Source organism: Streptomyces sp. NPDC053560 (assembly GCF_044544605.1).
In the GTDB taxonomy this organism is placed as follows: domain Bacteria; phylum Actinomycetota; class Actinomycetes; order Streptomycetales; family Streptomycetaceae; genus Streptomyces.
In genome coordinates this window covers 110386-225728 of record NZ_JBITXI010000010.1, presented here as the reverse complement: position 1 = coordinate 225728, position 115343 = coordinate 110386, and the positions used below count along the sequence as shown (strand labels likewise).

Sequence of the window (115343 nt, the reverse complement as noted above, 5' to 3'; positions counted from 1 at the left end):
GGCGGCCGACGTCCAGTACGCGTCGACGGCCTTCACGTGCTTGGGGTCGGGCTCGCCGCGCCACCGCTTCATGAAGCGCTCGACGACGGTCTCCGCTTTGTCGATCTCCTTCTGCGGGACCATCGGCAGGCCCTGGCCGCGCGCCGACTGGGCCACGTACGAGAGGGCCATGACGGCGGCCCGCGCGAGGTTGTCGCGCGCCTCGGCCTCGTCGATGTCCAGCAGCGGCTTCAGGCCCCACACGGGCGCGAGCATGGCGAGCGCGGACTGCACGTCCACCCGGATGTCACCGGAGTGCACCGGAATGGGGAACGGCTCGGCGGGCGGCAGGCCCGGATTGAAGGCCCCGTCGACCAGCAGGCCCCACACGTTCCCGAACGACACATTGCCGACCAGGTCTTCGATGTCGACGCCGCGGTACCGCAGCGAGCCGCCTTCCTTGTCAGGTTCGGCGATCTCCGTCTCGAACGCGACGACTCCTTCGAGCCCGGGTACGAAGTCGGACATCAGGCAAGCTCCTCAAGCTAGGGACGGCGGCGCGGCTCGTGGCCACGGTGCCGTGCGGTCGGGGCCGTGCGGTCACGTGTGATGCGGTCGTCGGTACTCCTTGCCTGGACTGCTTTCGCTCGCCCGGCGGTCCCCGCATTCCGGTCGGACCGCGGGCGGTGACGGTACGTCACCGGTTCGGTTCCGGCGTTCAGTGCGTTCAGGGGCGGACACCATATCTCCGGATGTCCGGAGTCCACAGCGCCCCACCAGATGATTTTGGTGGGTTCGGCACGTGCGGGGAAGCGTGACATCCGGCACACTGTGCGATTTCCTGACGGGAGGGTTACGCGTCCCCGAAGACGGGCAGACTGCCGGGCCACGAGTGGCGCACGGGCCGGCCGTCGCCCGCCCGTACTGCCCGCCGGATGCTGCAAGATATGCCCGTGCACCCCGCCGACGCCGCATCCGCAGCCCACCCCGACCCCGCATCGATGCGCGCCCAGTACCGCGCGCACGGCCTCGCCGAGGAAGACCTCGCGGGCACTCCGTACGAGCAGTTCGCGCGCTGGTTCAAGGAAGCGGCCGCGAGCGGCATACACGAGCCCAACGCCATGGTCGTCTCCACCGCCGACGCGGACGGGCGGCCCAGCTCCCGCACCGTCCTGCTGAAGGCGTTCGACGACCGGGGCTTCGTCTTCTTCAGCAACTACACCAGCCGCAAGGGCCGCGAGCTGGAGCACAATCCGGCCGTCTCGCTGCTCTTCCCCTGGCACCCGCTCGCCCGCCAGGTCATCGTCGGCGGTACCGCGGAGCGCATCGGCCGCGACGAGACCGCCGCCTACTTCCGCACCCGCCCGCACGGCTCCCAGCTGGGCGCCTGGGCCAGCGAACAGTCCTCGGTGATCGGCTCCCGGGAGGAGCTGGAGCGGGCGTACGCCGACCTCGCGGCCCGCTACCCCGAGGGCGAGCAGGTGCCGGCGCCGGCGCACTGGGGCGGCTACCGGGTCGCCGCCGAGAGCGTGGAGTTCTGGCAGGGGCGCGAGAACCGCCTGCACGACCGGCTGCGGTACGTCCGCGCGACGGGCGCCGGCTGGACCGTGGAGCGGCTGGCGCCGTAGGAGCGGGACGGGGCCGGCCTCGTCACGGCCCGCGAACGCAGACGACCCGCGGGCCATCTCCCCGGCGCCGGTAGGCGCCGGGGGCCGGTCGGACGAACCGGCGGCCCGCGGGTCGGGTGACTGCTTGGGATTGGCCGGCTGCGCACAGCTCTCGTGCGCTGGTCCGGCGCTGCACTGAGTGAAGCGACGGGCCGCTAGCCCGCAGCCACCTCACGCGTCCGGTGTGCATACATCTGCCGAACCACCTCCCTTCTCGTGTGCTCCACACACTAGGAACCCCTCCGGCCCTCCACAACCGAATTTCCGGCGGGCGGAGATTTTCCGGAATGGGGTGTGGGCTGCATCACGTTCCAGTTGAATGATCCGACGTGCAGCACGTGCAGCCGCGTCCAGCAGGGGGTGCCAGTGACTGCTTCGTCCCGCCACTTCAATGCCGCGCTGCCCGGAGAACCGGGCCGCCCGGACCAGCGCCACGACCAGGAGGCCGACGCGGATCCGCCCCCGCCCGACAGCGAGGACTCCGGTCTGCTCGCGGCACTCCTGGACGGCATGGATGCCGCCCTGTGCGCCTTCGACGCCGACGGCACCGTCACCCACTGGAACCGTGAGGCCGAACGCATCCTCGGCTGGACCACCGCCGAGGCGGTCGGCCGCGCCGGCCTGGCCGGCTGGGCCGTACGCGCGGAGGACGCCGACGAGGTGCACGCGGCCCTGATGGGCGCCATGACCGCGCCGGGCCGCCAGGTGCACGAGTTCGCGCTGCTCACCAAGGACGGCGGCCGGGTCCTGGTCCGTACCCAGTCCTCCGCCGTCACCGGCACCGACGGCGCGCCCGCCGGCGTCTACTGCGCCTTCAGCGAGGTGCACACCCAGATCGACCTGGAGCGCTCCATCGCGCTCAGCGAGGCCCTCTTCGACGACGCCTCCTGGGGCGTGGTCCTCGTCGACGCCGACCTGCGCCCCGCCGTCGTCAACGCCCACGCCGCGCGCGCCCTGGGACTGGGGCGTACGCACGTACTCGGGCGCCCGCTGGGGGACCTGCTCGCCCAGGGCGTCGAGGAACTGGAGGGCGCCCTCCAGCACGTCCTGGCCGAGGGCGCGCCCCCGGCCGCCACCGAACTGTGGGTGACGCTGCGCGCCGAGGAGGCGGAGGAGCCCCGCCGTTGCTGGCGCAGCGGCTTCCTGCGGCTGGCATCACCGCTCGCCGAGGAACCCGTCCCCCTCGGCGTCGGCTGGCTCTTCCAGGACATCACCGACACCAAGCGCAGCGAACAGGACAGCTCGCTCCAGCGCTTCCGCGCCCACCAGCTGCACCGCGCGGGCCGCGCCGCAGCCGAGTGCGAGGACCCGATGGAGGCCGCCGCCGTCCAGCTCGACTTCGCGCTCGCCGGCTTCGCCGACCACGGCCTGGTCGACCTGGCGGCCGTACCGTCGCCCGCCGGTCCGCCGCTCTCCGGGCTGGACGCCACCACGCCCATCGAGGACGCGGACGTGGGCGCGCCGCCCGACGACACCGGGGACCCCGCGCCCCGACTGGTCCGGGCCCTCGCCTCGCCGGCGGGCGCGCCCGGCCCCTCCCAGCCGGTCGCCGCCACCGGCATCCCGCTGGCCTACGTACCGGGCCATCCGGCCGTCCAGGCATACCGGCGCCGCGGCTCGGTCCGGGCCAGCGCGGGCCTCTCCGCCTCGCCCGAGGGCTGGGCGGCGGCCCGCAAGTGGCCCGAGGGGACGGTGCACGGTCTGTGCGTGGTGCTGCGCAGCCGCGGCCGGACGGTGGGGGTGGCCACCTTCCTGCGCGGCGCGTCCCGCCGCCCCTTCGACCGCGCGGACGCCGCGTACGCCGAGGACGTCGCATCCCGTATCGCCGCGTCCCTGGACCTGGCGGACGCGCTGGGCAAGAGATGACGCCGGGGCGCGTGGTGCCGGGCCCGCGCCCCGCGGTCCTCTCGGTGCCGGGCGCCCACGGTCTCTCGGTGCCGGGCGGCGGGGGCCTCTCAGTGCCGGTAGAAGATCCGGTCCGCGTACTCGCGCATGACCCGGCCGTTCCACTCGTGGCCGCCGTCGACGTTCCCCGAGCGGAGCAGCGGCGGGTCGATGCCGCGCTCCGCGAGCGTCCCCGCAGCGGTCGCCACGACCGCCTGCATGATCGCGCTGGTGACGACGGTCGAGGCGGGCGCGAACGGCGCCTCGATGCCCGGCGCGGTCAGCTCCGCGTCGCCGACCGGGATCCGGCTGTCCAGCACGATGTCGCAGTGGTCCTTGAGGAACGTGCCGGAGACATGCCGCGACTTGGTGCCGTCCGCGTACCCGACGGAGGTCAGCCCGATGACCTTCAGGCCCAGCGCGCGGGCGTTCAGCGCCATTTCCACGGGCAGCGCGTTCCGGCCGGACAGCGAGATGACCACCAGCAGGTCGCCGGCCCGCGCCGGGCTGGAGTCCAGGACGGCGGCGGCCAGCCCGTCGACCCGCTCCAGGGCGCTGCCCAGCGTCGCGGGCATCACGTCGACGCCCACCACCCCCGGTACGGCCAGCAGGTTCATCACCGCCAGGCCGCCGGCCCGGTAGACCGTGTCCTGGGCGGGCAGCGAGGAGTGCCCGGCGCCGAAGCAGAAGATCCGGCCGCCGGCCGCCACGGTGTCGGCGATCAGCGTTCCCGCCTCGACGATCCGCTCGCCCTCGGTGTCGCGCACCGTTCGCAGCAGGTCGATCGCCGCGTCGAAGAACTGCCCGGCCAGCCCGTTGCTCTCGCTTCCGCCCATCGCGGAGCGCCCCTCTCCTCGTATGGCCCCGTCCGGCCGGTCGGAGCCGGACGGGCGTCTCGCGCCGCAGTGGTGCACGGCCGCCCGCAGCGGTACACGGTCGCTCCTGTGGCGCTCGGGTGGGGCCGGTTCCGCGGTCGTGGCGCGGCTCACGTTGCGGTCTGGACCAGTGCCCTGTCAATACGGCGCCCGTACCGTAGGGCCGAAAGGTGCCGGCGGATGGCGAACGCCGTGCGTACGGCGCCGGTCACGGGCCGGACGGCCGCTCGACGGCCGCTTCCGGGCAGCGCTTCCGACCGCCCTTCGGCCCACGGGCGGCACCGTTGTCGGTGGGATGCGTCAGAATTGAGTCCAGGGCCATCGCACGACACAGCCGAGGGGCACGCATGTCCGGACTGATCGACACCACGGAGATGTATCTCCGCACCATCCTCGAACTGGAAGAGGAAGGTGTGGTCCCGATGCGCGCTCGGATCGCCGAGCGGCTCGACCAGAGTGGCCCGACGGTCAGCCAGACCGTTGCCCGCATGGAGCGGGACGGCCTGGTCCAGGTCGCCGGTGACCGGCATCTGGAGCTGACCGAGGAGGGCCGCCGCCTGGCGACGCGCGTGATGCGCAAGCACCGGCTCGCCGAGTGCCTGCTCGTCGACGTGATCGGCCTGGAGTGGGAGCAGGTGCACGCCGAGGCCTGCCGCTGGGAGCACGTCATGAGCGAGGCGGTCGAGCGCCGCGTCCTGGAGCTGCTGCGCCACCCGACCGAGTCGCCGTACGGCAATCCCATCCCCGGCCTGGACGAGCTGGGCGAGAAGGCCGAGGCCGATGCGTTCCTGGACGAGGGCCTGCTGAGCCTGATGGACCTCGACCCGGGCGCCGACGGCAAGACCGTCGTCGTACGGCGGATCGGCGAGCCCATCCAGACGGACGCCCAGCTGATGTACACGCTGCGGCGCGCCGGGGTGCAGCCGGGGGCCGTGGTGAGCGTGACGGAGTCGTCGGCCGGGGTGCTGGTCGGCAGCAGCGGCGAGGCCGCCGAGCTGGCCACCGACATCGCGCAGCACGTCTTCGTGGCGAAGCGCTGACCTCTTCCGGCCCGCTCGCCGGCGCCGCTCCGGCGGTCGCTCCGTCCGCGTGCCGCCGCTCCGCTTCACCGGTGGGGCGCCGCTTCCGCGATGCCTGCGCAGGCGCCCACCCGGTGCGACGGCTTCACCGCCGCTTCCCGCGGCATGTTCCGCTTCGCTGTTCCGCGAAGATTTTTTCGCCGCCCCTTCCGTCTCTTTTGCGCCCCTGACCTGGAACAATTGCCTGTACCAGGGCGCGCTCCGGCCGCCTGCCCGCCGTGGACTTGGCGGAATGCGAGCGGTGGGCGCGGCTCCGTGTCACCCTGGCGCTGTCACATGCGCGTGGGCGCATGGGCGTGAGGCGTTGAGGACCTGGGGACGGGCGTCGGCGGGTGCGCGGGGAACACATCCGGCCGGCCGCCGTGACCCCTTGGGGAGGGGGCTCGGATGAGTCCGCGGACGGAAGCATCGCCTGGCCGGGGGGCCACGGACAGCAGGGGCCCCGGCGCTGCGAGCAGCCGGGGCCCTGCCTCCCCATGTCCCCCCGCGAAGACCCGGAGCCCCGAGCTCTCAGGGTCTTCCCCCGCGGGCCCTCTTCCCGTCAGGGCCCGCCTCCCGCTCACACTCTTTCCCTGCGGCGGGCGGCCAATCCTTGAGCATGGTCACTCGTACGAGGGGTGTTGAGACGCGACGGCAGTACATTCGAATATGGGTTCGATAGTGTGGGGCTGCTCAAGGGGACGGATGGGGGTGCCAAGCAATGGTGCGGCGCATCGACGTGACAGGTAGCGGGGGCGTACGGCTCGCGGCCTGGGAGTTCACCGACCCTCCCAAGGCCTACGGCGAGGGATCGGAGCAGAAGCACAACGGACGAGGTCCCGGTGTGCTGCTCCTGCACGGCCTGATGGGACGGGCGGCGCACTGGGCGGAGACCGCCCGCTGGCTCGGCGCGCGCTACCGCCCCGTGGGCCTGGACCAACGGGGCCACGGCCGCAGCGAGAAGCCCGGCGACGGGCCGTTCGACCGCCTGACGTACGTGGAGGACGCCATCGCCGCCATCGAGGAACTGCACCTCGCGCCGGTGGCACTTATCGGCCATTCCATGGGAGCGCTCACCGCCTGGCAGCTCGCCGCCCGGCGGCCCGACCTCGTCAGCGCTCTGGTCATCTGCGACATGCGGGCCTCCGCGCTGGGCGCGGCCTCGCAGCGCGAATGGGAGGAATGGTTCCGCTCCTGGCCGGTCCCCTTCGCCACCCTCGCCGACGTCCGCAAATGGTTCGGCGAGGACGACCCCACGCTGGAGCGGCCCCGGCCGGCCCGCGGCGAGTTCTTCGCCGAGGTGATGGCCGAGCGCGCCGACGGCTGGCGACCGGTCTTCTCCCGCCGCCAGATGCTCGCCGTCCGCGAGGCCTGGGTGCACGACGCGCACTGGGAGGAACTGGCGCTGGTGGAGTGCCCCACCCTGGTCGTCCGCGGCCTCGACGGCGAACTGGGCCGCGCCGAGGCACAGGAGATGGTCCGCGTCCTCCCGCGCGGCGTGTACGCCGAGATCCCCGACGCCGGCCACCTCGTCCCGTGGGAGCGCCCCGAGGACTGGCGCCGCTGCCTGGAACCGTTCCTGCATACGGCCCTCCCGGCCTGACGGCACCGCCGCCGAACCGGGGCGGAAGCTTTCGCCAGAGGTCTGCGGGCGCGCCAGAGGGCCGCCGACCGGACATGCGCGTGCCCCGGAGCTCATGCTCCGGGGCACGCGTTCGACGGTGGGCGGCGAGGCCCCCGCGTGGCCGGGCGCCGGCCCGGCAGCCCTAGCCCCGGCTCACCGCCGCCAGGATCTCCGGCAGTCGCCGCAGCACATGACGGGCGCTCAGCCACAGGCCCAGGAAGGCCACGCCCACCCCGTACGCCACACCCAGCGGCAGCACCAGCCACAGCAGCCCGTGCAGCCCCGCCACATGCAGCCCGATCGTCAGGCCGACCATTGGGGCACAGAGCGCCGCGCCCACGACCATCCCGCCCAGGATGCTGATCCAGGCGAGCCCGGCCTGCCCCGGAGCGACGTTCTTGTTGCCCTCGGACGGGATCGAGTACGGGAAGAAGACGGAGGCGAACGCGCCCGTGGCGATCAGCGCACCGAGCAGCGCGAGCGAGAGCCCGTACGCCTCCGGGAACACGTCCCAGCTGTCGAGGAGCGCCGCGGAACCGATCACCACCAGCGTCACGTACGGCACCGCGACCAGGCACAGCGCCAGCGCCCGCCCGCGCAGCTCCACGTACGCGTCGCGCCGCGTGGAGATCGTCGAGGCCACCATCCAGAACGCCGAGGTGTCCTGCCCGAACTGGTTGTACATCTGCATACCGAGCAGCCCCGCCGCCCAGCAGGCGGTGTAGACGCTGCCCTTGCCCTGCACGACCGACACGAGGGGCACGAGCAGACCGACGCCGAGCCCCGAGGCCCAGCCCATCTTCGTCTTCGGGTCACGCCACGCGTACCGCAGCGTGCGCTGCATGACCGTCCCCGTACGGCCGCCCGGCAGCAGCCGCGCCCAGCCGCCGCCCGCCTTGTCGGCGCGCTTGCGGCCGCTGTCGGTCTCCGCGGCCTGGAGCGTCGAGGAGTCAGGCGAGGTCATCACCCGGGTGAGGGTGCGGAGCCACCACCACACGAGCAGCACCAGCGCGAGCGCCGTGAGCGCGAGCCCGAGCGCGGCACGCCCGTACGCGCCCTCGCTCGTCGCGGCCACCGCGTCCACCGCCGAGGCCGGCGGGATCCAGCGCAGCACGTCGGAGACCGGCTCCAGCACCGTCAGGCTCTGCGCCTCGGAGAGCTTCGAAGCGCCGAGGTTGATGCCCTGCGCGCCGACCGCCACGAACAGGCCGCTGAGGACGGCGAGATCGCGGCCGCGGCGGCTGGTGAGCAGCCGTACGTTCGCGGTGGCGATGGCGCGGGCCAGCGCCGCGCACACGAGGAGCACCAGCACCGTCGCCACGACCCCGACGAGCGCGGCCGCCGCGCCGTGCGCCACGGCGATCACGGAACCGGCCGCCAGGACGAGCGTGAAGACCGGCCCGGTGCCGATCAGCGAGGCGACCAGCAGCGCAATGATCATCGGCCGGGGCCGCAGCGGCAGCATCACCAGCCGCGTGGGGTCCAGCGTCTCGTCGCCGCTCGGGAAGAACAGCGGCATCGCGGCCCAGCCGAGCGCGACGAGCGCCGTGAGCAGCACGGCCACCGTCGGCGCGCCGGGCACGCCGCGCAGCAGGATCAGCCCGAGCAGCAGCCCGGCGGCGATCAGCAGGGTGACGACGATCGAGGCGATGTACGCGGCGGTGCGGCCGGCGGACTGCCGCAGGCCGTTCTTCAGCAGCGACAGCTTGAGCCGTACGAAGAGGGGGGTGAGGGCGGGCGCAGGGCCCGTGGCCGACTCCCGGCTCACCGCTCGGACCTGCGTACTCATCGTGCGCCGCTCCCGCCCAGCCAGTCCAGGTCCTGCCCGGCACGCGCGCGGCCGCCCGCGCCGACCAGTTCGAGGAAGGCGTCCTGGAGGGAGGGCGCGTCACCGCGTACCTGGGCGAGCGGTCCGTCGGCGCGGATCTTGCCGCCCGCGATCACGGCCACCCAGTCGCACAGCGACTCGACCAGCTCCATCACATGGCTGGAGAAGATGACGGTCGCGCCGGACCCGGTGTACCGCTCCAGCACGCCGCGGATGGTCTGCGCCGAGACGGGGTCCACCCCCTCGAACGGCTCGTCCAGGAAGAGGATCTCCGGATTGTGCAGCAGTGCCGCCGCCAGCCCGATCTTCTTGCGCATACCGGTGGAGTAGTCGACGACCAGCTTGTTCCGGGCCCCGGACAGGTCGAGCACGTCCAGCAGCTGACCGGCCCGCTTGTCCACCTCGTCGCCGGGCAGCCCCCGCAGCCGACCGATGTACGAGAGGAGCTCGGCGCCGGAGAGTCGCTCGAACAGGCGCAGTCCTTCGGGCAGTACGCCGATCCGGGACTTCACGGCGACCGGGTCCTGCCAGACGTCGTGCCCGCCGATCTCCACCTGCCCCGAGTCCGGCCGCAGCAGGCCGGTCACCATGGAGAGCGTGGTGGTCTTGCCGGCGCCGTTCGGGCCCACCAGCCCGATGAACCGCCCTGCGGGCAGCGTCAGATCGATTCCCGCGACGGCGGTGTGATCTCCATACTTCTTCCAGAGGCTGTGGATACGCACGGCCGCCGGCGCCGCCGCCGTGCCAGCCTGTTCCACAACACCCGAACCTTCGGTCGTCACCGGTTCCCCTGTCGATAGACGTCACGGCAGAGACCGGTCAAGCCCCCGCCACGCCCCACGATATGCGCCCGCCAAGGAGCAGGCACGGGCCGGGCGGGGGCCCGGGCGGGGCGGGTCGGGGGCCCACCACGGGCCAGGCACGGCCTGGGCGCAACCCAACAGAAGCTCAAGATCACAATCCGGGGGGAGGGGGGAGGGGGGAGGGCCCCGAAGGGGGCTACCGCAAGCTGCCCCACCCCCGGCCCCCCGACATCCCCGCCGCCCCCAGCCCCCGCCGCCCCCAGCCCCCGCCCCTGGAACCCCCGCCCCTGGAACCCCCACCCCCTGGCCCGGCTCGCCCCGACTCGTACGGGCTCGTTCAGGAAGTGCGGGCTGACGCTTCTTGGCTGCAGGCGTAGGTGAGGGGGGTGAGGAGGTCTTCGGCGTCGGGGAGCCAGCGGTTGGCGGGGGTGGGGGGAATGGCCCACTGGACCGGGGCGTGGCGGCCGGTGCGGGTGGGTGGTGCGGGGAGGTAGGCGCCCTCGCCGTGGATGATGAGGTCGAGGCCGGCGGGGGAGGACCAGCCGAGCTTCCGTACGCGGTCCGGGACCTTGGCGGCGGCGCCGGGGAGGACGAGGAAGAGCATCCGGCGGGCCGGGGTGCGGATGACCGGGCCGAGCGGCAGGCCGCGCCGTTCCATCCGGGCCATGGCCAGGCAGCCGGCGGTCTCGGGCACGTCCAGCGCGTCGAAGGTGCGGCCCGTCGGGAGGAGGATCGCCGCGCGGGGGTTCTTCGTCCACAGGGTGTGGATGGCCGAGGTGCTGCCGGTGGCGGCGGTGGTCCAGTCGGCCGCCAGGGGGTGGGCGCCGGGGGCGGGGCAGCCGCGGGCGCCGCACGAGCAGTACGGGGTCGCACCGTCGTCTTCCAGCCATGCGCCGGGGAGTACGTCCCAGTGCCGTTCCGCCGCGTAACGCACCGCAATGTCGAGCAGCCGCTCACCGCGCTGCTGAGGGACCTGTGGGGCTTGAGTGACTCCGCTGCTCTGTTCCACGAAGGTGACAACTTCCGCTGTCACCAAGGGTTACGGCCAACCCGTGGCACGGCCCGGCGCAACGTTCTTGCATGTGGGGCGCATGGATGCACGGGCGGGGGCGCGTACGGGGCCGTGCGGCGGAGGGTGGGTAGCCACTTGCGTGAGAGGGCGGGAAGGCCGCCCGGCGGCGGGCCGTGAGCCCCGTGGGCGTCCCCGAGGGGGCGTTCCGGTACGGCGGCGCCGCGTACGCACACGGAAGGCGGGCGCCGCGCGCTTTCCCGTTGTGCTCGTACCTCGTACCTGCCGTGCACGCAGTGAAGCTCATGGAGGGAGGAGCGGACCTCGCGGGCATTGGCGGCATGTGGAAGGTACCGCTGATATCGCTGATACCTCTGATATCCCGAGCAACTCGGATATGGCGGGTATCACGGATATCACGGGTACGGGCGGGAAATGATGGACGGGGACGGCGTTCGACGGTGAACGCGCCGCAGTACACAGGGGGTACAACATGGCCGCCAGGCCACTCGTCGCGCGGCAGCCGAACGAACGGCTGCAGGCGCTCATCCAGGAAGCTGCCTGTTCCAATGCCGGGCTCGCCCGCCGCGTCAACGTATGCGGCGCCGAGCACGGCCTGGATCTGCGCTACGACAAGACGTCCGTCGCCCGTTGGCTGCGTGGCCAGCAGCCCCGCGGCCGGGCGCCCGCCATCATCGCCGAGGCGCTGGGCCGCAAGCTGGGGCGCACGGTCACGATCGACGAGATCGGCATGGCCGACGGCAAGAACCTCGCCTCCGGCGTCGGGCTGCAGTTCTCGCCCACCGTCCTCGGCGCGATAGAGCAGGTCTGTGAGCTGTGGCGGAGCGACGTCGGCCGCCGGGACTTCCTCAGCGGTTCCACCGTCGCCGCGTCCGCGCTGGTCGAGCCGAGCCGCGACTGGCTGATCACCGGCGCCGACTCCCAGGTCGCGCGCAACGCCGGTGCCCGGGTGGGCCTTTCGGACGTCGAGGCGGTGCGTTCGATGACGAGCGCGCTGAGCGAGCTGGACCATCAGTACGGCAGCGGGCACGTCCGCCCGGTCGTCGTGCACTACCTCAACAGCGTCGTCTCCGGGCTGCTCGCCGGCTCGTACCGCGAGTCGGTCGGCCGTGAACTCTTCGCCGCCGTCGCCCGGTTGACCGAGCTGGGCGGATACATGGCCGTCGACACGGGGCAACCCGGCCTCGCGCAGCGGTACTACATCCAGGCGCTGCGGCTGGCCCAGGCGGCGGGCGACCGCGGGTACGGCGGGTACGTCCTCGCCGCGAGCATGAGCCACCTCGCCGCCTCGCTCGGCAACCCCCGGGAGATCGCCCAGCTCGCGCGGGCCGCCCAGGAGGGCTCGCGCGGGCATGTGACGCCGCGGGCCGAGGCGATGTTCTGTGCCGCCGAGGCGCGCGGGCACGCGCTGATGGGGGACGAGCGGGCGTTCCAGACCGTGGCCGCGCGGGCGGTCGGCGCGATGGACCGGGCCGAGGCCGGTACGGACGCGGGCGACGACCCGGCGTGGATCGCGCACTTCGACCCCGCCTACCTCGCCGACGAACTGGCCCACTGCCACCGGGACCTGGGGCAGGCGACCGCGGCCGGGCAGCAGGCCGAGCGGGCGCTCGCCGGGCTCCCCGAGAGCCGGGCGCGGCGGCGCGCGATCGGGCTGGTGCTGCTGGCGAGTGCGCAGGTGCAGCAGCGCGAGATCGAGCAGGCGTGCCACACCGGCACGCGCGCGGCCGAGTTGCTGAGCGGGCTGCGGTCCTCGCGCGGTACGGAGTACCTGGAGGACTTCCAGGCGCGGCTGGAGCCGTACCGGGAAGAGGCGGTGGTGCGGGAGTTCGCCGCGCGGCTGGAACTGCGGGCGGCGTAGCGGTGTAGCGGTGTAGGCGTACAAGCGCAGACGCAGGCGCGGAAGGGCGGTGCCGCCGCTCCCCCTCGGGGAGCGGCGGACGTCTGCTGTGTGCCGTTCTGTCGTGCGGCACGCATATCCGTGGATCTGCGGACATCACCGTGTGGGGCTGCTGGGTGTCAAGTGGCCCATGACCAGGCGACGTGGTCGAACGTGACTGCTACCCGGTAGCGTGAGCCGACGATTCCGTAAGAAGCAGAAGTAGGAGTCCCGGTGACGCAGAGCGGACAGGGTGGCGACCCGCAGAGTCCTGCGGGCGGGCCCGCGCGCGAGGGCGTGGTGCTGCCCGCGAACGGCGGCGAGCCGTACGTGCCCGACCAGCAGTCCGCGCCCGCCGCCGGTCAGCCGTGGGGCGAGCCCTGGGGGCCGTCCCAGGCCCCGCAGCAGCAGGACTCCTACGGGGCACCGCAGCAGGGCGCCTACCCGCCGCAGCCCCAGGGCCAGGCCCCGGTGCCCCCGATGCCGCCGGGACAGCCGCCGGCCGGCCCGGGATATCCGGGCGGCCAGGACACGTACGGCGCGCAGCCTTCGTACGGCAGCGCTCAGCCCTCGTACGGCGGCGCCCAGCCTTCGTACGGCGGTGCCCAGGGCTCGCACGGCGAGCAGGGCGCGTACGGGCAGCAGCCCGGGTACGGCGCACCCCAGTCCGGGTACGGCGCACAGCCCTCGTACGACGCCCCGCCTTCGTACGGCGACGCCCAGGGCGCCTACGGGCAGCAGCCCTCCTACGGCGGCGCGCAGAACACGAACGGCCAGCAGGCGTCCTTCGGTGGTCAGCAGCCCCCGAGCACAGGCCAGCAGCCCCCGTTCTCCGGTCAGGAGAGCTACGGCTCCCAGGGCACCCACGGCGCGCAGCACACCTATGGCGACCGGACCTACGGCGACCGGAACGCCTTCGGGGGCGGCCAGGACGCCGCCCCGAACGGTGCGCACTCCGGCTACGGCTACCCCCAGGAGTCCGCCGCTCCGCAGCAGCCCTCCGCTCCGCAGCAGTCCGGTACGGACGGGGCCGGAAGCGGTTCCGGCGGGGCGCTCGTGCGGGCCGAGCGGCAGCCCGCGGCGCCGCTGCCGCCCGCGGCCGACCAGTCCGGCGCCGGCGCGCCGCTGCCGCCCGCCGCCGGACAGGGCGCCGGTCCGCTGCCGCCCACCGCAGGGGACGCGGACGCCACGCAGTACCTGCCGCCCACGACCGGGGACAGCGAGGCCACGCGGTTCATCCCGCCCGTCTCCGGGGACAGCGAGGCGACTCAGCTCATCCCGCCCTTCGCCGCCCAGCAGGGTCAGCAGGCGCAGGGCGGTCCCGGCGCGCAGCCGATGCCGCCGGCGCAGGGGGCACCCGGGCCGATGCCCGGCTCGCTGCCGCCCGAGAACAAGCGGCCCGAGCGGGACGCCGAGTCCACCACGATGCTGCGGCGGCCGGTGATGCCGAAGGCGCCCGCCTCGCCCGACGGCTCCGACGCGGCGACCCAGCTCATCCCGCCCGTCGGCGGCGGTACGCCGCAGCCGCCCCCGGGCGCGCCGTTCGCCATCCGGCCGGGCAGGCCGGGGGACCGGCCTACCCCGGCCGAGTTCGACGGCCTCTTCCGTGACGCGCCGGCCGGTGCCGCCGAGGCGGACTCCCCGGCCTCCACCCAGCAGATGCCGCGCTTCGAGGAGCCCGCAGCGCAGGGCTTCGCGGGCCGTCAGCCGTACGCCGCGCAGCCCGCGGCGTCCCAGCAGCCGGGCGGCTTCCCGCCGCAGGGCGGGTTCCCCACCGAGGACCGCCAGGGCCACGGCGGTGGCGGGCGCCGCCGCAAGCTCGCGCCCGCGGCCGTCATCGGGGCCGTCGTGGTGGTCTGCGTCGGCGCCGGGCTGGGCGTCGGCTACGCGCTCAGCGGCAGCGGCGACGACAGCGCCGAGAAGGACAGCGGCAAGACGTCCGCGGGCGCGGCGCAGAAGGAGAAGCCCTCGCCGACCGCGGACCCGGCCGAGGCACAGGCCAAGGACCTGGACGCGCTGCTCAAGGACAGCAACAACAGCCGCTCCGCGGTGATCGGCGCGGTCGGGAACATCAAGTCCTGCAACAAGCTCGGGGCCGCGGCCAAGGACCTGCGGGACGCGGCGAAGCAGCGCAACGACCTGGTCACCCGGCTGGGCAAGCTCTCGGTCGACCAGGTGCCCGACCACCTCGCGCTGACCACCGCGCTCACCAACGCCTGGAAGGCCTCGGCAGCGGCCGACAACCACTACGCCACCTGGGCCGACCAGGTCGCGCACGCGGGCAAGAAGGGCTGCCACAAGGGCAAGGCGCGCGGCACCAAGGCGGCTGTGCAGGGCAACACCGCCAGCGGCCAGGCGACCACGAACAAGAAGGAAGCCGCGCAGCTCTGGAACCCGATCGCGAAGAAGTACGGCCTGACCGAGCACAGCCCCGAGCAGCTCTGAGGTTCAGCCGGGGGCTGCTCCAGGGCTTCGCCTGAGGCAGCCCCGTGAAGCAGCCCCGGCCCCTCCGCCCGTGAAGCAGCCCCGGCCCCTCCGCGCGTCCCGGCGCGTTCCCGTGCCGAGGCTGTCCCTCACGCGTCCTTGCGCGGCTTCTCCAGCGTCCTGGTGAGGTTCACGAAGCCGGAGTGCGTGGTGACCAGCCGGCCGTCCCGTACGACCTGGTACGTCACCATCGCGTTCACGATCCGGGGGAAGGACTGCACGGCGAGCATGTCGTCGTAGCGCCAGCGCAGCTTCGGGGTGAGGCCGCCGGTGTCGACCGCCCGGTCGCCGCTGTCCAGCGCCTGCTGGAGGGAGCGCGCGGTGACGTCCCCGCCCTCCTCGGCTACCTGCTCGACCGTCGCGCGCAGCACGGTGTAGGCGATCCACGTGGTCTGCACGCCGGCGTCCGCCGGGTCGATGCGGTTGTCGTCGAAGGCGTGCTCGGTGATCACGTCGCGCATGGGGTCCCAGCGCCGGTCGCGCGCGTCCGGGTACCAGCCGGTGACCAACGCGCCCTCCAGCGGGCTGGACTTGCCGCCCGTACGGTCCACCAGGGTCTGGTTCACGCTGCCGAGCACGGATGCCATCTGGACCTTCGGCTTGTCCTCCTGGAGGCGCCGGAAGGAGTCGAAGAAGGTGTCGGTGTGCTCGCCGAGGGTGGCGGTGACACAGGCGCCCTTGGCCTTGGCGCCGAACTCCGCCGTCCCGTAGAAGGCCGGGTCGGCGCCGACCTCGTCCATCGACTGCTGGGCGGCTTCGGTGTAGTCGGTGGCGTTCTCGGGGGCCCGGACGTCGTGGGCCGCCGCGCGGCCGCCGGTGGCCAGTCCGGCGTTGAGGAGCGGGGGCATCTGGTCGCCCTGGATGGTGTCGGGGCGGACCAGCGAGACCCGCGCGCACTCGCCGGCGAGCTGCCGCCCGTTGCCCGCCAGCAGGGCCGCCTGGCCGCCGTTGACCGGGTAGGACAGCGGACTGTCGAACTCCTCGCCGGAGACGCCGTACCCGCCGATGTACGGAATGTTCGCGGCCTCCAGCGGGCCCATGAAGGACCGGCCCTGGCGGCTGTAGGAACCGACGACGGCGACAGCATGGGCGGAGACGGCCTTCTGGGCGCAGCGCGCCGCGGCGACCGAATCGTTGCGTTCGTTGCAGGTGAGCACCCGCAGCCGGTGGCCGGCGATGCCGCCCTTGGAGTTGACCCAGCGCGCGTACGCCTCGGCCATGGCGGGCATCCCGGCCATGTTCGTGCCCTTGGTGCCCGAGGGCGCCCACGTCATGACGGTGATCGGGTCTCCGTCCCCGGCACCGGCGGCGTTGCCCGAGGCGCCGGGGAGCGAGCCGCAGCCGGCCAGCAGGGACGCCAGCGCCGCCGTACCCGCCGCCGCCGAGCGGATCGCGGTGGCGCGGTGGCAGAAACGGGGGAAGGAGCGACGCCGTCCGGTCATGTGCCCGCACTTTTCCGGCCAGGACAGAACACCTGAGTGCTGCTCGGGTAACGGAAAGTGACCTGAAGGTGAACAGCGAGGGAGGTCCGGCCGCCGCGTCCCGACCGGGCGGGGGAGGCCCGGCCACCGCTTCCTGGCCGAGAACGTACGATCGATTGTTGTGCAAGGTTCGGAGAAGTCTTCCCGTCGCGGCCGCCGCTCGACCACCATGGGCGCCATGCCGCTCAACGACATGCCCTGGTGGCGCTGGCGCGCCAATGTGCGCTCGGCGCTGCACATGCTTTCCGACCCCGCCTTCCAGCAGGACACCTGGGTGGCCGGCCTGCCCGGATACGGCGATGTGACCGACGCCGTGTACCGGCTGGTGGAGGACACCTGGCTGGACAACTGGTCAGCGGAGAAGTACGTCGGCACGATATTCCGGGACTCCCAGGAAGCCGCGCTGGTCGACGTCGCCGTGCTCCGGGTGCTGCGCATACTGCACCAGGTCGGCGCGGACGCTCCGGCCGGCGACTACCTGGAGCACCACGGCTGGCCCGAGGCCGTACGGGCCGCGCGGGACGCCCACGTCCGCATGGCCACCGCCGACGGCGAGGACCCGGACGTGCCGCCGCGCTCCCTCGAAGCGCTGGCCATCCTCACCAGGGGCCTGGAACCGCAGGAGTGAGCCGGGCCACGCGAGGCCCGGCGGCCGGCGCCCTCCGGGCAGCCGGCAGGGGAGCGGACGGTGTACGAAGGGCCGGAATGTGCGACCCTTTCTCCTCATGAGCCAGTCGAAGCCCGCCCTCTCCGATCAGTACGTCCTGACGCTGTCCTGCCCGGACAAGCAGGGCATCGTGCACGCGGTGTCCAGCTACCTCTTCATGACCGGGTGCAACATCGTGGACAGCCAGCAGTTCGGGGACCGGGACACCGGACTCTTCTTCATGCGGGTCCACTTCCGCGCCGAGACCGCCGTCACGCTGGAGAAGCTGCGCGCCAGCTTCGCCGCGGTCGGCGACTCCTTCCAGATGGACTGGCAGATCCACCGGGGCGACGAGAAGATGCGCGTCGTCCTCATGGTGTCCAAGTTCGGCCACTGCCTGAACGACCTGCTCTTCCGCTCCCGCATCGGCGCGCTGCCGGTGGAGATCGCGGCCGTGGTCTCCAACCACACCGACTTCGCCGAGCTGGTCGCCTCCTACGACATCCCCTTCCACCACATCCCGGTGACGAAGGACACCAAGGCGCAGGCCGAAGCCCAGCTGCTGGAGCTGGTCCGCGCCGAGCAGGTCGAGCTGGTCGTACTGGCCCGGTACATGCAGGTCCTCTCCGACGACCTCTGCAAGGCGCTGTCGGGCCGGATCATCAACATCCACCACTCCTTCCTGCCGAGCTTCAAGGGTGCGAAGCCGTACCACCAGGCACACGCCCGCGGCGTGAAGCTGATCGGTGCCACCGCGCACTACGTCACCGCCGACCTCGACGAGGGCCCGATCATCGAGCAGGAGGTCGCCCGGGTCGGCCACGACGTCACCCCGGAGCAGCTGGTCGCCGTCGGCCGTGACGTGGAGTGCCAGGCGCTGGCCCGCGCCGTGAAGTGGCACAGCGAGCGCCGGGTGCTGCTCAACGGCAGCCGTACGGTCGTCTTCGCCTGAGGCCCTTGAGGCATTGAGGCCCTGAAGCCCCATGGCTCCAGGGCCTCACCGCCTCATCGCCTCAGAGCCGCGAGAGCGAGGCCGTCGCGAAGAGGACGTCGCGGATGGCGTCCCGCTCGCCGTGCTGGCCCGCCGCCGCGTCCTCGGGCGACACGTGCCCCGCGGCCAGCTGGCAGAACTCCACGCTGTCCAGGGCGATGTGCGCGACGGTGTGGTCCGGGGTGCCGAGCGCGCCCGGCGAGTCCAGCGAGATGTACCAGTGGCCGCCGCCGCTGCCCTCCACCTCCAGGTGCAGCGTGCGCCCCGGCGTGCCCGCCTCGACCAGCCGCCGGGGCGGCGTGGCCAGCCCGGAGCGGCGCCGTACGGCCAGCGCCGACGGCAGCAGCCGGGCGGCCAGGTCGACCATGCCGTGCATGTGGTCGGCCGCCGGGGCCTCGTACGGATAGTCCACGGCGTCGGCGATGTCCCCGGCGTGCACCCAGCACTCGAAGGCCCGCTCCAGCATCGAGTCGCGCAGAGGCAGCCGGAAGTCGCCGTACGGAACGGCCAGTTCGGCGACCCCGCGGCCCGCGAACGCCACCGTCCGTATCAGGGCGTGGGTCTGCTCGCGCCACGGCTCGCGGGTGGCGAGCGGGGACTCCTCGTGCACCGACGTACGCCAGTACGCGAGCGTGCGCTCCGTCGGGTCGGTGGGGGCGGCCTCCGGGACCTCGGCGCCCAGCGGGTCGGTGAGGCCGAGGGCGTTGGCGACCAGGCCGTCCACGGACATCAGATGCCCGATGACGCCCGCGACGGTCGTGGTCCGGCCGGCCGCCCGGTCGTTCGCGAACCACCGCAGCCGGACCGGGGCCCGCCACTCCGCCTCGCCCATGTCCCGCAGCAGCGCGTCCAGCTTGGCCGTCTCCGCGTCGTACGGGCCCGCCCACTCGGGCACCGGGATGCGCGCCGGACGGCGGCCCAGGCAGCCCTCCAGGACCCGGCTGCGCAGCAGCGGGTCCAGATCCAGACTGTCGGCCGGGTGCAGCAGGCCGACCGCGTCCCGCAGCCGCAGCGCTTCATCGGCACACATGGCGCAGTCCGTGAGGTGCGCCTCGACGGCGGCGGTCTCCTCGGCCGAGCAGGCGGCCAGTGCCCAGGCGCCCAGCAGCGACTTGAGCACCGCGTGCGGCGGCTCGGGCCGGTCGGTGCCGGCCGGGTCCTGGTCCGTGGTCCCGTCCCTCTGCGAGGCGGCGTGCTCGGCGCCGCTGCCCTCGGGGGCGCCCCGCTGCTGCCCCTGCCCTTGCTCCTGCCCCCGCTCTTGCTCCTGCCTCTGCTCCCGCGCTTGCTTCCGCTCCTGCTCCTGCTCCGCCTGCGGGTCCGGCTCAGGGGCCGGTACGCGGGCGTCCGGCAGCGGGCCCTGGTCCTCGGCGGGACGTCGCGGGGCCGGTATGCGCGGGCGCTCGCCGTTGCCGGGGCAGGGGCGGCCCGTGCCTTCGGGGCCCTGCGGGCCGAAACGGTCCCAGTCCTCGGGGCCGTTCACAGCGCCCGCCCGTATCCGGAGCCGGGCGGTGCCGGGGGCGGGGCGCCCGGGCGGCCCGGCGTGGGCGGCCCCGCCTGGTGGTTGTGCGCGGTGGCGAGGAGCTGCAGGCCGAGCCGGAGCCGGCGGCGCGCCTCGTCCTCGGTGACGCCGAGGTCGGCGGCGGTCTGGCGGTAGTCGCGGCGCTGGAAGTAGGCCAGTTCCAGCGCGGCGCGGAGCGGGGCCGGCATGGAGGTGACGATGTAGTCGGCGCGGGCCGCGGTGGAGGCGGCGTTGATCTTCTGCTCGATCTCGGCCGGTTCCGGTGCGTCGGCGCCGCAGTCCAGCGCGGAGGCGGCCTCGTTCTGGCGCAGCCGGTGCACGGCCTGGCGGTGGGTGAGGGTGGCGACCCACGACCGCAGCGAACCCTGCTTGGGGTCGTACGCGTCGGGGTTCTCCCATATGTAGCCGAAGACCTCGCGGGTGATCCGGTCGGCGGCGTCCTCGTCCTCCAGGACGCGCTGCGCGAGGCTGTGCACGAGCGAAGCGAAACGGTCGTACAGCTCGCCCAGCGCGGCCGCTTCGCCGCGGGCGAGCCGCTGCTGCATCCGCCTGTCCCAGCGAGGCGGAGCTTCGTTCACCATCCACGGCCCCCTTCCCCGTCGCCGCTGTGCCCACCGTCACAGAAGTTCATCGTCACGGAGTCCGTCGTGTGTGCGCCGTGCCATCGAATGTAGTGCTCCGGTCCGCCGGCGCACTTACCTTTACGGCAAAACGAGCCGCGCAGCGACTGCGGATGGTATAGGTACCGTCACTTTCTGATTGAAGTTCCTGGCAGAAGACGACTGGTACGGATCGTTCATGCCCTTTTTTGCCCGCACGTTATTCGTGTGTGACCGGATGCGGGGAGGAAAGCCGGTGATCCAGGGCATAGCCTGGGTCGTGGCGGCCTGTTGCGCGAGGAATTCCCATGAGTTTCAGGGGAGCGGGTCCGGGCAGCCGATGCGGGGAAGGGTGCGTTCCGGATGGCTCCGGAGAGGCGTCCGGTCCGAGAGCGAGCGAAAGGCTTCGAGCGCGTGACGTTGAAGGTGGCAGAGGACGAGCAGGGCCCCTGGGCGGTCCTGCGGGTGTCCGGCGAAATGGATCTGGTCACGTCCCCCTCGGTGCGCCAGCATGTGCACGACGCGGTCGCGGAGGGACGCCGGAGTGTCGTGCTGGACCTCTCCGGAGTGCAGTTCTGCGACTCCAGCGGCGTCGGCGTACTGATCGCCGCGCGCCGGCTGATGCGCTCCTGCCAGGGCCGGCTGCGGCTGATCCTGCCCGCTCAGGGCGCGGTCGACGGCTCGCACGTGAACCGCGTGCTCGCGGCGCTCGGCGTGCGCCGCCTCTTCGAGGTGTACCCCGACGTGACCACCGCTGTCGACGAAACCGCGGCCCCACTCTCGGCCTGACCCGCCCTGCCCCCGGCCCGACCGGCCCCACTCTTGGCCTGACCGCCCTGCTCTCGGCCTGAGCGCCCCTGTTCTCCGCCTGGCCGGCACCGCTCTCCGGCTGCCCCGCCGCCGTACCGCTTGCCCAGCCGTACCGGCCGTCCCGCCGGCCCCGGCGTTCCCCGCTTCAGCTCCGTACCGCCGTATCGCCGTACCGCCGTACCGTTTCCCCCGCTTTCTTCCCCCATGGGGGAGCACGAGGTCCCCTTCTCAAAACAGTAGCGGGAGGGTCTGACAACACCCCGGCACCAACAGCCCCGCCCCACCCCTCGCCCTAGCCCCCACCCCTCGCCCCCTCAAGCCGCCCGGGGTGGGAACTCCGCGCGTACGACGAAGCCGCCGTCCGGGGTTGGGCGGGCTTCCAGGGTGCCGCCCAGGCTCTGGGCCCGTTCGCGGAGACCGACCAGGCCGTGGCCGCCGCCGGGGAGCTGCGGGGCGTACGCGCCCGCGTCCGGGGGGCCGTTCCGGACCTCCACCAGCAAGCCCGCCTCCTCCGCGCGCGGCTGCGCGACGCGTACCCGTACCCGGGCGCCCGGCGCGTGCTTGCGGACGTTCGTCAGCGCCTCCTGCACGGTGCGGAACGCCGCCCGTTCCACCGTGCGGTCCGTCGGTGCGTCCCCGTCCACGCCGTTCTCGTACGTCACGTCCAGCGCCGACATCTCGATCAGCCGTGGCAGTTCGGCCAGGTCCGGCTGGGGCGCGGGCGCCGGCTGCGCCGCGCCGTCCTGTTCCTCCGGTGGTCTGCCGCCCGCGGCCCGCAGGATGCCGACCATGTGCCGCAGCTCCTCCAGCGTCCGTACCGACAGCTGCCGGATCGTCCGCGCGCTCTCCCGCGCCCCGGCGTCCTCCGACGCGACCTGGAGCGCGCCCGCCTGGAGGCTGATCAGGCTGACCTGGTGGGCCACCACGTCGTGCATCTCGCGCGCCAGCCGGGCCCGCTCGGTGGCCAGTACCCGGTCCGCGATCAGCCGGTCCTCGCGTTCCAGGCTGCGGGTGAGATCGGCGACGCGGGCCGCCAGTTCGCGCCGGGTGCGCACCAGCAGGCCCAGCCCGATCGGTCCGGCCGAGGTCACCGAGGCGTCGATCAGGACGAGGGTGTTCTCCCGGTACGCGGTCGGTTCCCAGTCGGCGATCGGGTACGGGAAGAAGTGCGCGGCGATCAGCAGGAACGCGCAGGCGCCCAGCCGGAAGCGGCCCGGCCGCAGCGCGGCGACCGTGTACAGCGCGATCATCGGCGCGAACCAGATGTAGCCGATGTAGAGACCCGGCATGGTCGCCAGGAAGACCATGAGGGGCAGCCGGCGGCGCAGCAGCAGGGCCAGCGCGGCCAGCAGCGAGACGCCCAGCTCCAGCGGCTGGTCGACGTCGTTGACGAGGAAGGAGTCGGCGATGCCGAGCAGGGTGGGGACGAGGAGCACGGCGTGCTGCCGCAGCCGGCCCGCGCGGGTGCCGCGCCGCCCGCTCGCCGGTATGTCCCCGGCGTCCGCCGCCGCGGCCGGCTCCGTGACCGTACCGGCCGGTGTCATCTCGGGCCTCCCGTGACCAGGCCCGCGCGGTCCGCGACGATCGCGGCCTGTACCCGGTTGATGCCGCCCAGCTTGCCGAGCAGCGCGCTGACGTGGTCCTTGACCGTGCTGGGCGCGAGGCCGATCCGGGCGGCTATCTGCGCGTTGCCCAGGCCCTCGCCGAGCAGCGCCAGCACCTCCGACTCGCGCGGGGTGAGGGCGCGTACGGCGTCCGCGGCGGCCGCCTGGGTCTCGGCGGTGAGGTATCCGCCGATGACGGCCCGGGTGACGCCCGGGTCCAGCACGCTGCCGCCCGCCGCGAGGGTGCGCACCGCGCGGATCAGCTGCTCGGGGTCGGAGTCCTTCAGCAGGAAGCCGGAGGCGCCCTCGCGCAGCGCGGCCGTCAGGTACTCCTGCGCGTCGAAGGTCGTGAGCATGGCGATGGCGGGGGGCTCGGCCGCGGCCCGCAGGCCGCGGAGTACGGTGAGACCGTCGACGTCCGGCATCCGGATGTCGAGCAGTACGACCTCGGCACCGCTGCGCCGCACCGTCTCGACGGCCGTGGCGCCGCCGCAGTCGGCGACCATCTCCACGTCCGGCGCTGTACCCAGGATCATCCGCAGCCCGGACCGGACCAGCCGCTCGTCGTCCACCACAGCGACACGGATCACCGGTCGCCCCTTCCTGTCGTGCCGTACCGACTCCGCGCGGCGGGCCCGCACCCCCGCCGTTGGGCGGGGGTCCGCACGCGACCTGCGGAGGATGCCGCGGGACGGCACCCGCGGGCAGAGTGCTCCTCATGCTGCACCACTGAGAAGGCCACAAGCCGGTCACGCGGTGCAGCTCACACCGGCGGCCGCCGCGACCCCCACACGCGACGGCCGCCATCGGTGCGTTCGGTACCGAACGTCCCCTTCGGGGCCCGCGCCATTCCGACCCGGCCCGTGCTCATTCCGGCTGGCCCCCCGCTCACTCCGGCCAGGCCCGTGCTCATGCCGACCCGGTCCGCGCTCGTTCCGGCCGGGCCGCGTTCACTCCGGGCGGGTGCGCGCCCAGGAGTGCGTGCTGCCGTGGCCGGGGCTGAACGCCCGCCCCGTGGTGAGTACCACCACCGAGGTCATCGCGGCCAGTAAGTACGCGGTGGTGGCCAGGTCCAGCGTCCCCTCGACGGTCCGCGTCCCGGTGCCGAAGGCCCCCGTGACGGTGTAGCCGACCACGGTCCGCACCACGAGGTAGAGCTGGAGCGCGGCGAAGACCAGCAGTGCGCCGCGTACGTCCCGCCGCCCGCGCAGCGCGAGCCGGCCGGCCACCAGCCAACCCGCGATCGCGGTCAGCGTGGCGAACGCGGCCCCGGCGGACGGCGCCACGGCCGACGGGCTCACGGCCGCGTCCACGGCGCTCGCCAGATAGGAACCCGCGCCCTTCGTGCCGTCGGCGAGCAGCCGCACCAGCCAGGCCGTCTGCACCAGTCCGGCCAGCAGGAACAGCGCCCCGCAGATCCGGGAGACCCGCCCCGGCCACCAGGAGCCGGGGGCCCGGCCGGGGCCCGCTTCGGGGCGTGCGGGCAGCAGGGCGCAGAGCACGACGATCCCGGCGAGCAGGCCCAGTACGTGGGTGGCCAGCGTCCAGCCGCCCATCGTCTCGAAGCGGTAGGCGGAGCGGTATCCGGGGTGCAGCAGGCCGATGCCCTCGCGGAGCGAGCGGGCCAGGACGAGGCAGGCGAGCAGTACGGCGGCGGGGCGGGCGACGGTGCGCTGCGCGAGCGCGGCACCGGCCACCGCGGCCAGCGCCACCGCGAGCGCCCACTCCTGCGGGCCCAGCACGCCCACCGGCCCCGCCAGCGGGTTGAAGAGGCCTTCGGCGAAGTCCTGGGGGCCCACCCTCGCGTCGACCGCGCCGGTCACCATCCAGGCGAGCAGCGCGCCCGCGTACAGCGTCAGGGCCAGCCCGGCCGCGAGGTAGGCGCCGCTGTGCTCGGGTGCGGCGCGGCCGGAGTCGGCGCCCGGCCGTACGTCGAGCAGCCCGCCGTCCTGCATCGCCATGACCGACCCCCGATCCGCCGCGCACCCTCGGGCCGTACGCCGCGCTCTCGCCCGCGGGCGTCCGTCGTGCGGTGCGCCCGCCGTCCACTGTCATTGTTCAAGGACGGTGCGTGTGTGCGCGGAGGTTCCACCCCTGTGTGTCGCGGGCCCCGGCGATTCCACGGGCCGTGTCGCGCACCGCTCGGCGCACCCGCCCCGCGATCTCGGTCCACCCGCCCCGCGATCTCGGTCCACCCGCCCGTGATCTCGGCCGACCCGCCCCGCGTTCTCAGCCCCCCCCCACGTTGTGATCTCGCCCCCCCGCGCCCTCAGCCCACCCGTCCCGCGACCGCCGAGACGAAGTCGCGGATCTCCTGGCGGGTGCGGGCGCGCAGTGCGGTGAGCGACTGGCGGGTCCCGACGGAGTGCAGCTCCGTGACGCCCGCCATCAGCCGCTCGGCCTGCTCGACCACGTCGGTGTCGCCGCTGACCATCTGGGCCCGGAACATCGTCTCCTGTGCGGCGCGCCGTGCTTTGTACTGTTCCTCGCGCAGTTCGGGGGTGTCCTCGCCGCACAGTTCGTCGCCGTCGTGCAGGACGAACCAGCGGTGGACCAGCACTCTGCGGTACTCCAGCAGGGCCCCCGCGTAGGCGCAGTACGCGTCGATGCGTTCCTGCCGCAACTTCTCCTCGCGGGCGAGGGCGTGGCTGCGCTCGGTCTCGCGGCGCTGGAAGAGGTGGGTGGTGCCGGCGCCGAGCAGCGTGCCGACCACCGCGACCACGCTCGTGACTACTGCCTCCATAGGGTCAGTTGATCACCTCGGTCCCCGTTCGCGACAGGGTGCGGAGCGGTCGGCACCTTCTTCCGCTTCGCGAACGGTGGGGCAAGATGGCCTTCATGGGGAGCTTCGGGGGACACGGCCGCCTGATCGCCGGCCGCTACCGGCTGGAGGGCCGGCTCGGCCGCGGCGGGATGGGCACGGTCTGGCGGGCCGCCGACGAACTGCTGGGCCGGCGGGTCGCGGTGAAGGAGCTGAACCTCGATGACGACCAGGGCGGCAGCAGCGGCATCGGCGGCACCTTCGGCACCCTCGGGACCGACGGCCTGGGCGGGTCCGCCGATGTGTCGGTGCTGCGCGAGCGGATGCTGCGCGAGGCCCGTACGGTGGCGCAGATCAAGCATCCGAACGTCATCGTCGTGCACGACGTGGTGACCCAGGACGACCGGCCGTGGATCGTGATGGAGCTGGTGGACGGCGGTTCGCTGGCCGACCGGCTGGCGACGGGCGGCCCGCTGGCCCCCAGGGAGGCCGCCCGGATCGGCGTCGCGCTGCTGGGCGCGCTGCGCGTGGCGCACGCCCGCGGGGTCCTGCACCGCGACATCAAGCCGGCGAACGTGCTGCTGGAGGCGGGTACGGGCCGGGTGGTCCTCACCGACTTCGGGATCGCTCAGGTGGCGGGCGGGTCGACGCTGACGGAGACGGGGACGTTCGTCGGTTCGCCGGAGTACACCGCGCCCGAGCGGATGGCGGGCCGCGGCACGGGCCCGGAGGGTGACCTGTGGTCGCTGGGGGTGTTGCTGTGCACGGTCCTCAGCGGCGGCCGGACGCCCTTCCACCGCGATTCCCTGGGCGGTGTGCTGCACGCCGTGCTGTCCGACGAGATCCGCATCCCCGAGGCGGCCCGGCCGCTGCACGCGGTCGTCAGCGGGCTGCTGGAGCGCGATCCGGAGCGCCGGCTGACCGTCGCGGGCACCGAGCGGCTGCTGCGCGGCTATCTCCAGACGGGCCGGATGCCGGAGCCGGGTGCCGGCCCGCCGCCCGAGGAGCAGGCGCCGCTGCCGTCCCCGCCCGCCCGGGGGCCGTCGGCGCCGCTCCGGGACGCGCTGGACGGCCGGGCGCTGGCCGCCGCCGCCCGGCCGCACACGGGGCGTACCCGTACGGTGCTGCTCGCCGTGACGGCCGCGCTGGTGCTGGCCGGTGCGGGGGCCGGTGCCGCCGTGCTGGTGCTGAAGGGGACGGACGGTGACGGGGCGCGTACGCCGGCGCCGACGGCCTCGGGGAACCCCGGTCCGGGCGCGACCGCGCCACGCGGGTACGGCATCGTCCGCGACCCGCAGGGCTTCGCGCTCGCCGTGCCGGACGGCTTCACGCGCTCCTACGAGAAGCCGCGGGTGTACTACTACTCCGCCGGGAAGCGGTTCCGGCTCGGCATCCACGTCCAGCCGCCGCAGCCGGGCGGGCCGCTCGGGACGATGCGGGAGGCGCACATCAAGGGCCCGCAGAACTACCGGGGGTACCGCGACGGCCGGGTCTCGGCCACCACCCACCAGGGGTACCGGGCGGCACTGTGGGAGTTCACCTGGGACGGCGGCGACGGGGACGGCGGCCCGCGCCGCACGTACGACCTCAGCTGGACCGAGGGCGGCCGGATGTACGACGTGTGGATCTCCGCGCCGCTCGGTGACCGGGCAGCGGCGAAACGACACTTCGACACCGCGCTGGACACCTTCAAGGTGCTGCGCGCCCCGGCCACCGGCTGACCCGCCGCGCCTCGTGCGCGGACGAATTCCCAGGACACCGGCGTTCTGGCCAGCGAACACTGGCGCAATTGTGGGCGCCCGGTGAAAACCTATTACCGGCGGGTACACAAAGTGTTCCCGGAGGCATACGCTCGGCGCCATGACGGACTCGCTGGACACCGCACAGACCGCCCCCGCCGACGGCAACCCGGTCGCCTCCGCAGCGGCGGGCACCCGCACCGCCGCCGACGTGGTCACCAAGGACCTGGTCGCCCGCCTGACCCGCGGCGTGGTCGGCAGCGGCCGGACGGCGAACCACACGCCGTTCACCGGCGACGTCCTCGCCGAGCTGCCCGAGTCCACCCCCGAGGACGTCGCGGACGCCTTCGAGCGGGCCCGCGTGGCCCAGCGCCAGTGGGCGGCCACCCCGGTACGCAAGCGCGCCGCGATCCTGCTCCGCTTCCACGACCTGGTGCTCCAGCGCCAGGCCGAGGTGCTGGACCTCATCCAGCTGGAGACCGGCAAGGCCCGGCTGCACGCCCACGAAGAGGTCCAGGCGGTCGCCGTCGCCGCCCGCCACTACGGCCGCAAGGCCCCCGCGTACCTGAAGCCCAAGGGCCACACCGGCGTCGTGCCGACCCTCACCAAGGTCACCGAACTCCGCAAGCCCAAGGGCGTGGTGGGCCAGATAGCGCCCTGGAACTACCCCTTCGAGCTGTCCGTCGGCGACGCGCTCCCCGCCTTCGTCGCGGGCAACGCCGTCGTGATGAAGCCCGACACCGAGACCGCGCTGACCGCCCTCTGGGCGCGCGAGCAGCTGATCGAGGCGGGTCTGCCGCCGGAGGTCTGGCAGGTCGTGATCGGTGACGGGCCGGTCGTCGGCCCCGAGGTCGTCAAGCACGCCGACTACGTCTCCTTCACCGGCTCCACCCGCACGGGCCGCGAGGTCGCGCAGGGCGCGGCGGCCCGGCTGGTCGGCTGCTCCCTCGAACTGGGCGGCAAGAACGCCATGCTGGTGCTGCACGACGCCGACATCGACAAGGCCGCCGCCGGTGCCGTACGCGGCTGCTTCTCCTCCGCGGGCCAGCTGTGCATCTCCATCGAGCGGCTGTACGTCCACGAGTCGGTCGCCGACGAGTTCGCCGAGCGCTTCGTGGCCCGGGTGAAGGCCATGCGCCTGGGCAACGCCCTGGCGTACGGCGCCGACATGGGCTCGCTGGTCGGCGAGCGCCAGCTGGAGACCGTCACCCGGCATGTCGAGGAGGCCGTCGCCAAGGGCGCGAAGCTGCTCACCGGCGGCCGGCCGCGCCCCGACATCGGCCCGCTCTTCTACGAGCCGACCGTCCTGGACGGTGTCGAGGCCCCGATGGCCGTCTGCCAGGAGGAGACGTTCGGCCCGGTGGTCTCCCTCTACCGCTTCCGCGACGAGGAGGAGGCGATCGCCCTCGCCAACTCCACGCCCTACGGCCTGAACTCCAGCGTCTGGACCAAGGACGGCCGGCGCGGCCGCAAGGTCGCCGCCGAGCTGAACACCGGCACCGCGAACGTCAACGAGTCCTACGCGGCGGGCTACGGCAGCGTCCAGTCCCCGATGGGCGGCATGGGCGACTCCGGCCTCGGCCGCCGCCACGGCTCCGAGGGCATCCTCAAGTACACCGAGGCCCAGACCGTCGCCCACCAGCGGATCATGCCGCTCGCCCCGTCGTTCGGCATGGACGACGAGAAGTACGCGGCGTTCATGTCGCTCAGCCTCAAGGCCATGAAGGCCTTCCGCCTCCGCTGACCGCCCCCCGCCCCGACCCGCACACTTTCAAGGAGCGCCGATGCCAGGGGAGAACTCTGCCCGAAACCAGGAGCAGCCGGCCCACGACTACGACGTCCTCGTCGTCGGCTCCGGCTTCGGCGGCTCCGTCACCGCCCTCCGGCTCACCGAGAAGGGCTACCGCGTCGGCGTACTGGAAGCCGGCCGCCGCTTCACCCGCGAGACGCTGCCCAAGAACTCCTGGGACATCCGCAACTACCTCTGGGCGCCCGCCCTCGGCTGCTACGGAATCCAGCGCGTCCACCTGCTCGGGAATGTCATGGTCCTGGCAGGCGCCGGGGTGGGCGGCGGCTCGCTCAACTACGCCAACACCCTCTACGTCCCCCCGAAGCAGTTCTTCGACGACCAGCAGTGGGGCCACATCACCGACTGGCAGGACGAGCTCAAGCCGTACTACGACCAGGCCCAGCGGATGCTCGGTGTACGGCTGAACCCGACCGTGACCCCCTCCGACGTGCACCTCAAGGCCGCCGCCGAGCGGATGGGCGTCGGCGACACCTTCCACCTCGCCCCTGTCGGCGTCTTCTTCGGCGACGGCAAGGACGCCGACGGCAGCACGAAGGCGGCGCCCGGCGCCGAGGCGCCCGACCCCTACTTCGGCGGCGCGGGCCCGGCCCGCAGGGCGTGCTCCGAGTGCGGCGAGTGCATGACCGGCTGCCGGCACGGCGCGAAGAACACCCTCACCGAGAACTACCTCTACCTCGCCGAGCAGGCCGGCGCGGTCATCCACCCGATGACCTCCGTCGTCGCCGTCACCGAGGACTCCCGCGGCGGCTTCGCGGTCAAGACCCTCCCCACCGACGACAAGCGCAAGGGCAAGGGCCGCACCTTCACAGCCCGCCGGGTCGTGCTCGCCGCCGGCACGTACGGCACCCAGACCCTGCTGCACCGGATGAAGGACACAGGTCTGCTGCCGCACCTCTCGCCCAGGCTGGGCGAGCTGACCCGCACCAACTCCGAGGCGCTGGTCGGCGCGCTGACCGACAACCGCCGCTACAAGAAGAAGACCGGCGAGCAGAAGGTCGACTTCACCCGCGGCGTCGCGATCACGTCCTCCATCCACCCGGACGCCAACACCCACATCGAACCCGTCCGTTACGGCAAGGGCTCCAACGCGATGGGCGGCCTCTCCGTCCTCCAGGTGCCCGTACGGGACGGCGCCGCGGCCCGCGTCCTCGGCTGGCTCGGGAAGACCGTGCGCCACCCGGTGCTCATGGCCCGCTCGCTCTCCAACCGCCGCTGGTCCGAGCGCACCATCATCGGCCTGGTCATGCAGTCCCTGGACAACTCCCTGACCACGTACCGCAAGCCGGGCGGCATCGGGAAGGGCCTGCTCACCGCCCGACAGGGCCACGGCGCACCCAACCCGGCGCAGATCCCGGCCGCCACGGAGGCCGCCTCGCTGATCGCCGAGGAGATCAACGGCTTCCCCGGCAGCAACGTCGGCGAGCTGATGGGCACCCCGCTGACCGCTCACTTCCTCGGCGGCTGCCCGATCGGCGAGGACGCGGACCACGGCGTCATCGACCCGTACCACAGGCTCCACGGCCACCCCGGCATCTCCGTCGTCGACGGCTCGGCGGTCTCCGCCAACCTCGGCGTCAACCCGTCCCTGACCATCACCGCCCAGGCCGAACGCGCGATGTCGTTCTGGCCGAACAAGGGCGAGGAAGACCAGCGACCGGCCCCCGGCAGCCCGTACACCCGCCTCTCCGCGGTCGCGCCCCGCCACCCGGCCGTCCCGGAGAAGGCCTTCGCAGCCCTGAAGCTCCCGTTCCTGGCGGTACCGCCGGTGCCGCCCAAGCAGGCCTGACCGCTTACGCACGAGGGGCCGCACCCGGCGTTCCGGGTGCGGCCCCTCACAGCTCGGCCGGTGTTACGCCGCGGCGCCGTCCGTCTTGCGGCGGCGGACGACGAAGATCGCCCCCGCGCCCACGGCCATCGTGACCCCGGCGACCGCCGCGATCGTCGGCAGCGCCGAGGACGAACCGGTCTCGGCGAGCTTGCCGGTGACCGGCAGCTCCTTCAGACCCCCCTGGGGAGCGGGCTTGGCGGGCTTGTGGTCGCTCGGCTTGCCGGTCGCCGGCGGCACGGTGCCCGGCTTGCTGCCCGCGATCAGGACATCGAACTCGTACTCCGATCCCTCGGAGTAGCCGCAGACGTCGTTCTCGTCGTGGTACGCGCCGACCGCGAAGGCGAAGCCGTAGCTGCCCGGCGTCTTCGCGTCGACCTTCAGCCGCAGCTTGGCGTCGGCGTACTCACCGGGCGCGAGGTCGGCGAGGGAGGCGAAGTAGCCGTACTCGTCGACGTTCTCCCAGACGCCCGCGCCCTCGTCGTACCACTGCACGGTCAGCAGGTGCGAGACGTCGTCGAAGTCCTCGTTCTCGATGGCCGAGAGCATGACGTACGCGTCGACCGACTTCATCGCCTTGCCGGAGGTGTTCGCGGCGCGGAACGTGAAGCCGTGCCAGCCCGACCCCGCCACGACCTTGCTGGGCAGGCCGCGCAGCGTGGTGGTGATGGCCGCCTCGTCCGACTCCTCATTGCAGGTCGGGTCCTCGGTGGGCTCCTCGGTCGGCTTTTCGGTGGTCGGCGGGGTGGCGGACGGCTCGTCGGTCGGGTCGTCGGACGGGTCCTCGGTGGGATGGGAGGGGTCGGCGCTCGGGCCGGGAGCGCTGGGCTCTTCGGTCGGCGGCACCGACGGGTCGGCGGAGTCCGTGGGCGCCGGGGTGTCCGTCGGTTCGGTCGTCGGGTCGGTCGTGGTGTCCCCGTCGCCCGGCTCCGTCGGCGCCTCGGCGGTCGGCGTGGCACCGGGCTCGTCCGTCGCGAACGCGGCAGGCGCCGCGAGCAGCGCGGCAGGAGCGATGACGGCCGTCGCTGCGGCAGCCGTCAGTGCACGGCGAAGCTTCATCGTGTCTAGACCTCTTCGGGGTCCGGAGTGCCGAGGGGGGCGGCACGAAAGCGGTAGCGGGCCGTCGCGGTGGGGCGCGGTATGGCCGTGCGTTTACACGTACATGACCAGCCGTATGCCGAAAAGGTTGCACGCAAGATCGCGCATATCTGCGAGAAGGTGCGGTGGGGGCGCGGCGGAGGCAGAGCGAAGGGCCCCGAGGTGCCGTCCGCGAGGGGGGTGCGGGCGACCGCGGGGCCCTTGCTGCCCGGCGCCGGCGTCAGGGCAGCGGCGGCGCCGAAGGAAGGCGCTGGGGGGAAGCGCCTGTGCGGCTCTGGGGCGTGCCAGGTTCTCCGGTACCGCCTGTCAGCTGCCACCTGCAGGAACGATACGTTCCGGTGGTATAGACCAATGGTGGTGCCGGAAGCCACCTCGGTGCGAGGTACTTGGCTCTTCATGCATCGTGCTGGATACGCCTCATCCGGCGCAACCGTTTCGACCGGATGCGGTCGGCCCCAGGCGTCCCCGGGGCCGACCGACCCATCGGATGTGACCGGGCTGCTGTCCCCTGCCGACCGGCCACAGCACCGCAGCGAGGTCCCACGGCGCCGGCCGCTTCAGCGGCGGCCGGCGTCTCATCGCTCCGGCGTTCCCGCCCACGGGCGGCGTCTACGCGTAGTCCTGCAGGCCGCGCCTGGCTGACGTGGCACCGGGAACAACGAAGCCCCGCGCCGCCCGGTCACGGTCCGTACGGGTGAGACGCCGCCCGAACTCAGATGCGCCCGCGGCCCGGCCCGGCAGCGTCCTCAGATGCGCCCGCGGCAGAGCTCCAGCAGCGTCATCGCGAGCGCGGTGCCGGGCCGGCCCAGCTGCTCGCGGAAGTGCTCCAGGACCTCCATCTCGCGGGAGAGGTTCACCCGGCGCCCGCCGGAGGCGATCCGCTCTTTCTGGATGACCGCCGACACGGCCATCCGTTCCTGTACGAGGCCGATGATCCGGCCGTCGAGATCGTCGATCCGGCGGCGCGCGTCGCCGATCAGCGCTGCGGCCTCGTCGGTCCGCGCACCGGTCTCGGGGCGGGGCCTCGCCACCGTCGCCGCGCCGGCCGGAGCGGCCCCCGCCGCCGTGGCCTCGGTCACGGTCGCGCTCACTGCCGTCGCCCGGATGCTGCTGCTCATGTCCGTCTCCTGGGGTTTCGTGGCCCCCGGGATCGCACCGCCCGGACGGGAAAACACCAGCGCCCCGGGCCTGTACGGCCCGGGGCGCCTGGGAAGTCGCTTGTCGCTGTATCAGCGGTTCATGCAGCGCGACCATGGCAGCCGGACGGGCCGGTGCCATAGGTAAAGACGAAGGTCAGCTGCGTGAACATGGGGCTCAGTATGTGCCCGTTAGAATCGAAAGTCCAACCCCATCGCTCCACCACCGCCGGAAGGCCGCCGAAGTGTCAGCAGCGCCCCCCGCCGCCGCCCCGGATGTCGTCCTCGTTGTCGACTTCGGCGCGCAGTACGCCCAGCTCATCGCACGCCGTGTCCGTGAGGCGCGCATCTACAGCGAGATCGTGCCCTCGACCATGCCGGTCGAGGAGATGCTCGCCAAGAACCCCGCGGCGATCATCCTCTCCGGCGGTCCGTCGTCGGTCTACGCGGAAGGTGCCCCGAGCATCGACCGCGCCCTGTTCGAGGCCGGCGTCCCGGTCTTCGGCATGTGCTACGGCTTCCAGCTGATGGCCACCAAGCTCGGCGGCACGGTGGACAACACCGGCGCCCGTGAGTACGGCCGTACCGCGCTGGCCGTGTCCAAGAACGCCTCGACGCTCTTCGAGGGCACCCCGGCCGAGCAGCAGGTGTGGATGTCGCACGGCGACGCCTGCTCCGCCGCTCCCGAGGGCTTCACGGTCACGGCCTCCACGGACGTCGTCCCGGTCGCCGCGTTCGAGAACGACGAGAAGAAGCTGTACGGCGTGCAGTACCACCCCGAGGTGATGCACTCCACGCACGGCCAGCAGGTACTGGAGCACTTCCTGTACCGCGGCGCGGGCATCGAGCCCAACTGGACGATGGGCAACATCATCGAGGAGCAGGTCTCCGCGATCCGCGAGCAGGTCGGCACCAAGCGGGCGATCTGCGGCCTGTCCGGCGGTGTGGACTCCGCGGTTGCCGCAGCGCTGGTCCAGAAGGCCATCGGGGACCAGCTGACCTGCGTGTACGTCGACCACGGCCTGATGCGCAAGGGCGAGACCGAGCAGGTCGAGAAGGACTTCGTCGCGGCCACCGGCGTCCAGCTGAAGGTCGTCGACGCCAAGGAGCGCTTCCTGAACGCCCTCGCCGGGGTCTCCGACCCCGAGCAGAAGCGGAAGATCATCGGCCGCGAGTTCATCCGCGTCTTCGAGCAGGCCCAGGCGGAGATCGTCGCCGAGGCCACCCCGGGCGAGCCGGTCGAGTTCCTGGTCCAGGGCACGCTGTACCCGGACATCGTCGAGTCCGGCGGCGGCACGGGCACGGCCAACATCAAGTCCCACCACAACGTGGGCGGCCTCCCCGAGGACCTGGAGTTCCAGCTCATCGAGCCGCTCCGGCAGCTGTTCAAGGACGAGGTCCGGATGGTCGGTTCCGAGCTGGGCCTGCCCGACGAGATCGTCCAGCGCCAGCCGTTCCCCGGCCCCGGCCTCGGCATCCGCATCGTCGGCGAGGTCACCGAGGAACGCCTGAACCTGCTCCGCGAGGCCGACGCCATCGCCCGCGAGGAGCTGACCGCGGCCGGCCTGGACCGCGAGATCTGGCAGTGCCCGGTCGTGCTCCTGGCCGACGTCCGCTCGGTCGGCGTCCAGGGCGACGGCCGCACCTACGGCCACCCGATCGTGCTGCGCCCGGTCTCCTCCGAGGACGCCATGACGGCCGACTGGACCCGCATGCCGTACGACGTCCTGGGCCGCATCTCCACCCGCATCACCAACGAGGTCAAGGACGTCAACCGAGTCGTCCTCGACGTCACCAGCAAGCCCCCGGGCACCATCGAGTGGGAGTGACCTTCGGCTAGGTCCCCCGGTCAACGCCTCCGCCGTCGCTCATTCGTTTGGGCGGCGGCGTTGTCGTATGCGGTGGGTACGCTGGCTGCACAGACGAGACTCCGTCGCATGGGAGCAGCCATGAGCGCCGCACGCGAGTACGGGCTGGACGACCAGTACGAGTGGCCCCGCCCCCCCGAGGGCGGCTGGACCGCGGACGATCTCGACCGGCTTCCGAATCTCCCTCCGCACACGGAGCTGATCGACGGGAGTCTCGTCTTCATGAGTCCGCAGACCCGGTTCCACTCGCGCACCATGCGCTTGCTGGAGAACGCCCTCCTGGCGCAGTTGCCGGAGGGCCTGGACGTCGACCGGGAAATGACGATCAAGCTGGACATCAAGAACCGGCCGGAGCCCGACGTCGTGGTCTACCGGGAGGAAGCGGTGACCGACGACACCGATCAGACCTGGTACGGGCCGGAAAACGTCGTCCTGGCGGTGGAGGTGGTCTCGGCGGACTCCCGAGAGCGCGATCGCGAGGTCAAACCGCGCAAGTATGCGGACGCCGGCGTCCCGCACTTCTGGCGGGTTGAGAAGAACGACGGCCTCCCGGTCGTCTACGTCTACGAGCTCGACCCCGCGACCAGGACCTACGCCCTCTCCGGCATCCATCACCACAGGCTCAAGCTGACGATTCCCTTCGCCATCGACATCGATCTCACTGCGCTCCATGGCCGCCGGTGACTTACGGCTGTTGACGCCTCACCCTCCCGCGCGGAAAATTGATTCCGTACTACGGAACATAGGTTCGCGACGCGGAAGTAAGTGGGGCGTACGGCATGAGCACCATCGGTTTCATCGGACTCGGGATCATGGGCAGCCCGATGGCGGTCAACCTGGCGAAGGCCGGGCACACCGTGCGCGGGTGGAATCGCAGCCCGGGCAAGGCGGGGGCGCTCGTCGAGGCCGGGGGGACGGAGGCGGCGAGCATCGCCGAGGCTGTTCGGGGCGCCGACGTGGTCATCACGATGGTGCCCGCGTCGCCGCAGGTCGAGGAGGTCGCGTACGGGGACGACGGCATCCTCGCGAACGCCGCGGACGGCGCGCTGCTGATCGACATGTCGTCGATCACCCCGCAGACCTCGATCGACCTGGCAGCGCGGGCCAAGGAGCACGGCGTGCGGGTGCTGGACGCGCCCGTGTCCGGCGGCGAGGCCGGTGCCGTCGAGGGGGTGCTCTCGATCATGGTCGGCGGTGAGCGGGCCGACTTCGAGGCGGCCCGTCCCGTGTTCGACGCGATGGGCAAGACCGTCGTGCACTGCGGCCCGCACGGCGCCGGCCAGACCGTGAAGGCCGCCAACCAGCTGATCGTCGCGGTCAACCTCCAGGCCTGCGCCGAGGCCATCGGCTTCCTGGAGAAGTCCGGCGTGGACCTGCCGGCGGCGCTGGAGGTGCTGAACGGCGGCCTTGCCGGCTCGGCCGTTCTCACCCGCAAAATGACCAACTTCCTGGAGGGCGACTACCGCCCGGGCTTCAAGCTCGCGCTGCACCACAAGGACATGGGCATCGTCACGGACGCCGCCCGTGCGGTGGGCGCGCCGCTGCCCGTCGGTGCCACCGCGGCGCAGCTCGTCTCCTCCGCCGTGGCCCGCGGCGACGGCGAGCTGGACCACTCGGCACTGCTGCGCGGCATCCGCCTGCTGAGCGGCGCGGACGAGAAGTAGCGGGAGCAGGGCGAGGCGGCGGGCGGTCCGGGGCGGTCCGTGGCCGCCCCGGTGGGAGTTCACAGCATTTCCACTGCAACCGCCCGCTTCATGTCTGGCCTCTTCACCTACCCCGGCGTAGCTTCCCGAGCGAGTCACACACGAGGGAGAGCCGGAATGCCCGAACCGACGCCGATACCCACCGAACAGCTGCAGTTCGCGATGCCCCCGACGTACCCGACCGTCGAGGAGGAGCGCCGGTACCGCAAGGAGCGGCTCGCCGCGGCGCTGCGGCTCTTCGGGCGGTACGGCTTCGAGGAGGGCGTGTCGGGTCACCTCACCGCCAGGGACCCGGAGTTCGCCGACTGCTTCTGGGTGAATCCCTTCGGGATGTCCTTCCGGCACGCCACCGTCAGCGACCTGCTCCTCGTCAACAGCCAGGGGCAGGTCGTCGAGGGCCGCCACCATGTCAACCAGGCGGCCTTCGCCATCCACGCGCAGATCCACGCCGCCCGTCCGGACGTCGTCGCCGTGGCGCACAGTCACTCCACGTACGGCCGCGCGCTGGCCTCGCTCGGCGAGCTGCTGGAGCCGATCACGCAGGACGTCTGCGCGTTCTACGAGGACCACGCGCTCTTCGACGCGTACACGGGTGTGGTCGTGGACGAGGCGGAGGGGCGGCGGATCGCGGCCGCGCTCGGGCCGCACAAGGCGGTGATCCTGCGCAACCACGGACTGCTGACGGTCGGCGACTCCGTGGACGCCGCGGCCTGGTGGTTCCTCACGATGGAACGGTCCTGCCAGGTGCAGCTGACCGCCAAGGCGGCGGGCAAGCCCGTACTCATCGAGCACGGCGACGCGCTGCGCACCCGGGAGCAGCTCGGCAGCGACCTGGTGGCGTGGATCAACTACCAGCCGCTGTTCCAGCAGATCAGCCGCGAGGAGCCGGACCTGTTCGGCTGAGCGCGCGCGGCGGACGGCCTCGGGCGGTACCGCGGGGCGCCGCCCGAGGCGGTCCGCACCCTCCGGAACAGCGCGGTTGGCGCCGGGCCCGTCCCGCTCGGCACAATGCGCAGCCCACGCTGCCAACCGGAAGCGGTGGACGGCGACTACGGTTAGCGGGCGGTACGGAAAGTGTCGGTGGACGCGGCGGGGCGGCGGGCCGGGCAGCACGAGCGGGCCACGGCGGACGGGCGCGGCCGGCCGGCCCCGGCCACGGGAGCGGGCACGGCCGCGGACGCGGCGGGCTCGCGTGCGGAGTGCGACTGCGGGGACTGCCCCAGCGGTGCCCGTACGGGCCACCGGCAGGCGGTCGCCGCGTTCCTCGCGCTGCGCGAGGACTTCGCCGCCGGCCGTGGCGTACCGGCCGGCCTGGCGCACTCCGCGGGCGCGGCGCGCCAGTGGATCTCCGACGAACTCGCCCAGTCCGCACGGTCCGTCGCCGAGCGCGCCGCCGCCGAGGGCCGCGCCCGCAGCGAGGCCGTCCGGCGCCGGACGCCCTTCGTCCTGTGGGGCGCGGTCGGGGCCCTGCTCCTGGGGCAGGCGCTCACCGCGATCGGCGCGGGCTGGACGGAATCCCGTACGGCGGCGCTGGCGGCGGCCGTCGTCCTGGCCGCGCTGCTCACCGTGCTCGTCCTGCGGCACCGCGGCCACGGCGGTCTCCTCGCGCCCGTCACCGGCGAGGACGGCCGGCTGTCCACCTCCCGTACGGTCGCCGCGGCCTGGCTGCTGCCGGCCGTGGGGGTCGTCCTGATGTTCGCGGCCCGGCTGGCGCTGGCCCCGGACGCCGCCGAGCGTCACCGGCTGCTGGCGGGGCTCGGTCTCGCGCGGGGTGCAGGGCTGCTGACCGTGGTGGCGATCGCCTGTGCCGCCGCGGTCGCCGCGGCCCGGCTGGTGTCCGTCCGCATCCGTGCCGGGCGGCAGCAGAAGATCCCCGCCGAGTACCCGCGCGCCGGGGACCTGCTGGCCGACGACGCGGGCCGCGGCAGCTTCGCGGACGCGCAGTACGTGCTGCTGAACGCGGTCGCCGTGGTCTTCACCGCGGTCCGCCTCGCCGCCGAGCCGGACCGGCTGCCGGACCTTCCGTGGGGGCTGGTGGTGCTGGCGGCGGTCAGCGCGGCGACGTATCTGGCGGGCAAGTACGCGGAGGGCACCCGACCGGTCGTGCTCTCCGTCGTGCGGGCCCGCGAGATCGGCGGCCTGGACGGGCCGGTCCGTACCGGCGACGACATCGAGATCCGCGGCAGCGGCTTCGTGCCGCCGGGCGCCCAGCCGCCGCACCGGCTGGCCCGTACGGTGGTCCGGATCGGCGCGGTCGACGTCCATGTGCCGCTGGTGCCGGTCCCGGGCGGCTTCGCCAATCCGTCGGACGGCGTGCTGGTCGTGCCGGTGCCGGCCGACGTGGAGCCGGGCCGCGCGGAGGTGCGGGTCATCACGGCGGCCGGTGTCGAATCCGCCGCTTACCCCCTGTTCGTCCAGGAATGACTCGCACGTGTGACGTGCAGGAGTGACGTACGGATGTCGGGCGCATCCTGATTCGCCCGGTTCCGTTGAACGTTCTGCGACGCCCGGTCCGTATCAGTCTTCGAACGCCTGCCCGTGGGCAGAATCGTCCGCGCCGGGCGGCGACGCAGAGCGGGAGGACATCATGGTGCACACGGGCAGATCGCTCGCGATCGACCACGGAGGATCCGGTGGCGGCCCCGGCGGGCTGCGCGGCACGCTCGGGAGGTACGCGCTGCTGCCGCTGCGGATCTTCCTCGGCGTCACCTTCATCTACGCGGGCCTGGACAAGCTCACCGAGCCGGGATTCTTCGCGGCCTCCGGCACCGGCTCCATCGGCGAGACGATGCGCCAGGCACGGCAGTCGGCCGGCGTGCCGGCCCTGGTCGACCTGGCGCTCAACAGCCCCGTCGGCTTCGGCTACGCCATCGCGGCGGGCGAGCTGGCGGTCGGCCTCGGCGTGCTCCTCGGCGTCCTCGGGCGGCTCGCGGCGTGCGGCGGCGCGCTGATCTCGCTGAGTTTCTGGCTGACCGTCAGCTGGTCCACCACCCCGTACTACTTCGGGAACGACCTCGCGTACCTGATGGCCTGGCTGCCGCTGGTGCTGGCCGGCACGCCGTACCTCTCCGTCGACGCCCTCTACGCGAGACGGCGCCGTCGCTTCGGCCGCCGCCTCATCGGCTGACGGCGGCCGGCCGGGCCGGTCAGCCGGGGCTGTTCTCCGGCGGCGGCAGCTCCGTGCTCCGCCGCCGGCGGCGGACCATTCCGTACAGCGCCGAGACGCCGCCCGAGAGGAACAGGCCGGCGGGCAGGGCGATCAGCGGCCAGGCGCCGGGTACGTCGACGCGGCCCGCGGCGTCCAGGACGTAGACGCCGCCGATGCCGAGCGCGGTCAGGCCCGTGACGAGCCGCGCGGGCTGGAACTCATGCCGCGGCACGCTCGGCCACCTCCTTCCGCGCGCCGGTCACGTCCGGCGCCTCCGGCGCGGACGGCGGGTCCAGGGGCGGCAGCTGGGTCGGGTGGTTCACTTCCGCCTGGCCGAGCCCCACCTCCAGCCGCAGGTCCAGGGTGCCGTGCGGCCGCTCGCCCTTCTTGAGGCCGTGCGCGGGCAGCGTCACCGTACGCTCCCGGTCCGACGCCACGTCCACGTCGTCCGGCGTCTCGCCCGGCAGCTGGATGTCGCCGAGCCCGACCTCGATGTGCACCCGCGCCCGTACGCCCTCGGGGAGCGTCACCCGTAGCAGCCCGGCGCCCACCTCGGCGTGTGTCCGGACCGTCTGCCCCCGCGCGGGCCGCAGCCCGCTGAGGTCCAAGTGCCCGCGGCCCGCGCCCAGTTCGTAGGACGGTCGGACGTCCGCCGCGGTCGACGGGGACCACGTACGGGCGTCCCAGTCGGCGGTGATGTTGCGGGGCAGGACGGTCGTGGCACCCAGCAGCAGGGCGGTGACCACCACCATGAAGACCGTGCCGCCGCCGGTCCGGCCGAGCCACGCGCTCAGCACGAGGCCGAGCCCGAACACCACCAGTGCGGCGGCCAGCCCCGCCTGCAGGCTCGCCGGCACCGAGCCGTCGTGCCAGGTGGCCCCCGTGGCCGCCGCGCCGGCGACCAGCGCCAGCAGGAACGTCAGGCCGCCGATGGACCGCCCGGCCCGCTTCGGCCGCCGCTCCCACGCGTCCCGCCGCTCCGTGGCCCGCGTGCCCGCGCCCCCGGAGTGCGCACCGCCCCTGCCCGGCCCGCCGGCCGCCGCCGCTTCGTACGACGGCGTGTCCGCGGGCCCCCAGAGATAGCCGGTGCGGCCCCCGTGCGTGCCCGCCGGCTGTCCTTCCTTGGCGAGCGGATCCCGCCACCACGAAGGGCTGCCCGGCGCGGGCGGTGCCTGCGTCTCGGGCGGCGCGTCCGCGACGGCCTGCGCCGTCGCCGGGTCCACCGGGCCGGTGCCCCGCGCCGCGGCCCGCCGCTGCTTCGACCAGTAAGCGGAGCCGGCCACCGCGAGCGCGAGCATGACCGTGAACGCCATGCCGCCGCCCCGGCCGAGCACCGACAGGAACAGCCCGCAGCCGACCAGCGCGACCAGGAGCGCGGTCAGGGCCGTCCCCTCGACACGCCCGGACAGCAGCCGCCGCACCTCGTTCTCGTCCTCGCCCTCCACCGGGATCAGCAGCCAGGCGAGGCCGTACACGATGAGACCGATGCCGCTGCTGACGGCCAGTACGGCCAGCACGATGCGGAAGATGACCGGATCCAGGTCCCAGTGCCGCCCCAGGCCCCCGCAGACCCCACCGACCACCTTGGTACGGCTGCGTCGCAGCGGGGGCGGCGGCGGGGGCGGAGGAGCGGCGGTCGCGCCGTGTGCCGGCCCGGAACCGGCGCCGCCGGCGGGGCCGGTTCCGGCACCCGTACCGGCACCGTCACCCGCACCGGGAGGGGAAGCATCGTTCATGCGCCCATGGTGACAAGCGGAACCGCGGCCCGGCATCAGTGACAACCCTGGCCGGTCCCTGAGATGTCGGACGGCGCATCCCCGACACTCCTGACACCTCCGGCGTCCCCGAGGTCCGGCGGGCGGGCCGGGGCCGACCGCCCCGTTACGGGTGAGGTTCCGTTGACTATCGTTGTCCTCTGACGGGTTATGGGGGAGCCGGAGGGCGTGCGGTGTCGGAGGCTGCGGTGGACGAGGGTCGGCTGGTCGCCGGGCGGTACCGCCTGCTCGAACGCATCGGTCAGGGCGGCATGGGCACCGTCTGGCGCTCCCAGGACGAACTGCTCGGCCGTCAGGTCGCCGTCAAGCGACTGCACGCCTCCTCGCTCCAGCTGGAGCCGGACGAGCTGGCCATGCGCAACGAGCGCACCCGCCGCGAGGCCCAGGCCGCCGCGCGCATCAACCATTCCAACGTCGTCGGCGTGCACGACGTCGTGGACGACGCGGGCCTGCCCTGCATCGTCATGGAGTACGTCCCCTCCGTGACGCTCGGCGACGTCATCAAGGAGGCCGCGCTGGCCGGCGAGGGCGTACCGCCCGCCGAGGCCGCCCGCATCGGCCGCGGCATGATCGCCGCGCTGCGGGCCGCACACGCGGCGGGCGTTCTGCACCGCGACGTGAAGCCGGGCAACGTCCTCCTCGGCGAGGACGGCCGGGTGGTGCTCACCGACTTCGGGATCGCGGTGGCCAGCGGTACGTCCACCCTCACCAAGACCGGCGAACTGGTCGGCTCCATCGACTACTTGGCGCCCGAGCGCGTCAAGGGCGGTACGCCGGGTCCCGCCTCGGACCTGTGGGCGCTGGGCGCGACGCTGTACCAGGCGGTCGAGGGACGGCCCCCGTTCCGCAAGAACACCGCGGTGGAGACGGCGTACTCGATCGCCGTCGACCCGCTGGACCCGCCCCGCCAGGCCGGCCCGCTCACGGCCCTCATCGAGGCGCTGCTCGCCAAGGAGCCGTCGGACCGCCCGTCCGCCGAGGCCGTCGAACGGACCCTCCGCGCGCCCGCCTCCGAGGCGGTGACGGAATTCCTCACGGTGGAGGGCTTCACGACCTCGGGAACGGGCACCGGGGGCGGCCCGGTGACGACGGGCACCGGAACCGCGACCGGCACCGGGATCGGGGCCGGATCCGGAACCGGAGCCGGATCCGGAACAGTGACCGGAGCCGGGCCCGGCACCATCGACACCGGTACGGGCACGGGCACGAGTACGGGCACCGGTACGACTACGGGAGCGGGTACCGGCACCGGGGCGCGCCCGGGTGCCGTCCCCGCTGCCGTCCCCGGTGGGGGCGCCTTCCCCTCCGTTCCCGTCCAGCGCGCCACCGACGCCACCGACCGGGTCACCGTCAGCGGTGGCCCGGCGTCCCCCGCCCGCCGCCGTCCGCTGCGCTTCGTCCTGTGGGGCGCGGTGGCGGTCGTGGGCGCCGGTGCGGTCGCGGCCGGGCTGATACACGTCCTGGGGGACGGAGGCGGCGTCCAGGCGGCCCCGGGGGCCGGTGAGTCGGCCGGGCCGTCCGCCCCCGCGAGCCAGAACCCGCCGAGGGTCCCCAAGGGCTACCACCTGGTCACGGAGAAGAAGATGGGCGTCTCCTTCCCCGTACCGAACGGCTGGACCCGCCAGGCCATGCCGGACCGCAACGAGGTCGACTACCTCCACCCGTCCGGACTCGTCGGCCTGAAGGTCAGCGTGCTGGGCTTCGCCAGCTCCAATCACGTCCGCCACTTCGAGCAGGTCGAGCAGCAGCTCAAGGCCAAGTCGCAGGGGTACGAGCGGCTGCGCCTCCAGGACACCCTGTTCCAGGGGCAGCCCGCCGCCGTCTGGGAGTTCACCTTCCAGGGCCGGGCGCGCGAGTTCCGCGCCATCGACCTCGGCTTCGGCAAGGAGGGGGAGGACGAGTACGCCCTCTACCTGTCCGCGCCGAAGGCCCAGTGGGCGCAGTACCAGAACGTCTTCAACGTGGCGCGCGACGGATTTCGCGACCACCGGCCGAACAGCTGAGACCACGGCCCGCCGGGGCCGGTCAGGGGACGATCAGGGTCGACCCTGATGCCCGGACATCCGTCCGCGTGTGACGATCGGGAGCATGACGACCGCTCCGCCCCGTACCGAGGGCCCGTACGCCTCGGTGCCCGACCCCGCCGACCGTCCTCAGCGCCGCCTCTACCGCAGCGCCGACGGCCGGCTCCTCGGCGGCGTCGCCCGGGGTCTGGCGGGCCACCTGGCGCTGCCCGTCTCCTGGGTGCGGATCGTCTTCGTCGCGCTCTTCGTGGCGCAGGGCATGGGCGCCCTTCTGTACGCCGCGTTCTGGTTCTTCGTGCCCCTCGGGGTCGGCGGTGTCGACGCCCACCGAGGGGCCGCGCACGGCCCGTACGCCCCCGAGGGTGCGGCCCCGGGCGGCCGGTGGCCCCGCCGCGTCCGGCGCCCCGACAAAGGTCAGATCTTCGCGCTGATCGCCCTGATCGTCGGGGCCTCCGTGCTCGCCTCGAACTTCCGGCTCGGGCAGGCCAACGCCTACCTGTGGCCGGTGCTCCTCATCGGCGCCGGCGTCGCCCTGGTGTGGCGGCAGGCCGACAACGCCCGCCGCGCACAGTGGCTGGAGCTCGGCCGCAGGAAGGGCGTACTGCCCTTCGCACGAGGCGCGGCCGGCGTCCTCCTGGTGGGCATCGGCGTCACGGCCATCGTGATCCTCCAGGGCTCGGTCCGGAACCTCGGCTCCGTCCTGCAGGCCGCGCTCGCCGTCGTCGTCGGCATCGCCCTGCTCGCGGGCCCCTACCTCGTGCGCATGATGCAGGACCTCTCCGAGGAGCGCCTGATGCGCATCCGGGCACAGGAGCGCGCCGAGGTCGCGGCCCACGTCCACGACTCCGTCCTGCACACCCTCACGCTCATCCAGCGCAGCGCCGACGACCCCCGGGAGGTGGCCCGCCTCGCCCGCGCCCAGGAGCGCGAGCTGCGCGCCTGGCTGTACAAGCCGGAGGGCCGCGGCAAGGACGAGGACGAGGAGCCGGACCGGCTCGCGGACGCCGTCCGGAAGGCGGCTGCCGGGGTCGAGGACGCGCACGGCGTGCCGATCGAGGTCGTGGTCGTCGGCGACTGCCCGCTGGACGAGCAGCTCGGGGCGCAGATGCAGGCCGCGCGCGAGGCGATGGTGAACGCGGCCAAGTACGGTGGCAGCGGCGGCGCGGTGCAGGTCTTCGCCGAGGTGGAGGGCCGGTCGGTGTTCGTCTCCGTACGCGACCGGGGGCCCGGCTTCGACCTGGACGCGGTGCCGGCGGACCGGATGGGCGTACGGGAGTCCATCATCGGGCGGATGCAGCGCAACGGCGGTACGGCGCGGCTGCGCTCGGCCCCGGACGGAGGGACCGTAGTGGAACTGGAAATGGAGAGGGCCGCGGAATGAACGCCACCGAAGCAGCACAGGGGAGCGGCGAGGGGGCGGCCCGGCGGGCGCGCGTGGTCCTCGTCGACGACCACCGGATGTTCCGTACGGGCGTCCAGGCCGAGATCGGGCAGACCGACACCACCGGCGTCGAGGTGGTCGGCGAGGCCGCCGACGTCGACCAGGCGGTCACGGTCATCACGGCCACCCGGCCCGAGGTCGTGCTGCTGGACGTGCACCTGCCCGGCGGCGGCGGGGTGGAGGTGCTGCGCCGGTCCGCCTCCCTCATGGCCGACCCGGAGCGTCCGGTGCGGTTCCTGGCGCTGTCGGTGTCCGACGCGGCGGAGGACGTCATCGGCGTCATCCGGGGCGGGGCGCGCGGCTACGTCACCAAGACGATCACCGGTACGGACCTGGTGGACGCGGTCTTCCGGGTCGCGGACGGCGACGCGGTCTTCTCCCCGCGGCTGGCCGGTTTCGTCCTCGACGCCTTCGCGTCGACGGATGCCCCGCCCGTCGACGAGGACCTCGACCGCCTCACCCAGCGCGAGCGCGAGGTGCTGCGGCTGATCGCCCGCGGCTACGCGTACAAGGAGATCGCCAAGCAGCTCTTCATCTCCGTCAAGACGGTCGAGTCGCACGTGTCGGCGGTCCTCCGCAAGCTCCAGCTCTCGAACCGCCACGAGCTGACGCGCTGGGCGACGGCCCGCCGCCTGATCTGACGCCGACTGCGGCCACCGGGCCGGGAGTTGAGCCTCCCGGTCCGAGGCGGCGGGCAGTGTACGCGTCAGCCCCGCACTCCGGGTCCCGCTCGGCGAATACCACCCGATGTCCCGGGGTGTTCCGTGGCTCCTCACCGCGAAGTGACCACCCGGTCATACCTTGGAAGTGACCAACCGGGCACCTCCGCGGTGGTACCGGCCGGTACCCCCCTGCGGAGGTGGACGCAGTGACGAACGCATGGCGCTACCGGGGCGACCGGGCGGGGCACGCGGTCCGCGCGGAGCCGCGGCGGGACCGCGCAGGCGCTTCCCGCGCCCGGGCGGCACACGCCGCGTACGCCGCCCGCGGCAAGAGCCTCGCTCCCCGCTGAACGCGATGAGCGAGCGAGGCGGTGCTCACCGCGTGCCCCGTCTGCGGAGCACCGCTGTGGTCACGGGGGAGTGCAGCTCCCAGCCCATGGCCCGGTACAGGGACAGCCCGTCGTCCCGGGCCACCAGCACCCCCTGCGTGGCGCCCTGCTGCGCCGCACGGGCCGCCAGAGCCGTCATCACGATCCGGCCCAGCCCCTGGCGGCGGTGCGCGGGATCCGTGCGGACCTGGTCGAAGACCGCCGTCGCGCCGGCCAGCGCGACCCGGCCGCCGGCCGCCACCTCCCCGGTCGCGGCGAACGCGCGCGCGTCGACGATGCCGCCCTGGGCGACCGTCTCGACGACGTACCCGCCCGGCAGCACGGCCGGGTCCGGCGGCGGCGCGGGGGCCGCGCCGGGCACCAGGCCGTCCCGCAGCCCGTCGGGCACCTCCGGTGCCCCCGCCGCCCGTGAGGCACCGCTGTGCGTCGTGCGGCCCAGCGGGGCGGTCATCAGGTACTCCGGTGCCCGGAACTCCCAGGAGGCCGGCAGCGCGGGCTCGACGGCCGAGCGGGGCGCGCAGACCTTCAGCCACAGGCCCGGCGTGATGAGCGCGACGGACAGGCGGCGCAGCACCGCGGGGTCCGCGGCGGGCAGGACGTACCGCGCGACCTGGTCGGTGCGGCCCACGGCTATCCGGAAGCCGCCCGGTACCTCGACCGCGCCGTCCGTGCCGCGCGAACGCACCCAGCCGTCCACCCAGGCGCGCACGACCTCGGGCCGTGCCACGGGCACGCGGTGGTGCTCGGTCATTGTGTCCACGGACCCGATCGTATTGCGAGAGCTTCGCAATAGTGACGGTCGAATTCGGCCCCCTTGCATAACGCTGCCGGGGCCACCCGAATCCTTGGAAAATCAGGCTACTTGAGAGAGGTCAAGAGCCGTGCGGGTACATATCGGTGATGGTGTTCGGCTCTACTTCGATGTGGAGGGGGCCCAACTGGAGACGGACGGCCCGGACATGGCCGAACGGCCGACGATCGTGCTGCTCCACGGGGGACCGGGGGCCGATCACACCCTGTTCAAACCGGAGCTTTCCGCCGCGGCCGGATTCGCTCAGGTCATCTACCTCGACCAGCGGGGGAGCGGCCGTTCCGTACGGTGCGGGCCGTCCCAGTGGACATGGGAGCGGTGGGCGGACGACGCGATCGACTTCTGCGACGCGCTGGAGATCGAACGGCCCGTCCTCGTGGGCTCGTCCAGCGGCGGGTGGGTCGCGCTGTTGGCGGCCATCCGGCACCCCGACCGGTTCGCCGGGCTGGTGCTGGACAGCGTGATGCCCGGGGACACGTACGAACGGCTGGAGATGTTCGAACGGCTGGGAGGGCCGGAGGCGCGGGACGTCGCCCTGCGGTACTGGGCCGGGGACAACGGCGACGAGATGACCGAGGCGTGGGAACGCGTCTGCCTGCCCCTGTACTCCCGGCAGCCCGGCGGGGACGCGGCCAGCCACGACCGGCTCCGCCGGGTGCGCTGGAACGACGACGTGCTGGACCACTTCCGCACGGTGCTGGCGAGGGGGTTCGACCCCTGGCACGGGCTGGAACGGCTGGAGTGCCGCGCGATGATCCTGGCCGGCGAGCAGGACCCGGTGGCGACCGCCTCGGCGGCCCGCCGCTTCGCGCACCGGCTGAGCCGCGCGGACGTACGGTTGCACGTCCTGGCGGAGGCCGGGCACGGGGTCTTCCGCGAGTCGCCGATACGGGCGATGGACCTGTTGCGGGACTTCGTGGTGAGCGGTCACGTGCCGCGTCTGCATTGAACCGCCGGGGCCGCCTTTCCGTGGCCGAATATGGCTGGCGGTTCCGGTGTTACCGGCGGGCGCGGACGTGCGGGACGCGGAATACGACCGGTCGGTCGAATTCTGGTCCGTGAGCCGGAATTCATTGATTGCTGAACCGGCTGCCCGTGCTGCCGGCATCTGACTTCCCGGACCGCCTTCAGGAGCCGTCTGCCAAAACTGTGTTCCGATACGAATGTGACGAGGTGGGCCCGGTGTTCCCCTCGCGTCAGCAAAGCGTCAATGAGCTTCCGGAGGCTCGCGGGCGCCGACGGTCCCTCTCCCTGCCGTTGGTACGGCGGTGGCCCGGGTCAAGGGGGAGCGGGCCGCCGCCGTACCTTCGGCGGGGGCGGCCGGCGGCCGTCGGGGCGGAACCGACGGCGGTGGGGAGCCGGCCGCCTGGACGAGGACGCTAAACCTCCTGGCGGCCTGCAAGCGGGCCATTGCCGGGCATTGCCCACTCCCTTACCGGTCGGTGCCCGCTTCTGGCCTCCGGGTGACTGGCATCGACCGGTGCTGTACGAGAGTGCGGACCAGGGGCGCTCGACAGTTCGATCCGGTGGTGGGTGCCGGGGACGAGTGACAGGTGGCCGGCGGACCTGCCCGCAGGGCCGTGCGGCGCCGGAGCTACGATCGACCACTATGGACGTAGTGATCAATGTGTTCGTCGCCCTGCACATCATCGGCATCGCTTCGCTGCTCGGCGGCTTCCTCACGCAGATGAAGGCGATGAGCGCGGGCACCGCCCGCTTCGTGCCCGCGATGCTGCACGGCGCGATCACGATGCTGGTGACCGGCGTCATCCTGGTCGGTCTGAACCAGATGCAGGACGCCTCGGTCAACAACATCAAGATCGGCGTCAAGCTCGCCGTCCTGATCGTCATCCTGGGTCTGGTCTACGTGAAGCGTGACGAGGAGAAGGTGGAGAAGCCGCTCTTCGGACTCGTCGGTCTGCTCACGGTCGTCAACATCTTCATCGCGCTCCTCTGGACCTGAGCGCCCCGGGACCTGAGAGTCCCGCCGGACGCGAGAACCGCGCGGCTGCCCTCGAAGGGCGGCCGCGCGGTTCGTCGTTCTGCGAGTTGCCTCAGGCCGGTCGTACGTCAGGCCGGTCGTACGTCAGGCCGGTCGTACGCTCCCGTAGATCGGCATGTAGTAGATCGACTCCACGCGTACGTTCGCGCCCGGCTTCGGGGCGTGGATCATCTTGCCGTCGCCGATGTACATCCCGACGTGGCTGATGTCGTCGTAGAAGAACACCAGGTCCCCCGGTTGCAGATCCTTCGTCGCGACCCGCGTGCCGGTCTTCACCTGGTCCCAGGTCGTCCGCGGCAGCGAGACGCCGGCCGCCTTCCACGCCGCCTGGGTCAGCCCCGAGCAGTCGTACGACGCGGGCCCGGTGGCGCCCCAGACGTACGGCTTGCCCATCTGCGCGCGGGCGAACGCGATCGCCTTCTCCGCCTTGGTCGCGTACGAACCGTCGGGCACCCCGGAACCGGTGCCGGTCCCGGAATCGCTGCCCGTCCCGGAGCCGGAGCCGCCGTCCGTGCCGCCCGCAGCGCCGTCCTGTTCACGTTCGCGCTCGGCCTGCTCCCGCGCCAGCTCCTCGGCCTTGCGCTTCGCCTCGGCCTTCTTCTTGCGCTCCAGCTCCGCCAGCCGCGCCTTCTCCTGCGCGGTCAGCCGGGACAGCAGCTGCCGGGCCTCGGTCAGCTTGCCCTGGACCTCCTGCTTGGACGTCTTCAGCGACTCCTGGGACTTCTGCAGCTCCTCCAGGCCCTTCGTCGCCTGCGCACGCTTGCGCGCGGCCTGCGCCTGCTGGTCCTGGTAGTCGGCGACCGCCTCCTGCTGGCGGCCGGTGAGCCGCTTCATCAGGTGGTTGCGGTCCACGAACTGCTGGGGGTCCTGCGCCAGCATCAGCTGTGCGGTCGGGCTCAGCCCGCCGGACCGGTACTGGGCGGAGGCGAAGGTGCCCAGCTCCCGCCGGGCGTCGTTCATCTTCTGGGTCCGCTCGGCCGCGGCGTCCCGCAGTTCGTCCACCTTGTCGCGCTGCGTCGCGGAGCGTTCCTTGGCGGCGTTGTATTTCTGGGTGGCGACCTCGGCCTGCCGGTACAGGCCGTCGACCTTCTTCTTGACCTCCTCTATGGAAGGTGCGGGCTTCCTGGGGGACGCGTCCGCGGTCTGGGTGAGCAGCGTGACCGAGGCCAGCGCCGCGGTGGTGAGCCCGGCCGCCGTACGGCGGTGTGCGGGCACGGTGAGCATGCGGGTGCGGGGCTTGCGATGAGACGCCAAGGCCGGCGACTCCTTCCGTGGACCGCCTACCGGGTTAGCTGTCGGGTTCGGGCGCATGAGCGCGCGCGTGGGGCGCGTGCCCACTGGTGCTACGGAAGGTGCCCTACGGCCGTACGGATCGCTCCGCAGAGACCGATTCACCCCGGTCGTACGTGGGCCCTCCTGCGTCGAAGTCGGCGACAGGAGGGAGGGTCCCCGGCTCCGGCTGCCGTGCGTACGAACAGCTGCCATGCGTATGGCAAGGGCCGTGCGTACGACAGGCCGGACTCGGCGGGGCGGCCCGTGCCGGTGCTGTCACCGGACGGTGGGGCGGGCTGCCCGGTCGGCACGGTAGCCAACTCGTGTGGCTTCTGTGAAGGCTGATGTTCGATTTGCCCGCAATCTTTTCGTGACCTGATCGTGTCCGTGCCGATGTGAGGGCTGTCATGACCACGGAATGTCCGGTGCCGTTGTCCGTCCGTGACGGGCGGCGGGGTGCCGTATCCTCCGCGCCGCTCTCCGCCGCTGTTGGGGCCGTGTCCTCCGTTCCGTCCTCCGTTCCTGTTCAGGTCGCGCTCGCCCCTGTTCGTACGGCCCTCCGGCCCTGCTCCCGCCGCGCTCCGACCCGCCCGTACCGCGCCTCCGCCGGATCCTTGAGCCCGGAATTCCGCGGCCGGGGCCGGGTTGTCGGTGGGGCGGCCTAGACTCGGTGGGCGATGAGCAGCCTCTTTGACGACAGCTTCCTGGCGGACCTCGACCCCAAGGACGAGGAGCCGCCGCCTCCCGAGGACGAGGACCGTCCGGCAGTGGAGGAGGTGCCGCACGACCTCTTCGGTGGCCGCTACGACGCGCCCGTGCAGCGGGACGCGTACTACCGCGACGGCGCCGCCCGCCCGGCCGTCGACCCGGCCGCGCTGCTGGAGGGGCTGAACGACCAGCAGAAGGCCGCCGTCGTGCACACGGGCTCGCCGCTGCTCATCGTCGCCGGTGCCGGCTCCGGCAAGACCCGCGTCCTCACGCACCGCATCGCGCACCTCCTCGGCACGCGCCACGTCCACCCCGGCCAGATCCTCGCGATCACCTTCACGAACAAGGCCGCGGGCGAGATGAAGGAGCGCGTGGAGGAGCTGGTCGGCCCGCGCGCCAGCGCCATGTGGGTCTCCACCTTCCATAGCGCGTGCGTGCGCATCCTGCGCCGCGAGTCCAAGAAGCTGGGCTTCACCTCATCGTTCTCGATCTACGACGCCGCCGACTCCAAGCGCCTGATGGCCCTGGTCTGCCGCGATCTGGACCTGGACCCGAAGCGCTTCCCGCCGAAGTCCTTCAGTGCCAAGGTCTCCAACCTCAAGAACGAGCTCATCGACCACGAGGACTTCGCCGGGACGGCGGCCGACGGTTTTGAGAAGACGCTCGCCGAGGCTTACGCGATGTACCAGGCACGGCTGCGCGAGGCCAACGCCCTGGACTTCGACGACATCATCATGACGACGGTGAACCTGCTCCAGGCTTTCCCGGACGTCGCGGACCACTACCGCCGCCGCTTCCGGCACGTCCTGGTCGACGAGTACCAGGACACCAACCACGCCCAGTACACCCTCGTACGCGAGCTGGTCGGCCCGGGGACGGACGAGGTGCCCGCCGCCGAGCTGTGCGTCGTGGGCGACGCCGACCAGTCGATCTACGCCTTCCGCGGTGCCACGATCCGCAACATCCTCCAGTTCGAGGAGGACTATCCGAACGCCACGACGATCCTGCTGGAGCAGAACTACCGCTCCTCGCAGACGATCCTCTCGGCAGCCAACGCCGTCATCGAGCGCAACGAGAACCGCCGCCCGAAGAACCTCTGGACGGACGCCGGCACCGGCCCGAAGATCACCGGCTATGTCGCCGACACCGAGCACGACGAGGCGCAGTTCGTCGCCGACGAGATCGACCGGCTCACGGACGCGGGCGAGACCCGGGCCGGCGACGTGGCGATCTTCTACCGGACCAACGCCCAGTCCCGTGTCTTCGAAGAAGTCTTCATCCGGGTCGGGCTGCCCTACAAGGTCGTCGGCGGCGTGCGCTTCTACGAGCGCAAGGAGGTCCGGGACGTCCTCGCGTACCTGCGCGTGCTGTCCAACCCTGAGGACACCGTCCCGCTCCGCCGCATCCTGAACGTTCCGAAGCGCGGCATCGGCGACCGCGCCGAGGCGATGATCGACGCCCTCTCGGCCCGCGAGAAGATCACGTTCCCGCAGGCGCTGCGCCGCGTCGACGAGGCGTACGGCATGGCCGCGCGCTCCGCGAACGCCGTCAAGCGCTTCAACACGCTCATGGAAGAGCTGCGGACTATCGTGGAGTCCGGTGCAGGGCCCGCGACCGTCCTGGAAGCGGTCCTGGAGCGTACGGGCTATCTGGCCGAGCTCCAGTCGTCCACGGACCCGCAGGACGAGACCCGTATCGAGAACCTCCAGGAACTCGCGGCGGTCGCCCTCGAGTTCGAGCAGGACCGCGGCGTGGACGCCGAGACATCAGGGACTGCCGTCCCGGGCGGCACCCTCTCCGACTTCCTGGAGCAGGTCGCCCTGGTCGCCGACTCCGACCAGATCCCCGACGAGGACGACGAGGGCACGGGCGTCATCACGCTCATGACCCTGCACACCGCGAAGGGCCTGGAGTTCCCGACCGTCTTCCTGACGGGCATGGAGGACGGCGTCTTCCCGCACATGCGTGCGCTCGGCCAGACCAAGGAGCTGGAGGAGGAGCGGCGGTTGGCGTACGTCGGCATCACGCGCGCCCGCGAGCGGCTGTACCTCACGCGCTCCACGATGCGCAGCGCGTGGGGCCAGCCCCAGTACAACCCGCAGTCCCGCTTCCTGGAAGAGATCCCGGACGAGTACGTCGAGTGGAAGCGGACCGGCCCGGCGACGCCGTCCGCGTCCATGGGCGGGCTCTCCTCGGGCCTGTCCTCCGGCTTCTTCGGCGGTGGCTTCGGCTCCTCGTCCTCCTCCTCGCGGAGCAAGGCCGGGCCGAGCGGCTTCGCGACCCGCCGGGCCAAGGACCGGCAGGTGGTCGCGCTCGCCATCGGTGACCGCGTCACGCACGACAGCTTCGGGCTCGGCACGGTCGTCGGGGTCAAGGGCAGCGGCGACAACGCCGAGGCGACGATCGACTTCGGCGGCGAGAAGCCGAAGCGCCTGCTGCTGCGGTACGCACCCGTGCAGAAGCTGTAGGCGGGCAGCGCATACGTGAAGGGCCCGGAACCCCTCGGGGGCCCGGGCCCTTCATGTAGCGCGTGCTGGAGCGCGCGTGCTGAGCGTGTTCTCGGTCGGCTCAGTTGGGGTCGATGCCCTTGGAGCGCAGCCAGGGCAGCGGGTCTATCGCGTCGCCACCGCCCGGGTGCACCTCGAAGTGCAGGTGGGGGCCGGTGGAGTTGCCGGAGTTGCCCGAGTACGCGATCACGTCGCCGGCCTTCACCGTGCCCGAGCGGATCTTGGCGCTGCTGAGGTGGCAGTACCAGGTCTCCGTGCCGTCCGGCGCGGTGATCTCCACCATGTTGCCGTAGGCGGGGTTCCACTTGGTGACGACGGTGCCGTCGGTCGCGGCCATCACGGGCGTGCCGTAGCTGACCGGGAAGTCGATCCCGGAGTGCAGCGACATCCAGTTGACGCCGGCCTGCCCGTAGAGGGCGCTGAGCCCGTGCTGCTTGACCGGAAGCGCGAACTTGGGGCGCAGCGCCTCCTTGCGCGCTGCCTCCTCGGCCTTGCGCTTCTTCTCGGCGGCCGCCCGAGCCTGCAGGTCGAGACGTTCCTGCGTACGACTGGCACGGTCGGCGAAGTCGTTCGCGTCGGCGCTGAGGTTCGACAGCTGGGAGTCCAGCTTGTTGTTCGCGGCGGACGGCTTCACGGCCGAGGCCTCCGACGCGGCCTGTACGGCGGTGTCGTCGTCCTTGTCGGTCGCGCCGGAGACGGAGGCCGCGGCCACGGCGCACACGCCCATGGCGGCCACGGAGGGCACCGCGACGGTCAGCAGCGCGGACTTCTTCGGCGTACGCCGCCGGCCCCGGCCGCCGCCGCTGCCGTGCGCCTCGCGCCGGGCGGCCCGACGGCCGCCGGAAGCAACCCCGGAGGGACCGTCGAGGCCGCCCTCGGGGGAGACGGCGGGGGCGGGGATGATCGCGGTGACGGCGGAGTGGAGGTCGCCGTCCTCGTCGGCACCTGTCCCGGCGTCGGCCGCGGCCAGATCATCGGGTGTGAAGACGGCGGTGGACTCGGCAGCCCCCTCGGGAGCCGCGCCCTGCACGTGTTCGACGGCGTCGAACTGCGAGGTCTCGAACTGGGACGGGTCGAGTTGGGACGCGTCGAGGTGGGAGGCGTCGAACTGTCCGGTGGTGTCGAACTGGGACGGGTCGAGCTGCCCGGCATCGAATTGTCCGGTGTCGAACTGTCCGGAGTCGTAGGGGCCCGTGCCGAACTGCGTCGCCTCGAACTGGTTCGTCTCGAACTGCGCGCCTTGATGGGCCGCCTCGTACCCCTCGGCGCCGGCCCAGGCCTCGCTGTCCCACTGCCCGGTGTCGGTGCCGGCCCCGGCATCCTGCTGCCCGTACTCGGCGTACGCACCGGTGGCGTCGTAGGTACCGGCGGCATCGTAGGCGCCGGTGGTGTCGTACGAGCCGGTGTCGTACGTGCCGTTCGGCGCGTACGCCCTGGTGTCGTACGTACCGGTGCTGTCGTACGCGCCGTACGCATAGGGGTCGTAGCTGCCGGTTCCGTACTCCGTGGCGTACGTACCGGTGTCGTACGTCCCGTTCGGGTCGTACGCACCGCTCACGTCGTAGCTGCCGGTCTCGTACGCTCCGCCCTCGTGCGTCGTCCCGCCGTCGTAGGACACCGTGCCGTAGGCGCCGGTGTCGTAGGCGGCCGCTTCGTACATGGTCGGGTCGTACGCCCCGGCGGCATACGCGCCCGTGTCGTACGTTCCGGTGGTGTACCCGTCGTACGCGGCGTAACCGAGCTGGGGGTCCTGCTGGCCGTGCGGCTCGTATCCGGGATGGGACCCGTACGAGGCGTCAGCAGCAGAGCCGGTCGGGTCTGGGTTCCCCGACGGGTGACGGTCGTTCACCACCAACTTCTCTTTCGCCTCGGCAGCAGGAGAATTAGCGGCGACTGTACCCGGCGGTATGCGACGGCGACAATCTTCCGTAGGTTTCGGGCCCTTCCAGACCGGGCATTTGGCCGTCTTTCGGAGGACGCCACACAGGTTCTTGGCGCCACGTTCGAAGAATGTTCGAGATCAATTGGCGTAACCGTCGGCTCCGGCGCGCGCTGCGACCACCTGCGCCGACGTCCGTAACGGGCAGGTCGGAGCCGGTCGGAGCAGGTCGGGGCGCTTCTGGGGAGTTCAGGCCACGGATGCCCGGTCCGGGGCGGCGGCTTCCGGCGGGGCGCCGGTCTGTTCCGACTGGCCCGGATTGAGCGGATCCGTCGCGGCCAGCGCTTCGCGGATGCCGGCGGCGACCGCGCCGTTGACCGGAAAGGTCAGATGTCCGACACCGGAGACATGAACGTTCCGGGTGCGGAGATCATCATGATCGATCCGCGCAGTCTCCGCCGGGACCATCATCTGATCGAGATCGCTCCAGAAGCAGACGAAATGCGTCCGGCAATTCGGTGCCGGCGCGGCCAACTCCTTGATCACGTCGGAATCCGTCCGCATCTGGCGCACGAGCGGATGCGCGGGCAGCAGCGACGCGAGCCGGGTGCCGCCGTGCGGGGTGCCGAGCGTGACCAGTGTCCGGATCCGCGCGTCCCCGCCCAGTCGCTGGACGTAGTACCGCGCGATCAGCCCGCCGAGGCTGTGGCCCACCATGTCGATGCGGCGGTGCCCCGTGCGCGCGCAGACATCCTCGACGTGGCGGCCCAGCAGCTCGGCGGCCTTGCGTATGTCGCACGTAAGAGGGGAGTAGTTGAGCGCTTCCAGATGACGCCAGCCGTGCCGGCGCAGGGAACGGCGCAGCAGTACGAAGACGGAACGGTTGTCGATGAAGCCGTGCAGCAGGAGCACGGGCGGGTGCGACCGCCCCTCGGTGGGGAGAAGAGCGGGCGCGGGCAGCCGGTCGGTGTCGGTGCCGGTCTCGACGCCGACGCGGGAGCTGGCTCCGGTCCCGGTCAGCGGCTTGGAGCGCGCCCCCGCGCGCGTCCCGGTCCGCGCCTCGGGACCTGTCGGAGCCGCTGCCCCCGCCGCGGCGCCTCTCCGCGCCCCGGCTCCGCTCCGCGCATCGGCGTGCGTCCGGTCCGCGTCGGTGGACCACGGCCCTGCGGCCTTCCGCGCTCTCGAACCGGCACTGATGCCGGTGGCCGCCCCGACGGCGCCGATGGCGGTGCCGGCTGTGTCGGTCGTGTCGGTCGTGTCCGTCGTGTGGACACTCGCATCGGTCGTGTCGACATCCGCGTCGGCGGTGTCGATGACCGCGTCGATGGTGTCGGTGGTGTCGATGAACATGTCGTTGGTGGGGGGATCAGTGTGTCCGTCCGCGGCGGCCTCGGCGGCCGCCCGGGCGTGCGCCGCCGCGGCGGCGGCCTGCTCCTGCGAGACGCCCATCGGATACAGCAGCAGATGCCCCGCGAGCACCGCCAGCTCCCAGACCGTGACGCGCAGCCTGGCGGCGGAGGGGCGGATCAGACAGCAGAGAAAGGGCAAGGCCTTCATCGGCCGACCTCCCGAACGGCATGGGGAGGACGCCTCTGTCCCCCGTCATGCCCTCATGGGGAGCCGTTGGGTGCGTACACGGTCCCCGTACACCGTGCTCGCCTGTGACGTCCTGATACCGGTACGGGACGCCGGCGCTCTCGCCGACGTGTGTCCCCGCTACTCCTGCGTCCGTACTGCGTTGTGTGCGTACGTGACGCGATACCAGTTCCCCGCACTCCGTGCGTGTGCACAGGGCCTGTACGTACCCGAAGTGCGCACCTCCGTGCCGCGCGGCTCACGACGCGGCGGTGCGACGACCTGCTGCGGCTCCCTGCGTCGTCCGCAGACACCCCCGCCGCCTCGCGGCGGCGGTTGGTGTGAGGCGTACGGCGCTTGGCGAACGTGTCCCACGTGTGATTTCCCCCTCCCTCCATGTCGCGAAACGGCTCCGTACGCGATGCTGGCGATAACGTTCGTTCACGCTGGCGGCCGCCCGGGCGGCCGCTCATTCGGTTGTCGGCTCGACGGCACTGGTCAAGGCACGTGCCGCGCTTGGCTTGGAGGCAGTGATGGGTGTGACCGGTCCGATCCGTGTGGTGGTGGCCAAGCCGGGGCTCGACGGCCATGACCGTGGTGCCAAGGTCATCGCACGAGCGCTGCGTGACGCGGGTATGGAGGTCATCTACACCGGGCTCCACCAGACCCCGGAGCAGATCGTCGACACCGCGATCCAGGAGGACGCCGACGCGATCGGCCTCTCGATCCTCTCGGGGGCGCACAACACCCTCTTCGCGAAGGTGATCGAACTGCTCAAGGAGCGCGACGCGGAGGACATCAAGGTCTTCGGCGGCGGCATCATCCCGGAGGCCGACATCCCCCCGCTCAAGGAGCTGGGCGTCGCCGAGATCTTCACCCCCGGCGCCACGACGGCCTCCATCGTCGACTGGGTCAACACCCACGTCCGCCAGCTGGCAGCCTGACCGTCCGGCGGCCCGGCCGACCGCCCGGTCGCCCGTCCGGCGGGTTGCCCGCTCGCCTGTCCGGCCGGCCGTCCGGCGGGCTGCCCGCAGGGCCGGCGCCGCCCCGGGGCTCATGACATCGCTCCGGGCTCGTGACGTCGCTCCGGGGCTCATGGGGCTGTCCCGGATGCGGCGGCCCCGCACGGGGCGGGCCCTGTGCCCGGTGTCGGCTGCCCGGCCAGTTCGGCGTGCATCGTGGCGCGGAGCCGGAGGGTGCCGACGAGGCGCTGGAAGGCCTCGGACCAGTAGCCGTCGGCGCCCGGCGAGCCGTCCTCCGGCTCGTCGCCCCGGGCCGTGAGCTTGTCGAGCCGGTCGGCGGCGGCCGGGTCCAGGCACCGTTCGGCCAGCCCCATCACACCGCTGAAACTCCACGGGTAACTCCCGGCGTCCCGCGCGATGTCCAGGGCGTCCACCACCGCCGTACCGAGCGGCTCCGTCCACGGCACGGCACACACCCCCAGCAGCCGGAACGCGTCGGACAGCCCGTGCGACGCGATGAACTCCGCGACCCACGAAGCGCGTTCCCCCTCCGGCAGCACCCCGAGCAGCTTCGCGGTGTCGCGCGACGATCCGGCCTCCGTGGCGGAGGGGCCGGCGTTCATGGGCGCGGCGCCCGGTATCGAGGAGAGCAGGTCGGCCGCAGCTGACGGCGGGCCCAGGAGCGCCCGCGCCCAGGCGGTGTCGCGCTGGCGCACCGCCGCGCGGCACCAGGCGTCGTGCACCTCCGTACGCCGCCCCTCGGCCACCGGCAGGGCGACGATCTCCGCCGGGCCTCGACCGCCCAGCTGCCCGGACCAGGCGCCCAGCGGCGCCGACTCCAGCAACTGGGCCAGCCACCAGGCGCGTTCACCCCGACCGGCCGGAGCCTTGGCCACCACCCCGTCCCGCTCCATCCCCGCGTCGCAGCTCCTCGGCGCCTCCACCACGACGACCGGGCCGCCCTCCTCGTCCTCCGCCGCCTCTAGCCGCAGGCAGGCCGTCGCGCGGGCCGCCATACGGGTGGCCAGGGCGGAGCCGGGGAGTGCGGACAGCAGCTCCGCCGCCGTGGCCCGGACATTCCGGCTGCGGTCGGAGAGCGCCCTCTCCAGGAACGGCTCGTCCGCCGCCGACAGGCCCTCCCGGAGCGAATCCAGGAACATCAGCCGGTCCTCGGCCCGTTCGGTGGACCACGTACTCGCGAGCAGCTCCAGCCCCGCCGCCGGATCCAGGCGCCGGGCCGCCGACAGCAGCGCCACCCGCTCCGCGAACAGCCCCTCCTCCCAAAGACGGCGACCGGCCTCCTGATCCCCGCGGGCCGGGATCGCCGCCGCCCCGCCGATGCCGCGCAGCGCGAACTTCCAGTCGTCATTCAGCCGCGCCAGCCACAGCGCGCGCGGCCCGGCCAGCGCGAGCGCGGCGGGCCGCAGGTCCGTACGCGCCCGCGCCGCGTCCAGCAGTGCGGGCAGCAGCGCGGCAGGCGCGCGGTACCCCCGCTCCCCGGCTGCCGCGAGCCACTGCGGCAGCAGTTCCGTCAGGTCGGGGGCCGCGCCACGCCGGTTGCCGGTGTGCCCGCCCCGGTCGGCCAGCAGCAGCGCGAGCCTCCGCCGCGCCGCGTCCGGCAGTTCGGGCCGGGGGTCCGGCGGGGCCGGGGCGGGGCGCTCCGCCGCGGGCGCGGGGCGCAGCCCGGCCCGCCGCCGTACGGTGCTCACCGCCGCCGCGTCCAGCAGCGCGGCAGCCGCCTCCTGACCTGCGCGCACCGGCACGTCCGGCGTACGCCGGTCCGTCCCGAGCAACGCGGCACTCACCAGATCCCCCCAGGGAGCGGTGCTCCCATGTGTCCCTCTCACACCACTCACGGCTTCCGAACCCCTCCCGTTGTCCGTCTTCCTGCTGCCTGGTCGACTGCCTGAGGGGCCCGACCGTGCCGACCGCCTGAGGGGCGAGGCCCCTCCGCTCGCATCCCCTGTCGCGGGCCGCCGCCGGCCCCCCTCCGGCCGGCGGCGGCACCCCGTTCCCCCGATCCCCCCGCTGACCGGCGGCGCGCCGACATCCCCCCGTTTCCCCCGGCCGGCGCGCCGCTTCCCCCGTTGTCCTTCAGAGCGCCACCGGGGCCGGGTCCCAGGTCGTCAGTGGGACGAAGCCGCGGTGGCCGCACTCGCCGAATACGGTGACGGGGCCGCCGCCGGATATCGACGTGAGCTGCCACAGCCCCGGGCCGCCCGCGCAGCGCGGGTCCACCGGCAGCGCCGACTCGCCGTCCACGTCGGCCAGTTGCCAGCCGGCGCCCGGCTGCCCTGGTGCCGGCGGCCGGGCCGGTATCGGTACGACGTCGGCGAGCACCACCGGCCACGAGTCCAGCCACGGGTCGTCGCGCAGTGCGTCCCCGTACGCGGAGAGCGCGGCGTCCGTGCCGCACCCGGCCGGAACGCCTCCCGGCACGGCCGGCGCGTACCGCTCGCCCAGGGTGACGCGCAGCGGGCGGGCGCCGGGGTGGTAGGTCAGGTCGGCGTCCAGGACGAGCCCTGGCGGGAGGGCGAGTTCGTGCGCCCGCCCCGGGCCGGCGAAGGACAGATGCAGTGCCATCCGGCCCGTCCGCTCGCCCCTCATCCATATCCGCCGCGTGGTCAACTTCCCCTGCGGGCCTTCCTCGCGATCCTGCTGCGCCAGCACGAGCCATCGGTCCCGGACCGTCCGCTCCCGAGAACCCTCGCCCCCAGAGCCCTCGGCGGAACCGTCCGGAGCGTCTACTGCCGCACCGGCACCGGGCACATCGGCCGGTAGCCCCACTCGTGAGCGGACCGTGGCCGCCAGCGGCTCCGGAAGCCGCTCGATACCAAGGAACCCCTCGTCGAGGAGGTGGAGCAGCGCGCATTCCTCCAGCAGCCGGGACGGCCAGTCGGCACCGGAACCCGGTATGGAGCCCAACTCCCGCACCCGGGCAGCCAGCCCGGGTGCCTGTGCGTCGACCATCCGGGCAGCCGTCTCGTCCCAGCTGCCGTACCCCGCACGGTCCGCCGCGGCCAGACCCGACCGCAGCAGATCCGCGAGCCTGCGCTCCAACTCCTCGGCGCCCGAGCCGATTCGCTGCGCCCGGCGTTCCGACCGCCGGCGTGCCGCCGCCGGGTCGGCGAGGCCCTTGCCCCCCTTGTCGCCCTTGCCCCCGTCCTTGTCCCCCTTGCCCGGCCGGTCCTCGCGGTGCTCGCGTCGCCCGGACAGCCACTCGGCCACCCACTGCGGCGGCTCACCGGCCGGCACCACCGCCTCGGCACCCCCCTCGGAACCGTCTTCCCCCGCCCACAGCAACAGCAGCCCCAGCGCGTGCTTGCAGGGGAACTTCCGGCTCGGGCAGCTGCACTTGAAGGCAGGTCCCGTCGTGTCCGTCATCGTGCGGTACGGAGCGCCTCCGCTCCCTTTGCACACGCCCCATACCGCTCCGTCGCCCGCGCCCGTCCCCGACCACGGGCCGGGTGTCGCGAGCATTCCGCCGGCCTTGCACGACGCCGCGTCGGGCGCCACCGCCAGCACCTGTTCGGTCGTCCAGCGTTCCCCCTGCGCTCGGGGTTTCGGGGTCTGTTCCCCGTCCGTTCCCAGCATGGTGAAAACGCTAGACCCAGCCACTGACAATCGCTCTGACCTGCATGTTTGTCACGCCAAGGCCGATTGTCAGTGGCATGGTGCAGTCTGGAATCCGCAAGCGGCCCGCGGGTTGCGGGGTGCGGGCCGAACGGCCTGGGACGAGGGGGAGTCATGTCTTACGCGATGACGGAGAACGGCGCGGGCGGCGGTCGCGGGCCGGCGGCGGAGGCCGGGTCGGCGGAGGGTTCCGGAGCGGTCATCCGGCCGCATGCAGAAGATGCATTCGCAAATGAACTGTCCGCGCTGGCGGCCGCGGACGACCGGCCGCGGCCCGCGCGCTGGCGCCTCTCGCCGTGGGCGGTGGCCACGTATCTGCTCGGCGGCACGCTCGCCGACGGGACGGTCATCACGCCCAAGTACGTCGGCCCGCGCCGCATCGTCGAGGTGGCCGTCACCACCCTCGCGACCGACCGTGCGCTGCTGCTCCTCGGCGTTCCCGGCACGGCCAAGACATGGGTGTCGGAGCATCTCGCCGCGGCGGTCAGCGGCGACTCCACGCTCCTGGTCCAGGGCACGGCCGGGACGCCGGAGGAGGCGATCCGGTACGGCTGGAACTACGCGCAGCTGCTCGCGCACGGCCCCAGCCGGGACGCGCTGGTGCCGAGCCCCGTGATGCGGGCGATGGCGGAGGGCATGACCGCGCGGGTCGAGGAGCTGACGCGGATCCCGGCCGACGTGCAGGACACGCTGATCACCGTGCTGTCGGAGAAGACGCTGCCCATACCGGAGTTGGGCCAGGAGGTGCAGGCCGTACGCGGCTTCAACCTCATCGCCACCGCCAACGACCGCGACCGCGGGGTGAACGAACTCTCCAGCGCGCTGCGCCGTCGCTTCAACACCGTCGTGCTGCCGCTGCCGGCCACGCCGGAGGACGAGGTGGACATCGTCACGCGCCGTGTCGAGCAGATCGGCCGCTCGCTGGACCTGCCCGCGGCGCCGGACGGCATGGACGAGATCCGCCGGGTGGTCACGGTCTTCCGCGAGCTGCGGGACGGCCTGACGGCGGACGGGCGGACGAAGCTCAAGTCGCCGTCCGGGACGCTCTCCACGGCCGAGGCGATCTCCGTCGTCACCAACGGACTGGCTCTGGCGACGCACTTCGGGGACGGCGTGCTGCGGCCGGCTGACGTGGCCGCGGGCATCCTCGGGGCTGTTGTCCGCGATCCGTCGGCCGACCGCGTCATCTGGCAGGAGTACCTGGAGTCGGTCGTCCGCGAGCGCGACGGCTGGAAGGACTTCTACCGCGCCTGCCGGGAGGTGAGCGCATGACGGAACACGGCACGGGGGAGCGCCGCGCGGACGGTCCGTGGCTGCTCGGAGTGCGGCACCACGGGCCCGGCTCGGCCCGCGCGGTCGGCGCCGCCCTGGCGCAGTGCGAGCCGAAGGCGCTGCTCATCGAGGGGCCGCCGGAGGCGGACGCGCTGGTGGCGCTGGCCGCCGACGAGGAGATGCGGCCGCCGGTCGCGCTCCTCGCGCATGTGATCGACGACCCGGGGCGCGCCGCGTTCTGGCCGCTGGCGGAGTTCTCCCCGGAGTGGGTGGCGCTCCAGTGGGCGCTGCGACGCGGCATCCCGGTGCGCTTCATCGACCTCCCGGCGGCGCACTCCCTCGCGGAGACGGAAGCGGGGGCGGGAGCGGGGCCGGAAGCGGGGGAGGGAGCGGGAGAGGGAGCGGCCGGAGAGCCCGGCCGAGAAGGCGACCGGGAGGTGGGCGGCGACCCGCGGGTGGACGCCCGGGTGGACGCTCGGGTCGATCCGATCGGGGTGCTTGCGGAGGCGGCCGGGTACGACGACGCGGAGCGCTGGTGGGAGGACGTGGTCGAGCACCGCGGCACGGGCGGCGGCGACAGCCCCGGCGATGCCGGTGACGCCCTGGCGCCGTTCGAGGCGCTGGCCGAGGCCATGGGGGCGCTGCGGGAAGGGTACGAGGAGGGCGCGGACTCCCGCGACGCCGTGCGCGAAGCCCATATGCGGCTCCGACTGCGGGACGCACGGCGGGAGTTCGGGGACGACGTCGCGGTCGTCTGCGGTGCGTGGCACGTACCGGCGCTCACCCGTCGTACGACCGTCACCGCCGACCGGGCCGTCCTCAAGGGCCTGCCGAAGGCGAAGGTGTCGGTCACCTGGGTGCCCTGGACGCACCGCAGGCTGTCGCGGAACAGCGGGTACGGAGCCGGGATCGCGTCGCCCGGCTGGTACGGCCACCTCTTCGCCAGCCCCGACCGCCCCATGGAGCGCTGGCTGACCAAGGTCGCGGGCCTGCTCCGGGAGGAGGACTACCCGGTCTCCACCGCCCACGTCATCGAGGCGGTGCGGCTCGCCGAGTCGCTCGCGGCGATGCGCGGGCGCCCGCTCGCCGGGCTCACCGAGGCCGAGGACGCGGTGCGTGCCGTGATGAGTGACGGCTCGGACGTGCCCGCCTCGCTGATCCACGACCGCCTGGTGGTCGGCGATGTGCTCGGCGAGGTGCCGCAGGCCGCCCCCGCCGTGCCGCTCCAGCGGGACATCGCCCGCCTCCAGCGTTCCCTGCGCCTCAAGCCGGAGGCGAAGGACCGGGAACTGGAGCTCGACCTGCGCAAGGAGACCGACGCCGCGCGCAGCCGCCTGCTGCACCGGCTGCGGCTGCTGGACATCCCGTGGGGGGCGCCCGCCGATTCGCGGGCGAGTACGGGCACGTTCCGGGAGACCTGGCGGCTGCGCTGGGAGCCGGAGCTGTCGGTGCGGGTCGCGGAGGCGGGCATCTGGGGCACGACCGTGCTCGCCGCCGCCACGGCCCGGGCGGCCTCCGACGCCACGGACGCCGACGCGCTCGCCGGGGTCACGGCGCTGGCCGAGCGCTGCCTGCTCGCCGAACTGCCGGACGCGCTGCCGGTGGTGATGCGGGTGCTGGCCGACCGGGCCGCGCTCGACGCCGATGTCGGTCACCTCGCCCAGGCGCTGCCCGCGCTGGTGCGGTCGGTGCGGTACGGCGACGTGCGCGGTACGGACGCGGCGGCGCTGCGCGAGGTCGCGGTCGGCCTCGCCGAGCGGGTCTTCGTGGGCCTGCCGCCGGCCTGCGCCTCGCTGGACGCGGAAGGCGCGGCGGAGATGCGTACACATCTCGACGCCACGCAACAGGCCGTGGCGCTGCTGTCCCACACGGAACGCGGCGCAGGCGCGGGGGAAAGCCCGGAGGCCGCGCCGGCTTCGCCCGACGGCCTTTCGGGCCTGCGGGAACGGTGGACCGACGTACTGCGCGTACTGGCGGAGCGGGAGGCGATACCGGGGCTCATTCGAGGACGCGCGGCGCGCATGCTCGTCGACGACGGTGCGCTGGACGAAGTCGAACCGGACGAAGTGGGACCGGGCGAAGTCGGACCGGGCGAAGTCGGACCGGGCGGAGTCGGACCGGGCGAAATCGAATCGGGCGAAGCCGAGCCGAGCGAGACCGAGACGGACGAAACCGGACCGGACGAACGCGAGGGGGCGGGGAAGGGCAGCCGCGGCCATGCCGCGGAGGGTGGCGGGGCCGGGCGGCTCATGGGGCTCGCGCTCTCGCCCGGGGTGCCGCCGGCGGACGCCGCGGCCTGGATCGAGGGGTTCGTCGGGGGCGGTGCGGGCGGGGGAATGCTGCTGATCCACGACGAGCGGCTGCTCGGGCTGGTGGACGACTGGCTGACGCGGGTGCCGGGGGAGGCGTTCACGGACGTACTGCCGTTGCTGCGCCGGACGTTCTCGCAGTTCGAGCCGGGGGTGCGGCGCACGCTCGGGGAACTGGCCCGGCGCGGGCCGGCCGCCCCGGGAGCGCCGGGCGGCGGCACGGCGGCCGGTCGTGGCGCGGCCGGCACCGGCGAGGAAGCGGCGGCCCCCGGTTTCGGCCCCGGCCTGGACCGCGACCGCGCCGCGGCCGTCCTGCCGACCTTGCACGCCCTGCTGGGCCGGCCCGCCAGCGGTGCAGCCCGCCGCCTCACCACTGCGGCGAAGGGCACTGCCACAGCGAAAGGCGTCACCACAGCGAAGGGGGAGAAGGGATGACGACGGTGGAGACGGCGGCCGGTAGCGGGGCGGCCGAGGAGCGCATGCGGCGCTGGCGGCTGGTGCTCGGCGGGGGAGAGGGCGACGGGACCGGGTGCGAACTGCGTGGGCGGGACGCCGCGATGGACGGCGCGCTCGGGGCGCTGTACGGCGAAGGGCCCGGCGCCGGCGGGCCGGGCGGCCCGGGTGGGCGCGACGGCCGGAAGGGCGGGGTGCGGTCGGCGGGGCTGGGCGGTTCCGCGCCCGCCGTGGCGCGCTGGCTCGGCGACATCCGGCGCTACTTCCCCACCTCCGTCGTCCAGGTGATGCAGCGTGACGCGATCGACCGGCTCGGCCTGTCGGCGCTGCTGCTGGAGCCGGAGATGCTGGAGGCCGTGGAGGCCGACGTGCATCTGGTCGGCACGTTGCTGTCGCTGCACAAGGCCATGCCCGAGACGACGAAGGAGACCGCACGGGCGGTCGTACGGCAGGTCGTCGAGCAGCTGGAGAAGCGGCTGGCGACCCGGACGCGGGCCACGCTGACGGGCGCGCTGGACCGGTCGGCGCGCATCAGCCGGCCCCGCCCCCGCGACATCGACTGGGACCGCACCATCCGCGCGAATCTCAAGAATTACCTCCCCGAGTACCGAACGGTCGTGCCGGAACGGCTGATCGGTTACGGGCGGGCAGCACAGTCGGTCAAGAAGGAGGTCATCCTCTGCATCGATCAATCCGGTTCGATGGCGGCGTCCGTCGTGTACGCCTCGGTGTTCGGCGCGGTGCTCGCGTCCATGCGGTCGCTCGCCACCAGGCTGGTGGTGTTCGACACCTCGGTCGTGGACCTCACCGACCAGATCGAGGACCCGGTGGACGTGCTCTTCGGTACGCAGCTGGGCGGTGGCACGGACATCAACCGTGCGCTGGCGTACTGCCAGTCGCGGATCACCCGGCCCACCGAGACGGTGGTCGTGCTGATCAGCGACCTGTACGAGGGCGGGATACGGCACGAGATGCTCAAGCGGGTGGCCGCCATGAAGGCGTCCGGTGTGCAGTTCGTGACGCTGCTGGCGCTGTCGGACGAGGGCGCGCCCGCGTACGACCGGGAGCATGCGGCGGCTCTGGGAGCGCTGGGGGCACCGGCGTTCGCCTGTACGCCCGACCTCTTCCCGGAGGTGATGGCGGCCGCGCTGGAGAAGCGGCCGCTGCCGTTGCCCGACACGACGGCGTGACGGCCCGATCTGTCCGAGCGGCCCGAACGACGCGAACAACCCGAACGATCCGAACGGCCCGAACGACGCTCGCCGACGACGACAGTCACCGTCCATGACGACAACACCACCGTCCACGACGACGAGGCCGTACCGGAGACCGGATTCGTCGGCCGTACCGGAACCGGAATCCTCCACCGGCCGCCCACTTCCCCCGGCACACCGGCGTGTTCGCAGGTCGTACACCCTTTCGCCACTGTCGATACCGGACATGGCGGAGTAACGGTGACAGGTGGCACAGGGGACTTGCGCGGCCCCTGGCTGGTCGTGCAAGGATCGGTGCATCGCTCGATCACCCGCGACGTGCCGGTTGATCCGGGGTGCCTGACGCCCTGGTCCCGGTCGCCGTCCTTCCGGGAAGGTCCCTCTTGTCCGCTGTGCTCGCTCTGCCTGCCGTTGTGCGCCTGTCGCGCACCGTGGCCGTGCGGCGTGCGCTGCTGACCGGGCTCTTCCTCGTCGGGTTCGTCGCCCTCGCCGTCGCGTTCGGCGGCGGCACCGCCCACGCGGCGGACAGCGGTACCGAGCAGACGCAGGGCGCCTTCACGAAGGCCACCGGCACCACCGACAGCACCGGCACCGCCGTCACCACCGGGTCGACCGCCACCGCCACCTCCACCGACGGGCGTTCGCCGCTCGTCGGCTCGGGGGATGCGCTGGGGCGGGACGCCGGCGAGGCGGCCGCGGAGCCGGAGGCGGGTGTCGCGCAGCAGGCCGGTGCGCGGCTCTCCGAGGGCGCGCAGGCGTCCGAGGAGCGGCTCGGCGAGACCGTACGCCCGCTCGCGGAGCGTCTGAAGCCCGTCACTGACCCGGTCACCGCTCCGGTGCACGACGTCGTCAGCGGCGTGGGTCACGCGACCGGCCTCCCGGTCCGGCTGCCCGGCGACATCGCCGGTCAGGACCGCAGTGGCGGCGAGCAGGCGCACCACGGTGACGTACGGGACGGCGGTCGGCAGCACATGGCCGCGCCCGAGCGGTGCGGCACGGACCGTACCGGCGACGACCGGCTGACGAGCCCCTCCGGGGACGCCGCCGGTCAGGACCGTACGGCCGCGCGTGCCACCTCCGGTGACGCCGGCGACGGACACGGCCGCGGCGGACTGCCCGGCCAGCTCCCGCAGGGACCGGCCGCGCCGGCCTCGCACACCACCGGGGACGGCAACGGCCCCCGGAGCGGGGACCAGCACGCGGTCCTGCCGGGCGGACAGCCGCACTTCGGGCTGGTGCCCGGTGGCGTACGGGCCGCGGGCGGTGCGCCGACCCGCGAGCGCAGCACCGACATCCTCGAATTCCCGGGTTAGGGCAGACCTCCCGCCGGATTCCCACCGCATACGCGCCTTCGCCGACGTACGGCGAGCGCAGGGATCCGACGGCCGTCAGCTCCTCAAGACCTGCCGCGCGGGGGCGGGACAGGTCTGCCCGACACATCCCTGGAATCCGAAGGGCTCATCGCCACCATGCGCAAGAACATCCGCCGTTCCATCGTCGTCGCCGCTGCCGCCACCGGTCTGCTGGCCCTGGGGGCCACCGGCGCCAGCGCCGCCGAGCTGCCCGTCGACGCTCCCGACACCGGCGCCCTGACCGGCGCCGTGCAGAAGAACCTTCCGGCCGGCGAGCTGACCGGCACGGTCCAGAAGACCGCCGACGGGGCGACCGGCACCGTCGGGAAGACCGTGGGCGGCACGGTCGGCAAGGTGACCGGCGCGCTCGGCGGCGGCGACGTGCACACCATGGACGGCCTGCCCGCCACCGGTGGCCTGACCGACGGCCTGACCGGCGACGCGCTGCCCACCGACGGCCTCGGCGACGTGACCGGCACCGTGAACGGCGTGCAGAAGAAGGCCGACCTGAACAAGGTCACCAAGACCGCCAAGGGCGCCGGCAAGGTCACCAAGACCGCCGGCAAGGCCACCAGGACCGTCGGCAAGGTGGCGAAGACCGCCGAGGGCACCGTCGGCCAGGTTCAGGACACCGCCGCGGGCCGTCTGCCCGTCGTGCCGTTCCTGCCCGTCGAGGGCGTGCCCGCCCTCGACCTGCGCAGCCTCCCGGTCGAGGTCCCCGCGGCCGAGCTGCCCAGCGGCCTGCCGACCGACCAGCTCCCCGCGGACCTGCCCACCGACCTGCCCGCCGGCCTCTCGACCGACAAGCTTCCGGCCGATCTGCCCACCGGCCAGCTCCCCACCGACCTGCCCGCCGAGCTCCCCGCCGCGCCGCAGCTGCCCGACGCGTCCGGTGCCGTTGACCGGGTCGTCGGCACCGCCGCCAACAGCGACCTGCGTCCCGGCACGCTGACCAACCCGGCCCAGGGCGCCCTGGCCACCGCTCGCCCGGTCGTCGACCAGGCCGCCGCCGACGCGCTGCCGCCGGTCGCCCAGCGTGCCGTCGGCAAGGTCGTCCCGGTCGCCCAGGACGCGGTGGGCGGCGTGGGCCTGCTCGCCGGTGACGCGGCCGGCCAGGCCACCCCGTTCGCGCAGGACACGGTCGCCGGCACCCAGGCGTTCGCCGAGGGCGCGACCGCCGACGCCGTGCCGTTCGCACAGGGCACGCTGACCGACGCGCGGGGCTTCGCGCAGGGCGCGGCCGCCGGTGCGGTCCCGTTCGCGCAGGGCACCGTCGCCGGTGCGCAGAACCTGACCCAGGGCACCGCCGCCACCGCTGTCCCCTTCGCCCAGGGCGTGGCCGCTGACGCCACCCCGTTCGCGCAGGGTGTCGCCACCGACGCCGTGCCGTTCGCGCAGGGCCTGGCGACCACCGTGGCCGCCGACGGCCAGGAGACCGCGGGCAACGCCGTCGCCGGTGTGCAGCGCGTCATCCCCGTCGACGTGGCCCAGGGCGACCTGACCAGCCCGGCCAACATCCCCGCCCTGCCGGTGCTGCCGGGCCTGGCGGGCTGAACACCCCGATTTCCGGCGTGAGCCGGAGCGGTACCGGTACCGCGAGGGGCCGCGCGTCCGCGGGACGGCGTTGTGGGGACGCCGTTCGTACGGACACCGGAACGGACGCGCCACGTCCGTGACGTGAGCGGCCACTTGAACCGGAACGGAAAACGCCGCCGGGCACCCCCTTTGGGGAGGGGGAGCCCGGCGGCGTCCGTATGTCCGGGGCCGGTGCGGCGCAGCAGCCGAAGTGGTCCCGGCAGCGCTTCACCGCGATCGCCGCCGCCTACCTCCGACGACCTCGGCACCTCCTACGACGTAGGTACCTCCTACGACGTGGGTACCTCCCACGGCCGGAGTACCCCTACGACCGAGGCACCTTCAACCGATCCCAGCTCACCTTCCCCGGGATACCGTCCGCGTCCTTGCCCGAGAAGCCGAGCTTGCGCTGCCAGGCGGCGTAGGACTGGCGGTCGGCCTCCGTCCAGTACGGGCCGGGCCCCTCCTCGTAGCGCGAGCACCCCTCGGCGACCAGCCGCTTGCCCATGGCCGTGATGACCGGGCTGCGCGCGCCGGCCTGGAAGAAGCCGCTGCCGGGGAAGCGTTCGTACCGGGTGCCGGGGCGCGGCTTCTCCGGCGCGGGCTTTTCCGGTGCGGGCTTCTCCGGGGCCGGCTTGTCGTCCTTGCCGCCGTCGGGCTTGCCCGCGAGCCGCTTCTTGATGCGGGACCGCATGCTGCCCATGGTGAAGCCGCGCGGGTCCGTCTTGCCGGGCTGCCACTCGTTGTGGCCGATGACGGACTTCTCGTTCCAGCCGTGCGCCCGGCAGATCGCCGCGGACACCTTCTCGATGGCGAGCTTCTGCTCCTCGGGCCAGGGGTCCTCGCCGTCGCCGAGGTTGATGCACTCGAAGCCGTAGAAGTGCCGGTTGCCGTCGGTGTTGGCCGCGTTGTCGTGCGGCAGCTTCGACTCGTTGACCACGGCGCGCAGCACGTCGGAGTCGCCGAGCCCGGCGTGGTTGGCGCGGCCGTTGCCGACCAGCCACACCTCGCCCTTCTTGTCGATGACGCCGTGGCACAGCGGCCCCGGCAGATCGGAGCGGCCCTCGTAGCAGAGGCTGACCGAGCTGTCGGTGCCCTTGGTGACGGTGTGATGGATCATCACGCCGTTCAGCGGGCCCCACGGGCCCTTGCTGTTTCTGTTGTGCTTGCGCCAGTTGCGGACTTCGTGGACGGTCAGGCCCTCGTCCTTGAGGGCTTTCACCAGGCGTGACGCGCTCAGCGGCTTCGCCATCGTCGTGCTCCTTCCTCGACCCGGCCGCGCGGGCCGGTCCCCCGGTCGGCGGCGCGCGGGATCACCCGCGCGCCGCCCAGTACGTACGCGATGGCGCGCTCCCCGTGGCGCCACCCCGGCGGTGTCACTCCTCCGTCAGGGACTCCGCCTCGGCCGTCGTCTGCGAGCGGAGCGCCGCGCCGTGCGCCGGGCCCGCGGAGGCCACGTCGGCCGGCTCGTTCTCCGCCTCGGCCGCGGCGTCGGCGGCCCGCGCCTCCTCCTCGGCGGCCAGTTCCTCGTCGCTGGCCGCGGCGATCTCCCCGGCCAGCGGCTTGAACGCCAGCCGCAGGTCGGAGACGGTCTTCTCGCCCATCACCCAGCCCAGCGGCGCGTAGTGCACCTGCGGGCCGAGCGGCGCCTGGAGCAGCGGGCGGCGCGCGGCGTCCGTCGGCCACTCCACGTTGCCGGTGGCGGTACGGGCCGGGACCAGCCAGAAGTCACCGCTGCGGTAGGTGCCGCCGGCCGCGAAGTACACCTCCACGCCGTCCTCCAGCGGCAGCCACGCGCCCTCCTCGACGCGCACCGCACCGTTCTTGAGCTGCCCGGCCGCGCCCTTCTTCGTCTGCCGCTCCTGCGCCCGGCCGCCCTCGCGCTGGTCCCAGCGGCGCAGGTACGGGTGGAGTTCGGGCCGCCGCCCGACGTGCTGCGCGGGCTCCTCCGACAGCCGTACCCGGCGCCCGGGCAGGTCCAGCTCCTCGACGCGCAGCAGCGGGTGGGCCTCCAGCCGGCTGGCGACCGCGGAGTCCACGAACTCCACCCGGTCGCCGACGTCCAGGTCCAGCTTGTCGTCGTGGCCCAGCGTGGCCAGCTCGACCCAGGTGCCGTCCAGGCCGTCGACCGGGAAGGTCACCGAGCCGTTCTCGCGGGACCACTTGAAGGTGGCGTCCTTGGCGGCGCCGCCGTCGTGGATCTCCACCCGGTACAGCTGGTTCTCCGGACCGCGGTAGCGGGCGTCCGGCTTGACCAGGCACGGGTCGTCGTCGGCGTGGTCGGGGCGCTCGCTGCGCACGGCGATTCGCGCGGTGGCCCTGCGCTGCTCGGCCACCCACTTCTGGAAGGCCTTGCGCACCGGGTCCTTCTTGCTGTCGTCGCCCTCGATCTCCAGCTCGCCGCCGGGCAGCGGCAGCACCTGCCAGACGACCTTCAGGCGGGCCGCGGTGTCCGGCAGCGCAGCGCCGAGCGCGACCTCGCGCAGCGCCGGGTCCTCGGTCGCGGTGACCGTGCGCTCCCACACCTTCAGGTAGGCCAGGTACGGGAACTGGGTGGGCAGCCGGTCCTCGGGGCGCTCCGCGTCCCGGTAGGCGTCGGGCTGGTCCCAGTACGTCCAGGTGGCGGGCGGCTCGGCGGCCGCGCCCTCGCCGTCCTTCTCGTCGTCCTTGGCGCCGGCGTCGGCCGGTTCCGGCACCGGGACGCCCGGCTGCGGGCGGTAGGACTCGACGAGGATGCCGTCGACGTAGTAGCGGCCCGGGCTGATGGAGAGGTCGTCCAGCTCGCGGCTGCCGCCAGTCATGTCGATCCTGAAGCCGGCGTCGGCGGCCGGGCCGCCGTGCTGCCCGATCAGGTCGGTGGCGGTCACCCGGGCCTGGTAGAGCTGGATCGCGGTCTGCTCGTTGGTGTCCGCGTCCAGCTGGACGCGGCCCTGCTGGGCGAGGACCGCGGAGTAGCGGGCGTCCGGCCGGAAGGTGATGCGGGAGAGATCAGCGTGCATGGGAAGGGTTCCCCCTCGTGATGAAGCTCGTGATGAAGCTCGTGGCGGTAGGTCGTGGGCGGGCGCTTCCCGTCGGCGCCCCGTGGCGGCATCAGGTCACGAAGAAGATCCCCGCATCCGTTCCGGCCGGTGTGTACTCCGCGAGCCGCGCCCGCAGGCTGTCCTCGCGCTGCGGCTGGTACAGGTCGTGGAAGGCGCCCGGTTCGGCACCGTCCTCCGCGGCCCGCCGGCAGCCCTCGCCCGCCGGGCCGTGCGCGTCCGGCGCGGTCAGCTGCCCGTAAGCGGGCGTGCCGTACCGCTCGCTGCGGAAGACCGGCCGTACGGCACCGGCCTGTTCGGCGCCGACCAGGTCCGGCAGGCAGCGGTAGCGGCGCGGGGTGCGTGAGCCGGGCGGTATGCAGGAGTACCGGAGGCAGCCGAGCTGGCGCCGGGCGACGTGCAGCTTCCCGGTGAACAGCGAGTTCTCGGCGAGCTGCACGGCGTGTACGTGGACCTCGCCGATCACCGTCGTGCGGTGCGCGTGCAGCACCGCGTGCGCGTGCCGGCAGTCCGGCGCGGAGAGCGCCTCGCGGTCGTGGCCGGTGGCGTCCAGGATGCTGTCCCGGATGTGGATCGGCAGCGGGTCGGTGGAGACCTCGTCGCCGATGACCTCGATGGTGCCGAGGATCGTCCGGTCGATCTCCACGCACGCGGTCGTGCGGTCCAGTACGAGGCTGGGCTCCTCGGGGGAGTGCGGGTGGCACTCCGGCTCCAGCGACCAGCCGGGGACGAGCGTGCAGTGCCGCAGCGCCAGTGCGCCGACCGGGCCCTGGACGTTGATTCCGCGGCCGGTGATCAGCAGTCCGTCGAGCACGATGCGGGGTGCGGGGCCGCGTGCGTCGCCCGGCTCGCAGTCCTCCTCGTGGGCGCGGATGTTCAGCGCGTCGGGCCGGTTGCTGTACCAGTCCAGCAGCCGGATCACCGGCCGGGTGCCCTCCGCCGCGCGCACCTCCAGCCGGTCGCCCGGGTCCAGGTCGAAGTCCAGCTGTTCCTGGTAGGCGCCGCTGTGGGTGATCTCGATGATGCCGTCGGGGCCGCAGCGTCCGGCCCGCCGGTCGTTCTGCCAGTCCCCGTACGCGTCCATGATCCGCTGGTACGTCTGGCCGGGGCCGACCCGGTACACGGCCGCGCCCGCCGGGGTCTCCCGCTCGCGCAGGTACTCGCCGCCGCCCAGGTCGTCCGCGAAGGCGTAGTGGTACGTGACCCACACGCCCTGGCGCGGCGCCGAGCGCGAGCCGAAGGCGATGCGGCCCAGCTCCGGGTCGACCGCGACCTGCCCGCGCTTGGGCCGGTAGCGCCAGTCGCTGAGGTCGGCGACGACGATGTCGGACGGGTCGACCGGCTCGCGCTGCCCGTCCCGCCAGATCGTGAAGGACTTGCCGGGCCCGTAGTAGTCCGCGAGCCGGTCGTGCAGCTGGCGCCGCCGGACGTACGCCGGGACGTTGTCGATCGTCGCGATGTGGGTGGCCGACGGCTCCGGCTCGGGCTTGGTGACCAGCGGTGTGTCGTTGCCGAGGATCGAGAAGGTGTAGAGGTTGCGGGCCCGGTCGATGCAGTACGCGGGCGCCCGCGTCACCGAGTAGGGCTTCAGCCGCCACACGTACAGGCCCACCCCGGCGGGGGAGAGGCCGCCCTGGCGGCGCCGCGAGTCGGCCCGGCGGACGTCCGCCGAGCGCGCGACAGCCCCGAAGGGGCCGCCCGCCAGGTCCAGCGCGGAGGAGTCCCGTACGTCCACCGACCGGCCGCGCGCGGCCCGCCGTGCGTTGACCGCCGCGGTGCCCGAGCCGTACAGCTTCACCGGCTGGCCGTGCGAGACCAGCCGGGAGAACTCAACGGCCCGCGCGGGCCAGTTCGCGACCTCGGCGGACAGCTCCTCCAGCAGCGCGAGGGTGCCCTTGCGGCGGCGGTTGGCGACCGTGGCCGCCACGTCGCGGCGCGGGGCCAGCGCCTCGGCCAGCCGCCGCCGCGAGGAGTCCGGCAGTCCGCTGTCCTTCAGGCCGGTGGCCAGCACCCGCTCGTATCCGGGCAGCGGCTTGTAGCCGACCAGGTCGCCCAGGTACGGCAGCACCCACTCCGCCGCCGTCTCCACGAACCAGTCGTCGTACTGCTGCTCGACCCCGTCGCGTACGAGGTCGACCTGCTCGGCGATGACGGCGAGCAGCGCCCGCAGGGGCTCGCCGTTCTCCGCGTCCCGCAGTCGGTGCCACTGGGGCAGCAGCTCCGCGAGCCCGTCCGGCTCCCTGGACATCACTTGCCCCCCGTCGTTGTCAGGGTGTCGGCGGACCTCACTTGACCTCCGTCAGAATCATGGTGTCGGCGACCTGCGGCGAGAACAGCGCGAGCTGGGCGGGCCGGACGCCGCGGAAGACGTACACCGAGCGGCCCTCGGCCAGCGGCCGGGTATCGGTGATGTCCGGGTTCAGGCGCAGCAGTTCGGCGAGGGAGATGCCGTTGCGGCCCGCGACCGAGGACAGCGACTCGCCCTTCTCGTCGGTGACCCGGTACACCTGCTCGTCGTACGTGGCCGGGCGGGCCGGGACCGTCGTACGCGGTCCGGCCAGCTCGTCGGCGAGACCGGCGAGGCCGGCGGGGGTGGCGGAGGCCGGTACGCCGGTGAAGGCGTCCACGTCCACGTAGTCCACGCCGGGCACGGACTGGGCGGTGGCCAGCACCTCCGACAGCCGCGCGGGCTGCCCCAGTTCGCGTCCCTCGTAGCCGAGCCGGCGCAGCAGCGCGGCCCGTACCCGCGGCTCGACCGCGGCCCACGAGTGGTCGGGCGCGACCTTGACCTTGGCGACCAGCAGGAGCAGCACCAGTTCGCGCACGTCGACCCGGACCGGGAGCGCGGCGTCCCCGTACTCGGCCAGCGAGGACCGGAGCGCCTGCAGCACCTCGGCGTCGGCCGCGACCGGACTGTCGTCCACCCCGGCCACGGTCAGGTGCAGCACCTGCCGCCGCCCGTCGTACAGTTCGGCCGCCGCGGCCCGGCCGATGCCGGCCCGGGAGCGCGCGAAGTCCTCGTAGTCGGCGACCGAGACCAGCCGGTCCAGCGCGGAGACCGCGAGCGGGACCGTACGCCGGGTGAGCCCGGGGCCGTCGGCATCCGCGCCGCCGGTGGCCGGCTGCGGGTTGGTGACGCCGGTGACGCCCAGCGGCCGGGTGATCGCCTGGGTGATGCGGCCCGCCTTGACGTTGGCGGCGCGGCCCGTACCGAAGCGGTAGCGGGCCCGGACGTTCTCATGGCCGGTGGGCAGCCGGGCGCCGTGCGTCCCGTCGCCGAAGGTCACGGTCGTCCGGCCGTCCCCGGCCGAGCCCAGGACGTACACCCGCTCGCGCGGCCCGCGCCCGGCCAGGCTGTCCACCCGGTGCCAGAGCAGCCCGTCGACCCGGATCTCCAGCTCCGGGGTGGCGCCCAGGGGGTTGCCGTCGGGCAGCCAGGTCAGCGGCGACTGCCAGAGCGCGAACGTCTGGTTGGTCTTCTCCGCGTCGCCGCTGCCCAGCGGCTCGTCCCGGCTCTCGCCATGGGTGGCCGGCACGACGTTGCCCTGGATGCGGACGGTGTCGCGGCGGTACCGGTAGGCGAGGTCGGCGGTGAGCGTGAGGACGGTGTGCACGTGGTCGCCGGGCAGCTCCTCGTCGAGCCGCTGGTCGACCGCGGCGATCACTGCTAGCTCCGTGCCGCGCACCCCGGCCGAGCCGGGGATGTCGGTCCGCTCGCCGGAGACGACGATGTACCGGCCGGGACGCAGCCCGTCGTACAGGTCCGCCAGCTCCAGCTCGTTGCCGTGCACGTCCTCGCCCAGCGGCTCGTCCGCCATCCGCAGCGGCTCGCCGCCCGCGTGCACGGTGGTGTCGCGGATCGCCGACAGCAGCACGTCGTGCTCGTCCAGCCACGGGTCGGCGAGCGTCAGCTCCGTACCGCGCCCGGTGATGCCGAAGTCGGTGTACGCGGCGGTGCGCACGGCCGTCACACGGGTGGTGACGAACGCCAGCTTCTTGTCGCCGGGGATGCCGTCGGGGCCCTCGGCGCCCTTGCGGGGGCGCTGGATCGCCACCCAGCTGCCGACCGTGATCGAGTCCTGGACGGAGTCCAGCTGCAGGACGTACCGGTTGGCGGGCTCGGGGACGGTGGCGATGCCGATCTCCACGGCGGGCGGCTCGCTGCCCGGCGTGCGCCGCACCGCCACCTCGTACTCGCCGTGCCGGATCTGGTGCTTGTCGCCCGGTGCGAGGTCCCAGGTCTTGGTGTCGCCGTTGTTGACGGCGACCTCGATCTTCCCGTCCTCGTCGGGCCGGGCCACGAACAGGGAGCGCTCGGGCAGCCCGGCCAGCAGCCGGATGGTCACCCCCGGCTCCTGGGACTCGGTCGGGCGGCGGCCCAGCCAGCTCAGGTCGCGGTCCTGTCCGGTGCGGGTGGACACCTGGACCCGGCCGGGGCCGAGGTCGAAGGAGTTCTCCGACGGCAGGCTCTCCGAGTACTGCACGGAGTTGCCGGTCTCGGCGTGCTGGAACTCCGCCTTCACCGGCACCTTGCCGGCCGTGTCGAAGACGATTCGCACGCTGGTCAGCACGGAGCCGGTGAGCGGCCAGTCCGCGGTACGGATCACCCGGCCCTTGTCGTCCTGCACCGGCTTGAGCGGCGCGGTCGCCCCGAAGGGCGCGGCCGTCACCCGCATCGCCAGCAGCGCGCGGAGCGCGGCGGGCGTCGCGGGCGCGGCCTGCCGCCACGCCGTGTACATCCCGTCGGACAGCCTCGGGTCCAGTGCGGACAGCAGCCGTGCGGTGAGGTCCGAGCCGGGCGCGAAGAGCCGTCCGGGGTCGCGCGAGACGACCCGCGCGCTGGACGGGGGCCGCACCACGCTCGTACGGAGGGCGGGCAGCACGGCGTCCAGGGCACGCAGCGCGGCCGTGGGCGTGAACCGCTGTGCGGCCCCGGCCTTCTTCGGCTGCGGCTCCGACGGCGGCACGGTCCGCGCGGGCTCCAAGTCCTCAGCCCGCTCGCGGAGTTCCGAGAGCACCGCTTCCAGCTGCTCGAACCAGGCCGCGACCTCCTCGTACGGTGCGGCCAGCGCCTGCGCCTCGGCCAGCCGCTCGTGCGGACCGGCCAGCCGCTCGGCGAACGCGGCCGGAGTCTTGGCCGCGTCCCCCTCCAGGTCCTTGCGCAGCGGCGCCAGCACCTGGGTGTCGAAGGTCTCGATCAGCTTGCTGACCGGGCGCGGGTTCGGCGTCTCCGGGGTGGGCGGCCCGGGCTCGTCCGGGTCGTCCGGGTCGCCGCCGTCCTCCGGCTCGGTGATCCACTGCTTCGCCTCGTCCACCAGCTCCTTGAGCGTGGGCGGCGCGGACTGCTGGAGCCCGATCGCGGTGACGTCCTCCGCGCGGTCGATGCGCACCTTGGCGACCGGCAGCAGCTTCTGCTCCGTGCCGCCGAAGTCGAACAGCAGCTGGTCGCCGGTCTGCAGCGACGTGGCCGTGCCCGCGACGTACAGCTCGGAGCGCTTCTTCACATCGTCGGCGACCAGCAGCGCGGGCCGCCGCCTGCGGACCTTCAGCTCGTTCCACGCGTACCGCGCGGTGAGGTCCTCGGTCGTCTCGAAGGTCTGCGACTCCTCGCCCGTCGCCGCGGGCACGCTGTGGCTGCGCGCCCCGCGCGGGACGACGACCGGCACGTCCTCGGCGCGCGGGTCCTTGTCCAGCGTGTACGCGAGATGGGTGTCGGCAGCGACGCCCGGCCGCGGCCGGTGCCCGACCAGTCGCCCGAGCAGCGCGAGCGACCGGTGCTCGTTGGCGGTCCGCAGGTACCCCTCGTCCGCGATCCGCTCGCTGTGGAAGGTCAGTACGTCACCGAGCACCGCCCAGGCGTCCAGCAGCCCGATCGCCGGGTCGTCCGGGGTGCGGACGGTCAGGCCGCGCAGCGCCGGGTAGGCGGGCGAGGCGAGCCGGTCCAGCATCCCGGCGAGGAACGTGCCGTACGTACCGACGCGGTAGTCCAGCGCCGTCCGTCCCGGCGGGTTGTACAGGGCGTCCGGGGCGCGCCGCTCGTCGCTGCCCCCGCAGCCGCAGCCGCACGTGGCGCTCATCGCGCACCCCCGAGCTCGATGACCAGCCGGCCGTTCTCGGGCCGCTCGGGGTCGTTGTCGCACACGGCGATCTCCAGCGGGCCGAGCCGCAGCACACCGTCCTCCAGTGCTCTGTTGTCTTCGATGTCGGTGGATCCCTGTGAGAAGAGCCGTTGCAGCCGGGTCACCCGTACGCTCTCCACGCCCGGTACTGCCGCGGCCACCGCGGTGAGGCGGCTCAGCCGCACCGGTTCCCCGAACGTCAGCGCGTCCGGGTGGAAGAAGCCCAGCCGCCCGCCGGGCAGCCGGCGGTTGCCCAGCACCCGGGTCAGCTCGGCGAGGATCCGGCCGTGCTGGTGTCCGGGCGCGGCGCAGACCTCGACCTCGATGTCCAGCGGCACGGTCCTGGCCGGCTCCACGACCAGGTCGTGGCCGATCCGCCGGTAGCCCTCCAGCGCGTACGCGACGGAGTCCAGCAGCTCGGGCGCGGGCTCTCCGCTGCGCACGGCGTCGATGGCGACGTGCGCCTCCTGCACGCTGCCGGTCCAGCGGATCTCCGCGGCGGCGCGCTGCACACCGGGGAGCGCGGACGCCAGCTCCGCGTAGTCCGCCGCGGTGACGGCGCGCCGGCGGGTGCGCTTGAGGTCCAGCGGCGCGAGCTGACGCACCTGCTCGACCGGCTCCGGCTCGGCACCACCGATGGCCGGCAGCGGATTGCGCACCCCGGCCACCGGCATCGGATCGCCGCCGTCGTACTCCTCCGCCGTGCGGCTCAGCACCAGGTGGTTGATGGCCTCGGCGCCCACATTGCCGGCCGTGCCGCCGCCCAGCCGGTAGTGCAGCGTGAGCCGGCTGCCGGGCTCCGGCCGGGCACCGTACCGCCCGTCCCCGAAGCGCAGCGCGATCCGCCCGTCGTCCTCCAGCTCGCCCACGAAGTGCCGGTCGCGCGGCCCGCTGTTCAGCAGGTCCCGGCGCGGCTCCCAGATGTGCTCGCCGTCCTCGATCCGTACGGCCGGCAGCGCCGCCCGGGCATCCGGCAGCAGCCCGGCCGCCGGGCCGTGCAGCACCGGTTCGTCCGGGTGCAGCCCCGCCGCGTACTCAGGGCCCCAGCTGTGCGCGATCTCCCAGGCGATCCGGCCGTCCAGCACCGCGCCGGCCCGCGCCCGCGCGGTCAGCACCTCAAGGCGCCGCAGCTTGGGCGCGAGGAGCCGGTCGGCGCGGTGCAGCAGCTCCCGCAGCGCCCGTACGGGATGCCGGTGCAGCTCCAGGTGCTCCAGCACGTGCAGCCCGAACAGCACCGTCAGCTCGGCGATCTCCGCCTCCGACAGGCCGTCGTGGTCCCGCGCGCTGCGCCACAGCTCGACCAGCCGCGCCCGCACCCGCTCCCGGATCCCGGCGAGCCGCTCGGCCTGCCCGGCCGCCACCAGCTCCGGCCGCGGGAACGGCACCGTCTGCGCGACGGGGGAGCGGTGCAGCAGCGGCCGGAAGCGCGCCCCGATGCCCGGGTACACGGACTGCGCCAGCAGCGTGCGCAACGCCTCGGCCTGCGCGTACACCGTCCCGGGCACCACCTTCTCGCGCCGCTGCCCGGCCAGCTCCAGCCCGAGTCCGGCCCGTACGGCCGCCTCCTCGCCGACGACCTCGAACAGCTCGCGGACGTCGTCGGCCGTCAGCGCCCGGTGGTGTGTTGTCCTGCGCAGCAGGTGCTCGATGGTGCGGGCGGTGGCGTTCCCGTCGCCCCTGTGGTCCGCGTACCCGAAGGCGGGCGGCTCGCAGGAGCCGGTCACGGCCGGTACGGGCGGCACGGTCACCGTCTCCGGCACGCCCTCCGGGTCCTCCCCGAAGACCAGCGACCGCCCGTGGTCGACGAGGGTGACGTTGCCGCGCGCGACGCTCACGTCGCCCACCGGCGCGCACTCCGTCCCGCCCCGCGTGGACAGGCACAGCGGGAACGTCAGCGCGTCCTCCTGCGCCCAGGTCACCTCCAGCACCGGCTGCCCGTCGAGCCGGTCGACGGCCGGGGTGACCGACGTCAGCCGTACGGCCTGCCGGTGACTCGGGTCCTGATCACCGGGCGTCCCCGTACGCGGCCCCTTGACCTCCTCGAACAACAGCAGATCACCGGGCGACAACTTCAAGGAGCGGTTCTCGTGCGTGCCGTCCGCCCACTCGTCCCGCAGCGTCGCCGACGTCGCGCCCTTCGGCAGTGCGCAGACCTCATCACCCCAGGTCCACAGCCGGATGGCGTTGTGCTCCGGACGCAGCCGCAGCGGCGCGTCACCGACCGGCTCGAAGACCTCCACCGACCCGCGCTCGTCCAGCACGGCCAGGTCCCGGTCGTCGATGACGGTCCCGAGCTCGGGCCGGTCCCGCGGCCCGTACGTACGGAAGTCCACCGCGGCGAACCGGAAGGTCCCGGGCAGCAGCACGAGGTCGGTGGCCACCTCCACGGACACGAAGGCCCGTGCGCTGCACCCGTCGTGCATCGGGTAGTCGATCAGCCGCACATGCCGGCGTACGGACACCCGCCGCCGCGCGGTGTCGAGGTACGCCTCCGTAGCCACGGCATCCTGCTGATAACTGATCTGATCCGCGGTGTACGCCAGCATCTCGACCAGCGTCATCCCGAGATCGGCGGGGTTGCGCTCGACCCAGTCCGGCGTGGTCAGCCGCAGCCGGTCCAGGACCAGCTGCCGCAGCGTGTCGTAGTCCCGCGCGGTGTAGTCGATGACGGGCGCGGGCTTGAAGGTGTCCGGGCAGTCGTCTTCTTCGGGCAGGCAGTCGAAGGGGCTCGGGCAGTCGGTCCGGAACCGGAAGTCCGCAGCGAAATACCGCTGGTCGAACCCCTCGTAAGGCTCCGTACCCGGCCGCCCGTAAGGATCCTTGTCGACGATCGACAACCGGTACCGGGACGTGTCCCCGGTCCGGTCCAGCACCACATGCAGCCGGTCGTCGAGCTCGGGATCCTCCTCCCGCTCGACCGACACCTCCAGTGCCTCGATCCCCGAGATCCGGCGCCCGCCGTCGATCCTGACATTCTCCGGGCACAGCCCGTGCGGCGCCTTCCCCAGGAAGGTGACGGTCAGCGTCACCCCGTCATCGGCGACCTCCACCCCGTCGATGCCGTTCAGCCGCTCGGCTCGGATCCGGCCCCGCCGCCGGTCGGTACGGCACACCAGCTCACCGCCGATGAGCTGCTGGTCACTCATATCTCGCCCCGCCCCTCGAACACCTCATCGTGTCGGCTCCCGGTGGACCGCACCACATAGCTCAGCTCGACCCGGACGACGTTCTCTTCGTTCACCACATCCAGCGCCTCGACGTCGATGAGATCGCCGAGCCACCGTTGCAACGACGCCTGCACCGACAGCTCGACGGCCGACGCCAGCTCCGGACTGTTCGGCGTGAACACCAGGTCCAGCAGTCCGCACCCGAAGTCCGGCCGCATGACCCGCTCACCCGGGCTCGTGAACAGCAACTGCTCGATCAGATCCCGCACATGCGCGTCATGGTCCGCATGCGCCGTCCGCCCCCGCCGGTCCACCCGGAACGGAAAGGCGATCTCACTCCGTACTTTCTTCGCAGCCCTCATCGGCTGGACACCCCCTGATGGACGGGCGCCACGACCGGCGGGCCCTGCGGCACCAGCCCGGCGCTGAAACACATCGCCGCCGAGGTGTCCAGCAGCGCCGGCACCCCGTCGATCCGTACCTCGTCGCCACCGCCGGCCGGCGTCCAGCGCACGCTGGTGCACGGCTGCGGGCGGCCGCCGACGGAGTGCGGGCAGCCGCTGACCGTGAACAGGTCGGCGGCGGTGACCACGGGCAGGCCGTCGATACATACGCCCGTGCCGGCGGCCGCGGTGGACACCGCCCGCCCGCCGTGCGGACAGCTGATCACCGCGCCCCCGTGCACAAAGTTCCCGGACCCCACGTCTTCTCGCTCCCCCGTCTCCGCTGTCACTTCCTGCTGCCTGGCTGCTCGGGTCATCGCTGCTCGGGTCATCGCCTCTTGGGTCATCGCTTCTTGGGCACGGTCAGCCGACCCTCATTGATGTCGACCTGGTCCCCGACCAGGGAAATCACCGCACCCGCCCCGTTGTTGATCTGCACGCCCGCCGCGTTGATCCGCACATACGCCCCAGTGGGCGCCTGCAGCAGAATCCCTTCCTCCGGCACGTCCGACAGCACGATCTTGTGATGCCCCTGCGTCTCGATCACCACCGGCTCGGCCCCGGCCCGCGCCCCGGCCTGCGCATCGACCGGCATCTCGGCCTCGGACCCGTACCAACACCCCGTCCACACCGGGAAGCTCGGATCCCCCTGCTCGAACTCGATCCACACACCCGCGCCCTCGCTCGGGATCACGTACTGCCCTGCCTGCGCCCCCGTGAACGGAAAGCACGGCATGGCCCACGTGGACGCCTCGTCACCGAGTACATCCGGCACATGAGCGGTGATCCGACCCATCCGCAACGGATCGTTGTTGCTCGCCACCCGTCCCCGGAACTTGCCGAGAAAGCGGTTGTTCGATGCTGGCGCCATGCGGGCTGCTCCTGGTGGTGTGGTGCGCGGCTGTGGTGCGGGCGGTCATGGAATGCGAGGGGCTGGGAAGGTCACGGACGCACGCGGTCGCTCCTGGCAATGAGCCCCTCACGCGACAGGGTGAAGTTCTGCTGGAAGGACCCGGGCCGGAGGTTATGAGTAACGCTCTTCACGTAGTAATCCCCGTCGTACGTGACCCCCGCGCCCCTAACCCCCACCAACTCCCGCGGCCGCAGCACATATCCATGCCGATTGACGTCCAACTGCCCCGACCCACTGATGGCATCGGCACTGGTAGCGGCCCGCCCCAACGCCTCAGCTTTAGCCAACGCCTCGTCCTTCTTCGCCGTACCCGTCAGCGTCTTCCGCTTGAGAGCAGGCGAGGCCCGCCGGCCGAGCGGCGGCCTGAGCGGACTGATATCGGGCTGGGAGAGCAGCGGAGCCTGCCGCGTCACAGGATCCTGCACCCGAGCCTGCGGCTCTTCTCTCGCCGTCCCGTCATAGGCAAACGTCAACTGATCCACAGTCGAGTTCACATCCATATTCACGTTCAACGCATGCTGCCGCTGCCCGAGCCGCTGCTCGGGCCCCCAGAACGCGGTCGACCTCCCGGGCACCGGCCCGGGATCGAGATAGAACGTGTAACCATTGGCTCTGGCCAGGTCATTCACATACTGCAGATCAGTCCCCGTCTGGTAATCCACCCGGGCCTGCTCCCTCGGCGGCTGCGGCACCTGCTCCCGAATGATCCGAGCATCGATCCCGTAATCCGCGTACTTCCCCAGGATCCGCTCAACCCGCTGCGAGGGCGCGAGATTCGGATACCGGTCGGTCCGCTCCTCCAGATCCATGAGCAGCGTCAGATCTTCCCCGGTCACCGTCAGGGTGGTCTGCCCGGGCTGATTACTGGCCCCCACCTCCTGCCGCACGATGAGCCCGTCCAGCAGCACCACAGGCGTTCCCTTGACCGCGACGGTCAGAATCACCCGCGTCTTGGGATCAAAAAACCCCTCAGGAAGCAGCCGCTGAATAATCGCCCCCTTCTTCGTCAGGTCAAAGGCGAGCTGAAACCCGCTCCTCTCACCCGCCGTACTGGTGATCTGCGCGGACAGCAGCGCCTCCGTCACCTCCTGCGGCACGAGCCGGGCCAACTTCGGCCCCATGTACAGCGAGGCGTGTACGGGACCGCCCCCAACGGGCAGGTCATCAGCCATTCCGCACCCCCGGCCCACCCATGCCACCAGGGAACCCACCGGGCAACGGCACGGCGATCTCCTCGCCGGGCTCGTCCGTCAATTCACCGGGCGCCAGCACCGGATTGGCATCAGCAATCCGCCACCACTGCCCCGAATCCCCGAAATACCGCTGCCCCAGCTGATCAGCCCGCTCGCCCTCACTGACGACATGCGGCACGGTCTCGTCTTCATCCCGCTCAAGCGGCGGCAACAACCTCCGCTTGGCGTACTTCACCTCGGTACCGTCGGGCGCGCGATGCACCCCGATCTCCACATCGTGGTACCGACTGCTCCTCGGGTACGGATGAGCCCCCGGCACATCATCCAACGCACTCTCATACGGCTCGATCACGCTCAGATCCCTCCCCCAAGCCCAAGCTGAGCCAGACTCCCGGCCCGCGCCCGCCGCGCCAACTGCTCCTTCTGCGCAAGGTGCGCGAGGTAGAGCTCCGCCCCCCGATGCCCAGCCGGTAGATCGCTCACCGTAAGAATCTTCATCCCGATGGAGAGCGAGGCCCGAATCGGATTCAGGTTCACATCAAACGCCGACTCATTAACGGACAACTCCGTCAGCCTGACCGGCATCACCCGCTTGCTCCCCCAGGTGAAGAGCGTCAACGGCATCTCAATGGGACTGATCTCAATAGTCCCCTTCTGGCTGAGCTTGCTGGCAGCCCTCAACTGCGCTGTGGTCGGCTGCACAAGCATCTCCAGCACGGCCAGCTGAGGATGAATCCCATCGGGCGCGGCCACATCCAGCTGATCGGTCGCATCAATCTCAGCGGTGAACTTCCACGTCTCCTGCGCCGGCCCCTTGAGCCGCAGAGCTTCGTTACGGTCCCCGCCACTATCACCCCCGCCACCGCCTCCGCCTTCTCCACCGGCGGCTTGAGGCGCCACTGACCGCTCAAGCGTGTCGGGATTGAACTGCAACACGATGATCCGCTGCGGGGTACCACGCTCAGGATCAACAATGACGATGCCGGAGCGTATGGGCTTGGGAATGTCGGCGTAGGTGGTCACATGCGCTCCCGGAGGCGGGCTTGGAGGTCCGAGTAGTTGTATTCAGGGAAGAGTCGCGGAAAGACCTCCACCATCTCTTTGAGGCCGTCTACGATAGGCGTGAACCCCGGATGGCCGTATCCCACATCACAGAACAGATATTGCCATCCGATGGTTCCCTTGGTGATGAGGAGCGTGTCCAAATAGGCCGGATAATTCAGGTCCATCTCCAGGGGTTCGTCCCGTATATCGAAGAACCAGATTTCAGGATCCGCGGTGCCTGGGGCGGCGCGTAGGGCAGCCAGGCGGCCGGAGCCGCTGCGCGGCGTGTCGTCGAAGATCCTCAGCTCACTGTAGAGTTCGCGCTCCCAGTCGTCCTTGCCCTCCCAGATGACGTTCATCCGCTTCTCGATCACGCTGCGGTACAGGTGAGTCAGGTAGAGCTCGCCGACGAGATTCGATCCCGATTCCGAGGAACTCCAGTACACCTCGATATCGTTGAAACGGAAAAATTTCTCTCGGATCTCGGAGTTCAGCGGAAGTCCACGCCGCCGAGCCATGTTCCTGAACACGCGTTCTGCGTCGTCCAAAGGTGTCGAAATCTTCCCAAATTCGGCCACTGAGACATCGATCTCTGGGCACCCGGTGAGCTCGTCGACTGCCTTGGCGCACAGGGTCTCGTACGGGAATTCTGGGCTGCCTTCATCCTTTTTCATGGAACTCAAGTCCAATCGACTTTTCCTTGGTCGTCGAGCTTTTGGAGGTTTTCCAGCAGGAGCTCGAGTTGCCCCATAGCGTTGCCTCTCTTGCTCTCTTTGAGGTCCCACATCAAATCATCGACCTGAGCGTAGCTCGTGAGCGTCTCCCCCTTCTCCTTCAATGCTCCGCGCACATCTATGAGATGGTCGGCGATGCTCCTTCTGACTCCCAGCATGTCCTCCAGATTCTGATGGCCGGCGTGATTGATTGCCAGCATTCCTTCTTCGTCCTCCGTCGGCGGTTTGGTGGGTTGGTCGTACTGCTTATCTGCGGTTTTTTTGGGTGTCCAGTCGCCCTTGTTCTTTCCAGTGGTCCCGGGGGTCGGGTCGTATCCTCCGTACTTTGCGTAGATATGGCTGGGGAAATTGGGGAAGTTTGCGTGATTGAACTCCACCTTGGTTTCGTACCAGATGATCCTGTGTGGTTTCGGGACCGCGTGATAGGCGACATCCTCGATGTTGTTCAAGAACGCGATATTGGTCGAAGGGCCACGGGCCGGGACCAGATTATTCCCGGAAGCTTTACCTCCCATGCGCTCCGGGAGCAGGTGCATCTTCACCCAGGCGGCGCCCTGGCTCAGCTTCTTGGACGTGACGTAGTCCCAGCCGGGCGGCTGCCCCTTCTTCGCCTTGCTGGCATCCTGCCCCTGTCCTCCGAAGATTGTTTTGGAGGGGGTTCCTATGTAGTCCGAGCGGTACTCCTCGGTTCCGCGGTTGATTGCAGGGTTACTGAAGTCCTGGAAGCCCGGCGATTTATGATATTCCGCAGGAGTGGGGATGTCGTAGTACTTTCGCTGGCTGGCGGCGTGGCTGAATTTCCGCATTTCTTCCCGGAGTTGCGCCAGTCGCTCCGTTCTTTCTTGCTTCTTGGCGTCGCTTTCCTTTGCCTGTGTCCTCGTCGGGATTCCCTTTTGGGTGATTTTTGCTTTCGCGTACCACTCTTCGGCTTCCGCGAGGAGTTTCTGCTGATTCTTCACGTCCGGGTCGCCTGCAGCCTTCCCTATGTCCTGCTGCCAATCGGCGGTGAAGGCAGGTACCTCTTGCGGCGTGCTGTGGATATAGAGGGGCGCGTGAGGGCCTCGGCCGTGGAAAGTCAACGTATGTGCTTCGCCATCGTCCACGTCGCGGAACCGTACCTTGGGGAGGTCGACTTCCTTTGTGTTGTTGTCCTCACGCTTGCGGTCGCGGCGTCGGTCACGTCGGCGACTGGGGTCGCGACGTAGCCTGTCGCGGCGGCGCCTCCACTGGTCGCGCAGGCGGTGGGTGCGGTTGTTCAGTTTGCGGCCGAGTTTGCGGCCCTTGCCGAAGAGGCGGCGGGCGGCACGGCGGGCCCTGGCGACGGCGGACTTGATGGTCTGGCGGGCGCGGCGGAGCTTGCGGCGGGTGCGGGACTCGGGCTTGCGGCGCGTGCGCTTCTTGGCGGCGAGCTTCTTCTTGCGGTCCTTGGTTTCCTCGTCCTTGTCGCGGTTCTTGTTCTTGTCGTGGCCCTTGGTGTCCTGCTTCTTGCCCTTCTTGTCGGTGGGCTTCTTGTTGAGGAGGTCCTTGTCCTCGTCTTTTTTCTTGTCCCTGTCCTTGGACTTGCTGGGATCGCGCTTGTCGGGGCGCGTGGAGTCGTCGTCGCGCTTCTTGCGGAGGGTGTCGCGAGCCGCGCCGTGGCGCTTCGTGGGGCCGGCCTTGTCGTCATCGCGTTGCTTGCGCTTAGCGTCGCGGAGGCGGCGGCGGGCTGCGTTGACCTCGCGACCGTCGTCGCGGCGCTCGTGCTCGTCAGGCTTCTTCTTCTGCTTGGGCTTGGGCTGCTGCTTCGGGTCCGGCTTCTTCTCCGGGGAGGGGCGCTTTTCCGGGCGCGGGCCTTGCTCCGGACGTGAGGTCTTGTCGGGGGAAGGCTTGCGGGGGGCCGGGCTCTGGCCAGGCTTGTCGGTCTGGCCGCCGGGCTCACCGGGCTTCTCGGACTGGTGGGGGCGGTTGGCCGCCGGGCCGGGCGCGCCAGGGCGGCCCGGTTCGGCGGGGCGGCCAGGCGCATTGGTCTGCGCGGGGGCCCCGGGGCGGTTGGGCGCACCGGGGGCACTGGGCTGGCCGGGTGCCTCGGGCGCGCCAGGACCGTTCTTCTTGCCGCGGATGTTCTTGAGCATGTCGCCGAGTCGCTTGGCGACGTTGCCCATGAACCGGCCGATGCCCTCGACCAGTGCCTGGTAGATCAGCTCCAGCAGGGCGACGACGCCTGCCGCGACCGCCTTGGCGAAGGGGAGGGCGCCGTTGCCGCTCTTGACGGACTTGAGGAATTCCATGAACAGGCCGAAGGCGGCCAAGATCTCGCTGAGCGCACCCCAAGCGGCCTTGAGGGCATCGATGATGGCCATGGCCCAGCCGGCGCCAGGAATGAGCTTGGCGACGACCTTCTCGACGACCATGACGCCGATGATCAGGGGGAGTTGCGGGACCGCCTCGTCCCACGCCATTTTGCCCATCTCTTCGGCGCTGACGCCGCCCTCGATGAGCGCCTGGAAATCCTCTATCGGTATCCCGATGATTTCCTGGACCTTCTGCTTGACCCACTCCTTGACGGCGGACTTGATCTCGTTGAAGAGGTGTTCCTTCGCGCCCGTCTCGGCTGCGGCGCCGGCCTTGCTGATCCAGCCGCCCGGGTCGGAGACGATGTCGTTGAAGATGGCTGCCCAGTCGCCGAGCGCCTGGACGACACCCTTGCCGAACTCCACGGCCTCGACGGTGACGGTCTCCGCCACGTCGACCGCTGCCTTGAGCCCGCCTTCCAGCAAGTCCAGCCCTTCGAGCAGCGCACCGCACAGCCCGTCGAGGAGCTTGCCGGCGACCTCCTTGAGCGCGTCGGCGGCCTCGTTGACCTTCTGCACGGCCCAGTCGCGGCCGGCATTGATCGTGTTGCGCCACTTGTCACGCATCGCCGGGTAGTCGGCGAGCAACTCGTCACCGAACGCGATCAGGGCGTCGGCGAAGTCGTTGATCTGCTCGACGACCCAGTTACGGGCCTTGTCGATCAGCTCGAAGACCTCACGCTTGAACTTGTCGATGAGGTCCGTGACGGCTTTGCGGGCCCGCGCGAAGAACTCCTCGATGTCCTTCTTGAGATTCTCCCACCACTCCTTGAGGCGTTCGAGGAATCCGCCGCCGCCGTTCTCCGCCTCTTTCTTCTTGTCGTCCTGCTTCTTCTTGGCGTCTTTCTCCGAGTTGGTCTGCTCGTCGTCGATCTTCTTGTTGTCGTCTTCGGTCCGCTTGTCGACGTCCTTGTCGGTCTCTTCGTTCTTGTCGTCGATGTCCTTGCGGACCTTGTCGTACTTCTTGCCCTTCTTGTCGTCGATGTCCGCGACCTTGTCGTCCTGCTCCTTGCGCCATTTGTCGCGGGCATCGGCGATGTCGCTCTGGCCCTTCTCGCGCGCGCCCGCCTGCTTCTTGGTGCTGGCGTCGACCTCGCGTTTCAGGTCCTGATCGTGCTTCTGCTTGTCGTTCTTCGCCTTCTCGTCCTTGGCCTTGCGCTCCTGGCCCATCTTCTGCTGGCCCTGCGCGAAGCCCGCCTGGATCTGCGGTCCGCGGTCGTGCTCGGCCACGGCGGACGCGGACTCGATCGGAACGCCGCCGGCGGCAACCCTGCGCCCACCGCCCTGCTTGCCGCCCTTCTTCCCGCCGCCGGGCACCTTGCCCTTGAGCGTCTCGTGCGGGGCGTCGGGGTAGATCTGGTCCTCGCCCATCGGCCGAGCCGCGTCCTCGCGGCCCGACTGGTGCAGCTCGTCCCTGCGCTCGTCGAGCTTCTGGCCCTGCTCCTCCGTACGCTGCGGGTCCGAATCGTCCTGTAGTGGCAGCCCGGGGGCGTTGCCCACCCGGGCGCCCTTGAGGCCGTCGTCCGTGGTCGGCAGATTCATGACCGACTCGATCAGGTCGTCGAACGGGAAGATCCTCTTCAGGATCTCCACGGCCATGGTGAGGAGGATGTCCCACCAGCTCGGTTCCGGCACGTCGACGCCGGGCGGCTGGCCCTTCGGCCGCTCCTCACCATCGATCTCGGGCGTCTTGCCCTTGGCGGCGTCCGTACGGGAGACCTTGGCATTGGTGTACGTACCGGGGGCCGCGGGCGTGGGCCCGCCCGGCAGCGTACGGGGCGAGCCGATCGGACGCTCCATCTGCGGCGGGCCCTTGCGCAGCGCCGACCGCTCCTTGCCGACCTGGGTGCCCACCGCGGTGTCGACGCCCTTGAAGGTCTCCAGCATCTGGTGCGGCTTGAGCTTGGAGATCGTGGCGAGGCCCGCCTCGGGCGTGCTCTTGGAGACATCGGGCGCCGGGGCTTCCTTCTTCGGCTTCGCCGGTCCGGACGCGGCGCGGCCGCCACCGCCCCTGCCGCGCACCGGTGCCGGAGCCGAACGGCCGCCTCCTCCGCCGCCTCCGCGCCGGACGTTCTTGGCCGCCTGCCGGGCAGCCTGTCGCTTGCCCGGCGCGGCTCCGGCCTTGGGACGCGCCGTGGGCTTCCCCGGTCCGGGCTTGGGCGGCTGCGCCTCCTTGGGGGCACCGCCGTTGGCGGCTCCGTTCTTGGTCGCGGCGGCCAAGGGGGCCGTCGCCCCCGGGGCCGAGGTGACCTTGGGCGCGTTCACCGGGCCGGGCGCGGACGCCTTGTCCGGTCCGGCGTCCGAGCCCGGCGTCGTCGAGGGGCCCTTCCCTTCGCTGACGTCCTTCGACTGGGCGGCGTCCTTGGTCTCGGCGGTTCCCGGTGCCTCGGTGTCCTTGCCGCCGGCGGTGTCCGTCGTCCCGGCGCCGGTGTGCTTCTCCGCGTCGTCCTGGGCCTTCGCGCCGCTGCCCGACGTACCGCCCGCCGTGTCCTCGTTCTTGCCGGCGGCCGAGCCGGTCGCTGAACCGGACGCCGAGTCGGCTTCCGCCCCGGAACCACCCTTGGATCCGGTGCCGGACTGCGTACGGGAGTCCCCGCCGCCGGACGACGAGGCGTCCCGGTCAGTGGACCCCTCCGAGCTCTTGCCCTCGCCGGACGCCGCACCCAGACCGGAGCCCGAGTCCGCCTCAGAGCCCGCGGATTCCGAGGATGATGCGGCCGCCTGCTTGCGGGCGTCCTCATCGGCTTTCGACAGCTGCCCCGGCGCGGTCGTATCGCCCTCGGACCCACGCGCCGAGCCCGTGCCCTCGGATGCTGTACGGGCCGCCTCGTCCCGCCGCCTGGCCTCCTCGTCCTCCTTGCGCTCTTCGGCCTGCTCCTTCTCCCGCTCGGTGTCTTCGGGGTCCGCCGGGTCCGAGCCCTTCTCGCCGGACTCCTCGCCGATCTTGTCGTCCGCCTTCTCGTCCGGCTCTGGGCCTATCTCCTGCTCGATCGACTTGTCGGTCGCCAGGTCTGTAGCGAGCCGGTCGTCGGGCCCCTCCGTTTCCTCGGAAGAGGCGCCCTTGTCACCGGGCCGGTGGGAGCCGGTCTTCCCCCGCTGCACGGCTTCGTCCGACTGGCTTCTGTCGACCGGGGAGTCCAGCACGCCGGGCGGCCCGTAACGATAGGCGTCCGGGTCGTCGGTCTGGACCTTCTGCTTGGCGGCCGACGTGGTCGTCCCGCTCAGGCCGGCCTCGGGGCGGTCCCCTTCGGCGTCCGATGAGTCGTCGTCCTCTTCGTCTTCCGCCTCCAGACCGTCCTCGTCCTCCTCCGCGGCCGACTCGTCGTCGCTCTCATCGAGCTCATCTGACTCCTCCTCGAGCCCCAGCGGTTCGTCGTCGGCGTCCTCCTCGTTCTCCGGGTCGCCCTTGCGGCGTTCGTCGTCGCGCTCCCCGGTACGGTCCTTCTCGCCGGGCTCGGCCCCGGTCCTGTCCACGGCCTCCGCATCGGAGGCCTCTTCCTTGGCAGTGGCGTCCTCCTGCTCACGCTCGCCGCCCTGCGCGTCCTTCTCGGCGGGCGGGGTCTCTGCGTCCGACCGCTCCTCGCCGTCCTCGTCCTGGCCGCGCGCCGAGTTCTCGGCGTCCTTGTCCTTCTGCGCGGCCTGGGCGTCGGCGTCCTTGTCCTCCTTGTGGGCCTGGCTCTGGCCTTTCTGCCGGGCCGAGGCGGCTTGCTTGTCCTGGGCGGCGGCCTGTCCGGCTGCCTGGGATCCTGCTGAGGTGGACGCCACAGGGGCCCTGGGCGCACTCCCGCCCGCCGGCGCGGCGTCCCGTTCCGGTCCGCCGTCGCCCGCCGGGTCCGCTTCCTTGCGCCGCTGCGCCCGCTTCCGGCGGTCGTCACTCTCCTGCTCGTCCTGCTCGCGCTTGTCGGATGCGGCGGCGTTCTGCTGTGTCCGCTCCTGCGCGATGACCTCGGCCTCGTCCTGGACGGACTCGGGGGTCGCGGCCGCTACCAGCGGCAGCGGTCCGCCCTGTTCCATCTCGTCGACCAGGTCCAGCAGCCGGTCGACTTCGGGCGTCAGCAGCCGGACCTCGAGGCGATCCAGCACGGTCTCCTGCAGTTGCGGGGACATCCGTGCAAGTTGCAGGCGTACCCGGCCGGACAGGTCCTCCGGGTCGCCGCGCAACGAGCGCAGTACCCCGTTCGCCAGCCGGTCCGCCAGCGTCGCCGGATCCAGCTGCTCCATGCGGCGCCGGTCCGCATCCACCGTCGCGTATCGCAGCCAGCCCGGTGTTGCCCGGCCCTCCTCGACCTCGGCCGCGGGGTGTTCGTCGCGTACGGAATCCTGGAGCGCGCCCAGTACCGAGGACCGGGCCGCCGACTCCGCCTCCCGTTCGATGGAGGCCTGGGGGAGGGAGACCGAGCCCAGGTCGCGGCCCGCGCGGAGGGCGCCCAGGCCGTGGGGGTTCTGGACCGTGTGGAGCAGCTCGTGTGCCAGGAGGCGTTGGCCGTCCACCGTGCCGGGGCGGTAGGTGCCCTCGCGGAAGAAGATGTCCTGGCCGACGGCGAAGGCGTCCGCGCCCAGCATCTCCGCCAGCTGCCCGGAATCGCGGTCGGTGTGGAGGCGGACCTGGCTGAAGTCGTGGCCGAGCTGTTCTTCGAGGTCGCGGCGGACGCTCAGGTCCAGGGGCTGGCCGGCGCCGCTGACGATGTCCTTCGGTTCCGGGGTGCGGGACTTGGCGTTGCGTTCGCGGCGCTTGCGGCGCTTTTCGGCGGCGGACTGGTGGGCGTCCTGGGAGGACGAGTGGGAACTGCTGCTCATCGGGCCTCCCCTCGGCCGGTCAGGCCCGCGTGGACCGAGCGGGCCAGGGCTTCGCCCAGGCGGGCGGGGGACGTCGTGCGGGGGAGCGGGGGCAGGCCGGCGAGTGCGTCCAGGTGTACCGGGGTGCCGTCGGCGGCCAGGGGGACGCCTCGGTCACCGATCAGCCGGGTCAGTTCGCGTGCGAAGGATGCCGCCACGCGGTCGGGGTCGAGGCGGGTGTCGAAACCGTCGAGGACCAGTTCGCCTATGTCGATGCGGAAGGAGGACGGTGACGGTGCGGCGGGGGCTGCCCCCGCTCCCGGGTTCCTGGGCTCGTTCAGACCCATCCGTGGACCTCCGACGGCGTCAAGGAGCGTTCCAGCTTCAGGTATTCGGTGCGGGCCGCGGCCAGCATGTGGCGCATCTGGAGGCGGCCGCCCTCTTCGGCGGCGAGGAAGGCTCCCGAAAGGGCTATGTTGCGGATCGAGCCGCCGGCGACGGTGAGTTGGGCGAGGAGGGCCGGGTCGATGTCCTTTGTGGGGGCCTGGGGCGGGAGTACGCGGCGCCAGATTTCGGCGCGTTCGGATTCGGCGGGGAACGGGAAGTCGACGACGAAGCGGATGCGGCGCATGAAGGCGGAGTCGAGGGCCTTCTTCATGTTGGTGGTGAGGACGGCCAGGCCGCGGTACGCCTCCATACGCATCAGGAGGTAGCTGACCTCCAGGTTCGCGTAGCGGTCGTGGCTGTCCTTGACCTCGCTGCGTTTGCCGAAGAGGGCGTCCGCTTCGTCGAAGAGGAGGAGGGCGCCGCCGCGTTCGGCCGCGTCGAAGACTCGGCTGAGGTTCTTTTCCGTTTCGCCGATGTATTTGCTGACCACCTGGGACAGGTCGATGATGAAGAGGTCGAGGCCCAGTTCCTTGGCCATTACTTCGGCGGCGAGGGTCTTGCCCGTACCGGAGCCGCCTGCGAAGAGTGCCGTGACGCCGAGGCCGCTGCGCAGCGATTTCGCAAAGCCCCAGTCCTGGTAGACCGTGCCGCGTTGGCGTACGTGGGCGACGATCTCCTGGAGGATGCGGAGCTGGCGGTCGGCGAGGACCAAGTCGTCCCAGCCGGCGCGCGGCTCTATGCGGCGGCCCAGTTCGTCCAGGCCCATGCGTGCCTCGGTGAGGCCGGCCTGCCAGGCCAGTTCGGTGGCGTCGAGCGTGTCGGAGTGCGGCAGGTCGCGGCGTACGGACGCGGCGGCCGAGCGGACCACGTGGGGCGGCAGCTGGAACTGCGCGACGAGGGACCGAAGGTGTGTGTCGGTCACCTCGGGGACGTCGGCGAAGGCGTCGGTCCAGAGGGTGAGGTGTTCCTCGTCGGAGAGTTTGGGGATGGTGACGCGTTCGCCCCGGGGGTGCTCCGTACGGCGGGGATCGGGGCTCGATACGACGAGGGGGACGGCCGCGCCCGCGATGAAGGAGTCCGCTGCGGCGTGCTGGTCGCGGTCCAGTTCGCCGACCTCGATGAGGAGGGCGGCGGGGAGGAGGATCGCCTCGCGCTGCCACAGGCGGGCCAGGCGGTCGCGCTCCGCGGGGTCCGTGGGCACGTCGTCGGCGGCCATGGAGTACAGGCCGAGGCCGGAGCGGCGGGCCGCGGTGGCGGCGATGTCGGTGCGGGTACGGAGGTCGGCGCCGACCAGTTCGACGCGGAGCGGCGACTCGGGGCCCGCGCCGGACCAGCCCGCCGCTACCCGGTCGGCTGCCGCGTCGTACGAGGGCGGGAGGGCGGCGGGGGCTGCGGTGCGGCGCAGCAGGCCGTGCAGCTTGGCGTCCAGGTACGGCGTACCGACCAGGAAGTGCAGGATGCGCTCGTCCAGACGGAGCCGGGTGGTGGTCAGCCGGGTCTCGTCCTCCAGCTCGACCAGGCGCCAGCGGCGGAGCGGGGCGACGGGGGTGAGGGCACTCCAGTGCGGGTCGGCGAGGGCGGCGAGGGCGAGGGAGAGGGTCGGATACGCGCGGCCGGGATCACCGGCGGCCGTGGCGCAGCGCGCGTTCGTGGTCGGGTCCAGCTCGGCCGCCGCGGCCAGGAGGACGATCTCGCGCTCGAAGGGGCTGAGGCCGAAGCAAGTGGTCAGGGCGTCGAGGGTGGCCACGTTCGGGGCTGCGGGCGCCGGCTCGACGTTCGTGCCGCCCGCGCCGTCCGCGCCGGGGGCGGTCGCGACGTCGGCCCCGTCCCCGGTTCCGGTGCCCTCGCCCGTGCCCGCACCCGTACCGGTGTCCGTACGCGTACCCCGGGCCCGTGCCGCGTGGGCGTCCACGCGCGCCAGTACGGAGCGCACGGCGGCGGCCAGCGCCATGCCGTCCGCCGCGCCGCCGCCCGTCGTGCCCGGCTCGTCGCCGCCGTTGCCCATGTCCTTCTCCGCCCCCGCTCCGGTGTCCTTCGCCGCCCCCGTTCCGCGCACCGGCCTCAGCTCTTCCCGCCGTCGTCCGTGCGGTCGGTGCCGTCCGCGTGGCCGGTGGCGTCCTTGGCGTGGCCCGAAGAACCGGACCCGGTGGCGCCGCCCGTCGCCTTGCGGGTGCGCGAACGCCCGCCGGTGTTACGGGCCTTGGGCTCGGCCTTCTTGGCGGCCCGTGCGCCCCCGCTCGCCGCGGCCTTCGCGACCGTGGCCCGGACGTTGGTGGTCGCGGCGACATCGGTGACGGGTCTGGCGTCGGCGACCTGCTTGGCTTCGGCCCGCTTGCGGGCCTCATCGGCGTGCCCACGGGTCTCGTCGGTCCCCTTGGGAGGAGCCTCTTCGGCCTGCTTACCGGCCCGCTCACCGGTCTCTTCCGCCCGTTCGGGCTCGGCCTCCGGCGCCCCCGCGGACGGCCGCTCCGGCGCCCCCGGCGCCCCGAACGGGAGCACGCGCACATCCGGCCTCTCCACCGGCTTTGCCGGTACCGGCTTTTCGTGGCCGTCTAGTAGGACCAGCGAGGCCTGGTAGACCACCGACAGGGCGTACGGGGTGTTGTGGAGCATGCCCCAGAGCTTGGAGGTCTCGTCGACGTCCATCTGGGCCGGTGTGAAGCGGACCCGTTGCAGGGACTCGGCCAGGTCGCTGCCGCCCAGGTACGGGCGCTCGGCCGCCTCCGCGATCAGCTCCTTCGGGAGTACCGGGATCTCGTGCAGGGTGCGTACGACGCTGCCGATCAGCCGCTGGCCGACCAGCTCGTTCTCCTCGCCGTACGCGCTGATCAGGTAGTGCAGGTCCAGGGCGGCGGCGGGGCGCTTGAGCAGCGTGCCGTCGGCGGCCCGGGTGACCAGGTCGTTGTTGCGCATCGAGGGGTTGTGGGTGACCTGGTAGAGGAAGACCGTGATCTTCGGGTCCAGCTCCGGCTCGGCCGGCGGCCTGCGGGTCTCCACGGAGACGGCCATGTCGATCTCGGGGTGCAGGTTGTGCTCGATCAGCAGCGCAAGGGCCTGGGTGACCGTCGCTATGGCGAGTGCGTTGCTCATGAAGTGCATCCCCCAGATGCCGGGGCCGGCAGGCCCGGCCTCATCGTCGAAATCACGGTCACCGTCAGCTGTTCCTCTCCCCGCGCCCCAGGTAGTCCGCGAGGCTCAGTGCGGGGCCGCGGCGGTCGGCGCGGCCCGGCCTGCCGCCCGGCGCGGGGCGTTCCGTACCGGCCGCGCTGACCTCCAGGCGGCCGATCTGTACGTGCACCACCCGTTCGGCGGGCCGCTGGCCGCGCCGGCCGGCAGCGGCTGCGCGTGCCGCGTCCCGGGCCGCCGGCACCTCCGTACGGGGGCGCAGCGCGGGTGTCACCGTGCGAGGGGCGGTGTCCCTCCCCGCGGGGGCCGGCGTGGCGGCCGCCCGCCGCGTGGGGCCGGACTCTTCCCCGTGGCCGGCTGTACGCCGTGTCCCCGCGCGCTGCCCCTCGGGTGCGGCGGGCCGCAACCCCGGCTCCGGGTGGGCGACCGGCCGGAGCAGCGGTGCGACAGGTCGCGTGGAGCGGTCGGCGGGTTCCGGGGCGGCCGGGTGCGCCGGGTCGGGCCGCAGCACCGTCGTCTCGTGTTCGGTGGTCCTGATCTCCCGCTCGAAGCGGAGCCGTTCGCCCTCGGCGGGAGCGGCGAGCGGGGCCTGCGGGTACAGCGCTGCCGGGGCTTCCGGCTCGACCGGCGCGCCCCTCAGCGCTTCGATGCGTTCGAAGGGGCCCGGGAGCCGAGGCTGCAGGCGCACCCGGCCGGTCGCGCTCGTGTTCCCGCCCGGCGCTCCCGTGTTCCCGCCCGGTGTGCCCGGGAGCGCGCGCGGCGCCGGCGCGTGCCGGGCGACCAGCCGCCCCAAGTAGTCGTCAGACATCGGCGCACAGCTCCAGGTAGTAGCGGCGCCGCAGCGGGCTGAGCGCCAGGATCTCGGGCTCGCTCCAGCCGTAGGCGGAGGCGAGCAGGTGGACGTCCAGGAGCACGTCGCGGGCCCAGGCGTCCAGTTCGGTCCACAGGTACGCGGCGATGTCCAGCTCGGCCGGGGTGGTCGTGCCGCACTCGGGGCAGGCGATGTTCAGGGTCACCTCGGCACCGGGGTCGGCCTCCTCCACCGCCTCGGCGAACCGTTTCAGGACCGCTTCCGGCAGCCGCTCCAACTCCTCGGGATCAGCCTCACGTCTGCCCTGGCCGGCCGTACGTCCGTCCCGTACCGCAGTGAGCACACACCGGGCCCCCAGCAGCCGCCGGGCTTCCGCCGGGTCGTGCGCCGCGGTGGCCGAGACGGCGGTGAGGTCGGCGACGGACGGCAGCCGGAAGACCACCGACCAGCCGCCTTCGGTCACCCGCAGGCCGTCCTCGGGCGGCCGCGGCCGGGCCGCGCCCAGTTCGGCCGCGTCCAGCTCGAACTCCATCGCCGCGCCGCACTCCGGGTCCGCGCATGCCAGCTTGACCTGCATGCGCTCGCCGAACAGCGCGCGGCGCAGCGCGAAGAGGTCCGCCGCGCGCTCGCCCGCCGGCACCGACAGCAGTGCGTCGGTGCCGGCCTCGGGGCGCGCGGCGCGGTGCAGCAGCAGGGCTCGGCCGCCGTCCTGGAGGGCCAGCCCGGCCTCCCAGGCGGCCAGCAGCTCAGCGGGCCCGGTGACTGCCATTCCTTACTCCGTTGCTCAGGACTCCGCTGCTCAGGCGGGGTGCGTGAACGAGGGCTCCTGCGGCTCCTCGACCTCGTAGTCCCGCTCCCAGCCCTCGCACTCCAGCTTCAGGCTCTGGATCGCCACCGCGTTGGCGTTGGCGTCCATCTCGCCGAGCACCTGGTACTCGCTCGGCCAGGCCCGGTAGATCTTGTGCGAGACGGCGACCTGGCCGGCCTCGTTCAGGACCTGGATGACGATGTCCTTGCGGAAGTCCGCGAGCGACACCTCCGAGCCCAGACCCGCGCCGACCTGCCAGACCTTGTTGGCCCAGCGGTCGAACTCCGGGTCGTGGGTCACCCCGCGCTCCAGGGTGATGCCCTCGAACTCCGAGCGGCCGGGCGACTTCCGCGGCGAGCTGGGGTCGCCGCCGTGGCGGTGCTTGACCACCTCGGTGGTGCGCTTGAGCGGGGAGATCTTGCTGATGCCCGCGACCGTACGACCGTCCCACAGGACCAGGAACTTGAAGTTCTTGTACGGGTCGAAGCGATGGGCGTTGATTGTGAACTCAGCCATCGGATTCCTTCGGTTCCTTCGTTCCTTGATTCCTTATGGTCAGAGCTCGAACTGCCCGGCCATCTGCTGGATCTTGACGATCACGAACTCCGCGGGCTTGACCGGCGCGATGCCGACGACGACGTTGACGATGCCGTTGTCGATGTCCTCGGCGGTCGTGGTGTCCTTGTCGCACTTGACGAAGTACGCCTCGCGCGGCGTGCCGCCCTTGAAGGCGCCCTGCTGGAACAGGCCGTGCAGGTACGACGAGGCATTGAGCCGGATCTGCTGCCAGAGCTGCTCGTTGTTGGGCTCGAAGACCACCCACTGCAGGCCGCGCAGCAGGGACTCCTCGACGTGCAGCGCGAGCCGGCGGACCGGTACGTACTTCCACTCGCTGTCCAGCGCGTCGGCGCCCTGGAGGGTGCGCGCGCCCCAGACGACCGGGCCGACCATGGGGAAGGTCCGCAGGGAGTTGATGCCCAGCGGGTTGAGCAGGCCGTTCTCCCGGTCGGTGAGCTTGACCGAGAGGGAGTGCACGCCCGCGAGGCGCGCCTCGGTGCCCGCCGGCGCCTTCCACACGCCGCGCTCGCTGTCCGTACGGGCGATCACACCCGCGATGGCGCCGGACGGCGGGAAGGTGCGGAGCCGGCCGGTGAGCGGGTCGGTGAGCTGGAGGTGCGGGAAGTACAGCCCGGAGTGGTTGCCCCGGACGGACTCGAAGGCGCCGATGCCGGCCCGGGCGGAGTCCACGGAGACCCAGGTCGAGGGCGCGTCGACGAGGTGGAAGATGCGCCGCTCCTGGCAGAGCCGCTCGGCGGCCGAGAGGACCGTGACCATGTCCTCGGTGTTCTCGTACCCGGACAGCTCCGGCAGCGAGAGCAGGTTGACGTCGTCGACGTCGCGCAGCGCCTGCAGGCCGGTCTTGCGGGCCTCGCTGCCGATGATGTCGCGCGGACCCGGCACGTCGCCGTCGATGCCGCCGGAGAGCGGGAAGACCGGCGGGTTGACCGAGGCCTCCAGGCCCAGGTCGTTGGCGCACTCGCCGACGAACCGCACCACGTCCTCGGGGTCGGCGGACCCGGCGACCACCTGAAGGCGGCGGCCGAAGGCGGTGACCTGCGCGCCGGCGTAGGCGTGCTTGCCCGGCGCGTCGGGCAGCGCGCGCAGCTTGCGCTCCAGGAGGAGGGCGAGCTCCGTGACCGTGCAGGGGGCCTCGCCGTCCTGGTCGGGGTCGTAGAGCGTGAACTCGCGCTCGACCTCGCCGATCTTGACGGTGAGGTCGACGTTCAGGTCGGGCAGGTCGTGGGCGAACGGCTTCGAGACCGTGCCGGAGGGGTCGGGGCGCCCCTCGTCGAGGACCTTGACGCGGATCAGCTGCGAGCCCGCGTTGATCACGGTCTCGGCGTACCGGCCGCTCTCGGGGTCCATGGACAGGTTGCCGTACGACTCGCGGGCGGTGCCCTTGGCGTCGAGGACCTGGAGGTTGAAGGTCTCCCCATGAGAGGGGTGGCGCGAAGCGCTTCGTGCAGGGGTGGTGGTCGGGTGACGGGCGGGCGTGTCGTGGTCGACGGCGATGCGCAGGCCGTCGCCCCAGATGCCGGGCTCCTTGGCGTGCACCTCCAGCACCGGGCACTCGCTGTGGCCCTCGGTGGACTCCAGAGTGACGCAGGCCTCTTCGCCGGTGCCGGCCTTCACGGTCCGGACGATGACCGCGACGGTGCCGCCGTTGCCGAAGAACTGGTGCACGGCGTAGCTCAGCGGACTCTTCGAGGTCAGGCCGCCGAAGCGGCGCTCGAAGTCGGCGAAGCTGGTGATGCGCACCGGGTGGTTGAGCGGGCCCCGGCGAGTGTGTCCCACAAAGGCGGTCACCGAGGTGGTGACGGTGGTGATGCTGCGGACGCTGCTGGGAAGCTCTTCGACGTAGACGCCGGGATAGGTCGCGTTTGTCGGCATTCCCCCTCCAATCCCTGTCAGGCACCGAGTAAGAGGCACCAAGAGGGCGGAAGGGGGAGGAGGTGGGCAAGCGACGCCACCGCGCCCCTACGCGGCCACGCCTACTCATCAGTTCTCCCCCGTCTGTCCCCGCCGGGGTCGGCCGGCCGGGACCAGGCAGCCGTGGGCGACGGCAGACCTGTGACTCCTGATGCGTAAGTGCTCAACGCAGTTTCCAGGGCTGACAGTTGGGGGGTCAAGGATGCTTTCCGGTCGGCTTTTGCGGAGGAGTTGTGTGGGTCGCGTCGACGCGGTGGGCGGGCGGCTGCGCCGAGCGTCCGGGTCGTACCCCCGTGAGCCGCTCGCCCGGGTGCATACCGGACGTCCCGCCGCGCGTCCGGCGGGGGACACGCGGCGGACGGGTGTACTCCGTGTGAGGGCCCCGTGCGGAGCGCCGTCGAGAACCGGCCACGCCTCGACGGGGGCTGTGACGCGCGCCTCCGTCCGCGTGATCTGTGACAGTAATCACCGCCGCAGTGTGATCTGCGATTTAGGAGGGCCGGTGCCGCGGGGATAACCTGCGAGACGGACATGCCGCGTACCGGCTGACGATGTACGCCCTTGCTGTGACTGCGTTGTCACCCTGCCTTCGCGGCACGCCCGCGCAGACAACGAATCCACGATCACCACGTTCGTGGGCTAATTGAGAAGCAAAGGGACGGACGCGCGTGGACCTGTTCGAGTACCAGGCGAGGGACCTCTTCGCCAAGCACGGTGTACCGGTGCTGGCCGGTGAAGTCATTGACACGCCTGAGGCGGCCCGCGAGGCGACCGAGCGGCTGGGCGGCAAGTCTGTCGTCAAGGCGCAGGTGAAGGTCGGCGGCCGCGGCAAGGCCGGCGGCGTGAAGCTCGCCGCGACCCCCGATGAGGCCGTCGCCCGCGCGACGGACATCCTCGGGATGGACATCAAGGGCCACACGGTCCACAAGGTGATGATCGCGGAGACCGCTCCGGAGATCGCCGAGGAGTACTACGTCTCGTACCTCCTCGACCGCACCAACCGCACCTTCCTGGCCATGGCCTCCGTCGCGGGCGGCATGGACATCGAGGAGGTCGCGGCGACCACCCCCGAGAAGCTCGCCAAGATCCCGGTCGACTCCAACGAGGGTGTCACCAAGGAGAAGGCCCAGGAGATCGTCGCCGCGGCGAAGTTCCCCGCCGAGGTCGCCGACCAGGTCGCCGACGTCATGGTGACCCTGTGGAAGACCTTCGTCGCCGAGGACGCGCTCCTCGTCGAGGTCAACCCCCTCGCGAAGGTCGCCTCCGGTGACGTGATCGCCCTCGACGGCAAGGTGTCCCTGGACGCCAACGCCGAGTTCCGCCAGCCGGAGCACGAGGCCCTGGAGGACAAGGACGCAGCCAACCCGCTCGAGGCTGCTGCCAAGGCCAAGGGTCTGAACTACGTCAAGCTCGACGGCGAGGTCGGCATCATCGGCAACGGCGCGGGTCTCGTCATGAGCACCCTGGACGTCGTCGCGTACGCCGGTGAGAACCACGGCAACGTCAAGCCCGCCAACTTCCTCGACATCGGTGGCGGCGCCTCCGCCGAGGTCATGGCGAACGGCCTGGAGATCATCCTCGGCGACCCGGACGTCAAGTCCGTGTTCGTCAACGTCTTCGGCGGCATCACCGCCTGCGACGAGGTCGCCAACGGCATCGTCCAGGCCCTGGAGCTCCTGAAGTCCAAGGGCGAGGACGTCAACAAGCCGCTGGTCGTCCGCCTGGACGGCAACAACGCGGAGCTGGGTCGCAAGATCCTGTCGGACGCGAACCACCCGCTCGTGCAGCGCGTGGACACCATGGACGGCGCGGCCGACAAGGCCGCCGAGCTCGCGGCTGCGAAGTAAGGGAAGAGGGACTCCAGAACAATGGCTATCTTCCTCAACAAGGACAGCAAGGTCATCGTCCAGGGCATGACCGGTGCCACGGGCATGAAGCACACCAAGCTCATGCTGGGTGACGGCACCAACATCGTCGGCGGTGTGAACCCGCGCAAGGCCGGCACCAACGTCGACTTCGACGGCACCGAGATCCCCGTCTTCGGCACCGTTGCCGAGGCCATGGAGAAGACCGGCGCCAACGTGTCCGTCCTCTTCGTGCCGCCGGCCTTCTCGAAGGCCGCCGTGGTCGAGGCCATCGACGCCGAGATCCCGCTGGCCGTCGTGATCACCGAGGGCATCGCGGTCCACGACTCCGCCGCCTTCTGGGCGTACGCGAAGGCCAAGGGCAACAAGACCCGCATCATCGGCCCGAACTGCCCCGGCCTGATCACCCCCGGTCAGTCCAACGCCGGCATCATCCCGGGCGACATCACGAAGCCGGGCCGCATCGGCCTGGTCTCGAAGTCCGGCACGCTGACGTACCAGATGATGTACGAGCTCCGTGACATCGGCTTCTCGTCGGCCGTCGGCATCGGTGGCGACCCGGTCATCGGCACCACCCACATCGACGCCCTGGAGGCGTTCGAGGCGGACCCCGACACCGACCTGATCGTCATGATCGGTGAGATCGGCGGCGACGCCGAGGAGCGTGCGGCCGACTTCATCAAGGCCAACGTCACCAAGCCGGTCGTCGGCTACGTCGCGGGCTTCACCGCGCCCGAGGGCAAGACCATGGGCCACGCCGGCGCCATCGTCTCCGGCTCCTCCGGCACCGCCCAGGCGAAGAAGGAGGCCCTGGAGGCCGCCGGTGTCAAGGTCGGCAAGACCCCGACCGAGACCGCCAAGCTCGCCCGCGAGCTGCTCGCCGGCTGAATCCGGCGCGGCGCTGCGTCCCTGACGTGAAGCGCGCGTAGCTTTCTCCGCGGACCCGTACTCCCTTGGGGGGTGTACGGGTCCGCGTCGTTCGCGGCCGCGCCCCGCCTACGGGCGCTGCTGCGGGTCGTGCTCGGCCTGCGGGTCGCCGGCCGCGGGAACGCCGGGCGGCCCCGGCGGCGGGACGTACCGCTCGCCGCCCCCGGTCCACAGCGCGGTGGCGGTGAGGGCGACGATCAGCCCGGTCAGCCCGATCGCGCTCCGCGTCATCCGCCGGGTGCTGCGCTCGCCGCCCGTCCGTACGGCACGGGCCGCCGGCGTCCGCACCGGATGCGCCGCCGCCAGCCGGGCCAGCCGCTCGCACAGGATCGCCCGCTGCCGGGCCGGTGACGCGCCGTCCAGCCCCAGCTCCGGCAGCCGCCCGGCGAGCTCCTCGCGGGCATGGGCCAGCCGGCCGGCCGCCGCCGGCGTACTCGCCTCGACCTCGGCCGCGGTCTCGCGCAGCTCCAGGCCGACCGCGTCGTGCAGCAGCAGGGCGCGACGGTACGGCGCCGGCAGCCGCAGCAGGGCGGTCAGCAGCGGATCGGGCCGCCCGCTCTCCGCTGCCCGCGCGGGGGAGCGGAAGCTGCTCGGACGGAACCGGTGCCAGGGGGAGAGCGCGTACTCGTGGGTCGCGGCCCGCACCCACCCGGCCGGATCGAGATCCCTGGCCACCTCCGGCCAGCGCTGCCAGGCCAGCTGGAACGCCCGCTCGACCGCCTCGCCCGAGAGCCGCGTCCGGCCGGTGAGGAGGAAGGCCTGGCGGGCGAGGGTCGGCGCGTGACGGTCGTACAGCGCGTCGAAGGCCGCGACCGGTGACGGCGCAACGGGCTGCGCGTCGCCGCGCGTGCCCTCCGGTGGCGGGCCGGCGCTCTTGGCCCGTGAGGCTTTCCTGGGCCGGGGCGCCTTCCCGGATTTCGGGGGCCGCCGGCTCTTCCCGACCTTCCGTGACTCCTGCGCCTTACGGGTTGTAAATCCCATAAACGCATATTGGGCGACACGTCCTAAATTCGCCTGCTGCGTGGTGGAAACGGGTGTAGTTGGGAGCATGGCGGCGTGAGCCAGCTGACCGACAGCGACCCGATGGCCGCCACGCCCGGCGGCGCCGCGGCGCCGCGCGTCACCACCCCCGTCGGCGCCTTCCTCGTAGGAGTGGTCACCGCCGGGCTGGGCCTCGGCGTCTGCACCGTCTCCGTCCTCCTCCTGTGGATCGCCGCGCCGGCCCCGGCCGGCGGCCCCGCCGGCGCGCTGCACGTCGCCGCCGACCTCTGGCTGTTCGCACACGGCGCGAACCTTGAACGCACCGCGGGGCCGGGCGCCGCCGCCGTACCGGTGGGCGTGACGCCGCTCCTCCTCGTCGCCGTGCCGGTGTGGCTGCTGTACCGGTGCGCCCAGCACGCCCTCTCGGGGGCGGCCGACGGGACGGTGCCCCGGCAGGCCGGGAGCGGCACGGGCCCGCGCGCGGTACCCGTCCGCGCGGCGGCTCCGGGCGCCGTGCTCGGCCGCTTCCTCGGCGGCTACCTGCTCGTCGCCGCGCTCGCCGTGGCCTACGCCGCGACCGGACCGCTGCGCGTCGAGCCCTTCAGCGCGCTGTTCTTCGTGCCGCTCACCGCGGCGGGCACGGTCGCGATGGTGGCGGCGCGCACCATCGGGCTCCGTACGGTGCTGCCGCCGTCCGACCGGCTCCGCCGGATCCGGGCCGCGCTGCCGCCCGGCGTGCGCGCGGCACTCGCCCGCCCCCGGCGGGCCGCCGCGCTGCGGGCCGCGTGCGCCGCCGGAGCGGTCCTGCTCGCCACCGGCGTGCTGCTCGTCCTGACCGGACTGGCGTGGCACGCGGGCGACGTACGCCTCGGCCTCCTCCGGATCGCCCAGGACTGGCCGGGGCGCTGCACAGTCGTGCTGGTCTGCCTCCTGCTGCTGCCCAACGCGGCCGTCTGGGGCGCCGCGTACGCGCTGGGCCCCGGCTTCACGCTCGGCGGCGGCAGCGCCGTGGGCCCCCTCGGCGCCACCGCTCTCCCGGCGGGGCTGCCGCCCTTCCCGCTGCTGGGCGCGGTGCCGCAGGAGGGTGCCGGGTCGCCGCTGACCTGGGCGGTGGCGGCGGGTCCCGTCGTGGCGGGGGCGGTCGCCGCCCGGTACGCGGCCCGGCCCGCGCGCGCCGCGGTCGCCGGGGTACGGGACGCGGCGCGGCACAGCGGGGACGCACCCGCCGGGCAGCGCCGGGCACGCGCCGCGGTGGCCCGGCTGCTGCGCTGGAACCGCCGCGCCACCGCGACGGTCGCCGCACTGGCCGCCCTGTGGTGCGGGGCGGGCGCCGCCGTCCTGTCGGCCGTGGCGGGCGGCGCGCTCGGCACGGCCGCCCTCCGGCACATCGGCCCGAGCTGGTGGCTCACGGGCGCGGCGGCGGCCGGCTGGACCGCGGCCGTCGCCGTACCGGGCGCGCTGCTGCTGCGCGAGTGGTACCTCTGGCGTGGACTCGGCCGGTCGCCGCTGGCGCAGTTCAGGGAGTACCGGTCGGGGCGCGGGCAGCGCCGGGAGGCCCGCGCGGAACGCCGTGAGAAGGCGGCGGAGTCCCGCGCTGCCGCCCAGGAACGCGCCGTGGCCCGCGCGGAACGCAAGGCCCGCAGGCCGGGCCCGGCACACGGGTCCCGGCGGCGTACCGGTACGGGGACCGGCCCGGCCGCGCACCCCTGGCACGGGGCCGGCTCCCGCCGCACCCGCTGGGCCGAACTGCGCCGCGTCTCGGGCGGGCTGAGCGCACCGGTCACGCCGGGGGCGCCGGGGGCGCAGGGGGCGTCGGACGGCTCTGCCGCCCCGGACGGACCCGCGCCTGGGGCGCCGCGGCCGGGTGCCGGTCCGGCGCCGGAGTGGCCCGGCGGAGTGGGCGGGCCGGGCATGGACTGAGCCCCGGTCCCGGCCGGTCCTGTTACTCCTGGACGCTCAGGATCGGCCGCAGCTGCTCGGGGAGCAGCTTCTCGCAGGAGTGCCGCGCCGACTGGGTGAGGGCATCGTTGACGCAGGTGAAGTAGTCCTTGTACACGAGCTGAAGGGTGAAGCTCGCGGCCACGATGGCCAGCGCCAGGCACGCCGTGACCAGCCCGCTCAGCGCCGCGGTGGTCTGCGGCCGGCCGCCGCCGTACGTCGCGGGCGTGGCGGTGTTCCCGGCGGTCGCGTGCGGCGGGCCCGCCGCCGGAGTGGTGTCCGTGCCGTGCGGGGCACCGTCGGGCACACCGCCGGAGAAGTCGGCGGCCGTGGCCTTCGCCCCGCCCGTCCGGCCGCCGCCCTGCTTGCCCGCGCGCGGCTTGGCGCGCAGCGAGCTGATGCCCCAGTACAGCGCCAGCGCGCCGAGCAGCAGGGCGAGCTCCGGCAGGCTGAAGAGCGCGAAGAAGAAGGCCCACATGCCCGACAGCAGTGCGTAGCGCGCCCGCCGCTGGGCCGGGTCCGTCGGGTCCCAGCGCAGCCCGCCCTGCCCGGGGCCGCCGGAGCCACCCGGCCCCTCCGGGCCGCCGCGCCCGGGCCGGCTGCCGAATCCGCCGCCCTGGCGCCCCGGCTGGCGGCTGCTCCACTGGCTGCCCCAGCCCTGCCCGGAGCCCTGCTCGCCGGAGGAACCCTCGGAGGAGTCGCCGCCGTGGTGCCCGGAGTGCGCGTGGCGGGGCCGCCACTCCTGGTCGGGCGTCCCGGCGGGCGGCGCGGCGAAGGGATTGTCCCGGTCTCCGCGGTCCGGGCCCTCACGGTCGCGGCCCTCGCGGTCGTCGGGGCCGCCGCTGCCGCCCGTACCGCCGGAGCCCGCGCCCTGCTGTCCCTCCGCGGCGCCCGGGGAGCCGGCGGCCGGCGTGCCCGGTGCCCCCTCCGACGAGGACGACGGCTTGTGCTCGCGCGGCAGCAGCACCGCCCCCGGTGCGGTGGCGGGCATCGGGAGGAGAAGGAGGGCCGCCCGGCGGCGTCGGTCCGTCATCTGAGGTGCGTCTTCCCCTTGTCTCGTCCGTCCGCCGGGCCGTCGGGCCGGCGGCGGGTCACCACGAATCCCATGTGATCCACCGGACCTGCCGAGAGATCACATGCGCTCTCACGCCCGACGCTACCTCCCGCGTCCGCCCCCGTCCCGTGGGGGCCGCGCGGTGTGCCGGTATCGTTGCTGACGGTCGGCGCCTTCGTAGGGTTCCCCGGATTTCCGGTACCCACGGTCTTGTACGACCACACAAAGCACGCGAGACCGAGAAAGAACCCGCCGTGGCTTCCTCCCCACTCACCGTCCCCGCGCCCGCCCGTCCCGGCCGCCCGGCCCGGATCGTCGCGCTGGTGTCCGGTTCCGGCACCAATCTCCAGGCGCTGCTGGACGCCATCGCCGAGCAGGGCACGGCGGCGTACGGAGCCGAGATCGTCGCCGTCGGCGCCGACCGGGACGGCATCGCCGGCCTGGAGCGCGCCGAGCGCGCCGGGCTGCCGGTCTTCGTCTGCCGGGTCAAGGACCACGCCGACCGCGCGGCCTGGGACCTGGCGCTCGCCGAGGCGACCGCCGCGTACGAGCCGGACCTCGTCGTCTCCGCGGGCTTCATGAAGATCCTGGGCAAGGAGTTCCTCGCCCGGTTCGGCGGCCGGACCGTGAACACCCACCCGGCCCTGCTGCCCAGCTTTCCCGGTGCCCACGGCGTGCGCGACGCGCTCGCGTACGGCGCGAAGGTCACCGGCTGCACCGTCCACTTCGTCGACGACGGCGTCGACACCGGTCCGGTCATCGCCCAGGGTGTGGTCGAGATCCGGGACGAGGACGACGAATCCGCGCTGCACGAGCGGATCAAGGAAGTCGAGCGTTCGCTGCTCGTCGATGTCGTGGGGCGTCTGGCCCGTAACGGCTACCGCACTGAGGGACGAAAGGTAGTTATCCCGTGACCGAGACCGCCGAAGGTACCAAGCGGCCCATCCGCCGGGCGCTGGTCAGCGTCTACGACAAGACCGGGCTGGAAGAGCTGGCGAAGGGGCTGCACGCGGCGGGCGTCCAGCTCGTGTCCACCGGTTCGACCGCCGGGAAGATCGCCGGGGCCGGCGTCCCCGTCACCAAGGTCGAGGAGCTGACCGGCTTCCCCGAGTGCCTGGACGGGCGCGTGAAGACGCTGCACCCGAAGGTGCACGCCGGCATCCTCGCCGACCTCCGCCTGGAGGACCACCAGAAGCAGCTCTCCGACCTGGGCGTCGAGCCGTTCGACCTGGTGATCGTGAACCTCTACCCGTTCGCCGAGACCGTCGCCTCCGGCGCGACCCCGGACGAGTGCGTCGAGCAGATCGACATCGGCGGCCCTTCGATGGTCCGCGCCGCCGCCAAGAACCACCCCTCGGTGGCGGTCGTCGTGAACCCGGCCCGCTACGAGGACGTGCTGACCGCCGCCTCCGAGGGCGGCTTCGACCTCGCCACCCGTAAGCGGCTGGCCGCCGAGGCGTTCCGGCACACCGCCGAGTACGACGTGGCGGTCGCCTCCTGGTTCGCCGCCGGCTACGCCGGTGACGGCGGCGAGTTCCCCGGCTTCCTGGGCGTCACGTACGCGCGCAAGAACGTGCTGCGCTACGGCGAGAACCCGCACCAGGCCGCCGCCCTCTACACGGGCGGCTGCGGCGGGCTGGCCGAGGCCGAGCAGCTGCACGGCAAGGAGATGTCCTACAACAACTACACGGACACCGACGCCGCGCGCCGGGCCGCGTACGACCACTCCGAGCCCTGCGTGGCGATCATCAAGCACGCCAACCCCTGCGGCATCGCGATCGGCGCCGACGTCGCCGAGGCGCACCGCAAGGCGCACGCCTGCGACCCGCTCTCCGCGTTCGGCGGCGTCATCGCCGTCAACCGCCCGGTCTCGGTCGCCATGGCCGAGCAGGTCGCGGAGATCTTCACCGAGGTCATCGTGGCCCCGGACTACGAGGACGGCGCGGTCGAGGTGCTGTCCCGCAAGAAGAACATCCGGGTGCTGCGCTGTCCCGAGGGCCCGCAGCCGCCGGCCGAGTTCAAGCCGATCGACGGCGGCGGCCTGGCCCAGGTCAAGGACGTCCTCCAGGCCGAGGGCGACGACCCGGCCAACTGGACCCTGGCGACCGGCGAGGCGCTGTCCGCCGAGGAGCTGGCCGAGCTGGCGTTCGCCTGGCGTGCCTCACGCGCGGTGAAGTCCAACGCGATCCTGCTCGCCAAGGACGGCGCGACGGTCGGCGTGGGCATGGGCCAGGTCAACCGCGTGGACTCCGCGAAGCTCGCGGTCGAGCGTGCGGGCGAGGAGCGGGCACGCGGCTCCTTCGCCGCCTCCGACGCCTTCTTCCCCTTCCCCGACGGCCTTGAGGTGCTGACCGAGGCGGGCATCAAGGCCGTCGCACAGCCCGGCGGTTCGGTCCGCGACGACCAGGTCGTCGAGGCCGCCAAGAAGGCCGGCGTCACGATGTACTTCACGGGCACGCGGCACTTCTTCCACTGAGACGCGTACCGCACGTACGCGTGCGTCGCGTACCGCACGTACGAGGCCGGGGCCGCCGCACCTACGGGTGGGGCGGCCCTCGCCGTACGGGCGCTTCCCGGCCCGGGTGCATGCGGCATACTCCGCCGTATGAGTGAGGGAAACACGCCACCGAACGGCGGCTTCGGCCCTGCGGACCAGCCACCACCAGGGCAGACGCCGCCGCCCCCGGCGGGCTACCCCCAAGCGGGCGGCATGCCCGGGCAGGGGGCCGCCCAGGGCGGTTACGCGCAGCCCCTCCTGATGCTCGGTGACATCACCGTCATTCCCGACGGCATCCTCACGCCGGCCGGCCAACTGCCGCTCAAGGGCGCCGTGTGGACCGTCCAGGACATGTCGCGCACCGAGGAGAGGATTCCGACGCACGCGATCGTCCTGGCCGTCGTCTTCTTCGTCTTCTGCTTCCTCGGCCTGCTCTTTCTCCTGATGAAGGAGAGGACCACCGCCGGGTACGTCCAGGTGGCGGTGCACAGCGGCGGGAAGTACCACGCGACGATGATCCCGGCGACGCACGAGACCGTGGCGTTCCAGGTCATGCAGCAGGTCAACTACGCGCGTTCGCTGAGCGTCTGACCGTCTTCCGGGAACAGGACGGGCCGCCGGGAGCAGGACGGTCTTCAGGGAACGGGGCAGGGCCCGTACCCACTGGGGTACGGGCCCTGCCCTGCGCGTGCCGTGCGGCCGGTGGTTACTTCTTGATGACCACGGTGCCGGCGGCGCGGTCGTGCCAGCCCTGCAGCTTGCCGGTGCCGTCGAAGAACGGCGACAGGTAGACCAGTGCCGCACCGATGTAGCAGAGGAAGGCACCGACCATCGGGATGATGTAGCGGATGAAGCCCGCGCCCACGCCCGGCACCTGGCCGGTGGCCTCGCGGACGACGCGCAGGCCGAGCGCCATCTTGCCGAAGGTGGCGCCCTTGATGCCGATCATCAGCCACTCGTAGAGCAGCATGAAGAGGGCGAAGATGCCCAGGATGCCGAACATGACGGCGATGCCGCTGCCGGCCTGCGCAGCCGCCTCGTTCATGCAGGCGTCGTAGCCCGGGTCCATGTAGCTGCCGCAGTCCTCGGCGGCGTTGCCGGCGATGCCGACGACGCTGCCCATGCCCGCGACCATGGCGATCGTCATGATCACGCCGACGATCAGGCCGTCCACCAGGCGGGCCAGGAAGCGCTGGCCCATCGTGGCGAGCAGCACGGGGCCGGTGGCGAGGTTGATGTAGCCGTTGTTGGCCTGGACGGTGCCGGCCGGCGGCTGCTGCTGCGGGTAGCCGTAACCCTGCTGCTGCTGCGGCGGCACGCCGGGGGCCTGCTGCGGGTAGCCGTAGCCCTGCTGGGGCGGGACGCCCTGAGGGGCCTGCTGGGGGTAGCCGTAGCCGGGCTGGCCCTGGGGAGGCTGCTGGCCGTAGGGGTTGTTCGGGTCGCCGGCGGGCGGCGGAGGGTAACTCACGGAAGGCTTCCTTCGGGCGGGGACTGTGGCGGGCCGACGAATACGACGGGAAGCCACCGAACCGCCCGCGCAGCCGCGTTGCTGCGTGAGCCGTGAAGAGTGCTTGGTGTTCTCCCCCGAACGTACCGCTGTCGCATTCGGCCCCTCCTGCGAACGCGGCACGTATCGCAACATCGTGAAGTCCGGATAAAGACTTTGTCCAGCCGACGGTGGGTACTGGTCGTCGGCTGATCCCGATATGTGCTCTTCCTGTTACCGAGACCGGACCGGTCTGTGGTCCGTTCGCGACAACCACATCGGCTCTACGCGCGTCAACCCTCGAACCGGCCCCTGATTGGTACGCCGACCCGGTCATCCGGGAGGATAGGAGCCATGAGCGCCCAGATTCTCGATGGCAAGGCCACCGCCGCCGCGATCAAGTCCGACCTGTCCGCCCGTGTGGCGGCGCTGAAGGCGAAGGGTGTCCAGCCGGGTCTGGGCACCGTCCTGGTCGGCGAGGACCCCGGCAGCCAGAAGTACGTCGCGGGCAAGCACCGCGACTGCGCCGAGATCGGCATCGCGTCCATCCAGCGTGAGCTGCCGGCCACCGCGACCCAGGAGGAGATCGAGGCGGTCGTCCGCGAGCTGAACGAGGACCCGGCATGCACCGGCTACATCGTCCAGCTGCCGCTGCCCAAGGGCATCAACGAGAACCGCGTCCTGGAGCTGATCGACCCGGCCAAGGACGCCGACGGGCTGCACCCCACCAACCTCGGCCGCCTGGTGCTCAACGAGGCTGCGCCGCTGCCCTGCACCCCGAACGGCATCCTGCGGCTGCTGCGCGAGTACGGCGTCGAGATCAAGGGCGCCGAGGTCGTCGTGGTCGGCCGCGGCGTGACCATCGGCCGCTCGATGCCGCTGCTGCTCACCCGCAAGTCCGAGAACGCCACCGTGACCCAGTGCCACACCGGCACCCGGGACCTGGCCAAGCACCTCAAGGAAGCCGACATCATCGTGGCCGCCGCCGGCTCGCCGCACCTGATCAAGCCGGAGTCCGTCAAGGAGGGCGCGGCCGTCCTCGACGTCGGCGTCAGCCGGGACGAGAACGGCAAGATCGTCGGAGATGTGCACCCGGGCGTGCGCGAGGTGGCCGGCTTCGTCGCCCCCAACCCCGGTGGCGTCGGCCCCATGACCCGCGCCATGCTGCTGGTCAACGTGGTCGAGGCCGCCGAGCGCGCGGCCGCCTGAGCCGCGGGGCCGACGACGTACGGACGACAGAAGGGGCAGCGAGCGCATGAACGCCGGAGCACACTCGGACGGGGTGTCCAGGCCGCAGCGCCTCACCCGGCGCTTTCCGCTGATCACGAAGGACACGGCGCGCCCGCAGGGCGGCGGGCGCGCGGCACCCGGTGACGCGCCCGCGCCGGTCCGGCAGTGGCCGCTGCTCACGGTGATCGGCGGGGTCGCGCTCGGGCTGTTGGTGATCGCCTTCGACGCCTTCCGGGCGGGGACCCTGCTGATCGGGCTGGCGCTGCTGGCCGGTGCCGTGCTGCGGCGCGTCCTGCCCTCCGTCGGCATGCTCGCCGTACGGTCGCGCTTCACGGACATGGCGACGTACGGCGGGCTCGGCTTCGTGATCGTGATGCTGGCGCTCATGATCCAGCCCAAGCCCTGGCTCACGCTGCCCTTCCTCGACGACATCGTGCACTTCACGGTGCGCTGATCGCGGTGTGCCGGGTGTGCTGGATGTGCCGGATGTGCCGCGTGCGCTGATCGCGGTGCGCCGGGTGTGGTGATCACGGTGTGCCAGGCGCGCTGCTCACGGTGTGCCGAACCGCGTCCGGACGCCCGGAGCGGGAGCGTCCGGACGTGTGCGGCGCGCGCAGGCGCGTGTCCGAACCGTGAATGCTTTCCTGCGCTCCCTCGCCGGGAACTGGCATCCTGACGAGTGGCATCCCAACGGATAGCCGCAGCAGTTCGGGGGGATAGGGGGAGGCAATGCCTCGCTGGAGGGCGCTACCGGACGAACTCGATCCGCAGGTGAAGGAGTTCGCGGGTCAGTTACGCACACTGGTGGAGCGCAGCGGCCTGAGCATATCGGCCGTCGCGGACCGTACGGGTTACAGCAAGACGTCCTGGGAGCGGTACCTCAACGGCCGGCTGCTCCCGCCGCGCCGCGCGGTGATGGCGCTGGCCGAGGCCACGGGCGCGCACACGGGCCACCTCACCACGATGTGGGAGCTGGCCGAACGCGCCTGGAGCCGCGCGGAGATGCGCCACGACGTCACGATGGAAGCGATACGGGTCGCCGAGGCGCGCGCCGCACTGGGGGAGTTCGGCCCCGCCCTGGAAACGTCGAAGAAGCCCGGCAAAGCCGGCAAACGCTCCGCTGCCAAGAGCGGTCCCGCCGAGGCGCCCGCGGCCCCTTCCCAGGAACCGGCAGACCCGTACGAGGCCCCTGCCGCGACCAGAGTGCCGTACCAGCGCGCTCCCGACGTCCCGGCCGCGGAATCGGCCGCGGAATCCCGCGCGGCCCCCGCAGCGGCCGGTTTCGCGGCCCTGGGGGCCCGCCCCGGCTCCTCCGCCCCGTCGTCGCCTCCCGCACCCGCCGCGCCCCCGTACGGGCCGGACTCGCCCTACGGATCGGACTCGCCCGACGGGCCGGACTCGCCCGACGGGCCGGAGCCGCGGTCCTTCGGCCCGCCGCACGACCCGGACGGTCCTGCGCACGCCCCGGACGGCCCGCCGCACGACCCGGAACGCCGCCGTCGCATCACGATGTTCGTGACCGGCGTCGTCGGGGCGCTGCTGCTCATCGCCGCCGCGGTACTGCTGCTCGGCGGCGGGGACGGCGGGCGGCAGGCGAAGCCCGCGCCCGCCCCCACCGCCTCCCAGGAGCCGCAGTTGCCGGCCGGCGTGAAGTGCGCGGGCGACGGCTGCGCCGGCAAGGACCCCGAGGAGATGGGCTGCGGCGGTGACCACGCCACCACGCCGTCCCGCGGCGTCATGGGCCGCGCCCTGATCGAGGTCCGCTACAGCAAGGTCTGCGGCGCCGCCTGGGCCCGACTGACGGGCGCGGCGCAGGGGGACAGGGCCACGGTCACCTCCGACGGGCGTACGGAGGAGGCGACGGCGGGCCGGGACGGTTCGGCGTACACCGTGATGGTGCGGGTCAGCGGCCCGCCGGAGAAGGCCAGGGCATGCGGTACGACCAGCGCGGGCTACCAGAGCTGCACCGAGCCGCAGACCGCGCGGAACGGCGGCCCGGACCCGTCCGCCGCGCCCTGACCGGCGCGTGACGGACCGCGGCGGACCCGCGGCGGACCCACGGACCCACGAACGCCCGGCGCGGCGGACCCGCGGAGCTGGGCCATTCGGGCGTACCGCGGAACCGGGGGCATGGCCCGGCCGATTCGGGGCAGACGACCGGTCGGCCCCCCACGGGCGCAGCACCACCCGGCGGCCGTTCGCGCTCCCCCTCCTTGTCGCGAACGGCCGCCCACCCCTGCCGCGGACCGGCCGCGCGGCCGGCGACCGGCGGGGTGACGGCCGGTGAGGAGTCACACACCGGCCTGTCACCGGAGGTGCTCC

Annotated in this window: 85 protein-coding genes and 1 riboswitch (1 of these 86 running past the window's edge); of the genes, 40 read left to right on the top strand and 45 right to left on the bottom strand. The window is 72.5% G+C overall.

Annotated elements, in window-relative coordinates; genetic code table 11:
* On the bottom strand, positions 1-507 hold the start of the coding sequence (locus ACIGQF_RS24800) for a citrate synthase 2 (protein ID WP_399714071.1). The gene continues 597 nt to the left of window position 1, outside the view; 507 of the gene's 1104 nt are visible here — the first part of the coding sequence; its start codon is at positions 505-507; its stop codon lies off the left edge, out of view.
* A 419-nt stretch (positions 508-926) separates the two neighbouring features.
* Here ACIGQF_RS24800 and pdxH point away from each other — a divergent pair, with 419 nt between their 5' ends.
* Together pdxH and ACIGQF_RS24790 are read left to right on the top strand one after the other, a co-directional pair.
* A complete protein-coding gene (pdxH, locus tag ACIGQF_RS24795) occupies positions 927-1607 on the top strand; it encodes a pyridoxamine 5'-phosphate oxidase (RefSeq protein ID WP_399714068.1) in 681 nt (226 codons plus the stop codon).
* 549 nt (positions 1608-2156) lie between these two features.
* Positions 2157-3512 (top strand): PAS domain-containing protein, encoded by a 1356-nt coding sequence (locus ACIGQF_RS24790; RefSeq protein ID WP_399714434.1) that lies wholly within the window; start codon positions 2157-2159, stop codon positions 3510-3512.
* 89 nt (positions 3513-3601) lie between these two features.
* Here the strand turns inward: ACIGQF_RS24790 and ACIGQF_RS24785 are convergent, their stop codons facing one another.
* Positions 3602-4366: an SIS domain-containing protein gene (locus tag ACIGQF_RS24785; RefSeq protein ID WP_399714067.1), complete on the bottom strand. Its 765-nt coding sequence runs from the start codon at positions 4364-4366 to the stop codon at positions 3602-3604.
* Positions 4367-4752: 386 nt separating this feature from the next.
* Here ACIGQF_RS24785 and ACIGQF_RS24780 point away from each other — a divergent pair, with 386 nt between their 5' ends.
* Together ACIGQF_RS24780 and ACIGQF_RS24775 are read left to right on the top strand one after the other, a co-directional pair.
* On the top strand, positions 4753-5445 hold the full coding sequence (locus tag ACIGQF_RS24780; protein ID WP_361559360.1) for a metal-dependent transcriptional regulator: 693 nt from the start codon (positions 4753-4755) through the stop codon (positions 5443-5445).
* A gap of 739 nt (positions 5446-6184) precedes the next feature.
* Entirely contained in the window at positions 6185-7066 is an 882-nt protein-coding gene (locus ACIGQF_RS24775; protein WP_399714064.1) for an alpha/beta fold hydrolase, read from the top strand.
* 163 nt (positions 7067-7229) lie between these two features.
* Here the strand turns inward: ACIGQF_RS24775 and ACIGQF_RS24770 are convergent, their stop codons facing one another.
* The 3 genes from ACIGQF_RS24770 to ACIGQF_RS24760 all read right to left on the bottom strand — a co-directional run bounded on the left by ACIGQF_RS24770 (position 7230) and on the right by ACIGQF_RS24760 (position 10727).
* Complete coding sequence (locus tag ACIGQF_RS24770) at positions 7230-8876, bottom strand: transporter (RefSeq protein WP_399714061.1); 1647 nt, start codon at positions 8874-8876, stop codon at positions 7230-7232.
* Positions 8873-9673 carry an ABC transporter ATP-binding protein gene (locus ACIGQF_RS24765; RefSeq protein ID WP_399714059.1) on the bottom strand — a complete coding sequence of 267 codons (801 nt, stop codon included), beginning with the start codon at positions 9671-9673 and terminating at the stop codon, positions 8873-8875. Before ACIGQF_RS24765 ends, ACIGQF_RS24770 begins: the two co-directional genes overlap by 4 nt.
* Positions 9674-10055: 382 nt before the next feature.
* The gene (locus ACIGQF_RS24760) at positions 10056-10727 is read right to left on the bottom strand and encodes a bifunctional DNA primase/polymerase (RefSeq protein WP_399714432.1); all 672 of its coding nucleotides are present in this window, start codon (positions 10725-10727) and stop codon (positions 10056-10058) included.
* Positions 10728-11220: 493 nt separating this feature from the next.
* On the opposite strand from ACIGQF_RS24760, the gene ACIGQF_RS24755 reads away from it, so the two are divergent.
* Together ACIGQF_RS24755 and ACIGQF_RS24750 are read left to right on the top strand one after the other, a co-directional pair.
* A complete protein-coding gene (locus tag ACIGQF_RS24755) occupies positions 11221-12609 on the top strand; it encodes a transcriptional regulator (RefSeq protein WP_361559375.1) in 1389 nt (462 codons plus the stop codon).
* 252 nt (positions 12610-12861) lie between these two features.
* Positions 12862-15072 carry a hypothetical protein gene (locus tag ACIGQF_RS24750; protein ID WP_399714056.1) on the top strand — a complete coding sequence of 737 codons (2211 nt, stop codon included), beginning with the start codon at positions 12862-12864 and terminating at the stop codon, positions 15070-15072.
* 128 nt (positions 15073-15200) lie between these two features.
* On the opposite strand, the gene ACIGQF_RS24745 is transcribed toward ACIGQF_RS24750, so the two are convergent.
* Entirely contained in the window at positions 15201-16553 is a 1353-nt protein-coding gene (locus tag ACIGQF_RS24745) for an ABC transporter substrate-binding protein (RefSeq protein WP_399714053.1), read from the bottom strand.
* Between the two features lie 154 nt (positions 16554-16707).
* Between ACIGQF_RS24745 and ACIGQF_RS24740 the strand changes: the two genes are divergently transcribed.
* Complete coding sequence (locus tag ACIGQF_RS24740) at positions 16708-17220, top strand: hypothetical protein (protein ID WP_399714430.1); 513 nt, start codon at positions 16708-16710, stop codon at positions 17218-17220.
* 97 nt (positions 17221-17317) lie between these two features.
* Entirely contained in the window at positions 17318-18190 is an 873-nt protein-coding gene (gene purU / locus ACIGQF_RS24735; protein WP_361559384.1) for a formyltetrahydrofolate deformylase, read from the top strand.
* Between the two features lie 61 nt (positions 18191-18251).
* Here purU and ACIGQF_RS24730 read toward each other — a convergent pair whose 3' ends face one another.
* Together ACIGQF_RS24730 and ACIGQF_RS24725 are read right to left on the bottom strand one after the other, a co-directional pair.
* Complete coding sequence (locus ACIGQF_RS24730) at positions 18252-19709, bottom strand: MDMPI N domain containing protein (protein ID WP_399714051.1); 1458 nt, start codon at positions 19707-19709, stop codon at positions 18252-18254.
* Complete coding sequence (locus tag ACIGQF_RS24725) at positions 19706-20329, bottom strand: sigma-70 family RNA polymerase sigma factor (protein WP_399714048.1); 624 nt, start codon at positions 20327-20329, stop codon at positions 19706-19708. The genes ACIGQF_RS24730 and ACIGQF_RS24725 overlap by 4 nt, the downstream gene beginning before the upstream one ends.
* 432 nt (positions 20330-20761) lie before the next feature.
* Here ACIGQF_RS24725 and ACIGQF_RS24720 point away from each other — a divergent pair, with 432 nt between their 5' ends.
* Entirely contained in the window at positions 20762-21136 is a 375-nt protein-coding gene (locus ACIGQF_RS24720; protein ID WP_361559393.1) for an STAS domain-containing protein, read from the top strand.
* Between the two features lie 335 nt (positions 21137-21471).
* On the opposite strand, the gene ACIGQF_RS24715 is transcribed toward ACIGQF_RS24720, so the two are convergent.
* The 4 genes from ACIGQF_RS24715 to ACIGQF_RS24700 form a co-directional block, all read right to left on the bottom strand.
* A complete protein-coding gene (locus ACIGQF_RS24715) occupies positions 21472-22701 on the bottom strand; it encodes a sensor histidine kinase (RefSeq protein ID WP_399714045.1) in 1230 nt (409 codons plus the stop codon).
* Complete coding sequence (locus tag ACIGQF_RS24710; protein WP_361559399.1) at positions 22698-23351, bottom strand: response regulator transcription factor; 654 nt, start codon at positions 23349-23351, stop codon at positions 22698-22700. The genes ACIGQF_RS24715 and ACIGQF_RS24710 overlap by 4 nt, the downstream gene beginning before the upstream one ends.
* 360 nt (positions 23352-23711) lie before the next feature.
* Positions 23712-24722, bottom strand: coding sequence for a hypothetical protein (locus tag ACIGQF_RS24705; RefSeq protein ID WP_399714041.1), 1011 nt, complete (start codon positions 24720-24722; stop codon positions 23712-23714).
* A gap of 308 nt (positions 24723-25030) precedes the next feature.
* A complete protein-coding gene (locus tag ACIGQF_RS24700) occupies positions 25031-25504 on the bottom strand; it encodes a hypothetical protein (RefSeq protein ID WP_399714038.1) in 474 nt (157 codons plus the stop codon).
* Between the two features lie 95 nt (positions 25505-25599).
* Here ACIGQF_RS24700 and ACIGQF_RS24695 point away from each other — a divergent pair, with 95 nt between their 5' ends.
* From ACIGQF_RS24695 to ACIGQF_RS24685, 3 genes are all read left to right on the top strand, one after another.
* The gene (locus tag ACIGQF_RS24695; RefSeq protein ID WP_399714036.1) at positions 25600-27243 is read left to right on the top strand and encodes a serine/threonine-protein kinase; all 1644 of its coding nucleotides are present in this window, start codon (positions 25600-25602) and stop codon (positions 27241-27243) included.
* A gap of 139 nt (positions 27244-27382) precedes the next feature.
* Positions 27383-29005 carry a succinic semialdehyde dehydrogenase gene (locus ACIGQF_RS24690; protein WP_399714034.1) on the top strand — a complete coding sequence of 541 codons (1623 nt, stop codon included), beginning with the start codon at positions 27383-27385 and terminating at the stop codon, positions 29003-29005.
* Positions 29006-29045: 40 nt separating this feature from the next.
* A complete protein-coding gene (locus ACIGQF_RS24685) occupies positions 29046-30857 on the top strand; it encodes a GMC oxidoreductase (protein ID WP_399714032.1) in 1812 nt (603 codons plus the stop codon).
* Between the two features lie 63 nt (positions 30858-30920).
* Here the strand turns inward: ACIGQF_RS24685 and ACIGQF_RS24680 are convergent, their stop codons facing one another.
* Positions 30921-31955 (bottom strand): LAETG motif-containing sortase-dependent surface protein, encoded by a 1035-nt coding sequence (locus ACIGQF_RS24680; RefSeq protein ID WP_399714029.1) that lies wholly within the window; start codon positions 31953-31955, stop codon positions 30921-30923.
* Positions 31956-32740: 785 nt separating this feature from the next.
* Positions 32741-33112 (bottom strand): chorismate mutase, encoded by a 372-nt coding sequence (locus ACIGQF_RS24675; RefSeq protein WP_399714026.1) that lies wholly within the window; start codon positions 33110-33112, stop codon positions 32741-32743.
* Positions 33113-33375: 263 nt separating this feature from the next.
* Between ACIGQF_RS24675 and guaA the strand changes: the two genes are divergently transcribed.
* The 6 genes from guaA to ACIGQF_RS24645 all read left to right on the top strand — a co-directional run bounded on the left by guaA (position 33376) and on the right by ACIGQF_RS24645 (position 39828).
* The gene (gene guaA, locus ACIGQF_RS24670) at positions 33376-34959 is read left to right on the top strand and encodes a glutamine-hydrolyzing GMP synthase (protein ID WP_399714023.1); all 1584 of its coding nucleotides are present in this window, start codon (positions 33376-33378) and stop codon (positions 34957-34959) included.
* A 120-nt stretch (positions 34960-35079) separates the two neighbouring features.
* Positions 35080-35682 carry a Uma2 family endonuclease gene (locus ACIGQF_RS24665; RefSeq protein ID WP_399714021.1) on the top strand — a complete coding sequence of 201 codons (603 nt, stop codon included), beginning with the start codon at positions 35080-35082 and terminating at the stop codon, positions 35680-35682.
* Positions 35683-35777: 95 nt separating this feature from the next.
* Positions 35778-36662: a 2-hydroxy-3-oxopropionate reductase gene (locus tag ACIGQF_RS24660; RefSeq protein WP_399714019.1), complete on the top strand. Its 885-nt coding sequence runs from the start codon at positions 35778-35780 to the stop codon at positions 36660-36662.
* Between the two features lie 156 nt (positions 36663-36818).
* The gene (locus tag ACIGQF_RS24655) at positions 36819-37604 is read left to right on the top strand and encodes a class II aldolase/adducin family protein (protein WP_399714016.1); all 786 of its coding nucleotides are present in this window, start codon (positions 36819-36821) and stop codon (positions 37602-37604) included.
* A gap of 177 nt (positions 37605-37781) precedes the next feature.
* On the top strand, positions 37782-39125 hold the full coding sequence (locus tag ACIGQF_RS24650; RefSeq protein WP_399714013.1) for a hypothetical protein: 1344 nt from the start codon (positions 37782-37784) through the stop codon (positions 39123-39125).
* A gap of 163 nt (positions 39126-39288) precedes the next feature.
* Positions 39289-39828 (top strand): DoxX family membrane protein, encoded by a 540-nt coding sequence (locus tag ACIGQF_RS24645; protein ID WP_399714011.1) that lies wholly within the window; start codon positions 39289-39291, stop codon positions 39826-39828.
* 19 nt (positions 39829-39847) lie between these two features.
* Here ACIGQF_RS24645 and ACIGQF_RS24640 read toward each other — a convergent pair whose 3' ends face one another.
* Positions 39848-40081 (bottom strand): hypothetical protein, encoded by a 234-nt coding sequence (locus ACIGQF_RS24640; RefSeq protein WP_399714008.1) that lies wholly within the window; start codon positions 40079-40081, stop codon positions 39848-39850.
* Positions 40068-41585, bottom strand: a complete 1518-nt coding sequence (locus tag ACIGQF_RS24635; RefSeq protein WP_399714006.1) for a PspC domain-containing protein — start codon at positions 41583-41585, stop codon at positions 40068-40070. The genes ACIGQF_RS24640 and ACIGQF_RS24635 overlap by 14 nt, the downstream gene beginning before the upstream one ends.
* Positions 41586-41797: 212 nt before the next feature.
* On the opposite strand from ACIGQF_RS24635, the gene ACIGQF_RS24630 reads away from it, so the two are divergent.
* The 4 genes from ACIGQF_RS24630 (at position 41798) to ACIGQF_RS24615 (ending at position 46101) form a co-directional block, all read left to right on the top strand.
* The gene (locus ACIGQF_RS24630; protein ID WP_399714004.1) at positions 41798-43627 is read left to right on the top strand and encodes a serine/threonine-protein kinase; all 1830 of its coding nucleotides are present in this window, start codon (positions 41798-41800) and stop codon (positions 43625-43627) included.
* Between the two features lie 85 nt (positions 43628-43712).
* A complete protein-coding gene (locus tag ACIGQF_RS24625) occupies positions 43713-45029 on the top strand; it encodes a PspC domain-containing protein (protein WP_399714000.1) in 1317 nt (438 codons plus the stop codon).
* Positions 45026-45730 (top strand): LuxR C-terminal-related transcriptional regulator, encoded by a 705-nt coding sequence (locus ACIGQF_RS24620; RefSeq protein ID WP_399713998.1) that lies wholly within the window; start codon positions 45026-45028, stop codon positions 45728-45730. The genes ACIGQF_RS24625 and ACIGQF_RS24620 overlap by 4 nt, the downstream gene beginning before the upstream one ends.
* 227 nt (positions 45731-45957) lie before the next feature.
* Positions 45958-46101, top strand: coding sequence for a hypothetical protein (locus ACIGQF_RS24615; protein ID WP_399713995.1), 144 nt, complete (start codon positions 45958-45960; stop codon positions 46099-46101).
* 25 nt (positions 46102-46126) lie between these two features.
* Here ACIGQF_RS24615 and ACIGQF_RS24610 read toward each other — a convergent pair whose 3' ends face one another.
* Entirely contained in the window at positions 46127-46891 is a 765-nt protein-coding gene (locus tag ACIGQF_RS24610) for a GNAT family N-acetyltransferase (protein ID WP_399714428.1), read from the bottom strand.
* 130 nt (positions 46892-47021) lie between these two features.
* Between ACIGQF_RS24610 and ACIGQF_RS24605 the strand changes: the two genes are divergently transcribed.
* Positions 47022-47900 (top strand): alpha/beta fold hydrolase, encoded by an 879-nt coding sequence (locus ACIGQF_RS24605; RefSeq protein WP_399713992.1) that lies wholly within the window; start codon positions 47022-47024, stop codon positions 47898-47900.
* A gap of 660 nt (positions 47901-48560) precedes the next feature.
* On the top strand, positions 48561-48914 hold the full coding sequence (locus tag ACIGQF_RS24600) for a hypothetical protein (protein ID WP_361559459.1): 354 nt from the start codon (positions 48561-48563) through the stop codon (positions 48912-48914).
* Positions 48915-49037: 123 nt separating this feature from the next.
* Here the strand turns inward: ACIGQF_RS24600 and ACIGQF_RS24595 are convergent, their stop codons facing one another.
* Entirely contained in the window at positions 49038-50207 is a 1170-nt protein-coding gene (locus ACIGQF_RS24595) for an NlpC/P60 family protein (RefSeq protein ID WP_399713989.1), read from the bottom strand.
* 7 nt (positions 50208-50214) lie between these two features.
* Positions 50215-50396, bottom strand: a riboswitch (cyclic di-AMP (ydaO/yuaA leader).
* A 506-nt stretch (positions 50397-50902) separates the two neighbouring features.
* On the opposite strand from ACIGQF_RS24595, the gene pcrA reads away from it, so the two are divergent.
* Positions 50903-53401, top strand: coding sequence for a DNA helicase PcrA (pcrA, locus tag ACIGQF_RS24590; RefSeq protein WP_399713986.1), 2499 nt, complete (start codon positions 50903-50905; stop codon positions 53399-53401).
* A 100-nt stretch (positions 53402-53501) separates the two neighbouring features.
* Here pcrA and ACIGQF_RS24585 read toward each other — a convergent pair whose 3' ends face one another.
* Together ACIGQF_RS24585 and ACIGQF_RS24580 are read right to left on the bottom strand one after the other, a co-directional pair.
* A complete protein-coding gene (locus ACIGQF_RS24585; protein WP_399713984.1) occupies positions 53502-55289 on the bottom strand; it encodes a M23 family metallopeptidase in 1788 nt (595 codons plus the stop codon).
* A 279-nt stretch (positions 55290-55568) separates the two neighbouring features.
* Positions 55569-56339, bottom strand: a complete 771-nt coding sequence (locus ACIGQF_RS24580) for a lipase family alpha/beta hydrolase (protein WP_399714426.1) — start codon at positions 56337-56339, stop codon at positions 55569-55571.
* A gap of 1088 nt (positions 56340-57427) precedes the next feature.
* Between ACIGQF_RS24580 and ACIGQF_RS24575 the strand changes: the two genes are divergently transcribed.
* The gene (locus ACIGQF_RS24575; protein WP_399713981.1) at positions 57428-57838 is read left to right on the top strand and encodes a cobalamin B12-binding domain-containing protein; all 411 of its coding nucleotides are present in this window, start codon (positions 57428-57430) and stop codon (positions 57836-57838) included.
* 149 nt (positions 57839-57987) lie between these two features.
* Here ACIGQF_RS24575 and ACIGQF_RS24570 read toward each other — a convergent pair whose 3' ends face one another.
* Positions 57988-59661: a DUF5691 domain-containing protein gene (locus ACIGQF_RS24570; RefSeq protein WP_399713979.1), complete on the bottom strand. Its 1674-nt coding sequence runs from the start codon at positions 59659-59661 to the stop codon at positions 57988-57990.
* 289 nt (positions 59662-59950) lie between these two features.
* Positions 59951-61450: an SWIM zinc finger family protein gene (locus ACIGQF_RS24565; RefSeq protein ID WP_399713977.1), complete on the bottom strand. Its 1500-nt coding sequence runs from the start codon at positions 61448-61450 to the stop codon at positions 59951-59953.
* 165 nt (positions 61451-61615) lie between these two features.
* Here ACIGQF_RS24565 and ACIGQF_RS24560 point away from each other — a divergent pair, with 165 nt between their 5' ends.
* The 5 genes from ACIGQF_RS24560 (at position 61616) to ACIGQF_RS24540 (ending at position 69643) form a co-directional block, all read left to right on the top strand.
* Positions 61616-62761, top strand: a complete 1146-nt coding sequence (locus ACIGQF_RS24560) for an AAA family ATPase (RefSeq protein ID WP_399714424.1) — start codon at positions 61616-61618, stop codon at positions 62759-62761.
* Positions 62758-65505 carry a DUF5682 family protein gene (locus ACIGQF_RS24555; protein WP_399713975.1) on the top strand — a complete coding sequence of 916 codons (2748 nt, stop codon included), beginning with the start codon at positions 62758-62760 and terminating at the stop codon, positions 65503-65505. Before ACIGQF_RS24560 ends, ACIGQF_RS24555 begins: the two co-directional genes overlap by 4 nt.
* Entirely contained in the window at positions 65502-66713 is a 1212-nt protein-coding gene (locus tag ACIGQF_RS24550; RefSeq protein ID WP_399713972.1) for a VWA domain-containing protein, read from the top strand. Before ACIGQF_RS24555 ends, ACIGQF_RS24550 begins: the two co-directional genes overlap by 4 nt.
* A 455-nt stretch (positions 66714-67168) precedes the next feature.
* The gene (locus tag ACIGQF_RS24545; protein ID WP_399713970.1) at positions 67169-68050 is read left to right on the top strand and encodes a hypothetical protein; all 882 of its coding nucleotides are present in this window, start codon (positions 67169-67171) and stop codon (positions 68048-68050) included.
* 156 nt (positions 68051-68206) lie between these two features.
* Positions 68207-69643, top strand: coding sequence for a hypothetical protein (locus ACIGQF_RS24540; protein WP_399713967.1), 1437 nt, complete (start codon positions 68207-68209; stop codon positions 69641-69643).
* Between the two features lie 346 nt (positions 69644-69989).
* On the opposite strand, the gene ACIGQF_RS24535 is transcribed toward ACIGQF_RS24540, so the two are convergent.
* The 20 genes from ACIGQF_RS24535 to ACIGQF_RS24440 form a co-directional block, all read right to left on the bottom strand.
* Positions 69990-70916, bottom strand: a complete 927-nt coding sequence (locus ACIGQF_RS24535) for a peptidoglycan-binding protein (RefSeq protein WP_399713965.1) — start codon at positions 70914-70916, stop codon at positions 69990-69992.
* A gap of 124 nt (positions 70917-71040) precedes the next feature.
* Positions 71041-72663 (bottom strand): DUF6519 domain-containing protein, encoded by a 1623-nt coding sequence (locus tag ACIGQF_RS24530; RefSeq protein ID WP_399713963.1) that lies wholly within the window; start codon positions 72661-72663, stop codon positions 71041-71043.
* 91 nt (positions 72664-72754) lie between these two features.
* Positions 72755-74950 (bottom strand): hypothetical protein, encoded by a 2196-nt coding sequence (locus ACIGQF_RS24525; protein ID WP_399713960.1) that lies wholly within the window; start codon positions 74948-74950, stop codon positions 72755-72757.
* Positions 74951-74987: 37 nt separating this feature from the next.
* Positions 74988-78779, bottom strand: a complete 3792-nt coding sequence (locus ACIGQF_RS24520) for a putative baseplate assembly protein (RefSeq protein WP_399713957.1) — start codon at positions 78777-78779, stop codon at positions 74988-74990.
* Positions 78776-81967 (bottom strand): putative baseplate assembly protein, encoded by a 3192-nt coding sequence (locus ACIGQF_RS24515; RefSeq protein WP_399713954.1) that lies wholly within the window; start codon positions 81965-81967, stop codon positions 78776-78778. Before ACIGQF_RS24515 ends, ACIGQF_RS24520 begins: the two co-directional genes overlap by 4 nt.
* The gene (locus ACIGQF_RS24510; RefSeq protein ID WP_399713952.1) at positions 81964-82350 is read right to left on the bottom strand and encodes a GPW/gp25 family protein; all 387 of its coding nucleotides are present in this window, start codon (positions 82348-82350) and stop codon (positions 81964-81966) included. Before ACIGQF_RS24510 ends, ACIGQF_RS24515 begins: the two co-directional genes overlap by 4 nt.
* Positions 82347-82691, bottom strand: coding sequence for a hypothetical protein (locus ACIGQF_RS24505; RefSeq protein WP_399713949.1), 345 nt, complete (start codon positions 82689-82691; stop codon positions 82347-82349). The genes ACIGQF_RS24510 and ACIGQF_RS24505 overlap by 4 nt, the downstream gene beginning before the upstream one ends.
* 83 nt (positions 82692-82774) lie before the next feature.
* Positions 82775-83302, bottom strand: a complete 528-nt coding sequence (locus tag ACIGQF_RS24500; protein WP_399713946.1) for a phage baseplate assembly protein V — start codon at positions 83300-83302, stop codon at positions 82775-82777.
* Positions 83303-83373: 71 nt separating this feature from the next.
* Positions 83374-84516, bottom strand: a complete 1143-nt coding sequence (locus tag ACIGQF_RS24495; protein WP_399713944.1) for a hypothetical protein — start codon at positions 84514-84516, stop codon at positions 83374-83376.
* Complete coding sequence (locus tag ACIGQF_RS24490) at positions 84509-84895, bottom strand: hypothetical protein (RefSeq protein WP_399714422.1); 387 nt, start codon at positions 84893-84895, stop codon at positions 84509-84511. Before ACIGQF_RS24490 ends, ACIGQF_RS24495 begins: the two co-directional genes overlap by 8 nt.
* Positions 84892-85560, bottom strand: coding sequence for a hypothetical protein (locus ACIGQF_RS24485; protein ID WP_399713942.1), 669 nt, complete (start codon positions 85558-85560; stop codon positions 84892-84894). Before ACIGQF_RS24485 ends, ACIGQF_RS24490 begins: the two co-directional genes overlap by 4 nt.
* The gene (locus tag ACIGQF_RS24480; RefSeq protein WP_399713940.1) at positions 85557-86270 is read right to left on the bottom strand and encodes a hypothetical protein; all 714 of its coding nucleotides are present in this window, start codon (positions 86268-86270) and stop codon (positions 85557-85559) included. The genes ACIGQF_RS24485 and ACIGQF_RS24480 overlap by 4 nt, the downstream gene beginning before the upstream one ends.
* On the bottom strand, positions 86261-93442 hold the full coding sequence (locus ACIGQF_RS24475; protein ID WP_399713937.1) for a DUF4157 domain-containing protein: 7182 nt from the start codon (positions 93440-93442) through the stop codon (positions 86261-86263). The genes ACIGQF_RS24480 and ACIGQF_RS24475 overlap by 10 nt, the downstream gene beginning before the upstream one ends.
* The gene (locus ACIGQF_RS24470; RefSeq protein ID WP_399713934.1) at positions 93439-93768 is read right to left on the bottom strand and encodes a hypothetical protein; all 330 of its coding nucleotides are present in this window, start codon (positions 93766-93768) and stop codon (positions 93439-93441) included. Before ACIGQF_RS24470 ends, ACIGQF_RS24475 begins: the two co-directional genes overlap by 4 nt.
* On the bottom strand, positions 93759-95813 hold the full coding sequence (locus ACIGQF_RS24465; protein ID WP_399714419.1) for an ATP-binding protein: 2055 nt from the start codon (positions 95811-95813) through the stop codon (positions 93759-93761). The genes ACIGQF_RS24470 and ACIGQF_RS24465 overlap by 10 nt, the downstream gene beginning before the upstream one ends.
* Before the next feature lie 56 nt (positions 95814-95869).
* The gene (locus tag ACIGQF_RS24460; protein ID WP_399713931.1) at positions 95870-96898 is read right to left on the bottom strand and encodes a DUF4255 domain-containing protein; all 1029 of its coding nucleotides are present in this window, start codon (positions 96896-96898) and stop codon (positions 95870-95872) included.
* A gap of 64 nt (positions 96899-96962) precedes the next feature.
* The gene (locus tag ACIGQF_RS24455; protein WP_399713928.1) at positions 96963-97742 is read right to left on the bottom strand and encodes a hypothetical protein; all 780 of its coding nucleotides are present in this window, start codon (positions 97740-97742) and stop codon (positions 96963-96965) included.
* Positions 97735-98514, bottom strand: a complete 780-nt coding sequence (locus ACIGQF_RS24450) for a hypothetical protein (protein ID WP_399713926.1) — start codon at positions 98512-98514, stop codon at positions 97735-97737. Before ACIGQF_RS24450 ends, ACIGQF_RS24455 begins: the two co-directional genes overlap by 8 nt.
* A gap of 30 nt (positions 98515-98544) precedes the next feature.
* Positions 98545-99069 carry a phage tail protein gene (locus ACIGQF_RS24445; RefSeq protein WP_030254205.1) on the bottom strand — a complete coding sequence of 175 codons (525 nt, stop codon included), beginning with the start codon at positions 99067-99069 and terminating at the stop codon, positions 98545-98547.
* A 39-nt stretch (positions 99070-99108) separates the two neighbouring features.
* Positions 99109-101004 (bottom strand): phage tail sheath family protein, encoded by a 1896-nt coding sequence (locus ACIGQF_RS24440; RefSeq protein ID WP_399713923.1) that lies wholly within the window; start codon positions 101002-101004, stop codon positions 99109-99111.
* Positions 101005-101711: 707 nt separating this feature from the next.
* On the opposite strand from ACIGQF_RS24440, the gene sucC reads away from it, so the two are divergent.
* The gene (gene sucC / locus ACIGQF_RS24435) at positions 101712-102890 is read left to right on the top strand and encodes an ADP-forming succinate--CoA ligase subunit beta (protein ID WP_399713920.1); all 1179 of its coding nucleotides are present in this window, start codon (positions 101712-101714) and stop codon (positions 102888-102890) included.
* A 21-nt stretch (positions 102891-102911) separates the two neighbouring features.
* Complete coding sequence (sucD, locus tag ACIGQF_RS24430) at positions 102912-103796, top strand: succinate--CoA ligase subunit alpha (protein ID WP_399713918.1); 885 nt, start codon at positions 102912-102914, stop codon at positions 103794-103796.
* A gap of 108 nt (positions 103797-103904) precedes the next feature.
* On the opposite strand, the gene ACIGQF_RS24425 is transcribed toward sucD, so the two are convergent.
* Positions 103905-104816 carry an RNA polymerase sigma factor gene (locus ACIGQF_RS24425; protein ID WP_399713915.1) on the bottom strand — a complete coding sequence of 304 codons (912 nt, stop codon included), beginning with the start codon at positions 104814-104816 and terminating at the stop codon, positions 103905-103907.
* A 75-nt stretch (positions 104817-104891) separates the two neighbouring features.
* On the opposite strand from ACIGQF_RS24425, the gene ACIGQF_RS24420 reads away from it, so the two are divergent.
* Positions 104892-106736: a DUF6350 family protein gene (locus ACIGQF_RS24420; protein WP_399713913.1), complete on the top strand. Its 1845-nt coding sequence runs from the start codon at positions 104892-104894 to the stop codon at positions 106734-106736.
* 22 nt (positions 106737-106758) lie between these two features.
* Here the strand turns inward: ACIGQF_RS24420 and ACIGQF_RS24415 are convergent, their stop codons facing one another.
* A complete protein-coding gene (locus ACIGQF_RS24415; RefSeq protein ID WP_399713910.1) occupies positions 106759-107787 on the bottom strand; it encodes a hypothetical protein in 1029 nt (342 codons plus the stop codon).
* A gap of 275 nt (positions 107788-108062) precedes the next feature.
* Here ACIGQF_RS24415 and purN point away from each other — a divergent pair, with 275 nt between their 5' ends.
* The 3 genes from purN (at position 108063) to ACIGQF_RS24400 (ending at position 110896) form a co-directional block, all read left to right on the top strand.
* Entirely contained in the window at positions 108063-108722 is a 660-nt protein-coding gene (gene purN / locus ACIGQF_RS24410; protein WP_399713907.1) for a phosphoribosylglycinamide formyltransferase, read from the top strand.
* Positions 108719-110284, top strand: a complete 1566-nt coding sequence (gene purH / locus ACIGQF_RS24405; RefSeq protein WP_399713904.1) for a bifunctional phosphoribosylaminoimidazolecarboxamide formyltransferase/IMP cyclohydrolase — start codon at positions 108719-108721, stop codon at positions 110282-110284. The genes purN and purH overlap by 4 nt, the downstream gene beginning before the upstream one ends.
* Before the next feature lie 129 nt (positions 110285-110413).
* On the top strand, positions 110414-110896 hold the full coding sequence (locus ACIGQF_RS24400; protein ID WP_399713902.1) for a hypothetical protein: 483 nt from the start codon (positions 110414-110416) through the stop codon (positions 110894-110896).
* Between the two features lie 115 nt (positions 110897-111011).
* Here ACIGQF_RS24400 and ACIGQF_RS24395 read toward each other — a convergent pair whose 3' ends face one another.
* On the bottom strand, positions 111012-111773 hold the full coding sequence (locus ACIGQF_RS24395; protein ID WP_399713899.1) for an RDD family protein: 762 nt from the start codon (positions 111771-111773) through the stop codon (positions 111012-111014).
* Positions 111774-112145: 372 nt separating this feature from the next.
* On the opposite strand from ACIGQF_RS24395, the gene ACIGQF_RS24390 reads away from it, so the two are divergent.
* The 3 genes from ACIGQF_RS24390 to ACIGQF_RS24380 all read left to right on the top strand — a co-directional run bounded on the left by ACIGQF_RS24390 (position 112146) and on the right by ACIGQF_RS24380 (position 115040).
* Positions 112146-113000, top strand: a complete 855-nt coding sequence (locus ACIGQF_RS24390) for a bifunctional methylenetetrahydrofolate dehydrogenase/methenyltetrahydrofolate cyclohydrolase (protein ID WP_361559564.1) — start codon at positions 112146-112148, stop codon at positions 112998-113000.
* A gap of 46 nt (positions 113001-113046) precedes the next feature.
* The gene (locus ACIGQF_RS24385) at positions 113047-113475 is read left to right on the top strand and encodes a DUF3017 domain-containing protein (RefSeq protein WP_399713896.1); all 429 of its coding nucleotides are present in this window, start codon (positions 113047-113049) and stop codon (positions 113473-113475) included.
* A 275-nt stretch (positions 113476-113750) separates the two neighbouring features.
* Positions 113751-115040: a DUF2690 domain-containing protein gene (locus ACIGQF_RS24380; RefSeq protein WP_399713893.1), complete on the top strand. Its 1290-nt coding sequence runs from the start codon at positions 113751-113753 to the stop codon at positions 115038-115040.
* Positions 115041-115343: the final 303 nt, after the last annotated feature.

What these genes read in the sequence shown, in the direction of transcription:
- pdxH (WP_399714068.1), top strand. Translation starts at nt 927, where the DNA reads ATGCCCGTGCACCCCGCCGACGCCGCATCCGCAGCCCACCCCGACCCC.
- ACIGQF_RS24790 (WP_399714434.1), top strand. Translation starts at nt 2,157, where the DNA reads ATGGATGCCGCCCTGTGCGCCTTCGACGCCGACGGCACCGTCACCCAC.
- ACIGQF_RS24785 (WP_399714067.1), bottom strand. Translation starts at nt 4,366, where the DNA reads ATGGGCGGAAGCGAGAGCAACGGGCTGGCCGGGCAGTTCTTCGACGCG.
- ACIGQF_RS24780 (WP_361559360.1), top strand. Translation starts at nt 4,753, where the DNA reads ATGTCCGGACTGATCGACACCACGGAGATGTATCTCCGCACCATCCTC.
- ACIGQF_RS24775 (WP_399714064.1), top strand. Translation starts at nt 6,185, where the DNA reads ATGGTGCGGCGCATCGACGTGACAGGTAGCGGGGGCGTACGGCTCGCG.
- ACIGQF_RS24770 (WP_399714061.1), bottom strand. Translation starts at nt 8,876, where the DNA reads ATGAGTACGCAGGTCCGAGCGGTGAGCCGGGAGTCGGCCACGGGCCCT.
- ACIGQF_RS24755 (WP_361559375.1), top strand. Translation starts at nt 11,221, where the DNA reads ATGGCCGCCAGGCCACTCGTCGCGCGGCAGCCGAACGAACGGCTGCAG.
- ACIGQF_RS24745 (WP_399714053.1), bottom strand. Translation starts at nt 16,553, where the DNA reads ATGACCGGACGGCGTCGCTCCTTCCCCCGTTTCTGCCACCGCGCCACC.
- purU (WP_361559384.1), top strand. Translation starts at nt 17,318, where the DNA reads ATGAGCCAGTCGAAGCCCGCCCTCTCCGATCAGTACGTCCTGACGCTG.
- ACIGQF_RS24725 (WP_399714048.1), bottom strand. Translation starts at nt 20,329, where the DNA reads ATGGTGAACGAAGCTCCGCCTCGCTGGGACAGGCGGATGCAGCAGCGG.
- ACIGQF_RS24715 (WP_399714045.1), bottom strand. Translation starts at nt 22,701, where the DNA reads ATGACACCGGCCGGTACGGTCACGGAGCCGGCCGCGGCGGCGGACGCC.
- ACIGQF_RS24705 (WP_399714041.1), bottom strand. Translation starts at nt 24,722, where the DNA reads ATGGCGATGCAGGACGGCGGGCTGCTCGACGTACGGCCGGGCGCCGAC.
- ACIGQF_RS24700 (WP_399714038.1), bottom strand. Translation starts at nt 25,504, where the DNA reads ATGGAGGCAGTAGTCACGAGCGTGGTCGCGGTGGTCGGCACGCTGCTC.
- ACIGQF_RS24695 (WP_399714036.1), top strand. Translation starts at nt 25,600, where the DNA reads ATGGGGAGCTTCGGGGGACACGGCCGCCTGATCGCCGGCCGCTACCGG.
- ACIGQF_RS24690 (WP_399714034.1), top strand. Translation starts at nt 27,383, where the DNA reads ATGACGGACTCGCTGGACACCGCACAGACCGCCCCCGCCGACGGCAAC.
- ACIGQF_RS24685 (WP_399714032.1), top strand. Translation starts at nt 29,046, where the DNA reads ATGCCAGGGGAGAACTCTGCCCGAAACCAGGAGCAGCCGGCCCACGAC.
- ACIGQF_RS24680 (WP_399714029.1), bottom strand. Translation starts at nt 31,955, where the DNA reads ATGAAGCTTCGCCGTGCACTGACGGCTGCCGCAGCGACGGCCGTCATC.
- ACIGQF_RS24675 (WP_399714026.1), bottom strand. Translation starts at nt 33,112, where the DNA reads ATGAGCAGCAGCATCCGGGCGACGGCAGTGAGCGCGACCGTGACCGAG.
- ACIGQF_RS24665 (WP_399714021.1), top strand. Translation starts at nt 35,080, where the DNA reads ATGAGCGCCGCACGCGAGTACGGGCTGGACGACCAGTACGAGTGGCCC.
- ACIGQF_RS24660 (WP_399714019.1), top strand. Translation starts at nt 35,778, where the DNA reads ATGAGCACCATCGGTTTCATCGGACTCGGGATCATGGGCAGCCCGATG.
- ACIGQF_RS24655 (WP_399714016.1), top strand. Translation starts at nt 36,819, where the DNA reads ATGCCCGAACCGACGCCGATACCCACCGAACAGCTGCAGTTCGCGATG.
- ACIGQF_RS24645 (WP_399714011.1), top strand. Translation starts at nt 39,289, where the DNA reads ATGGTGCACACGGGCAGATCGCTCGCGATCGACCACGGAGGATCCGGT.
- ACIGQF_RS24635 (WP_399714006.1), bottom strand. Translation starts at nt 41,585, where the DNA reads ATGAACGATGCTTCCCCTCCCGGTGCGGGTGACGGTGCCGGTACGGGT.
- ACIGQF_RS24625 (WP_399714000.1), top strand. Translation starts at nt 43,713, where the DNA reads ATGACGACCGCTCCGCCCCGTACCGAGGGCCCGTACGCCTCGGTGCCC.
- ACIGQF_RS24620 (WP_399713998.1), top strand. Translation starts at nt 45,026, where the DNA reads ATGAACGCCACCGAAGCAGCACAGGGGAGCGGCGAGGGGGCGGCCCGG.
- ACIGQF_RS24610 (WP_399714428.1), bottom strand. Translation starts at nt 46,891, where the DNA reads ATGACCGAGCACCACCGCGTGCCCGTGGCACGGCCCGAGGTCGTGCGC.
- ACIGQF_RS24600 (WP_361559459.1), top strand. Translation starts at nt 48,561, where the DNA reads ATGGACGTAGTGATCAATGTGTTCGTCGCCCTGCACATCATCGGCATC.
- pcrA (WP_399713986.1), top strand. Translation starts at nt 50,903, where the DNA reads ATGAGCAGCCTCTTTGACGACAGCTTCCTGGCGGACCTCGACCCCAAG.
- ACIGQF_RS24575 (WP_399713981.1), top strand. Translation starts at nt 57,428, where the DNA reads ATGGGTGTGACCGGTCCGATCCGTGTGGTGGTGGCCAAGCCGGGGCTC.
- ACIGQF_RS24565 (WP_399713977.1), bottom strand. Translation starts at nt 61,450, where the DNA reads ATGCTGGGAACGGACGGGGAACAGACCCCGAAACCCCGAGCGCAGGGG.
- ACIGQF_RS24560 (WP_399714424.1), top strand. Translation starts at nt 61,616, where the DNA reads ATGACGGAGAACGGCGCGGGCGGCGGTCGCGGGCCGGCGGCGGAGGCC.
- ACIGQF_RS24555 (WP_399713975.1), top strand. Translation starts at nt 62,758, where the DNA reads ATGACGGAACACGGCACGGGGGAGCGCCGCGCGGACGGTCCGTGGCTG.
- ACIGQF_RS24550 (WP_399713972.1), top strand. Translation starts at nt 65,502, where the DNA reads ATGACGACGGTGGAGACGGCGGCCGGTAGCGGGGCGGCCGAGGAGCGC.
- ACIGQF_RS24540 (WP_399713967.1), top strand. Translation starts at nt 68,207, where the DNA reads ATGCGCAAGAACATCCGCCGTTCCATCGTCGTCGCCGCTGCCGCCACC.
- ACIGQF_RS24535 (WP_399713965.1), bottom strand. Translation starts at nt 70,916, where the DNA reads ATGGCGAAGCCGCTGAGCGCGTCACGCCTGGTGAAAGCCCTCAAGGAC.
- ACIGQF_RS24530 (WP_399713963.1), bottom strand. Translation starts at nt 72,663, where the DNA reads ATGCACGCTGATCTCTCCCGCATCACCTTCCGGCCGGACGCCCGCTAC.
- ACIGQF_RS24525 (WP_399713960.1), bottom strand. Translation starts at nt 74,950, where the DNA reads ATGTCCAGGGAGCCGGACGGGCTCGCGGAGCTGCTGCCCCAGTGGCAC.
- ACIGQF_RS24520 (WP_399713957.1), bottom strand. Translation starts at nt 78,779, where the DNA reads ATGAGCGCCACGTGCGGCTGCGGCTGCGGGGGCAGCGACGAGCGGCGC.
- ACIGQF_RS24515 (WP_399713954.1), bottom strand. Translation starts at nt 81,967, where the DNA reads ATGAGTGACCAGCAGCTCATCGGCGGTGAGCTGGTGTGCCGTACCGAC.
- ACIGQF_RS24510 (WP_399713952.1), bottom strand. Translation starts at nt 82,350, where the DNA reads ATGAGGGCTGCGAAGAAAGTACGGAGTGAGATCGCCTTTCCGTTCCGG.
- ACIGQF_RS24500 (WP_399713946.1), bottom strand. Translation starts at nt 83,302, where the DNA reads ATGGCGCCAGCATCGAACAACCGCTTTCTCGGCAAGTTCCGGGGACGG.
- ACIGQF_RS24495 (WP_399713944.1), bottom strand. Translation starts at nt 84,516, where the DNA reads ATGGCTGATGACCTGCCCGTTGGGGGCGGTCCCGTACACGCCTCGCTG.
- ACIGQF_RS24475 (WP_399713937.1), bottom strand. Translation starts at nt 93,442, where the DNA reads ATGAGCAGCAGTTCCCACTCGTCCTCCCAGGACGCCCACCAGTCCGCC.
- ACIGQF_RS24470 (WP_399713934.1), bottom strand. Translation starts at nt 93,768, where the DNA reads ATGGGTCTGAACGAGCCCAGGAACCCGGGAGCGGGGGCAGCCCCCGCC.
- ACIGQF_RS24465 (WP_399714419.1), bottom strand. Translation starts at nt 95,813, where the DNA reads ATGGGCAACGGCGGCGACGAGCCGGGCACGACGGGCGGCGGCGCGGCG.
- ACIGQF_RS24460 (WP_399713931.1), bottom strand. Translation starts at nt 96,898, where the DNA reads ATGAGCAACGCACTCGCCATAGCGACGGTCACCCAGGCCCTTGCGCTG.
- ACIGQF_RS24455 (WP_399713928.1), bottom strand. Translation starts at nt 97,742, where the DNA reads ATGTCTGACGACTACTTGGGGCGGCTGGTCGCCCGGCACGCGCCGGCG.
- ACIGQF_RS24450 (WP_399713926.1), bottom strand. Translation starts at nt 98,514, where the DNA reads ATGGCAGTCACCGGGCCCGCTGAGCTGCTGGCCGCCTGGGAGGCCGGG.
- ACIGQF_RS24445 (WP_030254205.1), bottom strand. Translation starts at nt 99,069, where the DNA reads ATGGCTGAGTTCACAATCAACGCCCATCGCTTCGACCCGTACAAGAAC.
- ACIGQF_RS24440 (WP_399713923.1), bottom strand. Translation starts at nt 101,004, where the DNA reads ATGCCGACAAACGCGACCTATCCCGGCGTCTACGTCGAAGAGCTTCCC.
- sucD (WP_399713918.1), top strand. Translation starts at nt 102,912, where the DNA reads ATGGCTATCTTCCTCAACAAGGACAGCAAGGTCATCGTCCAGGGCATG.
- ACIGQF_RS24425 (WP_399713915.1), bottom strand. Translation starts at nt 104,816, where the DNA reads ATGGGATTTACAACCCGTAAGGCGCAGGAGTCACGGAAGGTCGGGAAG.
- ACIGQF_RS24415 (WP_399713910.1), bottom strand. Translation starts at nt 107,787, where the DNA reads ATGACGGACCGACGCCGCCGGGCGGCCCTCCTTCTCCTCCCGATGCCC.
- ACIGQF_RS24400 (WP_399713902.1), top strand. Translation starts at nt 110,414, where the DNA reads ATGAGTGAGGGAAACACGCCACCGAACGGCGGCTTCGGCCCTGCGGAC.
- ACIGQF_RS24390 (WP_361559564.1), top strand. Translation starts at nt 112,146, where the DNA reads ATGAGCGCCCAGATTCTCGATGGCAAGGCCACCGCCGCCGCGATCAAG.
- ACIGQF_RS24385 (WP_399713896.1), top strand. Translation starts at nt 113,047, where the DNA reads ATGAACGCCGGAGCACACTCGGACGGGGTGTCCAGGCCGCAGCGCCTC.
- ACIGQF_RS24380 (WP_399713893.1), top strand. Translation starts at nt 113,751, where the DNA reads ATGCCTCGCTGGAGGGCGCTACCGGACGAACTCGATCCGCAGGTGAAG.